General features: G+C 41.4%; 92 protein-coding genes, 2 tRNA genes and 1 riboswitch. Of the genes, 35 read left to right on the forward strand and 59 right to left on the reverse strand.

The genetic code is table 11. The features are described 5' to 3' along the window. A partial coding sequence (locus BMY75_RS09180) for a hypothetical protein (RefSeq protein WP_139199765.1) occupies window positions 1-879 on the reverse strand: 879 nt, incomplete at its 3' end. A gap of 365 nt (window positions 880-1,244) precedes the next feature. On the opposite strand from BMY75_RS09180, the gene BMY75_RS09185 reads away from it, so the two are divergent. Continuing rightward, entirely contained in the window at window positions 1,245-3,194 is a 1,950-nt protein-coding gene (locus BMY75_RS09185; RefSeq protein WP_074832980.1) for an alpha-glucuronidase, read from the forward strand. 11 nt (window positions 3,195-3,205) lie between these two features. Continuing rightward, window positions 3,206-5,044 (forward strand): sialate O-acetylesterase, encoded by a 1,839-nt coding sequence (locus BMY75_RS09190; RefSeq protein ID WP_074832983.1) that lies wholly within the window; start codon window positions 3,206-3,208, stop codon window positions 5,042-5,044. Between the two features lie 203 nt (window positions 5,045-5,247). Here the strand turns inward: BMY75_RS09190 and BMY75_RS09195 are convergent, their stop codons facing one another. Beyond that, the gene (locus tag BMY75_RS09195; RefSeq protein ID WP_074832987.1) at window positions 5,248-6,696 is read right to left on the reverse strand and encodes an ABC transporter substrate-binding protein; all 1,449 of its coding nucleotides are present in this window, start codon (window positions 6,694-6,696) and stop codon (window positions 5,248-5,250) included. 488 nt (window positions 6,697-7,184) lie between these two features. Here BMY75_RS09195 and BMY75_RS09200 point away from each other — a divergent pair, with 488 nt between their 5' ends. Then, window positions 7,185-9,083, forward strand: coding sequence for a diguanylate cyclase domain-containing protein (locus tag BMY75_RS09200; protein ID WP_074832990.1), 1,899 nt, complete (start codon window positions 7,185-7,187; stop codon window positions 9,081-9,083). Window positions 9,084-9,183: 100 nt separating this feature from the next. Here BMY75_RS09200 and BMY75_RS09205 read toward each other — a convergent pair whose 3' ends face one another. From BMY75_RS09205 to BMY75_RS09240, 8 genes are all read right to left on the reverse strand, one after another. Next, window positions 9,184-10,140, reverse strand: a complete 957-nt coding sequence (locus tag BMY75_RS09205) for a hypothetical protein (RefSeq protein WP_074832993.1) — start codon at window positions 10,138-10,140, stop codon at window positions 9,184-9,186. Window positions 10,141-10,481: 341 nt separating this feature from the next. Further along, window positions 10,482-10,796, reverse strand: coding sequence for a hypothetical protein (locus BMY75_RS09210; protein ID WP_074832996.1), 315 nt, complete (start codon window positions 10,794-10,796; stop codon window positions 10,482-10,484). Between the two features lie 183 nt (window positions 10,797-10,979). Further along, entirely contained in the window at window positions 10,980-11,711 is a 732-nt protein-coding gene (locus BMY75_RS09215) for a glycoside hydrolase family 25 protein (RefSeq protein WP_242940213.1), read from the reverse strand. A 66-nt stretch (window positions 11,712-11,777) separates the two neighbouring features. Then, the gene (locus BMY75_RS09220) at window positions 11,778-12,101 is read right to left on the reverse strand and encodes a hypothetical protein (RefSeq protein WP_074832998.1); all 324 of its coding nucleotides are present in this window, start codon (window positions 12,099-12,101) and stop codon (window positions 11,778-11,780) included. A gap of 189 nt (window positions 12,102-12,290) precedes the next feature. Beyond that, window positions 12,291-13,016, reverse strand: coding sequence for an RsmE family RNA methyltransferase (locus BMY75_RS09225; protein ID WP_074833001.1), 726 nt, complete (start codon window positions 13,014-13,016; stop codon window positions 12,291-12,293). Window positions 13,017-13,280: 264 nt separating this feature from the next. Beyond that, complete coding sequence (locus BMY75_RS09230; RefSeq protein ID WP_081350499.1) at window positions 13,281-14,345, reverse strand: FkbM family methyltransferase; 1,065 nt, start codon at window positions 14,343-14,345, stop codon at window positions 13,281-13,283. 94 nt (window positions 14,346-14,439) lie between these two features. After that, window positions 14,440-14,838 (reverse strand): PH domain-containing protein, encoded by a 399-nt coding sequence (locus BMY75_RS09235; protein ID WP_074833003.1) that lies wholly within the window; start codon window positions 14,836-14,838, stop codon window positions 14,440-14,442. Between the two features lie 77 nt (window positions 14,839-14,915). Next, window positions 14,916-15,842, reverse strand: a complete 927-nt coding sequence (locus BMY75_RS09240) for a hypothetical protein (protein ID WP_074833006.1) — start codon at window positions 15,840-15,842, stop codon at window positions 14,916-14,918. Window positions 15,843-16,142: 300 nt separating this feature from the next. On the opposite strand from BMY75_RS09240, the gene BMY75_RS09245 reads away from it, so the two are divergent. Both BMY75_RS09245 and BMY75_RS09250 read left to right on the forward strand, forming a co-directional pair. Next, window positions 16,143-16,231, forward strand: a tRNA-Ser gene (locus BMY75_RS09245). Window positions 16,232-16,265: 34 nt separating this feature from the next. Next, window positions 16,266-16,352, forward strand: a tRNA-Ser gene (locus BMY75_RS09250). A gap of 361 nt (window positions 16,353-16,713) precedes the next feature. Here the strand turns inward: BMY75_RS09250 and BMY75_RS09255 are convergent. Both BMY75_RS09255 and BMY75_RS09260 read right to left on the reverse strand, forming a co-directional pair. Beyond that, window positions 16,714-17,763 (reverse strand): site-specific integrase, encoded by a 1,050-nt coding sequence (locus tag BMY75_RS09255; protein WP_074833008.1) that lies wholly within the window; start codon window positions 17,761-17,763, stop codon window positions 16,714-16,716. A 150-nt stretch (window positions 17,764-17,913) separates the two neighbouring features. Then, entirely contained in the window at window positions 17,914-18,141 is a 228-nt protein-coding gene (locus BMY75_RS09260) for a hypothetical protein (protein ID WP_074833012.1), read from the reverse strand. A gap of 366 nt (window positions 18,142-18,507) precedes the next feature. Here BMY75_RS09260 and BMY75_RS09265 point away from each other — a divergent pair, with 366 nt between their 5' ends. The 4 genes from BMY75_RS09265 to BMY75_RS09280 all read left to right on the forward strand — a co-directional run bounded on the left by BMY75_RS09265 (window position 18,508) and on the right by BMY75_RS09280 (window position 23,260). Then, on the forward strand, window positions 18,508-20,394 hold the full coding sequence (locus BMY75_RS09265) for a leucine-rich repeat protein (protein WP_074833015.1): 1,887 nt from the start codon (window positions 18,508-18,510) through the stop codon (window positions 20,392-20,394). 515 nt (window positions 20,395-20,909) lie between these two features. Continuing rightward, window positions 20,910-22,016 (forward strand): DUF6076 domain-containing protein, encoded by a 1,107-nt coding sequence (locus BMY75_RS09270; RefSeq protein ID WP_074833017.1) that lies wholly within the window; start codon window positions 20,910-20,912, stop codon window positions 22,014-22,016. 26 nt (window positions 22,017-22,042) lie between these two features. Beyond that, window positions 22,043-22,429 carry a hypothetical protein gene (locus BMY75_RS09275; protein ID WP_074833019.1) on the forward strand — a complete coding sequence of 129 codons (387 nt, stop codon included), beginning with the start codon at window positions 22,043-22,045 and terminating at the stop codon, window positions 22,427-22,429. Between the two features lie 120 nt (window positions 22,430-22,549). Then, complete coding sequence (locus BMY75_RS09280; RefSeq protein ID WP_074833021.1) at window positions 22,550-23,260, forward strand: gamma-glutamyl-gamma-aminobutyrate hydrolase family protein; 711 nt, start codon at window positions 22,550-22,552, stop codon at window positions 23,258-23,260. 234 nt (window positions 23,261-23,494) lie between these two features. Here the strand turns inward: BMY75_RS09280 and BMY75_RS09285 are convergent, their stop codons facing one another. Further along, entirely contained in the window at window positions 23,495-24,982 is a 1,488-nt protein-coding gene (locus BMY75_RS09285; protein WP_074833023.1) for a hypothetical protein, read from the reverse strand. A gap of 394 nt (window positions 24,983-25,376) precedes the next feature. Further along, a complete protein-coding gene (locus BMY75_RS09290) occupies window positions 25,377-26,702 on the reverse strand; it encodes an NYN domain-containing protein (RefSeq protein WP_074833026.1) in 1,326 nt (441 codons plus the stop codon). 675 nt (window positions 26,703-27,377) lie between these two features. Between BMY75_RS09290 and BMY75_RS09295 the strand changes: the two genes are divergently transcribed. Together BMY75_RS09295 and BMY75_RS09300 are read left to right on the forward strand one after the other, a co-directional pair. Further along, on the forward strand, window positions 27,378-28,286 hold the full coding sequence (locus tag BMY75_RS09295; protein WP_074833028.1) for a hypothetical protein: 909 nt from the start codon (window positions 27,378-27,380) through the stop codon (window positions 28,284-28,286). A gap of 231 nt (window positions 28,287-28,517) precedes the next feature. Further along, a complete protein-coding gene (locus tag BMY75_RS09300) occupies window positions 28,518-29,111 on the forward strand; it encodes a hypothetical protein (RefSeq protein WP_074833031.1) in 594 nt (197 codons plus the stop codon). Window positions 29,112-29,249: 138 nt separating this feature from the next. Here the strand turns inward: BMY75_RS09300 and BMY75_RS09305 are convergent, their stop codons facing one another. Continuing rightward, the gene (locus BMY75_RS09305; RefSeq protein WP_074833033.1) at window positions 29,250-29,717 is read right to left on the reverse strand and encodes a C-GCAxxG-C-C family protein; all 468 of its coding nucleotides are present in this window, start codon (window positions 29,715-29,717) and stop codon (window positions 29,250-29,252) included. After that, the gene (locus BMY75_RS09310; RefSeq protein ID WP_074833035.1) at window positions 29,717-30,430 is read right to left on the reverse strand and encodes a DUF134 domain-containing protein; all 714 of its coding nucleotides are present in this window, start codon (window positions 30,428-30,430) and stop codon (window positions 29,717-29,719) included. Before BMY75_RS09310 ends, BMY75_RS09305 begins: the two co-directional genes overlap by 1 nt. 130 nt (window positions 30,431-30,560) lie before the next feature. Between BMY75_RS09310 and BMY75_RS09315 the strand changes: the two genes are divergently transcribed. The 3 genes from BMY75_RS09315 (at window position 30,561) to BMY75_RS09325 (ending at window position 32,497) form a co-directional block, all read left to right on the forward strand. Continuing rightward, a complete protein-coding gene (locus tag BMY75_RS09315) occupies window positions 30,561-31,124 on the forward strand; it encodes a chromate transporter (protein WP_074833037.1) in 564 nt (187 codons plus the stop codon). Further along, entirely contained in the window at window positions 31,111-31,677 is a 567-nt protein-coding gene (locus BMY75_RS09320) for a chromate transporter (protein WP_074833262.1), read from the forward strand. The genes BMY75_RS09315 and BMY75_RS09320 overlap by 14 nt, the downstream gene beginning before the upstream one ends. A gap of 256 nt (window positions 31,678-31,933) precedes the next feature. Beyond that, window positions 31,934-32,497: a GNAT family N-acetyltransferase gene (locus BMY75_RS09325; RefSeq protein ID WP_074833040.1), complete on the forward strand. Its 564-nt coding sequence runs from the start codon at window positions 31,934-31,936 to the stop codon at window positions 32,495-32,497. 137 nt (window positions 32,498-32,634) lie between these two features. Here the strand turns inward: BMY75_RS09325 and BMY75_RS09330 are convergent, their stop codons facing one another. From BMY75_RS09330 to BMY75_RS09340, 3 genes are all read right to left on the reverse strand, one after another. Continuing rightward, entirely contained in the window at window positions 32,635-34,227 is a 1,593-nt protein-coding gene (locus BMY75_RS09330) for a hypothetical protein (protein ID WP_074833043.1), read from the reverse strand. Next, window positions 34,227-34,766 (reverse strand): RNA polymerase sigma factor, encoded by a 540-nt coding sequence (locus tag BMY75_RS09335; protein WP_074833045.1) that lies wholly within the window; start codon window positions 34,764-34,766, stop codon window positions 34,227-34,229. The genes BMY75_RS09330 and BMY75_RS09335 overlap by 1 nt, the downstream gene beginning before the upstream one ends. Before the next feature lie 347 nt (window positions 34,767-35,113). Next, window positions 35,114-36,622, reverse strand: a complete 1,509-nt coding sequence (locus tag BMY75_RS09340) for a hypothetical protein (protein ID WP_074833049.1) — start codon at window positions 36,620-36,622, stop codon at window positions 35,114-35,116. 885 nt (window positions 36,623-37,507) lie between these two features. On the opposite strand from BMY75_RS09340, the gene BMY75_RS18645 reads away from it, so the two are divergent. After that, window positions 37,508-38,875, forward strand: coding sequence for a peptidoglycan DD-metalloendopeptidase family protein (locus BMY75_RS18645; protein WP_074833051.1), 1,368 nt, complete (start codon window positions 37,508-37,510; stop codon window positions 38,873-38,875). Window positions 38,876-39,054: 179 nt separating this feature from the next. Here the strand turns inward: BMY75_RS18645 and BMY75_RS09350 are convergent, their stop codons facing one another. Then, the gene (locus tag BMY75_RS09350) at window positions 39,055-39,606 is read right to left on the reverse strand and encodes a TMEM175 family protein (protein ID WP_074833052.1); all 552 of its coding nucleotides are present in this window, start codon (window positions 39,604-39,606) and stop codon (window positions 39,055-39,057) included. Between the two features lie 307 nt (window positions 39,607-39,913). Between BMY75_RS09350 and BMY75_RS09355 the strand changes: the two genes are divergently transcribed. After that, window positions 39,914-42,130, forward strand: a complete 2,217-nt coding sequence (locus BMY75_RS09355) for a BspA family leucine-rich repeat surface protein (protein WP_242940214.1) — start codon at window positions 39,914-39,916, stop codon at window positions 42,128-42,130. Between the two features lie 411 nt (window positions 42,131-42,541). Here the strand turns inward: BMY75_RS09355 and BMY75_RS09360 are convergent, their stop codons facing one another. Further along, window positions 42,542-42,859, reverse strand: a complete 318-nt coding sequence (locus tag BMY75_RS09360; protein WP_074833054.1) for an IS110 family transposase — start codon at window positions 42,857-42,859, stop codon at window positions 42,542-42,544. Between the two features lie 543 nt (window positions 42,860-43,402). Here BMY75_RS09360 and BMY75_RS09365 point away from each other — a divergent pair. From BMY75_RS09365 to BMY75_RS18655, 7 genes are all read left to right on the forward strand, one after another. Then, window positions 43,403-43,618: an AAA family ATPase gene (locus tag BMY75_RS09365; RefSeq protein ID WP_081350500.1), complete on the forward strand. Its 216-nt coding sequence runs from the start codon at window positions 43,403-43,405 to the stop codon at window positions 43,616-43,618. 434 nt (window positions 43,619-44,052) lie between these two features. Next, a complete protein-coding gene (locus BMY75_RS09370) occupies window positions 44,053-44,589 on the forward strand; it encodes a sigma-70 family RNA polymerase sigma factor (RefSeq protein WP_074833056.1) in 537 nt (178 codons plus the stop codon). Beyond that, window positions 44,579-45,541, forward strand: a complete 963-nt coding sequence (locus BMY75_RS09375; protein WP_139199767.1) for a hypothetical protein — start codon at window positions 44,579-44,581, stop codon at window positions 45,539-45,541. Before BMY75_RS09370 ends, BMY75_RS09375 begins: the two co-directional genes overlap by 11 nt. A gap of 308 nt (window positions 45,542-45,849) precedes the next feature. After that, window positions 45,850-46,725, forward strand: coding sequence for a helix-turn-helix domain-containing protein (locus tag BMY75_RS09380; RefSeq protein WP_074833061.1), 876 nt, complete (start codon window positions 45,850-45,852; stop codon window positions 46,723-46,725). Between the two features lie 362 nt (window positions 46,726-47,087). Beyond that, window positions 47,088-49,952 carry a BspA family leucine-rich repeat surface protein gene (locus BMY75_RS09385; protein ID WP_074833063.1) on the forward strand — a complete coding sequence of 955 codons (2,865 nt, stop codon included), beginning with the start codon at window positions 47,088-47,090 and terminating at the stop codon, window positions 49,950-49,952. Window positions 49,953-50,256: 304 nt separating this feature from the next. After that, window positions 50,257-50,541 (forward strand): transposase domain-containing protein, encoded by a 285-nt coding sequence (locus tag BMY75_RS18650; RefSeq protein ID WP_074833066.1) that lies wholly within the window; start codon window positions 50,257-50,259, stop codon window positions 50,539-50,541. Window positions 50,542-50,783: 242 nt separating this feature from the next. Continuing rightward, the gene (locus BMY75_RS18655; protein WP_278289232.1) at window positions 50,784-50,918 is read left to right on the forward strand and encodes a hypothetical protein; all 135 of its coding nucleotides are present in this window, start codon (window positions 50,784-50,786) and stop codon (window positions 50,916-50,918) included. Between the two features lie 176 nt (window positions 50,919-51,094). On the opposite strand, the gene BMY75_RS18235 is transcribed toward BMY75_RS18655, so the two are convergent. The 20 genes from BMY75_RS18235 to BMY75_RS09490 form a co-directional block, all read right to left on the reverse strand. After that, window positions 51,095-51,301: a hypothetical protein gene (locus BMY75_RS18235; RefSeq protein WP_139199771.1), complete on the reverse strand. Its 207-nt coding sequence runs from the start codon at window positions 51,299-51,301 to the stop codon at window positions 51,095-51,097. 83 nt (window positions 51,302-51,384) lie between these two features. Beyond that, window positions 51,385-53,097, reverse strand: a complete 1,713-nt coding sequence (locus BMY75_RS09400) for an IS1096 element passenger TnpR family protein (RefSeq protein WP_074833070.1) — start codon at window positions 53,095-53,097, stop codon at window positions 51,385-51,387. A gap of 173 nt (window positions 53,098-53,270) precedes the next feature. Further along, window positions 53,271-54,515 (reverse strand): nucleotidyltransferase domain-containing protein, encoded by a 1,245-nt coding sequence (locus BMY75_RS09405; RefSeq protein WP_207646269.1) that lies wholly within the window; start codon window positions 54,513-54,515, stop codon window positions 53,271-53,273. After that, window positions 54,512-55,744: a nucleotide sugar dehydrogenase gene (locus BMY75_RS09410; RefSeq protein ID WP_074833075.1), complete on the reverse strand. Its 1,233-nt coding sequence runs from the start codon at window positions 55,742-55,744 to the stop codon at window positions 54,512-54,514. The genes BMY75_RS09405 and BMY75_RS09410 overlap by 4 nt, the downstream gene beginning before the upstream one ends. 621 nt (window positions 55,745-56,365) lie before the next feature. After that, a complete protein-coding gene (locus BMY75_RS09415) occupies window positions 56,366-56,776 on the reverse strand; it encodes an FAD synthase family protein (protein ID WP_074833077.1) in 411 nt (136 codons plus the stop codon). A gap of 288 nt (window positions 56,777-57,064) precedes the next feature. Further along, window positions 57,065-58,636: a lipopolysaccharide biosynthesis protein gene (locus tag BMY75_RS09420; RefSeq protein ID WP_170844279.1), complete on the reverse strand. Its 1,572-nt coding sequence runs from the start codon at window positions 58,634-58,636 to the stop codon at window positions 57,065-57,067. Beyond that, complete coding sequence (locus tag BMY75_RS09425) at window positions 58,626-59,258, reverse strand: GNAT family N-acetyltransferase (RefSeq protein ID WP_074833083.1); 633 nt, start codon at window positions 59,256-59,258, stop codon at window positions 58,626-58,628. Before BMY75_RS09425 ends, BMY75_RS09420 begins: the two co-directional genes overlap by 11 nt. Beyond that, window positions 59,258-60,457, reverse strand: a complete 1,200-nt coding sequence (locus BMY75_RS09430) for an ATP-grasp domain-containing protein (protein WP_074833086.1) — start codon at window positions 60,455-60,457, stop codon at window positions 59,258-59,260. Before BMY75_RS09430 ends, BMY75_RS09425 begins: the two co-directional genes overlap by 1 nt. After that, window positions 60,454-61,404, reverse strand: a complete 951-nt coding sequence (locus BMY75_RS09435; protein ID WP_074833088.1) for a LicD family protein — start codon at window positions 61,402-61,404, stop codon at window positions 60,454-60,456. The genes BMY75_RS09430 and BMY75_RS09435 overlap by 4 nt, the downstream gene beginning before the upstream one ends. A gap of 48 nt (window positions 61,405-61,452) precedes the next feature. Continuing rightward, on the reverse strand, window positions 61,453-61,911 hold the full coding sequence (gene tagD / locus BMY75_RS09440; protein ID WP_074833091.1) for a glycerol-3-phosphate cytidylyltransferase: 459 nt from the start codon (window positions 61,909-61,911) through the stop codon (window positions 61,453-61,455). Between the two features lie 1,039 nt (window positions 61,912-62,950). Next, on the reverse strand, window positions 62,951-63,778 hold the full coding sequence (locus BMY75_RS09445) for a LicD family protein (RefSeq protein ID WP_074833092.1): 828 nt from the start codon (window positions 63,776-63,778) through the stop codon (window positions 62,951-62,953). Then, window positions 63,779-64,912 (reverse strand): CDP-glycerol glycerophosphotransferase family protein, encoded by a 1,134-nt coding sequence (locus tag BMY75_RS09450; RefSeq protein WP_074833094.1) that lies wholly within the window; start codon window positions 64,910-64,912, stop codon window positions 63,779-63,781. It lies immediately after the preceding gene. Further along, complete coding sequence (locus tag BMY75_RS09455) at window positions 64,913-66,058, reverse strand: O-antigen ligase family protein (RefSeq protein WP_074833096.1); 1,146 nt, start codon at window positions 66,056-66,058, stop codon at window positions 64,913-64,915. A gap of 14 nt (window positions 66,059-66,072) precedes the next feature. After that, a complete protein-coding gene (locus BMY75_RS09460; protein ID WP_074833098.1) occupies window positions 66,073-67,176 on the reverse strand; it encodes a glycosyltransferase in 1,104 nt (367 codons plus the stop codon). After that, window positions 67,173-68,282: a glycosyltransferase family 4 protein gene (locus BMY75_RS09465; protein ID WP_074833101.1), complete on the reverse strand. Its 1,110-nt coding sequence runs from the start codon at window positions 68,280-68,282 to the stop codon at window positions 67,173-67,175. Before BMY75_RS09465 ends, BMY75_RS09460 begins: the two co-directional genes overlap by 4 nt. Window positions 68,283-68,292: 10 nt before the next feature. Beyond that, window positions 68,293-69,252, reverse strand: a complete 960-nt coding sequence (locus tag BMY75_RS09470; protein ID WP_074833104.1) for an ATP-grasp domain-containing protein — start codon at window positions 69,250-69,252, stop codon at window positions 68,293-68,295. 3 nt (window positions 69,253-69,255) lie between these two features. After that, complete coding sequence (locus BMY75_RS09475) at window positions 69,256-70,170, reverse strand: 1-aminocyclopropane-1-carboxylate deaminase/D-cysteine desulfhydrase (protein WP_074833106.1); 915 nt, start codon at window positions 70,168-70,170, stop codon at window positions 69,256-69,258. After that, window positions 70,160-70,669, reverse strand: coding sequence for a GNAT family N-acetyltransferase (locus BMY75_RS09480; RefSeq protein WP_074833107.1), 510 nt, complete (start codon window positions 70,667-70,669; stop codon window positions 70,160-70,162). The genes BMY75_RS09475 and BMY75_RS09480 overlap by 11 nt, the downstream gene beginning before the upstream one ends. Continuing rightward, window positions 70,644-71,420: a sugar transferase gene (locus tag BMY75_RS09485; RefSeq protein ID WP_081350502.1), complete on the reverse strand. Its 777-nt coding sequence runs from the start codon at window positions 71,418-71,420 to the stop codon at window positions 70,644-70,646. The genes BMY75_RS09480 and BMY75_RS09485 overlap by 26 nt, the downstream gene beginning before the upstream one ends. Beyond that, window positions 71,417-72,688 carry a DegT/DnrJ/EryC1/StrS family aminotransferase gene (locus tag BMY75_RS09490; RefSeq protein ID WP_074833109.1) on the reverse strand — a complete coding sequence of 424 codons (1,272 nt, stop codon included), beginning with the start codon at window positions 72,686-72,688 and terminating at the stop codon, window positions 71,417-71,419. Before BMY75_RS09490 ends, BMY75_RS09485 begins: the two co-directional genes overlap by 4 nt. A gap of 774 nt (window positions 72,689-73,462) precedes the next feature. Between BMY75_RS09490 and BMY75_RS09495 the strand changes: the two genes are divergently transcribed. Both BMY75_RS09495 and BMY75_RS09500 read left to right on the forward strand, forming a co-directional pair. Continuing rightward, window positions 73,463-75,184, forward strand: a complete 1,722-nt coding sequence (locus BMY75_RS09495) for a S41 family peptidase (RefSeq protein ID WP_074833112.1) — start codon at window positions 73,463-73,465, stop codon at window positions 75,182-75,184. Window positions 75,185-75,241: 57 nt separating this feature from the next. Further along, window positions 75,242-75,535, forward strand: a complete 294-nt coding sequence (locus tag BMY75_RS09500; RefSeq protein ID WP_074833113.1) for a hypothetical protein — start codon at window positions 75,242-75,244, stop codon at window positions 75,533-75,535. An 82-nt stretch (window positions 75,536-75,617) separates the two neighbouring features. Here the strand turns inward: BMY75_RS09500 and BMY75_RS09505 are convergent, their stop codons facing one another. The 4 genes from BMY75_RS09505 to BMY75_RS09520 are packed head-to-tail and all read right to left on the reverse strand — an operon-like array spanning window position 75,618 to window position 78,723. Further along, a complete protein-coding gene (locus tag BMY75_RS09505) occupies window positions 75,618-76,196 on the reverse strand; it encodes a DUF2625 family protein (protein WP_074833115.1) in 579 nt (192 codons plus the stop codon). Between the two features lie 24 nt (window positions 76,197-76,220). After that, window positions 76,221-76,880, reverse strand: a complete 660-nt coding sequence (locus BMY75_RS09510; RefSeq protein ID WP_207646270.1) for a DUF4367 domain-containing protein — start codon at window positions 76,878-76,880, stop codon at window positions 76,221-76,223. Between the two features lie 7 nt (window positions 76,881-76,887). After that, window positions 76,888-77,499 carry an RNA polymerase sigma factor gene (locus BMY75_RS09515; RefSeq protein WP_242940215.1) on the reverse strand — a complete coding sequence of 204 codons (612 nt, stop codon included), beginning with the start codon at window positions 77,497-77,499 and terminating at the stop codon, window positions 76,888-76,890. A 15-nt stretch (window positions 77,500-77,514) separates the two neighbouring features. Continuing rightward, complete coding sequence (locus BMY75_RS09520; RefSeq protein ID WP_074833120.1) at window positions 77,515-78,723, reverse strand: hypothetical protein; 1,209 nt, start codon at window positions 78,721-78,723, stop codon at window positions 77,515-77,517. 362 nt (window positions 78,724-79,085) lie between these two features. Next, a riboswitch (cyclic di-GMP riboswitch) is annotated at window positions 79,086-79,169 on the forward strand. Window positions 79,170-79,446: 277 nt separating this feature from the next. On the opposite strand from BMY75_RS09520, the gene BMY75_RS17975 reads away from it, so the two are divergent. Further along, a complete protein-coding gene (locus BMY75_RS17975) occupies window positions 79,447-81,336 on the forward strand; it encodes a dockerin type I domain-containing protein (RefSeq protein ID WP_242940216.1) in 1,890 nt (629 codons plus the stop codon). Between the two features lie 592 nt (window positions 81,337-81,928). Here BMY75_RS17975 and BMY75_RS09535 read toward each other — a convergent pair. After that, window positions 81,929-85,600, reverse strand: coding sequence for a vWA domain-containing protein (locus BMY75_RS09535; RefSeq protein WP_074833125.1), 3,672 nt, complete (start codon window positions 85,598-85,600; stop codon window positions 81,929-81,931). A gap of 668 nt (window positions 85,601-86,268) precedes the next feature. On the opposite strand from BMY75_RS09535, the gene BMY75_RS09540 reads away from it, so the two are divergent. Then, window positions 86,269-86,736 (forward strand): rhodanese-like domain-containing protein, encoded by a 468-nt coding sequence (locus BMY75_RS09540; RefSeq protein ID WP_074833127.1) that lies wholly within the window; start codon window positions 86,269-86,271, stop codon window positions 86,734-86,736. A gap of 75 nt (window positions 86,737-86,811) precedes the next feature. On the opposite strand, the gene BMY75_RS18805 is transcribed toward BMY75_RS09540, so the two are convergent. After that, on the reverse strand, window positions 86,812-86,931 hold the full coding sequence (locus BMY75_RS18805) for an IS3 family transposase (RefSeq protein WP_081350507.1): 120 nt from the start codon (window positions 86,929-86,931) through the stop codon (window positions 86,812-86,814). Between the two features lie 98 nt (window positions 86,932-87,029). Here BMY75_RS18805 and BMY75_RS09550 point away from each other — a divergent pair, with 98 nt between their 5' ends. Beyond that, window positions 87,030-87,701: a CPBP family intramembrane glutamic endopeptidase gene (locus tag BMY75_RS09550; protein WP_074833130.1), complete on the forward strand. Its 672-nt coding sequence runs from the start codon at window positions 87,030-87,032 to the stop codon at window positions 87,699-87,701. A 205-nt stretch (window positions 87,702-87,906) separates the two neighbouring features. Here the strand turns inward: BMY75_RS09550 and BMY75_RS09555 are convergent, their stop codons facing one another. From BMY75_RS09555 to BMY75_RS09585, 7 genes are all read right to left on the reverse strand, one after another. Then, window positions 87,907-88,215, reverse strand: a complete 309-nt coding sequence (locus tag BMY75_RS09555; protein WP_074833132.1) for a hypothetical protein — start codon at window positions 88,213-88,215, stop codon at window positions 87,907-87,909. A 1-nt stretch (window position 88,216) separates the two neighbouring features. After that, a complete protein-coding gene (locus tag BMY75_RS18810) occupies window positions 88,217-90,307 on the reverse strand; it encodes a hypothetical protein (protein ID WP_431602520.1) in 2,091 nt (696 codons plus the stop codon). Window positions 90,308-90,702: 395 nt separating this feature from the next. Then, window positions 90,703-91,101: a hypothetical protein gene (locus BMY75_RS09565; protein WP_074833135.1), complete on the reverse strand. Its 399-nt coding sequence runs from the start codon at window positions 91,099-91,101 to the stop codon at window positions 90,703-90,705. Beyond that, complete coding sequence (locus tag BMY75_RS09570; protein WP_074833137.1) at window positions 91,094-94,654, reverse strand: vWA domain-containing protein; 3,561 nt, start codon at window positions 94,652-94,654, stop codon at window positions 91,094-91,096. The genes BMY75_RS09565 and BMY75_RS09570 overlap by 8 nt, the downstream gene beginning before the upstream one ends. Before the next feature lie 467 nt (window positions 94,655-95,121). Beyond that, complete coding sequence (locus tag BMY75_RS09575) at window positions 95,122-96,114, reverse strand: hypothetical protein (RefSeq protein WP_074833139.1); 993 nt, start codon at window positions 96,112-96,114, stop codon at window positions 95,122-95,124. A gap of 855 nt (window positions 96,115-96,969) precedes the next feature. Continuing rightward, entirely contained in the window at window positions 96,970-98,322 is a 1,353-nt protein-coding gene (locus BMY75_RS09580) for a phospholipase D-like domain-containing protein (protein ID WP_074833142.1), read from the reverse strand. 13 nt (window positions 98,323-98,335) lie between these two features. Then, the gene (locus BMY75_RS09585; RefSeq protein ID WP_074833145.1) at window positions 98,336-99,139 is read right to left on the reverse strand and encodes a helix-turn-helix domain-containing protein; all 804 of its coding nucleotides are present in this window, start codon (window positions 99,137-99,139) and stop codon (window positions 98,336-98,338) included. Between the two features lie 191 nt (window positions 99,140-99,330). On the opposite strand from BMY75_RS09585, the gene BMY75_RS09590 reads away from it, so the two are divergent. Further along, window positions 99,331-100,572: a glycoside hydrolase family 5 protein gene (locus BMY75_RS09590; protein ID WP_074833147.1), complete on the forward strand. Its 1,242-nt coding sequence runs from the start codon at window positions 99,331-99,333 to the stop codon at window positions 100,570-100,572. Between the two features lie 191 nt (window positions 100,573-100,763). Here the strand turns inward: BMY75_RS09590 and bglS are convergent, their stop codons facing one another. Further along, complete coding sequence (gene bglS, locus BMY75_RS18720) at window positions 100,764-102,026, reverse strand: beta-glucanase (protein WP_074833150.1); 1,263 nt, start codon at window positions 102,024-102,026, stop codon at window positions 100,764-100,766. A 347-nt stretch (window positions 102,027-102,373) separates the two neighbouring features. Here bglS and BMY75_RS09600 point away from each other — a divergent pair, with 347 nt between their 5' ends. Further along, a complete protein-coding gene (locus tag BMY75_RS09600) occupies window positions 102,374-103,534 on the forward strand; it encodes an HpcH/HpaI aldolase/citrate lyase family protein (RefSeq protein WP_074833153.1) in 1,161 nt (386 codons plus the stop codon). A 110-nt stretch (window positions 103,535-103,644) separates the two neighbouring features. Here BMY75_RS09600 and BMY75_RS09605 read toward each other — a convergent pair whose 3' ends face one another. Beyond that, a complete protein-coding gene (locus tag BMY75_RS09605; protein WP_074833156.1) occupies window positions 103,645-105,375 on the reverse strand; it encodes a GGDEF and EAL domain-containing protein in 1,731 nt (576 codons plus the stop codon). A gap of 474 nt (window positions 105,376-105,849) precedes the next feature. Between BMY75_RS09605 and BMY75_RS09610 the strand changes: the two genes are divergently transcribed. The 5 genes from BMY75_RS09610 to BMY75_RS09630 all read left to right on the forward strand — a co-directional run bounded on the left by BMY75_RS09610 (window position 105,850) and on the right by BMY75_RS09630 (window position 111,778). Further along, window positions 105,850-108,210 carry an ABC transporter permease gene (locus tag BMY75_RS09610; RefSeq protein WP_074833158.1) on the forward strand — a complete coding sequence of 787 codons (2,361 nt, stop codon included), beginning with the start codon at window positions 105,850-105,852 and terminating at the stop codon, window positions 108,208-108,210. A 14-nt stretch (window positions 108,211-108,224) separates the two neighbouring features. Further along, window positions 108,225-108,995 (forward strand): ABC transporter ATP-binding protein, encoded by a 771-nt coding sequence (locus BMY75_RS09615; protein WP_074833161.1) that lies wholly within the window; start codon window positions 108,225-108,227, stop codon window positions 108,993-108,995. A gap of 346 nt (window positions 108,996-109,341) precedes the next feature. Beyond that, window positions 109,342-110,004: a response regulator transcription factor gene (locus BMY75_RS09620; protein WP_074833164.1), complete on the forward strand. Its 663-nt coding sequence runs from the start codon at window positions 109,342-109,344 to the stop codon at window positions 110,002-110,004. After that, window positions 110,001-111,218, forward strand: a complete 1,218-nt coding sequence (locus BMY75_RS09625; RefSeq protein WP_074833166.1) for a HAMP domain-containing sensor histidine kinase — start codon at window positions 110,001-110,003, stop codon at window positions 111,216-111,218. The genes BMY75_RS09620 and BMY75_RS09625 overlap by 4 nt, the downstream gene beginning before the upstream one ends. A gap of 26 nt (window positions 111,219-111,244) precedes the next feature. After that, a complete protein-coding gene (locus BMY75_RS09630; protein WP_074833168.1) occupies window positions 111,245-111,778 on the forward strand; it encodes a T6SS immunity protein Tdi1 domain-containing protein in 534 nt (177 codons plus the stop codon). A gap of 83 nt (window positions 111,779-111,861) precedes the next feature. On the opposite strand, the gene BMY75_RS09635 is transcribed toward BMY75_RS09630, so the two are convergent. From BMY75_RS09635 to BMY75_RS09645, 3 genes are read right to left on the reverse strand one after another with little or no spacing between them, the layout of a single operon-like run. Beyond that, window positions 111,862-113,352 (reverse strand): GH39 family glycosyl hydrolase, encoded by a 1,491-nt coding sequence (locus BMY75_RS09635; RefSeq protein ID WP_074833170.1) that lies wholly within the window; start codon window positions 113,350-113,352, stop codon window positions 111,862-111,864. A 60-nt stretch (window positions 113,353-113,412) separates the two neighbouring features. After that, complete coding sequence (locus BMY75_RS09640; RefSeq protein ID WP_170844280.1) at window positions 113,413-114,405, reverse strand: carbohydrate ABC transporter permease; 993 nt, start codon at window positions 114,403-114,405, stop codon at window positions 113,413-113,415. 12 nt (window positions 114,406-114,417) lie between these two features. Next, complete coding sequence (locus BMY75_RS09645; protein WP_074833172.1) at window positions 114,418-115,338, reverse strand: ABC transporter permease; 921 nt, start codon at window positions 115,336-115,338, stop codon at window positions 114,418-114,420. Between the last annotated feature and the right edge of the window lie 5 nt (window positions 115,339-115,343).

A 115,343-nucleotide genomic window follows, 5' to 3' on the forward strand; every position in this document is an offset into this window, starting at 1 on the left:
GACTTTGGCTATCCTGTAATCTCCGTTGACATTCAGCTTTCCTCCGCCCAGCTTTGTCGAGCCGCCCTGAGCAGTGAAATTACCTGTAATATTCAGCGTTCCTCCGCCCAGCTCGATATTCCTTTCAAACTGTGTCACATCACCGGTGATACTTACCGTCTTTCCGCCCATGACCATTCTGACGATTTTCAGACCATTCCGGGTCACGATGTTCAGATTTGATGCCAGCGGAGTAGTGGAATAGAAATACCCCTCCATACCGATGGTTCTGTTATTTGTAACTGTGATCTTAGCCATCTCTCCCTGATATGAACATTTGAGGGTCTGATTTCCTGTGCCGTTGAAATTCAGAACAGAGGTACCCATCATAGCAAAGGCATTGTGATTATCAGCAGAAGAGATACAATCACAAACATTGCCTCCAACATTTATCGTACCTGCGGTGATAAGGTCGTAGGTATACCAGCCGCTCCTGCCCACCGTGTTCGTCATACTTGAATCAACGTTCCAGATAAGGTCACCTGTGACAGTTATGGATCCCGACGAACTCTGCATTCTTATATATGCTTTGGAAGTTGCATTCTCCTTACCTATGTACAGATTTCCGTTTACTACCAGCTTACCCGTACCGATATCCAGCATGCCCGCAGTCATATACAGATCACCTTCTACAGTCAGAGTACAGCCATTGAGTATGATATCGCTGTTTGTTTGCAGTGATCCTGATACGGTCATGTCAGATGAAAGGCTCCTCGACGAACTCCAGTTCTCAGCAGATGCGCTTATTACCCCCGCACCTTTCCACAGCTGTTCACCCGGCAGAACTGCCCCCGAAAAAGTCATCGTGACAGCCAAGATGCCCGCCAGCACTCTTTTCATTTGAATACCTCCATTTCGATATTTCCTGTTTTTTTCCACCCGACCGGATGCTTTCCTGCATCCGTAAATAACTATGTTTTCCAATATTATATTATAACATATCCGGCGCTATTTTTCAATATTATTATTTAAAATATCTCGTGTAATATTATCATTTCCAAGCCTGCCCAAACTGGGCAAAATAGCCTATTCCCACAGCATCTCGTGCTTTTGAACAATGCACATTCCGTGACCCCCTCGGACATTATATATATGTTATCAATTTATGACGGAAAGTTCGCAATAATTGGATTGCTTGGGCGCTGTATTTGAAATATAATAGGGTTAAACATAGTATTTACGGCAAGTTACGGAGGTCAAGGAACATGGATTTTTCAAAATTATGGCTTGATTACAGAAAGCTGGCGGATACGCGCCGCAGAGTGATAATAAGCTGTGACCATTCGCTGAAGGATTCTGCTGCCTTTGAAGAATTACAGATCGCTATGGCTTCCATGGTGCCCGATGCGATAGTAGTTTGGAGATCCGAGGTATTCGATGACGATTCATACCTCATCGTGCTGACTATACACCCCGAACTAGCCGAGGAAGAATACGATATCGCGGCATCCGCCAACATCACAGAGATATGTGCAGGCAGTGAAACAGGTCTGCTGTACGGCGTTTTTGCATTTTTAAGACAGACTGCCCTTGCAGGAAAATTCTACAGCTTTACTGCTCACAGCAAGCCCTCTCAGCCCATACGTATGCTGAACCACTGGGACGAAGCCGACGGTGATATCGAACGCGGATATTCGGGCAAGTCTTTTTTCTTTATCAACGAGGAACTTGAAATTAACGAGCGTACCGTCATGTACGCAAGGCTGATGGCTTCCATCGGCATAAACGGCGTTGTCATAAATAACGTGAATGTACGCCGCAAAGCGAAGCTTCTGCTTTCCATAGAGTTTGCCGAAAGTCTGGCAAACCTGGGCGAACTTTTCGCGAGATATGGCATAAAGCTTTTTATATGCCCCGATTTTGCCGCACCAAAAACTTTATGCGGACTTGACACTGCCGACCCGCTGGATGAAAACGTCATCGAATGGTGGAACACCACCTGTGCGCTGGTCTTCGGCAAGATAAAGAATCTCGGCGGCTTCCTTGTAAAAGCCGATTCCGAGGGTGAACCGGGACCGATGGCTTACGGCAGAACTCATGCTGACGGCGCAAATATGCTGGCAAGGGCGATAAAGCCCTACGGCGGTATAGTTATCTGGCGCTGTTTCGTGTATAACTGCACTCAGGACTGGCGCGACAAGAAGACCGACAGGGCTTGCGCCAGCTACGATAACTTCATCGGTCTGGACGGTCAGTTCGATGATAATGTGTATCTTCAGGCTAAAAATGGTCCTGTGGATTTCCAGATCCGCGAACCTGTACACCCGCTTTTCGGCGCCATGAAAAATACAAATATGATAATAGAGTTCCAGCTTGCACAGGAGTACACTGGTCAGCAGAAACACGTTTGCTGGCTGATTCCCATGATCAAGGAAATAATGGAACATCACACCTGCCACGATCTCCCCGATGACCGCGTAAACAGGATAGTTTGCGGAGTTGCCGCCGTGGCAAATACAGGCGACAGCTATTGCTGGACAGGCAGTGAACTTGCCGCCGCCAACCTCTACGGCTACGGCAGACTTCTCTTCGATGAGAACCTGACCTGTGACGAGTTAGCTGAAGAATGGACAAGACTGACCTTCGGTGATGATGAGAAAGTCACCGCGGCAGTCAAGGAGATACTTCTCGGTTCAAAACAGGCTTATGAAGATTACACCGTCCCCCTGGGCATAGGCTGGATGTGTCACCCGAATGACCATTACGGTCCGTCTCCCTGGGGTTATGAGTTCGACAGATGGGGCACATACAACCGAGCTGACAGAGATGCCGTTGGCGTTGACAGAAGCGCTTCGGGCTCGGGTTACAGCGAACAGTACGCTCCAGCCCTTGCAGAGGTCTACGGCGATATCAGCAAATGCCCCGATGAACTCCTGCTGTTTTTCCACCGTGTGCCCTACACTCAAAGGCTGCACAGCGGAAAGACCGTGATACAGCATATATACGATACCCACTTCGAGGGCTACGCCAAGGCTGAGCATTTCGCTGAACTATGGCAGGGGCTTAAAGGCAGGATAGATGACCGCACATTCAAAAATGGCTGTGAACGCTTTGCCGAGCAGCTGAGATGCGCTAAGGAATGGCGGGATATAATCAACTGCTTCTTCCACAGACTTTCGGGCATTGACGACGAAAACGGACGAGAGATATATTAGGAGTAAAGAATATGAGCGTTTTTAAGGCAGATGACATCTTTTCAGACGGAATGATACTCCAGAGAGGTGTCGAGAATTTCATAACAGGCGACGGCGAGGGCGAAATGACCCTCACCCTTGAACGAGATGACAAGATATGCGGACGTTCGCGCATAGCCGCTGACGGCAGATGGCGCATAGCTGTCCCCGAAGGCAATGCAGACTGTCTGCCCTACACCATAAAGATACGCTGCGGCAACGTTATGCAGGTCATAAGCGATGTCCTTTTCGGTGATGTTTTCCACATCACGGGACAGTCGAATATGGAGCTGCCCCTCAACCGCACCTACGATCCGTTCAAGGGCGATGTTCCCGTGCCTGAGGAAGAGCTTATCCGCGAATACCGCGTACCTATTGCCCTGAGCTTTGAAGCAGGCAAGGAAGCAGGAACTTTCACAGGCGGAAGCTGGATTCGCGCCTGCGATGACACTGAGCTTAATATGAGCGCCGCAGGCTACCACTTCGCAAAGAAGCTATTCGCCGAGATAGGTGTACCCATCGGTCTTGTTAATACATCAGCAGGCGGCTCGGCTATCGAGGGTCGTATACCCGCCGAGGTCTGCCGTGAGTTCCGCGAACTTGACCCTGTCACCGATACCGTCACAGCCGACGGCTACATGGAAAAAACTCTTGCTGAGGGTGAAAAGATCGAGAAAGAATGGTCGGCTTATGTTGAAAGCCGCGATAAGATAGGCAAAGATATCGTCAGCGGAAAATACCCCGCCGACAGCCAAAAATGCACCGTTCCTTTCATGGTCAACGATCTCCCCGATATGAACGGCTTCTGCGGACGCATATGGTTCTGGAAAGAGTTCGATATACCCGCAAACGCAGATCTCAGCGATGCTATGCTGATATTGGGTACTCTGGTAGATGCGGATATATCCTACATCAACGGCGTAAAGGTAGGCGAAACGACTTACCTTTATCCTCCCAGATATTACGATATCCCCGCTAAGATACTCAAACACGGCACCAACCGCGTAGCTGTGCGCCTTGATATCAACAACGGCTTCGGCGGATTCACCGAGGGCAAGCGCTTCTGTGTAAAGCTTGGCAATACCGTTATCGATCTTGAAGGCGAGTGGGATTTCATGCCCGCAGTAAAAGCCCCTCTCCGCGGCACGGTGGAATTCCTGCCCTCAAAGGAACTGGCTGTTTACGCCTACATGACAGCTCCCGCCTACAGACTGCCTTTCAAGGGTATGCTTATATATCAGGGCGAGACCAACTGCAGCAACGCAGATATCTATGATGGACTTTTCAGACGCTTTGTTGAGTACTACAGAGAACGCTGCGGCTATAAGATACCCGTAGTATCGGTTCAGCTGCCAAACTGGACTCCCGGCGGCGAAGGCTGGGTGAAGATACGCCAGAAACAGCTTGAATGCTGCAATATCCCCGATACAACAATGGCAGTAACTCTGGGAATGGGCGAAAACAACGACCTCCACCCCATAGACAAAGAAAGCGTAGGCGCTGCACTGTGCGACTGCGTAATGCGCCTTATCTACGGCAAAGGCGATCCTCTGCCTGTCAGCCCCACAATGATACGCCGCACATCCGACGGCATAATGGTAGGTTTCCGTGAGGACGTTACGCTCACCGATAAGGATACAAAGTACTTCGAGGTGCATACCCCAGAGGGTTGGAAGTCTGTTAACGTCAAGGAAAACCGCGGAGGACTGCTGCTGGACTTCACAGCTGATAACGCAGATAAGATCCGCTATGCATGGCTCCCCGATGCAGACAGGCCCGCAGCTGAGGGTATCAGCGGCAGACTGGTGCCAACATTTGAAGCTGCGATATAAATGGCAATAACATAAAATCAGAGCGTGGATAATCATCCACGCTCTTTCTATTTGCGTAAAAACCACCCACTCGCCCAATCAACATTTCCCATAAAGCAGAAAAACCGAGGCAAAGCCTCGGTCTTCCTGTAGGGTAAAAATGAAGGATATTTTTCGCATCAATTGCTTGCACACGATCAATGCGTTATATCGGGAAAGCTTTATTATTCAGCTGCTTCTTCTGTTGCAGCTGCGCCGGTATCAATGTTATCGTTAGCTTCCTTCAGCAGGTAGTCAACGGTAGCCTTGTTCTCCTCAACGTTCTGAGTCCATGTGGAAGCTCCGCCGCCTGTAAGAACGGTAGCCTGTCTAACGTCCTGCATCTTGTTCTTCAGCTCTTCGGAAACGCCTTCCTGGAAGTCATACAGAGGATGATCATTACAGAGCTTGATAACTTCTTCTCTCATCTTGATCATATCATCGTTCCACTTGTAGTCGTTCTTCAGCTGATTTACACCGATCTCATTAGCCTTGCTCAGTGTAGCCATACGGCAGTTCATGTATGCTGCAAAGCCCTTGGGGTTAGGAGCATTCTTACAGAGCAGATAACCGTCAACTCTGGAAGTTACGTAGTAAGTATCGCCATCGTCCATTCTGGGCATAGGTACGAACATGATCTCGCCTGCCTCAACATCACCGAATGCGGTAACGTCCTGAGGTGCACCCTCGATGCCCCACAGACCGCAGGGATAGAACAGTGTCAGGTAAGTACCAACGCCGAGACCTGTTGTGCCGTCGCCTCTGATAGACCAGTTGTTGGAAGCTCTGTCGAAGAATACTTCGTTCTTGCCCAGATTGTACATCAGTTCCTGTACCTTTGCTACCTGAGGATTCTCCATATTATTAACGAGCTTGCCGTTTTCAAGACTGATAAGAGGTACACCGCAGGTATCGTTCAGAGCAGCTGCATACCACCAGCCATCCAGACCGACCTTTTCGTTCTCCTGATCGGTGAACTCTGTACACATCTCGGTAAACTTGGACCATGTCCACTCATCTTTCCAGTACAGTTCAGCGGGATCGTCCAGACCGTTCTCCTCTATTGTATGGGTATTATAGATGCAGACATACTGAGGATAAGACTGTATACCTGCTACATAGTGATCACCCTTGAATACGAATGCATCGCAGGTAGCCTTTGCAGGTGCCCACAGATCACTGTTGAGGTCTATATACGGATCGATCGGTTCAAACATTCCCTTGATAGCACCCTTTGGGAAGCCGTCCATATCCATTGCGGAGAAGAAGTCAGGGGAATCACCGGACATTACGTATTTAGCCAAATCGGTGTAACGATCGTCCCATGTTGTCTGTACATACTCAAAAGTACCATCATAGGTATCTCTGAACATCTGTATATCGGGAGGTACTACCTGACCATCGCCGGGGTTGATATCCCAGTGTGAGAGGAACTTTACGTTCTTGTTCTCAAGTTCGGTCTTATCGAGGTCTGCTGCAGCATCCTGTATAGCCTGCTTGTCCTCTTCTTTCATCTCAATTGTAGAAGCTGACTTCTTGTCGCCTTTGTCCTTATCACCGCTGCCGCATGATGCGAAGCCAACACATACTGTCAAAGCAAAAAGACCAGTCAGTAATTTCTTTGTAGTTTTCATATAAAATACCCTCCTTGGAAATAAAGCGTCATAATTTTGTGACGCCTGCCACTCTACTATGCAAGTATTATTTTAACAGTTTGTTCATTCAAAGTCAATTCGCTATTGTAACATTTATTGCTCAACATTTTCGTTAAAATTGCCGAATAACTCGCAAGAATAAAGTAGTTATTTAAACCAAAGTTCCAGTTAAACTTGCTACCCAACCAGCACAGGAACTCGTATTTACGTTATTTATTATATAATTTTAACCTCAAAATATCTTATCAATAATTGCTCTACGCCGACCATTTATTGCTATGGTTGTCTGAATTGGTGATATTTTTTATTTATTGTTTGATTTTTTTGGCAAATATCGCATAGATATTTTCTGTTTTAGCAAATTATATTATTGACTTTACGATTTAACAATGTTATAATTTTGATAGTATAATACTACTTGTGTCCAATATATGTACAAAACGAACACACGCAACGGAGATGATATCATGATAAACAGCAGAAAAAGCATAGCTATATTTACCTGTCAGGTCACATTGGGCTACCGCAGATTTTTTTGCGAAGCGGTCAATCAAGCTGCGATCGAAAAAGGTTACAATGTTGTCTTCTATAATTTCTATGGCATTGTAGGAAGTAAACATACGGATTACTCCGATTATGAATATAAGCTCGTAGATGTCATCCCTTTCAGCCAGTTCAGCGGTATAATTTTCGATGAGGAGTCCATAGCCATAGAAGGTCTGGTCGATACACTTGTTGCCAAGATCAAAGAAAAAGCGACTTGTCCCGTAGTAAGCGTTTCAAGTTTCATGGAAGGTTTTTACAACCTTTGCTTCGACGACGATGCAGGTATCGATCTTATCGTGAGACATCTGTACGATCATCACGGCTGCCGCAGGATCGGATTCATGTCAGGTCCCATGTGGCATAAGGACGGTGTAAAAAGATATCACGCTTTCAAAGCGACCATGAAAGCTCTGGGGCTTCCCGAAGAAGGCGAAGGCATATTTGAAGGTGATTTCTGGTATAACAAAGCCAAAGAAGCAGCAGAGTTTTTTGCAGGCGAAGGAAAAGAACTTCCCGAAGCTATCGTATGCGCCAATGACTATATGGCTATGGCACTTTGTAAAGAATTAAAAAATAAAGGTCTGCGCATACCGGAGGACGTTCTCATAACAGGCTTTGACGGAGCCGAAGAAGGTCAGGAGTATATCCCGAGACTGACAACCGTTGACCACAGGCGTGATGATATCGCAAAACAGGCTGTTACGCTAATTGATAATATCCTGAAAGGGAATAAGTCCCCCGAGACCTCTTATATAGAACCCGAACTTATCCTCGGAGATTCATGCGGCTGCACCAGAGCCGATCCTAATGTAGAGATAGAAAGGCTGAACGACTACGCCGATTTTTCCAGAACAATGCATTATTATCTCAGTGATATTATTGGCGCTACCCTTAAAATGAATATAGTCGAAAGCATATCCGAACTTGAAAGGTCATTTGCCGATTATGCCGTTAATTTCGGAGGTTACAGAAGTTTCTGCGTTATGACTTATGTCGATGAGAACGGAAAAACTTCGCTTGAAAAGGGCATGAATGCCCCCACCCAAAAAGCTTATCCCTCAATTCTTGTTGACAGAAAGGGTGACTACAAGGGCATCGAACGCAAGGTCATAACTACCGATGAATTTCTGCCCACAGAATCAGTTAACGAACCCAGGATAGTCTATATAACAAGTATGCACTGCGGTGACAGATGCTTCGGATACAGCTCTGTCTCCATGACAGGCACAGGAGCTTTCAACGAGTTCTACTACGTATGGATAGCAACTCTCGCCGTGGCTATGGAATCACTGCTAAGGAGCAATAATATCCATGAACTGATAAAAAATCTGGAGGATACCAGTGTCAGGGACGGTCTTACAGGGCTTTACAACCGCCGCGGTTTCGAGCTTCGCTCAGCTGAAGCTTCACGGAGTATGCGCAAGGACAGTACCGCCTGTGCCATGGTGATAGATATGGACGGACTGAAACATATAAACGACCGCTTCGGCCATGCCGAGGGCGATATCGCCATAAAGAATCTTGCTGATATCATCGGTGAAGTTTTCAAAGGCAAAGCCATAGCGGGAAGAACAGGCGGTGACGAGTTTTACGTATTCGTTTCCGAATGCACAGAAGATATGGTGCACACTTTCAGAAAACAGATATATTTCCTGATCTCCGAACTGAACGCCGCTTCCGATAAGCCCTATAATATCGATGCCAGCTTCGGCGCCTGCATCCATGAGATAACCCCGAATTACAACGTAGAGGAACTTATCCGCATAGCAGACGAGCGAATGTACGCCGAAAAACAACAAAAGCGCACACGCCGTACATAAGGATCAGTTGAAAATACTGAAAGGCAGTACCGCACGATAGTGCAGCACTGCCTTTTTTCATGACTAAGCTTCTGTTTTTACAGACAAAGCTATCCCCGCTTTATTCGTCAAGCTTCAGCACACCGTTGGCGCGAAGCTGTCTGAGGAAAGTGAATCTTGCGATATCCTTGCATTCGGGCTTTATCATGTAATACATATAATGTTCCAGCAGATTGAGGGTCTCATAAGTCCTGCCCTCTATCTTGAACTGGCTGAATCCCATGGGAACATATTTGTTCCAGATATCATCGGGAGTAACATGGGTGCTGAGATCCTGGATATCAAAAATAGTCCTGTTTACGCTGGGACATTTTGAGAACTGCTTTGCTTCGGGGTATTTCTGATAAAGCGCATCGGTAGAATAGGTGTTGGCAGGATGCTTCTTTACGTGGTTAGCAAAATCTATCTGCTGTAATCCGATGAATCTGTAATGCTCGGAACGTCTTTTACAGCCGGGGTCACAACAGGCATTCACAAGTATCTCGCACTTATCCTTATCGGGTATCTTTTCAAGTATATCGAATTTATTGTTGAGGTCATAGTCGATGACAACTATATGATAATCCTTTTCGACTTCCGCATACATAGCCTCGGGGTCGGTTATACGCTTGCAGGTGGAGCTTGTCAGCTTGTATTTAGGGTACTGCTTTCTGATGTATTCTTCAAGTATCGGCGAAAAAACTATAGCTTCGTTCAGACCGTTGTTCGCAAGATTCATCACCATGTTACAGAAATCATCGCTGAGATGTTTTTTCTCTATCATGGGATTTGTAAAAGTAAACCTGAGAGGGATACCTCTGTCGTTAAAAGCACCGATGACCGTCTTTACGTAATCCTTGTCGCAGTAACCGCCACACATACGTCCGCCATTCCAAAGCGACGGCGGAAAACAGCCGTATACGGAAGCTATCTCCACACCCTCACGGAAATACTCGGGACATCGTTTCAGCATCTCCGCAAAGATAATATTGAATCTGAAATGACCGGCAAAATCCGGCAAATGGAATCGTACTCTCATAATAATTTCCTTTCATCTTTAATATGGGAAATTTTCCCGCACTCCGCTCTAAAGGTGGTACGGCATTCTGTTTGAATAACATTATATCATGTTTTACAGCAAAAGTAAAGACACGGGTAAACAATTTCCGGCATACGTATTTGTACGAAAAGATTCGACCCTATACCAACCTATACCACTCGCTACGACCGATGCCCAGCACAACTTCTCAATGTACGTAACAAATCGAACCACCCGCCGGATGATACAAACCTTTCCAAGCCCGTAACGAACCGAGCCGTCCGCCCGAGGACATAAAAAGGGCTGCGCAAAATTGCACAGCCCGTATTATCGGTATTATATTACTCGTCGTCAGTCAGAGAATCCTTGAATTCCTCAGCCTTGTCTGCCAGGTCTTCAACTGCTTCCTCTGCCTTTTCAGCCAGATCCTCAGCAGCCTCGCCGACCTTATCAGCCAGATCTATGTCCTCAACAGGCTCTTCGACCTTGTCAAGATCCTCTTCGGGTGTGGTGTCATCGATGCAGTCATCGAAATCGTCATCAAGATCCTCGTAATCGTAATCCTCAAGCTCCTTGCGCTTCTTATATGCCATAACAGCAGCAGCGCCGCCTGCAACTACGCCAATTGCGAGTAATGCCTTAAAAATATTTCCCATTTTGAACACTCCATTTCTAAAAAATTATCTCTCTAAATCAAAATTCAGATTACTGATATTATACCACACTTTGTTCAAAAAATCAAGCGACGTAAGCTAACAAAAAATATTTTTCGTCATTTTATTCAAATTTTGCGGAGCGTTTTTTACATGGGATATCAACCAAACCTCAAATAAACCCTATTATTGGCTTTTTAGCGTGATCGACTCCAGGTCTTCCATACTGCCGCTGAACACGTTCATATCAATGAATTCTTCATCACCATCATAGCCGTCAAACTTTTCACTGTCGCTGTACTGCCAGAACGTCCAGTCATTATGCAAGGGTCTGAAAAACACGTTGCGCTCCCAGAGCATACAGCCATCAAATGCTTCTTTGTAACGAAAGCGTGTCTTTAATGTCGTATAGATTATGGGCTTTGTGCCGTACTTTTCCTCTATCGCGGAGATCATAGCCTTTATCTCAGGCACAGCTTCATCCGCAGGCTTCGGAGAATCGGTGTATTCCCCGTAAAGCTCCACATCGATCACAGGCGGCAGCATACCATCGGTCTGCCCCGTGCTTTCAAGAGCGTTTATGAAATTTTCCGCCTGAGTGCTTCCCGAACTGTCAAAGCTGAAAAAATGATATGCCCCCGTCACAAGTCCTGCTTCTTTCGCCCCTGTGAAATTTTCCACGAACATATCATCCGTCGAACCGCTGCCCTCTGTCGCCTTTACGAATACAAAATCCATGTGCTTCGACAGCTCAGCCCAGTCCGTCTGCCCCTGATAGGACGATATATCCGCACCTTTCAGCCCCTTGGGGTGATTTATCTTTATCACCCTGAACCACAAAAGAGCCGCAAACACCGCCAGTGCCGCAAAAAGCAAAAACAGTACGGCAAAAGCGTGCTTCATTTTATTTGATCTCAAATCCACATTCCTCCATGCTACATTTTAACGCAACAGTGCTTAGTATAACATGGAAGACCCCATTTGTCAAGCCGCCCTGCTCCTGCGGGTGCGCTTTGTAATATGCAGACCTCTGCGGGCATTGCGTGCCTTTCTCTCTTCTGCCCGCTCATCGAGGACTTTCAGCCTTTCCGCAGCTGACTTTCTCTTGTCATCGATGCGTGCCAGTTCGACAGCCACAAGAGCGCACAGCACCATCATGCATATCACAAAAGTCCGCGCAGGCGAGACAGTTGCCGCCCAGATCAGCCCCGCTGCTCCCATCAGACCCTTTATCACCCCCTTGTACCAGCCCTCTCCCGAGGAATATTCGTTTATGACCAAAACTATCAGTGTTCCTATAAGTACCATTTTTCTAACTTCCTTTCCACGCCATTTTCCCTTTGGCGTGAATATAGTATAGCACATAGTTTTCGATTTGTGGTAACTTTTTTTGTACAGATGAGATTTCAGCACGATCTTAGCACACAAGGGAGTTTTTTTGTACACATAAAAAAGCACAGCCGAAGCCGTGCTTTCCTGCTCTCTATAAAATATCAGTCAGATGTTCCCCGTAAGGCTCATAACTACCGCGAGAGCCGCAAGGGGAGCAGTCTCACAGCGCATTATCCTGGGTCCCATACCGATTACCTTTGCGCCCTCAGCGCGGCATTTCTCCACTTCCGCTTCATCGAATCCGCCCTCACTGCCGATGAATATGCCGATATCGCGGCAATCCGCAGATACCGTCTCCGACAGCGGAGCACCGCCCTTTTCGTAGCATATCAGCCCCAGCTCGTGCTCACCGAGACGCTTTGCGCATTCATCTGCCGATATAAGCTCCCCTACCGTCGGCACTATGCTGCGCCCGCACTGCTTTGCGGCTTCAAGAGCGATCTTGTTCAGGCGCTCCCTCTTTTTGCGGAAACTTTTCTCATCGGGTCGGGATACACACCTTGAAGTCAGCACAGGCACCACCTCAGCCGCACCAAGCTCCACCGCTTTCTGTACTATAAGCTCCAGTTTATCCGATTTCGGCATGGCCTGATAAAGTGTTACCCTCACCGATGGTTCGCCGTTGCCCTCGCTGACACTCAGCACCGTCAGCCCGCACTGTTCGTCCGATACCGAATCCAGCCTGCAAGTATAATCCTTGCCCTCACAGCATACAGTCAGCTCGTCCCCGAGGCGCATACGCAGACTCCGCCCGATATGCACAGCGTCCGCGCCGTTTATGACCGCGTGCTCTCCGTTTATATCCTCTTTGCTCACAAAAAATCTAGGCATTTTTTACCTCCACCGTGAAATAAGTAAAATTTTTACTATCTTTCATGCTTAACACAAATTGTTTTCACAATACAAACACAATTTAGCAGTATATTATTAACTGTCGGATAGTTCCGACGGCTTATGTTTCGGTATGTTGGCTTTTACCCCAAGCCTGCATATATACATAGTTGGCAGATCAATCTGCCGACTTCTCCCCTATAATTTTTTATTTGTTTTCACCCACAAAATCTGTGGGTGTTTTTTCTTTTTATGGGGTACCCATCACTTCGACACACAGATAAGCTCCGTTTCCCAGGCGGGATAGTAGCTCTCCTGCCGCATATAGAATGAATATCCGCCGTATATCTCATTCACCGCCAGGGGGATGTCGATGTAGTCATAGCAACGGTGATACAGCGCACAGCACAGCTTCGGGTGATATTTCATGATAGTCTTCTCCGAGCCTTTCAGCGCTGGGATATCCGCACCCTCAACGTCATACTTTATATAGGTACACTCCCGACCGCCAAGCACGCTGTCAAGGCTTCTTGCCGCGATAAGTCCCCTGCCGTCACCGTCAAGCCGAGCCTGTCTGCCTGCACCGCCGTCGAATCCCATCACTGTATCATGAGACCACGCCGCCGCATTAATGAATTCTATGTCATCGATATCTGTACAATTTCTTACACACTTCTGAAAATTGCGCTTCTCGGGTTCGAGAGCGTATATTTTTTTACAGCCGCCTGTGGCTTTCACTGTCTGCAAAACGGTATCGCCGTTGTATGCCCCGAGGTCGCAGTATATCTCGCCCTTTTTCAGCCCCAGAAGCGGCGATGGCTTCGTGCCGTCAGTGAATATCTCTTTCAGATACTCCAGCCTTCCCGTTATCTTGCTTGCCGTCAGCCCCATGAATACCTGCCTTGACTGTTCGTCCGCCAGCATACCGTATACCTTTTTTGCCCGAGCGATATCAGCGAAAAACTCCGTCCTGTCAAAAGCCCTGTCCCCTGCCACGGGAACATCGGGAGCATATAGCGGATGCTTTGCGCCGATTTCATCTATCCGCGCCATTATCTCAGGCAGAGAAGTCCCGAAAGCCAGCAGAACCACAAACTCCCCTACTTCCTCTTCCACCTGCGATAGCCGTTTCACTTCATATCCGCAGAAGCTCTGCCCCCTGACAAAATCATCGCTGGCGAACACGCCATCCGCTTTGATGCCCCTGTCAGCGCACCATTTCAGCACCTTTTCGCCGCCGTTGCCCATACCGTAGATGTACACAGGCAGACCGCTCCGCTTTATCTGTGCAGCACATTCGGGCAGTGCCGCCAGCTCCTCAAAGTCCATTTTCACACCTCACATAAAAAATGAATAATGAATAATTGCTGTCGCCTGTTATTCATTATTCACTATCCATTATTCAGTTTTATCCGAAGCCGCCTTATTCGTCGCCGTCCTCGGGAATGCCGTTCTGGTCAAATCCGCCGTAGAGCTCTCTGCCCCTTGTGCGGTATCTGTCACGGTTCATATCTATATACTGGTCGAGAAGCTTCATTACCTCCCGCGGCTTTTTAACAGACTTTATCTCCTTGACAGGGGTATCCACATCACGCACATTCATAACGATAGTGCCACAGCCTACCATTCTGTCGCCCATAGTAAGCACCAGCTTTTTATCCAGTACCCTGTAAAGCTCCAGCTCGTCTTCCTGAACGCTGAAAATTCCAGTTCTGGTGATGAACTTGCTCTCTGTCAGATAATATCTGGTAAACGACCAGGGAAGTCCGAGAAATGTACGCTTCTTATCTGTCCATACATAATCAAAAACGTCTTTTTTCATAAGGACGCACCTCATTCCTTAACATTATATTTACAATATACCATATTTACATACTTTTGTCAATATACGACCGCTCTCTATCCTCGTGCAGGTTCATCATCATATATCACCCACCTGACAGCATCTGGCGATACGTCGGAAAGGTACTGTCCCGGAACAGTGCAGGTCAGCTGCCACTTGGATACTTCTTCTTTACTCTCGCTGTATTTTCTTTTCATGTATATCGTCAGTTCGCCGCCCGATTCAACAGCCCGCAGAAATTCGTACCCTTCGCCCCCGCCTGAACGATCGCCGTACAAAAATACCACATTGGTGTTGAAACCGCCTTTGCCTTCAAATTCCTGCATATCTTTCCTGATACCGTCAAGCCCCATCACATCATGATATTTATCATAATAGTTCTCAAACTCAGTATACGAGGAAAAATACCGCTGATAGGGAAACGTGACCGCCGCCGTCGAGGATACCCTGTAATTCTTGCAGGGAGCTGGGATATCATGAAATCCTTGATCATTTGAAGCGGGAATCGCATTCAGCAGAATATCGCTGAGAAAGTATTCCATCTCGCTGGTGGAATTATTATATACACAGCACACTTCAACAGGGCTGACTAGCCTGCTGGATTCCACAACTTCGCCGTCTTCCTTCTGCTTTATCCTGATGAGCGCCGTGCTCCCCGTACCGCTTTCGGATATCTGCATCACAGAATCCTCACTGCACACCGTAACCTCAGCTTTGTCGGAAGAACTTACATCTATCAGAAAATCTCTCCACTCACCGCTGTTAGAAACGCCCTTCATAACACAGCCGTTTTCCTCAGCGGTCTCGGAAGTTATCTCTTCGCCGTCCCAACGGTAATAGTAGCTCTTATCTTCTTCATTTTTTTGGTATACCGAATGGTCCGCATCATCCTGATCATTATCGGAAAAGTCAAAAAGACCGCAGCCGCCAAACAGAAGTGTCGCCGAAAAGACAGCCGTCAACATTATACTTCTGAATTTCAAGCGCACCCCTCCCCGGATAATCCTTAGTAAACGACATTTATTTTCTTACTCATCTCAATAACATCTTCCGTTGAGATAATTTAAAAAATATAGGTCGGTCACTATACATATTTATTTAATTATATCATAATTCTTTTTCTTTGTTAATATGTGAATTTTATCAAATCTATCGAGCTTGTTTTGGTCATTCTGACTCATGACAATTTTTCTGAAAAAAAGGGAATAATTTTTTCAAAAAACTATTGACAAATCAAAAAAAATGTGCTAAAATAATTAAGTCGCTAAGAGATGCGACACTTTGGACAGGTGTCCGAGTGGTTTAAGGAGCCGGTCTTGAAAACCGGTGATACGGCAACGTACCGTGGGTTCGAATCCCACCCTGTCCGCCACTTATTTTTCAAGGCAAAGCGCCTATATACTTTTGCGGATTTACCCAAGTGGTGAAGGGGCTCCCCTGCTAAGGGAGTAGGTCTCGAAAGGGGCGCGAGAGTTCAAATCTCTCAATCCGCGTACAATCCTTATTTCGTAAAACCTCGAGAAATCGGGGTTTTTTCTTTTTCATTTTTGGTTTTACAGAACTTCGTGTGACAGTTTTTTTGTAATATGGTGCGCCTATTTTGCCTGTTTTGGCATTATTCTGCAATCAGCAGTCACACGAAAATCACACGCGATATTTTTTAAGAGTGAATTGATGTGTGACTGATTATTGGATTGATCTTGGCTTAAAAGTTGGATCTGGCTTAAAAGTCGAATATTGGCTAAAAAATGGATATAGATGCGGTTTTCCGTATTGCCTCTTTCAAGCCGGTCACAAAAATCAGTCACACAGTCACACAAGATCACACGCCTAAATGCTGTTTTTACTATTGTTTTACGGCAGTGGAGATCTGCCCGTGTCAAGCGCTCCTGAGAAGTACTCATCTATCTGCTTCTGATACTTTTCCTCCTCAGATGTCAGCGTCTGAACATAGTGCTTGTACATGGTGGTCGGATTGCTCCAGCCGCCTAAATGCTGAACGTAATCGTCAGGTATCTGCAGACCTTTAAGTGTAGTCGCAAATACCGCACGCAGATCATGGAACTTCATCTCGTAGCCCTGGGCAGCCATCAGCCTGCGGAATCCCTTGTACAAACAATTGTAGCCATGAGGTACTATAGGGTCGGTATCACTGTCATGCGGCTGTACCATTATCATTTCATAAAGTTCCTTCGGCAGACTGACCGTTCGTGTGCTGCCTTCGGTCTTGTTGAAATCGTTGTGGTGATCCACTCCGTTAGAATAAACTATCGACCTTTGGATACTGAGCCACTTGCCGTCCTTTGAAATATCGCCGTACTGCAATCCCCTGATCTCGCTGATACGAAGTGAGAGCCACATCGCCAGCAGACAGGCAAGCTCATACTTTGTTCCCTTGATAGTACGGATTATAATCTCGGGTGGTGGAAGGAGTTTTTTCTTCTGCCTGCTTTTCGGGAAAGTTACCCGCTTTTTGAAATTGGTTTCTATACCCTGAAATGTCAGCGCAGCCTGCAAAAGGCTCACTGCCTCAGATATGGATTTTCCCGAAAGTCTCGCCGCATCTACATTGATCGCAAGCTGCACATCGGGTACACTGAGCTCGGTTATCTTCCTGTCCATAATAGCCTGAAGCCTTGTATCGCGAATCATCTTATAAGTCTGTATCGTTACAGGTGAAACAGTGTTGGTACGCGATTCTATGTACTGATTGATCGCGCCTGCCACTGTCATCCTATAGATCGCCTGACCTGCACCGTACCTTGATACGTAATCCATCGCCATCTTTTCTGAAGCAAATGCGGTGTCCGCCGTAAAACTCTTGGATATTCTTTTGCCATTGGCATCTTTGCCAACAATTACCTGTGTTCTGAATCTTCCCGATGGAAGCTTTTGTGCTTTCATAAATTACCATCCTTTCTGTATCGGGAGAACAGAATGTGGTTTGTCCTGATATTATTATACCACTCATCTCCCATGCTTTCTAGCATATTTCTTTCCGAAACTATGTTCTTTTCGTTACAAAAACGACTTTTTACATTATTTGATCTGTTTTCAGAAATTAATAAGCAGATCCAAACTCAGCCCCGTAGACGCCATGAAATTTTCCAGTCTCTCCAGTGAGAGATTACCTGCGTCACTGTCATACTCCCGCAGTGTCCTAACCGACAGCATCAGGTAGCGTGCCAGTGTTTCATCGTCAACGTCATTGAGCTTCTGCCAGAATCTGATCTTGCACCATATCCTGCGATGAAGCGATATCTTGTTTTCTTTTTTTCTCAATCAGCATTCCTCCAGTTTAATTATTTATATAGTATATCTTGCTTTCATATTGCTCTATCCATATTTTTACATTTCGATCATTCCCCTTCAATTGATAAAAATACTCTGCTATCTGATCCATCTCAATGCGCGAGCCTCGCCACAATTGTTATCTCGTGATAATTAATTAAAAATATTCCTCTATTAACTGAAAGTATACCTGAATTACATTGATTTTTATCGCCAATAGATGTATAATTTATCTAGAGTAAATAATATGTGCAATTTCCATATAATTATAGTTAATTCATTTGGCGATTATTTTAATTGTGCACTTGTTTTTGTGATTTACAAACACATATGGTAATTTGAGATGGAGGGATATTTATGACAAAGAGATTTATCACAGGACTTATAGCTTTTGTTTTATTGTTCGGCAGCACAACTCTTCCTCAGGGTAAAGCGATTATAGCTCCATCCGTGACAGCAAATGCCGCAGTAACCGATGACGGAGATTTCCAGTATGGTTCCACGGGGAGCGGCATCGAAATACAGAAATATTATGGCAACGATACAAACGTTGTCATTCCCTCAGAGATCAATGGCAAACCCGTTGTCAGCATCCAAAGATATGCTTTTTCGGATAATTCCAAAATAACAAGCGTTACCATACCCGACACTGTAACTACCATAGGCTGGCAAGCCTTTGAGAATTGTTCGAACCTCACTTCCATAAACGGAGCAGGCGGTCTTCAGGTTATAGACAGCTATGCTTTCCAAAAAACTGCTCTAAAAAAGCTGAATCTGCCTAACAGCATTATCCAGATAGGCCAGCAGGCTTTTGCCGACTGTGAAAACCTTGAAACCATCAATTTCCCCTCAGGCTTGACCGATATCCGCGGCAAGGCATTTGAGAATACAAAATGGATTCGGAACAAGCGTAAGCAGAACAGCTTAGTTACCGTGAACGGAATAGTCATCGACGGTACGACCTGCAGCGGAAATATCACCATACCCAAGGGTGTTATCGGCATCGGTGACAACGCTTTTACACTAAACAAAAACATCACAGGTGTAAGCTTCCCCACAAGTTTAAAGACCATAGGCTCATTCTCGTTCGGCTGCTGTGAATACATAAAAACCCTGAATATCCCAAGCAGCGTTACAACCATAGAATACGACGCTTTCAAAAGCTGTTTCGGACTTGAAAACGTAACTATACCCAAAAGCGTAAAATATATCGGCGGTGAAGCTTTCTATGGTACCAAGTGGCTCGAAAACCAGAAGGCGAAAGATCCTGTGGTAGTAGTCAACAATATGGTCATTGACGGCAGAAACTGTTCAGGCAGAGTGGTTGTACCAAAGGGCGTAACTATGATATGCCAAAAAGCATTCTATGCAAACGACAGGATAACAGATATTTCATTACCTAACAGTTTAAGAGAGATCGGCAGTGAAGCATTCTATTTCTGCACAGCTTTAAGAGAAGTTATAATTCCCAACGGTGTTACCACCATCGGTCAGGGCGCGTTCAACAGCAACCAGAGTCTTAAATATGTCGGTCTCCCGGACAGTGTTACCGAAATGGGTATGCAGGCTTTCACCGGCTGTAAAGCTCTTCCCGAAGTAACGATACCCGGCAGCCTTGAAGAGATTCCTATTGAAGCATTTAGGAATTGTGAAAGCCTTAAAGTCCTGAACATAGAAAACGGTGTCAAGTCTATAAGCCACTATGCTTTTGAAGGCTGCACCGCTCTCGAAGAACTCAATATCGCAGGCAGTGTAAAGGTCATAGGCGGAGCCACTTTCACTAATTGTACCAGCCTTCAGGAAATAACTTTCTCCGAGGGACTCGAGACCATATCACCCAGTGCTTTCCTATGTACAGGTAATAAAGCAGGTGAGGATTCTATCAGAACAATTACTCTGCCCGAGAGCGTTAAAGCTGTCACAACAACTTCTTTCAACTTCAGTGTAGAAGGTTTCAAGATCAGAGGCTACGAGGGTACCTTTGCACAGAAACTGGCTAAAAAAATGAAAGTCGAATTTGAAGTGATCGAAAGATCCGAAATCCCTGCACCACCCAAAAAGGGCGATATATCCGGTGACGGCAAAATAAACTCAACCGATGTAACTAAGCTGGCCGCACATGTAAAAGGTAAAAAATTGCTGAAAGATACTTCCAATGCAGATGTGAACGAAGACGGCAAGGTAAACATTTCCGACGTTACAAAGCTGGCAGCCCACGTAAAAGGCAAGAAGCTTCTGTTCTGAGATATCGATGCATAACATTACAGACTTTTAAACCATGGGTGTAAAAATGATTTAAATATATCCCCCTGAATCTCCCCCGTATTTATGCGGGGGTTTTTCTTTTATAATGATGACCCACAGTCCTGCCCTGCGAACATTTTTCCTATCTGTCTTGAAAAGGCAAACCAGCTAACTCGCACCTATGTTCTCTTTGCAAGATATATAATACCAGAAAATTTGTTCGATGTCAATAGATGTGAGGTGTGCTCTCTATTTCACTTCATCTCACTTCTATTTTTATATAAAATCGAGAAAAACAAAGAAAATTAAAGATAACTGCAAAATTCTCAGGAATTTGACCGACCGTATTTGTCAAGTGCAGAAATTTCAAACATATGTTTGTGCATTTTGCCATATAGATTTTGTGATCCCACGCTTGAAAAACAACGTAACATTGAGTATAATAGTAGTTGTAAAATAATAAAACGCCGTCACATCTTCTGCAGCGGCGTATACCATTATAAAGGAGTACACAAATGCTTGGTTTCACAGCATATTTTTACAAGACCCACTCCATGATAGATGGCGCAGGGCAGTTCAAAACAAATGAGATACTTCTTGCGTATCTTGAATATGACTTTCCCGACCTGCGCGAACTTCTCGACAAGTGCAAAAGCTTTGAGCGCAAACTTCATTATCCCGAGATGGGAGATGAGAATATTGAGTTTGACACACTGATACAGAAAGCCTTTATTTTCTATGACAAGCTCGATGCCATGATAGAAAAGCTTCCGCCCTACAACAAGCTGCAAGTCAAGCGCAACAGACTGTACAAGATAATGAACGACCACAAGTACCTTTTCCGCAATGACCTTGAAAACCATGGAGAAAACTACTGGCCGCCCGAATTCTACGACCATTTTTATACCTCGAATTATTATGACGACCTTGATGCGGATATGTACGACAGTGCTCTCAGACTTAACCGCAAGCTTTCAGCAATAAGCAAAGAATACCGCATATTTGTAGAGGACTGTATCCGCGTAAAAGAGATCTATTCCGCATTTCTTGAAAAGCTGCACGCAGGCAAAGAGTACCTTGACGCTAAAGAGACTGCTGACATTTACCGCCGTTTTCTGTCAGAACAAGAGAATCGTATCAACACCTACGCAAGACTTGAACCATCTGGAACCATGTCCGAGACTTTTGTACCCCTGAATCCCGAGGGAGATTTCGTAATGTACGAGCGATACAAGTTCAGCACTATCGGCGGATTTCTCTACATCGACCTGTTCAAAGGTCTTCAAAATCACTACCTGCCCCGCAAGTGCGGTCTGTGCGGAAGATACTTCCTGCTTGAAGCCACAGCCTACTCCCCTTTCTGCACCAGACCCATAAAAGGCAAACGCGGAAAGACCTGCCGTGACATGGGACACCGCAAGACCTACGCCGACAAAGTCAACAGCGACCCGATACTGCTGACCTACACCAAAGCCTACAAACAGCACTATGCCCGCTATCTCAAAAAGAGAATGACACAGGCTGAGTTCCGTGAATGGGCTGACTACGCGCTGGAGTTAAGGCAAAAGGCTTATGATAAGGAACTCGTTTTTGAGGAATATGAGGAAAAGATCAGAGCTTGAATTTATGGAACAAAAGAGGTGCCGTTATGTTTGAACTAGCTAGAAAACTGAACGAAGAATGCGGCGTCCCACTGCCTGAAAAAGGAGATCAGGACTGGGAATTCTGTGCGGGAGACTATACCCGAACCGAGGATTATATCAAATTCTATAAAAAATATTCCGATGAAATGGAAGCAGGAAAATTCTCGGACAAGGAATTATTGAGCGATATTATAATCCAAGGAATCGAAGACCTGTTGACATATACCGATGATACAGAATATGCTGATAAACTATGGGCTGAATTTCGGCAGATACTGATAAACGATGAGCTTTACCGCAATATCGTGTACTGGTCTTGTATCGGTCACCCCCTTGAAAACTGCTGGAATATCACTTCCAGAATGCGTGATCTGCTCAGAGAACTGATATAATAGATCAGAAATGTTCTGATAAATCAGTCTTGACAGACTATGCCAAAAGATGTATAATACAGTAAAGCAAAGGTGCTGTTTTATCTAAACAGCACCTTTATTTTTTTCGGAGGTATTGTTATGAAGAAAAATCCGATCATTGGTATTATACCGTTAATTGATTATTCCAAAGACAGTTATTGGATGGTACCGGGATATGTGAACGGTCTGAAAAAGGCGGGTGCATTGCCGATTATTCTCCCTATCATAAACACTGATACCGAGGCAGAAATGCTCGCTGATATGTGTGACGGCTTTCTTTTCACCGGAGGGCAGGACGTTGACCCTGAAGTTTATGGAGAGAGGAAATCCGAACTTTGCGGTGAGTGTTGTCCTGAACGTGATGTTATGGAGATACTTCTGCTGGAAGCGAGTATGAAAAGAGATATACCGATCCTCGGCATATGCAGAGGTATTCAGTTTATAAATGCTGTTTTAGGCGGTACACTGTGGCAGGATATCCCGAAGCAGTTTTCCGATAAGCTCACACATTGCCAAAAGCCGCCGTATGATAAACCTGTTCATGATGTTTCGATTCTTAGTGATACACCTTTATACGAACTGCTGAAAAAGGAATGTATTTCCGTGAACAGTTATCATCACCAGGGAGTTCGTGAATTATCACCTAAGCTGAAATGTATGGCGAGATCACCTGACGGGCTTATTGAAGCAGTATATTCTCCCGAGTATAAATTCTTATGGGCTGTACAATGGCATCCGGAGTTTTCTTATGAGAAAGACGGAAACAACCTGCTCATATTCAAAGAATTTGTAAGCTGCTGTTCAGCGTAAACGCTTTTGACAGAGAGCTATGCCATAAAAAAAGACTCTGCACCTCAATCGGTACAGAGTCTTTTGCATTGATGTTTTCAGTTTTCAGAGTTCATTATTCGGTTTCATCAATGTTTTCAAATTGACCCGGAATTCCGCCTGATGCTACAATAACATCAGCGCTGTTAAAATGAATGATCTCCATTTCGGGTTTTTGCATTTTCTTTTCCATATTTTTCTCTCCTGACATTTTTATTATGCTTTAGCAGTAGTAAACGGAGCTGTATAAACCGTTACTATCTGATCATTCAGCTTATTCCTGTAGGTCACATATGCCTTGGAATAGATCGTATTGTTTGCGTTAGCTGTACCAAGGGTAAGGTTGTAGACAAATGTACCTCTTACAGTTTTGAGGGACGATGCCTTTTGGCTTACATCTGCACCGCCTATCTCGGGATTCTCATTGATGTAGCTTCTTACAACGCCTGCTTCGATAAGTTCATAATTCTTGGGAAGTTCCCAATCAACTGTGAACGAGATCTTCTGCTTGTCGCTATTGGCGATAGCCACTCTGCTTACGTTCATCGAATAAACAGGCTCTGCCTCTACTATCTCGTAAGAATAATGTGGTACAATACTCATATCGCGGGTAGCATAGAAATAGTAATTTCTCGTACCGCTGACCTTAACTTCTGTATCATCCGGTTTTACCTCATACCAGCCGATAAAATGCTTACCGTCCCTCATGGCGGAAGCAACAGCTTTTATCTGCTCGCCGTACTTATAACTACTCTCAACGCCGTCGATGCTGATATTATAGATTATATTTTCGTCCTTGGTGCTTGTGTATTCCTGTCCGCCATAATTAATAGTTGCAGTGTAAGTTTTCACACCGTTGCCATGGTCGGTCTCGTTCAGCACCGGCTTTTCTTCGGGAGTTTCAACGTTACCGCAGACCTTGCACTTAAACTGAACAGAAACTGTATAAACGCCGTCTTCCTTTTTCCATGTCCATACGGGCGAAGCATCATCGTAGCTGTGACCTGTTTCCGCCACAACAGTATCATCAATATCTACATAGCCGTCACCGTTCAGGTCGGTCAGTGCAGTATATGCTATTCCATCTTTGGTATAGAATTCGCCGTTCTCGCCGGTATAATACTTAATATTTCCAGTTGTTGTGCAGGTAGGCGCTACAGCTGCGTGAGGCATATAAAGCTCGAATGTAAAGGGGTCTGCCGCTGTTCCCGAACCGCCTGTAACATAGAAGCCTGTGGGTGCGGTGGAAAGTTCTGCTGATTCGACCATAAAGCCATATAACCAAACTTCTCCGATATGTGTCGGTCCATCGGGATTGGAAGGTTCAGTGGATTCCGAACTGCTGACAGCGTCGGCATGGAACCAATATCCAGTCCAATTAACATTATTATAAAATTCAACGTTGTTATTTAATTTGCACGCTCCATTAAAAAAATTAGGATCACCCCAAACGTCAATATACGTTCCGTCACCGAAATCAACGGTATCTCCGACCTTGATGTATGTGCCGACTGAGAGAGTCTTGGCTTTTGAAATTTCAGCGCCACCTATTTCCACGCCTGTATTAGTGGACTCTGGTGGTGCCGCACTCGCCACAATAGCCGTGCCTCCTGTCAAAAAGCCCCCTACGTTCGCAGGCACAGCGCCCGCTACAAGAGCCAGAGAAAGCATACCTGCAGTTACTTTTTTAAATGTGTTGTTCATAAGCTCGGTCCTCCTTATTGGAATAATTTTTTTGGCAATTGATGATTGCCTGTTTACTGTAAAAAAGCGCACCTCAACAGGAACCTATCCAATTGAGACACGCTTGTTTTGACATAATAAATTTAAAGATGACATGGCACGCCCCTGCTGTGCTTTCTGTGAAGTTGTAACACGCTTTGGCATACCTGTCAGTCCTTTCTTTATGAATTAGATACAGATTTTCTGTCACTAATTTAATACATTATATCACATTTGTTCATAGTTGTCAATGTCTTTTTGAATTTTCATATAATTGATTTTTGTCTATAAATCATTATCAAAAAACCAAGACCCGCCCCGTTCTCACCTGTTCCAAATTTCCCCGCAAAAAAGGACGGCACAAACCGTCCTTTCGTTATTTCTGTATCTCAATAACAAACTTCCCCTCTGAGTTCAGCTTTAGCCGCAAGGTCTTTACGTACCTGGTACAGAAATTCTCCATTTCCTTTTTTGTAGCGGTCACTCTTGTGGCTTCATAGATCTTATGAGTGAGCTCCAGAGGGCTTTCACCGCAGATGGTGGGGAAATGCTTTTCAAGCTCTGCAAAAAGTACAGCTCGCTTCATGTCCTCAGTGGCAGCGGAGCAGAAATCGTCAATTGCACAATAGTAGATACCGTGCTGTGTGAGTGCGTCCTGTATCGCAGAGCCTATCTTTTCGTATTCGTACATAACAAGGAATTGTGCATCGGGCAGACTTTTGATAAGTCCCCAGAAGTCCGAATCACTTGATACTATTATAAAAGATGTTATACCGTCGCGGTAAAAATCCGTGACAACGCTCGCCGTCATTCGCACATCGACGAGAGATTTTCTGTCGGATACCCTTTCAATCTCGATATGTTCAACGGGTATCATGGTGAATTTTGATAGCCAGTCCCAACCTGCGGTAGTGTTCGGGTCGTCATAGAGCGTTATCTTTTCTATCTTTGAAAGTTCGTCCTGATTCAAACCTTTGAGAACACTGTACAGCTTGAATGGATTACTGTTCTCGCAATCGACAGCAATGGCAGTTTTCTCCGAGCTGTCGATAAATCCGTAAATATTATTTCTTGTTTCATCATCAGCGTCCCGATATTTCGTATAGTCCGTGAAAACATCGCCGTGCATTTCATATATCAGTTTCAAAAATTTTCTGTCGGTATATATGATGTTTCCAACGTCGGCAGGCTTCCAGTGGATATACATCTGGAAAGGATAGTGCTGGATATTCTTCATGTATTTTTCAAATTCTTCTTTCAGCACTCCCGCTTTCTGGTATTTCGGGATATAAAACAGATCTCGTATATACTCCCATATTATCCAGTCGTAAAAAAGATGAGAGCATTTATCTATATTTTCGTTTATCAGTCTGGTGAAGTCATGCATATACTTCTCTGAACGGTAATTCGCCTGAATGATCGGTATCCCCCATTTTTCAAGCTGTCTGATATTATCTTTATCGTACCATTCAATAGAAGTAAGATTCTTCAGATCATAGCGCATAGCAGTATCCGTTTTTTTGAAATGCTGCAAAAGTGCAGTACGGAGCTTGCACAAATATCGTATAACAGTAGCATCACGGTCTGCATAAAGCTTATCTAGAGTTGCCTTGCACTCAGCGAAATTCAGCTCTAATATGTCCTTGCGGACACCTATCAGGTAAGAGATCGTGGTTACTACCTCTTTGGTATCAACAGCCAAGAGCGTACCTCCTATTCATAGTAGATCTTAGGATAATTATTTCTTATAAGTAATATGCTTCCCAATGTTTTCACCTCACATTCATTGTAAAAATTAAACACGCTGTCACAAGAAAGTTTGATTTTCCGTATATAAATAAACAGCAGTATTCGCTTCTGAAAATACTGCTGTTTTTCTCTTTTTGATGTATACTTTTAATGTATCAGCAGCCTCATGCGCTCCGCACAGGATTGTCAATATGTGTATTTAGTATAGATGGCACTAAGTCTTTTACAGCAGTGAAATTTTCAATAGTATCAGATTTTTTTTATTAGATTGTTGTTTTAGTTCGTATTATAGATCAGCGCCTGTACAGCACTTTTTACCAAATAATAACAATAGCACCCTGCTGATCTTTATGTAATTGTAACATGCCGCATCAAAAATGTCAATAGTTTTTATAAATTTCATTTATTTAACATAATATTCCCCGTACTATATTATAATAGTATAGGCGAAAACATAAACCGATATTTTACAGCCTGAACCGAAGCCATTATGCACCACACAGATACTATATCCCGTCTTCCGATTGACTATACCAATGCAATATGATATAATTTAAATATGCCTTTATAATAATGATCATCGACAGACTGTTGATCATATAAAACAAAACCTAAAGAGGAGAAGATCATGAAAGCAAAACAATTTATTGCAGTGGCGCTTGCGGCAGTAACAGCTCTGGGACTTTTAGGCTGCAACGTGAAAGATGAGAAAAGCAGTAACAGCAATAGCAGCAATAGCAAAACGGCAGACTCTGCAAAGGAAGAAAGCAGTTCTTCAGCCGAAACATCACAAGTGTCTGAAGATAGCAGCGAAGCACCTGAGGAAAGCAGTGAAATGCCCGAGGAAAGCAGCGCAGTATCCGAAGAAAGCAGTGCTGTATCTAAAGAAAGCAGCGCAGTATCCGAAGAAAGCCGTGCATTACCTGAAGTAAGCAGGGCGACTGAGAAAACCAGTTCAGCGGCAGAAGAAAGCTCAAAGCAAAACAGTCTGCCAGATGACAGAGTTACTGTTTCAGCTGATGAGATATCATTCTTTGAGCAGTTCCCCGAAAATGTATATGCCTGTAAATATGATACTACGGTGAATTTTTTAAAGAGCGCATTCGGTGATACTGACAATGTGACCGAGCTTGGAGATTTCATGAACGCTCTTGGTTTTTACACAGAAAAACAGTTTGATTACCCCGGTGGTATTTCAGTGCTGGGAGAAATGTTTAATAACATGAGCGTTGATTTTGACATTGATGACAAGACCGTGTACACTGTAGGCTTTCACAAAAATCCTGACATCAACACCGAAGGGGACAATGATCCCTCGTCTTCTGACTGCGAGGACAGCTATGACAGGCTTTACGCACAGTTCATAGAGATGTACGGCGAGCCTCCCACCATATTCTCACCCGAGAAAAATGGCTTTTACGGAGCGCTCTGGACTGACACTCCCTGCGGTGAGATATGGCTTGCATGGGGAGAAAAGATATTCGACAGCCAGGAAGCTGACTGTATGATCACCTTTTCGAGGCCAGGTATAAACTGACGCCGGATCAATAATGAAAAACAGAGGTGCGCCCGACGGACGCACCTCAACTGTTTGATTATTCAAGTGGAGAACTATAATGAGGCTGTTAAGAAAGATGCTCATATAGAAGTTTTAAGCCATAGTATTTCTGATTTACAGTCAGAAGTACTATGGCGTTTTTATTGACAATGCAGCAATGTTATGCTATAATTGTTACGAACATAAATCGGAATTTAGAGGTGACACTGGTTGAAAGAAGCATTGGTGAATTATAGCAAAAGAGTTATAGCGAATTCGGCATATAACAGTCCCCGTAAATTTGAGGGCGTTGTTCCCGAACTTGTCACGGAGATACAGAAAAATATTCTTGTTCCACGAACAACTCAGACAAATTTAGAACCCTTTCGTGAAAGATTTGGATTCGAGCTACCTGATGATATAAAAGATTATATCAATCTGTTTTGGCATCCACACATTGCAGGAGCATATGATTGCTTCAAGCAGGATGAAGAAGGCGGATATTACAAATTCGATGAAGGACCGATAATCTTTTCGGTGATGAAGCATATCGGTGAAACTGATGATGATGTTCTTTTTCAGAAATATGGTGTTTATGATCTAACATCGGAATTATACGAGGAATATGAGGAGTGCAGTGAAGTAAAGGAATATATCAGCATCGGCTGGACAGGTTATGCCGCCCATGCGGTCTTGTATAAGATAGCGACAGGTGAGATCTACCTTGAAAGTTGGAGAGAAGATAGAGTTGCCGACGATAGACCAATTGCAAGTTCTTTGTCCGAGTTAATAAACAAAATATACTTTCCAAGAATCAATCGCTGAGATAAATTCTGATTTATCTTAGCAACCGTGTAAAATACAATGCCCCGAAGCGCTTTGAAACGCTTCGGGGCAAAACTTCTATATTGGCATCCGACATAAGTGGCAGCCTCATTTTTTTGATGTGATACTCATTCCATACTATTTCTTCACCGGGGGATTATTTTCAAGATAGCGGTCAAGTATCTCTGCCGCGGTTCTGACGAACTTCGCGCATGGTCTTACTTTGTAGTATTGCTCGGTGCGTTTTTCGGGAGTGGGTTCACTTGTTACCGCCAGACCTTTCAAAAGATCACGGCATATGATAGTATCATGCTCTTTGCGGAATTCATCTGCAAGATACTGTATCCGCTTGTAATGCTCGGATTTCAGCTTATCGTCCAGTTCGGTGCCCTCACCGTAAAGGATACCTGCCACCATAAACATACCCGAACAGGTTCCACAGACCTCTCTCATTCTTCCCATACCGCCGCCAAAGGAAGATGAAAGCCTTTTCGCAAGTTCCTCGTCCATGCCCGTAACATCTGAGAACGCCGCAAAAACAGCCTGTGCGCAGTTACATCCCTGAGTAAAAAGGCTGACCGCCTTTTCAGTATGATCGTACTTCATCAGTGACCACCACAGCTGTGAGTTCCGCAGGAATGACCCTCGCCATGTTCGTGGTGATGATCGCAGGTGGGGTTCTCGTTCTGAACAAGTGTCTGTGCAAGGAATGAAGCAACAGCATCGTCAGCACTGCCCATATTACCGCCATAAAGAGCGATGCCTGCTTCCTGCATAGCCATCTGTGCTCCCCCGCCGATACCTCCGCAGATCAGAACGTCAGCCTGAGCGTTTTTCAGGAATCCTGCAAGCGCACCATGTCCTGCGCCCATTGTTCCGACTACCTGTTCACTGATGATCTTTCCGTCTGCAACATCATAAAGCTTGAACTGCTCTGTTCTGCCGAAATGCTGGAAAATCTGTCCGTTTTCGTATGTTACTGCTATCCTCATAATAGCGCTTCCTTTCCGTGTGATCTCCTCAGAGATACTGTTTTCAAGAGTATAGTTTCCGCCTGAAATTACGATGCGCCTGCCCTCCACCAAAGCCTGAGCCAGCTTTTTTCTTGCGGTGTCATAGATCGCCGTGACGGTCGTTCTCGCCACATTCATTTCCTGAGCGCACTGTTCCTGCGTCTTTGACTGATAGTCGATCAGACGTATGGTCTCAAACTCGTCAAGCGACATTATGACCGTATCATTTGCCTTATCCTGATCGGGGGCAAAGCTCCAGTAATCGGGATAACAGCAGATACGGCGTGATTTCTGCGGTCTTGGCATATTCGCATCTCCTTTCTGACATATGTCGATTATAACACATTTATCGACTTATGTCAAGAACATTCTTGGCATTTTCTTATATTGACGGATATGGTTATATTTGGTATAATTTCTTTGTAGGAGTGATACTGTGAATAAGAATCTTGACCTGTTCCTGACCTTTATGAAGATCGGGGCATTTACATTTGGCGGCGGTTATGCCATGATACCGCTGATACAGAAAGAAGTATGCGAAAACCAAAAATGGCTGAACGAAAAGGATATTACGGATATCGTAGCTATCTCCGAATCTACCCCGGGACCTATCGCTATAAATGCCGCAACATTTGTGGGATATAAAACATCGGGATTTGTCGGAGCTTGTTTGGCTACCCTCGGAGTTGTCCTGCCATCGTTCCTTATCATATCCCTTATCTCCCTGATATTGACGCAGTTTCAAAGCATCAAAGCAGTCAAATACGCTTTTATGGGTATCAGGGCAGCAGTACTTGCACTGATACTTAAAGCTCTGTGGATGATGTTCAGATCGGTGCAGAAGAAAAAGAAAAAAATTTCATATGTTATCATGGGAGTATCACTTATACTGACTGCATTCCTGAAAATAGATGCCGTATTTGTCATAATCGGCTGTGGTTTGTTCGGACTGATATGGTCATTCCTGAACAGAAAGGAGCACAGCAATGGCACTGATTGAGCTGTTTCTCGCCTTTCTGAAAATAGGGGCTTTCACCTTTGGCGGCGGATACGCAATGATAGCTATGATACAGGCAGAAGCGGAACGTCACGGCTGGCTGACGCAGGAAGAACTTGTGGATTTTGTCGCACTTAGCGAAAGCACCCCGGGACCCCTTGCCGTAAATATGGCGACCTTTGTAGGCATCAGAACGGGCGGTATTCTTGGAGCAATAATAGCTACACTCGGTATTGTTTTGCCGTCCTTTATTATTATACTTATCATCGCAAAGTGTTTTGAAAAGTACAAGAAAAGCAAGGCAGTAAGCGGTATCATGTCGGGCTTGAAGCCTGCTGTGGTAGGTATGATCGGAGCCGCATTCATCTCCGTTGCAAGGACAGTTTTCTTCCCATCGGGTATCAGCCTATCAGCTTTTTCTTCAGCAAGCTTTTGGGTATTTCTGGGATTATTCGCTGTTACTGCCGTGCTTGCGTTCAAAAAAGTCCACCCGATAAAGATCATTCTGCTGTCTGCAATAATAGGGATAGGCGCAGGGTACGGATTGGGATTATAAAAAAATGTGACAAAGTCCTGCACAAGTGTGGGACTTTGTTTTTGCATGAGAATGATAGTATTTGACTATCTCAATGCTGTATGCTATAATTGAAACACAACTTTGAAATGAGAACCCAAAATGACAAAAGACGAATTATTGAATATGATCAGAGATACAGACTTATCATTAATGAATAACAGCGACGATCCAATCATCGTTTTTTAAAGATGAAAAATAATCACTCATAAAATCTGAAAAAACGAGGTACACGAAAATGCTTGAAACCAACCGCCTTATACTCCGTGGGTTCACCGAAGCAGATGCGAAGGATGTCTTTGAATATCTGCACGAACCTGCAGTCAACTGCTTTGCCTGCATGAAACTTGATACCCTCGAAGATGCAAAAAAGGCTATCAAAAAACGCGTCGATGACGAGCTCTACTTCGCAATAGTACTCAAAGACAGCGGCAAAGTTATCGGCGAGATATTCTCTCACCCCGAGGGCACTTCTCCCGAGGACGAGGTAATGGATACTTACAGCCCATGCTGGATGCTGAACCTGAAATACTCGGGCAAGGGCTATGCCTATGAAGCGGCTTGCGCATATTTCGATCATCTTTTCAGCGAAAAAGGTGCAAGGCGGCTCTACGCTTACACCGAAGATTACAATCTCCCCAGTCAGCGCCTGTGCGAAAAGCTGGGCATGAGGCGCGAGGGTCTGTTTATGGAGTTTGTGTCCTTTATAAATGACCCCAACGGCAATCCTGTATACGAAAATACCATGCAGTACGCGATCCTTAAAAAGGAATGGGAAAACCTGAAAAACAGGAGGCAATAAGATACGCTATGGAACAGGCTGTCGGACTTTTCAAACTCAGCTTGATCTGTTTTCCATCCAAACCCAAAAAAGTCCTCTGTCTGTTTTTCAGAAAGAGGACTTTTTATATATGGGAGAAATTTTGCTTTGGTAAGCTGTTATTCAAAGAAATTAATAGAATCGGTTTTCAATTCACAGTCTCTATCTTCCTGGTACAGAGGATTATCGCGCAGTTCTTCATATGTCAGTAACTGATCTTTCCGGTAAAGATCCCTTTCCGAAGATCTTACGCGCACCATCTTCAGTGCACCTGTGTATTCATTGAACCCTGCATATTCAATAGGAGCGTCATAAATAAAACTGTCAAATTCAGTATCGTCAAGTTCGTTTTCGATAGTTTTTAGTTTATTAAGGCCATCATCATTGATCTCATACAAAGCAGATATAAGCCTGTTATCTTCGGATATGCATGCAGTCGCCACATATTTACCGTCCGCTGTTACACAGGCAAAAGCCTTGTTGTCTTTTACTGCATCGAAAAGATCATACTCAATGATTGAGCAATACTTATCGCCGATCTTTGTATCGCCATTTTCATCAGGCTTTATCATAATAAGTTTTTTGTCTTCTTCGCCAATAACGAAAATAGAACCGCCGTTTGCTGCAAGTATGAACGGCTGTTCCGGATATTCTTTATTTTGTGTTTCTAAGCACTTTAACTCGTACGGTGACGACAAATCGGATAAACTGTACAGATCGGTCCTGTTAATGCCATCTTCGTCTGAATGTGCAACAAGCAACAGATCATTTGAATTCTCCCAGCGAATCGTGCTGGAAACATTTTCGCTGAACTTTATTATATTTTTCTGATCTTCATATCTTACAAAATATAAACATGTATTGAAAATATTCTTATCGTCTACGTTACGCCCCCAGCTATACTCAAAAAATAACGTTTTACCATCCGGAGAAGGAGAAGGAAATATTATATCCATGGAATGACCACAGATATTCACATCGAGATCATACTTATAAAGAACATTTCCGCTGTCATCATATATCGTTGCCAGATATTTGCTGATCGTATTTTCGTCGTCCCTGACCTTTGCATACGTCGCGATTTTATTCTCAAGCCGCTTATCAAAAAGCACGTACTGGTCAGTGCTGATAGTGTTGATAACAGAATCCGACGGAACATCATAGAACATCAACTGGCCATCATCCGACTTAGTGGCTGATTGGTAGATCAGATATCTGTCATCATTGATCCTCTTCACTTTATGATCCGGATAAGCATCTTCTAATTTTTTGGTTATCTCTGAATTCTGTTCTGCACTTTTCTTTAGATTTTGCAGGCCGACATCATCACTTTTTTTATCTGCATTTTCCGTGTAACTGAATTGTTCTCTGTCAGCACGCCTGATATTATTTTTAAGAGAGAACACAACTCCCCCAGCCGCAAGCAGCGCTATACAAGCTGCGATAACTCCGCCACGTCTGATCAGTATCCTTGCTCCCGATCTTTCCTTGCTCACACCCGTTCCTGTTGCTTTGATAACTCTGTTTTCTGAAATAATGCCGTTAGTCTCATTCATATCAAATCCCGCCTTTCCCATGACAGAAGAGAGGATACGGGACTTTTCTGTTTCTGACAGAGTACAGTTTTCTGCCATATCTTCCAGCAGTTCAGCCGCAGGCATCATTTCATCTGCGGTCAGTCCATCAAGAATATCATAAAGCTGTTTATCCATTATTCTCCCTCCTGTTCTGTGAGTATCTTTCTGAGTTTGACAAGCCCCCGCGAGACTATCTTGTCAACTGTGTTGGTTTTCATTTTCAGTATAGCGGCTATCTCTCGACTTTTCTGCCCGAAGAAATACTTTCGCAGAAATATCTCCGAATCAGGTCTGCCCAGTGAAACTATCGCTTCAATAAGATGCCTGCGTGTGTCACGGTTTTCAGTATTATCAGCGACAGTATCAGCTATCTCCTCAAATGATATATTTTCCATCTTTGAGATATGCTTTTTGTAGATATTGATACTGTGCCGTTTAGCGATGACCGCAAGATACGGTGCAACAGCCATTACAGGCTTTTCCGATTTCCTGAAGTATTCATAGAAACTCAGAAAAATATCGCTCACGGCTTCTTCTATATCCTCTTTTGAGCATACACCGGAAAGCTTGCTGTACGCAATAGTATAAACATAACCGCTGTATTTCTCCACCACTTCCGCAAGTCCCCGTTCGGGTTCAGCTTGCAGCAGTTCTGTTAGCTCCTTATCCGTCATAAGAAAACCTCACTTTTGAAACGTTTCACCTACTACATTCAATTTTCAAGCATAAAAACTGACAGTCACAGATAATATTATATCATTATATATGTAAACATTTCATGAACTGATGTTATGTTACTGAAAGCAGACAAATCAAGAAGATAATAGCGTGGCTATCAATATCCAAATAAAAGGCAAAGTAAACTCCCCTACTATAATTATACATTGTAGGGGAGAAAACTTCGCTATCTTTCAAATACGGACTTTACTTTCATTACAGGATATGGCTTGTCTTGAATTTCAGTTTGCCGTCAACATCCGTGCAATGAAATTCTCACACTGTTTGTTTCAGAGATATAAAATTAACTATCAAATTTAAAAAACTTTACAATTGTTGCTAAACCGGCAAGTGAAGCGATGATCTTGCTGCCATGGTCTTCCATAAAAGTCAAAACCATTTTGAAACGGCTCTTACTATCATTTGCCTTACTTTCAGATTTTTCCGTAACACTTTCACGTGCAGTATTAAATATTTCAAGCAGTACGTTTTTCTGTTCGTCAGTCAGATCGCTATTACCTGATATGATCTTACAAGCTTCATTTAGTTCATTCAAGAAACTGCTTTCTTCTTCACTATTGAAATTGACACTGACTTTTGCATTATCGCCTATAACCGCACTTCCCATATTACCATAATTATTTATAGTGTTATTGATCTCTTTTGGTTTATTGCTATCTTGCATTCGATTAACCTCCTCAACTGCTTTTTGGGCAATATCATTTAGCGTATTTCCCTCTTGGATCTCATTGACGATTCTCTGAATAACAGAATGTATCATTTCAACATTAAGTCCATCGATCCCGATATACTGCGCCTCGGACATTTCATCTTTCCAAAGTACTATACATGGGATATATAAACGACATTTCTCTTTTATTGAATCCAACCCTGCTGCGAATTCATAACCGGATTTTGCATAATCATTGCTATAATATATATCCAGTTCTTCTCCTGATAAAAAGTCAAAATCAGACCAATGATCCCTGATCATTTTTTTATAGTTTTCATCGTTTTGTAGAGTAAGTATCAGGCACTTGAAACGATTTTCTTCATTACAGTATCGCTCAATAATGTATTTAAGATTATGGCTTTTATGTCCATGCCCATTAAATAACCATCTTAATCTGTTTATTATTGTGTTGTTATCCGATCGTTTGAAAAATTTGATAAGCTTCTCGGCCTCTATCATACTTTTATGATTATCAATACAATAAGCGTTTGCTAGATCTTCAAATTGATCAACTGTCATCTTATCTATTTTCAAATCATTTTGTCCGAGCCAGTCAACAAAATCGATTTCAACAGGATTTTTAAATAATGTCATAAAATTCAAATATGGTCTTTTACTCTCTTTATATGTCTGTCCTGATTCGAGATAATCCCGGGCATTGCAGATCAGGGTATCAGCATTCATATCTAAGTGAAATATTGATTCATGAGTACGTTTTTGATAATATGGGTCAAAACAGAAATTTCTGAAATAGTAAAAAAATGAATTGATGATATGTTTGTAATCATTACCTTTTAGCTGTAAGTCCTTGTTTCGACTAATACAATCTTGGTAATACGGACTTTCCTGAAACATACGAAAAAGCATTTCAAATCCTTTATCGGGATCATATATTCTTTCATCAGACCGCTGATTATTGTTTGAACAATAATCTTCCGCTTTATGGTATAACTGCATTTCGTATTCTTCATCAAATAACAGATCATATATATCTATGTTGTCTGAATACTCGTATGATTTTATAGAACTACTTAACCATTCCAGAAAATCTAATATTGCAAAATCGGGTAAATGAATCATCTATAGTACCTCTTTTGAAAAACTCGATAAATTCATTATATCATTATTAATTTACTAAGTCAATATGATTAAGATTTAATTATTCAAAATAACGAAATTAGGTTTTGAGTTTTGAAAAAACAGTATATAGTCAGCTCACCATACGCCCTAACCAATCGGTAATAGACCAAATTGAACTCATGCTTTCTCTGTTCCACTATCATAACAAAGCCGATCTACTTCTATTAATTCTTCCCTTGGTTAAGAAGACTTCACATTCCAAACAAAAGTCAATTATTTTATTAACATTAATCAATATTCAATAGTATTTTTTTACAATAATTTATTACAATTCTATTGCTAATTGCACTTATTTCATTAATTTACTTTTGATTATTGCAAATGTTATTGACTATTAAGTAATTTAATGATATAATTTCTTTTGTTGTGAAAATCAACAATTAAAATCACTTAAAATTGGGATTAAAGTCGATTAGTGCTTATGATGTGAAGCATTCTTCATATTTTCGATGAAAGATATATTTACATAGCAGTATTGATAAGCCTGTATTTACTAAATAATCTCAGACAAAAGTCAAATTTTAATTATAATAAAAGAAAAGATTTTTTAGTGAAACAGCTTTCGGCAAAATGACAGACGGATCAGTTTAATAGATGTTTACGTTGTTGCTCCTGCAGCATTTAATTCTTAATATATATTAATATCATACAGTATTTAACTTATCAAAAGTTTTAGTACTTAGAAAATAATTGATTGTTCGTAAGATCAAAACATTAAATTCGGCACAGAATGGAGGAGAGTTGGTTTTCAATGTTTAATGTTTTCTTCTTTATGATCGGTCAGTTATTAATAAATATTTTTAAAACGAAGGAGTAAAATTAAACATGAAGAGATTCTCAAAATCATTTGTAAGTATCTTCCTGACTATTGTTATAGTCATTTCGATACTGCCTATGTCTGCTTTTGCAGCTTCTTACAGTGTAAACTACTGGGAACATTCTGTACCTGGCCGTACACTTTCTAACGGCTGTAAAGGAGACGATGTAAAGTGGCTCCAGTGTGCTATTAATAACCTTGTAACTAATGGTGACAGAAGCAACAGCCGTCTCAGCACTTCCAAATTAGATGTTGACGGTGATTTCGGTAATGCAACAAAGACAGCAGTTTTAGCATTCCAGAAAAAGTATGGTTTAGCAGTAGATGGATATTTTGGCCCTGCTTCTCTTGCTAAGATGAAGTCAGTAGTTCGTTACGGAGTAATTCCTTTTGATCCTGTAGATAAGAATATCACAGAAGGCGTTTATTACATCCGTAATAAGCTGACCGGCAAGTATCTGGATGTTAAGGGCGGTTCAAGTTACAACGGTGCAGAAATAATTCAGTATAAATTCCATGGCGATCCCAACCAGCAGTTCCAGATCAAGTATGAAAATGGTTTCTACAAGATCTATTCAAAGCTCGGAAGATGTCTTGATCTTTCAACCGCTTCCGGTGCAAATACAAACGGTACAGATCTGAAGTTATATGATTCTTCAAATACTCGTCAGCAGCAGTATTTCAGATTCAGAAAAATGAGCGACGGCAGCGTTGAAATAGGAACTGTTAGCAGCTATGGTAACAAGATTTTTGAAGTTACAAACTCTTCTTACGCTGACAGTGCTGTTGTTCAGATCTGGGACAGAAGTGATTCCAGAACTAATGATAACTGGATTTTAGAGCCTGTAAAGACTACTACTCCTATTGTCACCGGCAGACCCTTTAACTGGCCTGTTCCTGATAGCAAGGGAATTTCCGCAGGATTCGGTGACAACAGAAATCATCGTGCGATTGATATTGCAGCACCTACCGGTACATCTGTTAAAGCAGCAGCAGCAGGTACTGTACAGACCTATCCCGGAAGCTGGAACGGCGGTGCAGGCAATTACGTTGTGATCACCCATAAGATCAACGGAGAAACCTACGTAACTGTTTATATGCACTTGAGCAAGATCACAGTTTCCAACGGTGCGACCGTATCCGCCGGCACAGAAATTGGTAAGGTTGGCAGCACCGGCAACAGCACCGGTCCTCACCTTGATTTCTCGATCCGTGCAGGCAGTTTCGGTGGTACAAGAATTGATCCCGGCTTTTACACCAACCTTCCCGCTGGTCTTTACGCCGACTTAAGCGGTGCGAAGAAATACGTAGACGAGATCAACGCAAACAGAAATAATGTATATGCTCTGTCTGAGCGCAAGCAGTCTAATTATTGATCTCGGTTACACGCTGTTTTCTTCTGAGATGAATAGCGTACACTGACAACAAGCCCCCCTATGGTATTACAGAAACCATAGGGGGGCTTTTTTATCATTGTACGTTTTTTATGGTTCGGTTCACATATCGTGATTCTCCGTGCTTTTGATTTTATCTTAAAACCTTAATTGCTTCTATACTATTTACCTTTTTTCCTTTCAGGGAATATCCACCACGCCGAAACTGCGGCAACTATGATATATGCCGCTATCGGACAGAAACCGCCGAGGCACGCCGCTAAGGTATAGGTGATAATGCTGATGATGTTGCGCGGACCCAGATTGAAATCCTTTGCCGTTCCGTTTTCACGGGCAATAAGATATATCAGAAGATGGATCGTCAGGCAGGCTAGCAGCATATCAAAAAAGTACAAAGATACGGGAGCGAATGCGGTGGGATGCGAGCCTATCCAGGCTGTTGTGAAGGGTATGAATGACATCACGAACATCCATGCAATATTGCACCAGAGTATCGGATAATTTACTCTCTTGACATCGTGAAAAATGATGTGATGATTTACCCAGTAGATCGCCACAAACACAAAGCTCAGCAGATACGCAAGCAGTGTCGGTGCAAGATCAAAAAAATCGCTGAGCTTGTCACCCGCGGGCTGTTTTAATTCCAATACCATGATAGTAATAATGATCGCCAGCACTCCGTCGCTGAATGCTTCAAGTCTGTTCTTCTCCATATAGTTTTCCCTCCTCATAATATCAGTTAGTGTTTCGATCGCAGTGATCTGCCCTAGTTTGATTATAACACAAACAGCGATATATTGCAATGTCAAAGGCTGTAAATTGGCAATGTCTGTCACGATATTCGGTGAAGCCACGAGATATCACCTGAATACATCGTGAGTGGTACATAATTAGCCTTTATAGCAATATTCGCCTTGACACCGCAAGAAACACATGTTAAAATTATTAATTATATAGTATGTATCGCAGACGTACATCTATATTTTATATTTTAAATTTTAATCAGATAGGAGAGATCATATGAAAAAACAACTGATGAGAAAAGCATTAACTGCTGCAGTGGCATTTGCCCTTATTGGCGGAACGGTAACTGCTCCCGTTGGAGATAAGACTGTATTCAGCAGTATGATAAATGCTGAAGCTGCAACATTGACCACGTCTTTAAATTGGAATACCGGCGTACTTACTTTAAAAGGAAATGTTACAAAGGAAGATGTGCAGCTATGGAAAAATAATAAAGACGTTAAAACAGTAGTGTGTGAAGAAGGTACAGTATTCCCTGCTGATTGTTCAAGAATGTTTGATTCGTTCAAGGCAAATCGAATTGACCTTAGTAATGCAGATACTTCCAATGTTACAAACATGAAATATATGTTCTCTGATTGTCGTGTTACATATCTTGATCTCAGCGGATTTGATACATCAAATGTTACCGATATGTTTGGTATGTTTTCTAAATGTCACGCCGGCCATCTTGACCTTACAAGCTTTGATACATCTAAAGTAACTGATATGAGCAGCATGTTCAGAAATTGTTATGCTTCATCGATTGATCTAAACAGCTTTGATACCTCAAGTGTAAATGATATGAATTGTATGTTCAGCGAATGTAGTGCTGAATCACTTGATCTGAGCAGCTTTGATACCTCAAATGTTTCTATGATGTGTTATATGTTCAATAAGTGTAACTTGAAAAAACTAAATATCAGCAGTTTTAATACATCCAAAGTTACTGAGATGACAGGAATGTTTTGCAATTGTAAAATCGACTCACTTGACCTTCGCAGCTTTGATACATCAAGAGTTACTGATATGAGCAGTATGTTCTACCAATGTACTGCTAAAACCATTGATCTGAGCAGCTTTGATACATCAAATGTAATCAGTATGAACGGGATGTTCGCCCAATGTAAAGTTAATTCTCTTGATCTGAGAAATTTTGATACATCAAAAGTTACTGATATGTACGCTATGTTCCGTGGCTGTTTCGCTGAATCAATCGATATCAGCAGTTTCAATACATCCGGTGTTATCACTATGGGTGAAATGTTTGCGAAATGCAGTGCTGGATCTATTGATGTCAGTGGATTTAACACATCTAAAGTTACTGATATGGATTTGTTATTCAGCAATTGTCAATTCAGATCACTTGATGTCAGCAATTTTGATACATCAAATGTTACTAATATGAATGGTATGTTTTGTGGCTGTAAAAATCTGACAGAGCTTGATCTTAGAAACTTTGATACTTCAAAAGTCACTGATATCAGTATCATGTTCAATGGCTGTAATAACCTTGAATACCTTGATATTACCAGCTTTGATACATCAAACGTTACCCGTATGAATGCTGTGTTCACTGATTGTTATAACCTCAGATCTCTTGACGTTACCGGCTTTGATACATCAAACGTAACATCTATGAGCGGCGTTTTCTATGATTGTAAAAGCCTGACCACACTCGATGTAAGCAGCTTTGATACTAGCAACGTATCATATATGAACGGTATGTTCTATGGCTGTACCGGTCTTACTACACTTGACCTCAGCAGTTTTGATACAAGCACGGTCGATGATATTAGCCGTATGTTTAAGAACTGTACCGGTCTGACATCGCTTGATCTGAGCAGTTTTGATACCGGCATGGTAACAAATATGGATAATATGTTCTCAGGCTGTACCGAGCTTACATCACTTGATCTGAGCAGCTTTGATACACGCAAGGTAAATTTTACAGGAGTTTACGAAATGTTCAGTGATTGTAATAAGCTGAAAACTCTTAAAATGGGCGAGAATTTCAAAGATCTGACCAAGAGCGCAACACTTATAAACGGAGAAGGCTGGATAAATGTAAATGCTCCCTCGACCGTTGTAAGCGGCAGCGGAGAATATGCAGTTATTAACAACTACGGAAACAACACTTACAAAAGACTGATCTCAGGTAAAGTAGAAGATCCCCTCACATATCCCACGAACATCAAGGTGGAATACAGTGAAAAATATCATCAGGTAAGATTCACATGGGATAAAGTAGAAGGTGCTGACAGATACGGAATCGCTGTATACCTAGCAGGCAAATGGAGAGTACAGACACAAACCCTCACAGACACTACCTATACTTCTCCAAAAAATCTTACTCCCGGCAAGACCTACAAGGTAGCCATTGCGGCAAGAGTAAACGGCAAATGGGATACAGCAAATGCTATCAAACATGCAGGTACTGTTACCATAAAATGATCAGCAGATATCGATAAGATCTCCTGCTTTGTCTTTCCATGCTTCCCTGCCCGCCATAACATCTTTCGCCGAGGAAGAGCAAAACCAAAAGGCAGTGAAAAAGTGATAGCAGGTGAAGCTTATACTAACAAAGAAAATTTATATTGGGATCGGATATCCGTTTTATAAATAAGAGAGTTCGGTCATCTTATTGGATGTACTACGGTTATCTCAAATGAACATAGGACGATGATAATGGGGTTGCAGCTCTTTTAGCTGCAACTCCATTTATTGCTTTCATTCAACATACTGCATTTCCTTTCTTGAAACCGAAGACAGCAGTTCTGCACGCTCTTTTTCATCTGCTTTCAGCTTGCCAAGTCTGTAAAGATGTGCAAGGCGGTATGCATCTACCTTATCGTTCTTGATGTTTCAGATATCCACGTTTTTGATACTTTCACTTTGTATCGGGTTGATGACCATTACCGTGTATCCGTTGTCTACAAGCTGTTTGTAAAGGATACGATGATAGTGCGCAGTCGCTTCCATGATGCAGACAAGTATGGCATCAAGTTCGTCAGAGATGGTCGACAGCTTTTCCAAAAAGTCGGTTATTGAATCCGGGGTATGGTGAACGATACCTCGTTTCACTATCTTGTTACTGACATCAAGCACACAGAAATCGCTTTTTTCTTTGCTGAAATCGATACCCATCACGGGGATATCCTGCGGATAAATTCTTACTTTCAAAGTATTACCTCCATTCACATTTCGAGGCTGAACGTTTTTCACAAAGATCGCTATGCTGGCTATGAATAGGAGTAGACAGACAAAAGCTGTACCCGACCGGCAAGTATAAAAAGCATGGCAGCCTCATATTATGGTAGTTTCATTTTACATAAACCTTCGGTCGGGTGCAACGTTTTGTTTTGCCAAACTAACATTGTTGCTTATAGTTTGGTTGGTAATTACATTCTAATAGCAAGTATAGAAAGTGCCGTATACCGAGGTCACGGCTCTTTCCCAAAACGCAGTACCCCTGCGATCTGGCTGTTAAGGGAACCCGTAGCCCTTAACGATAGCCCTCTATCGAGAGTGTCCAACAGAATTGAATAAAAAGAAGCACCCATCAAAGGAAAGCTTGACAGCTGCCATAAGAGCAAAGAGCAGGAAGCGAATAATAACGATCGGGAATTATAGAAATTATATGTAAGCCCTTGATTAGCGGAGATATATTTGATATAATAGAAAAAAGCAAAGGGGCGATCCTATGGGTATTATACTGAATTCAAAATGTCTTTTAACTCTAACATCTACGTTGATAAAAGCGAGCTTATTATACAGACCAATTCTGTTTTGAAAACTGGAAACCGATTTGTCTGTATAACCCGTCCTAGACGTTTCGGTAAATCTATGGCTGCGAATATGCTCACTGCATATTACAGCTGTGGGTGCGATTCCAAAGAGTTCTTTGACAAGCACCACGAGTGCGTGATCGAGAAGATATGAAAAGAGGGCGGTCCCGTTTTTTTGACGGAACCGCCCTGTTCTGTATCGCAGGCGATGTTGTTCATAACTTCTTGGATAAACCGTGTTATCCTAACTATCCTAATTGAAGTATCACTACGATCTGTGCATTGACATTTTATCAGCATTGTGATATTATAGTATAAGAGAATTTGAAAACATTATAGAGCCGATAAAAGGTTTTGTAAAAGGCGGGCGGTCACATATTTCAGTGCTTGTGAAATAGAGTGAACTGCCCGTTCTTTGTGTCCGTATATGATAGGTTTAAGAGGAAAAGTATGTTTCAAACGGACACGGTGACGAGAGAAAGAAAATCCTGTTCACAAAACGTTTACAAATGTTTTTTGTGGCGTGTCAGTTTTTACGTTTTACTTCCGACTTGGTATATGAAACGTTTCAAAGCGAGGTTTTTTGATATGACCGAAAAAGAATTGCTTGCCCTGCTGTCTGCGGACCCGCGACGGGGACTTGAACAGACCGTGCGGCAATATACCCCATATGTTATGAAAATAGTGCGGACAAAGCTGAGCGGGATATGCACCGCAGAGGATCTTGAAGAAACTGTCAGTGATATATTTATGATGTTTTACAGGTATATCACCCAGAACAAAAAAGAGATCAGATCGGTAAAGGCTTTGCTTGCTGTGATGTCAAGGCGGAGATGTGCAGATGTGTATGAAAAGTCACTGAAGCACAAGGACGATATCCCGATGGATGAACTGGCAGAACTTCCCGCAGATGAACATTGGAACGATGACCGCAGTCGGCTGAACGAGGCACTGCACAAGCTTGGTCAGCCTGATGAGGAGATATTCATACGCAAATACTTTTTCGGACAAAACAGCCGCTCGATAGGAGAAGAAATGGGAATAAGACACAATACGATCGATAAGCGCATTTCACGAGGGCTCAAAAAACTGAAAAAAATACTGGAGGAGAGTAATGATGGATAAAAAGCTGAAAAAACTTATGGACGAATGGCAGATATCCGATGCGGAAGAATTTAAGGCTGACCTTGAAAACTTCGGCGAGGACAAGGTATCTTCCGACTCCATTGAGCGCATTCTTTCCTCTACCTTACAGAAAGCAGGATTTGAAGAGCAGGGTTCAGTACCTGCATCGAAAGGAGTCATTACGATGAATAGAATGAATGAAGATAACAAGATAGACAGTATAAAAAGATTCGGAAAGGTATCGACCTTCCACAGAGGCGGGGCAATAGCAGCCTGCCTGGCAATAGTGGCAGCAAGCACATTGGCAGTCAATATTCTGGTTGGCGGAAATAACAGTACAGATGAGGATAGCAATTCCAAGATACAGGTAGCGCAGACTTCAGTTTCAAAGGCAGCTGCGCCTGCAGAGAGCGGTCTGACCGATGACGGAAGCAGCTCACATGAAGAAGAGATCAGCTCGGGAACAGAGAGTATATCCGAAAAGGAAGAAAATAATTCTTCGGAAAAGTCTGATAATTCCGCTGACAGCAAGCCCGTAAACGGAACAAGCGAGGAAGATGACAGAGGCGGTCATGCGCATGCAAGCAATCCCGATGATGTGTATGAAGACAGCAGCGATGTGATCGACCGGGGCGGTCATATGCACGCAAGCAATCCCGATGATGTTTATGAAGACAGCAGCGATGTAATCGACCGGGGCGGTCATATGCATGCAAGCAATCCTGACGATGTGATCGAAGACAGCAGCGATGTAATTGACCTGGGCGGTCATATGCATGCAAGCAATCCTGATGATGTGTATGAAGACAGCAACGATGTAATTGATCTGGGCGGTCATATGCATGCAAGCAATCCTGATGATGTGTATGAAGACAGCAGCGATGTAATTGATCTGGGCGGTCACGCACACGCAGTTAATTATCCCGATCAATCAAACTTTGATTACGAGTAAGTGTAGATACGACCATAGCCACCCCCGCTTTTTATATATGACCAGCGCAGCTCCGTGTCCGAAAAAGGACGCGGGGCTGTGTGCGTTATAGTATCTTTTCTTTTGGGGCGGGATAGTTTTTGGGTAGAGATTGACTTAGTTACGCTTATGGGGTATAATATCCTTTGTAGTATATTTCGACAGCAGGACGATATACGCCCTGCAAAAAAGTAGTAAACCTCAAAGAACAGAAAAGTATAAACTGAGCAAAAAAAGTCGGGAGAAATCATTGCCTGATATGCTATCATATACACACGAGGTGAGAAGAAATGGACGATAAACTCAGAGCGGTACAGAGAATGCAAAGGTACATCGACAGTCATATCAGTGAACAGATAACTCCTGCACAGCTTGCGGAGGAAGCATTGTTCAGCCCGTGGTACGCAAGGAAGATATTCGAGCAGTACACAGGTCTGACACCTGCACGGTATATCCGCAGACTGAAACTAAGCAGATCTGCACTGAGACTGCGTGACGAAAAATGCGGTGTACTGGATATCGCACTGGATATGGGCTTCGGAAGTGCCGAAGGTTATCAGCGCGCGTTCCGAAATGAGTTCGGGATAAACCCGAGAGCATATGCCGAAGCACCCGTTCCCATACCGCTGTTTATCCCATACCTCGTGAAACCGAAAGACAGCGAAAGGAATGATACTATGGAAAACGTTAAGACCGTATTTGTCACCGAGGTAAACAGACCTGCACGAAAGGTAATAATCAAGCGCGGCATAAAGGCTGATGAGTATATGAGCTACTGCGAAGAGGTGGGCTGTGATGTGTGGGGTATACTTGCAAGCATACGCACCCTTGACGGCGAGCCTGTGTGTATGTGGCTGCCCGAGCATCTGAGAGATCCAAAAGCTAATATCTACGTTCAGGGCGCGGAAGTCCCTGCGGACTTTGACGGCACCGTTCCCGAGGGTTTTGAGGTCATAGACCTGCCTGCAGGAAGTTTCCTGATGTTCCGCGGCGAGCCGTTTGAGGAAGAGCAGTACGTTCAGGCGATACAGCAGGTGTGGCAGGCGGAGGAGAAGTTCGATCTTACGTCTGCGGGATATATGCGCGATGACTCAAACCCGAGGATACAGCTGGAACCCATAGGTACAAGAGGCTATATCGAGCTTGTCCCCGTGAAGAAGATATGATTTCCCGCATACTACTTTACAAAGAATTCTATATACAACTTAAAATACTAATTTATTTCCAAGATAAAAGTGCAGCAGACCAACATCTGCTGCACTTTTTGCGTAGCTGTTTTTATTACTAAAACACCGAAATCGATTAATTTTAACTAAAGATGAAGTGCGTATATTTTTGTACAAGAAGTATATTGTATAATATATAGTGTAGTGATTGGGTAATTAAATAAGATTAAGTATATAATCCTAAATCGTGTGTTAATTAATTGACATTCAAAATTGAACGTGATATACTTATCTCTGCGAGTTATTATTGTGAGTAATTCGCCTTGCCATGGCGGCATGATAATTTATTTAGGAGGGTTAAAATGAATCACAAAAAATCAAAAAATATGAAACGTATCGTTTCAGGTATGCTGGCGTTGACATTATTATCCAGCGGTGCAGCTTTACCAAGTGATGTAATGAGCAATGTAGCATCGGTTATTACAGCGCAGGCTGCTGATACTGAGGTAGACTGTTATTCATTTGACTTGGATACAGGTGTGCTTACGCTTAGAGGTGAGGTAAACCGTTTTACACTTGAAAAATTTAATAATCAATATCGAGAAAAAGTAAAATCTGTTGTAGCTGAAGCGGGCACAGTTTTCACTCTAACCTGCTATTCGCTGTTTTCTGGTTACAAAAATTGTACTGATTTCGATCTTTCAAATGTTGATACAAGCCAGGTCCATAGTATGTATGAAATGTTCAAAGACTGTAAAAGTCTGACCACACTTGATCTGAGCAGTTTTGATACAAGCAGTGTTGCGAGCATGTGTTCCATGTTCTATAACTGTAGTAGTTTGAATTCTCTTGATGTAAGCGGATTTGATACAAGCAATGTTACAAGTATGAGTTATATGTTCTACAACTGTAGTAGTTTGAATTCTCTTGATGTAAGTGGATTTGATACAAGCAAAGTTCAATCTATGAGTTCAATGTTTTATGGTTGCTCTGCTCTGACTTCGCTTGATGTAAGCGGATTTGATACAAGCAATGTTACGCATATTGATGGTATGTTTGCAGGATGTTCCAGCTTGACCACGCTTGATGTGAGTAAATTCGATACAAGCAATGTTACAAATATGCTTGCTATGTTCAGAGGCTGTTCTAAAATAACCACACTTGATGTAAGCGGATTTGATACAAGCAAGGTCAACGGCATGGTACTCATGTTCGCGCGTTGTAACAGTCTGACTAATTTAGATCTAAGTGGATTTGATACAAGCAATGTTTTAACAATAACTGGTATGTTTTCAGGATGTTCTAGCCTGACCTCGCTTGATTTAAGTAACTTTAATACAAGCAATGTTAAATATATGAATATTTTGTTTGAAGGTTGCTCCAGTCTGTCCACTCTTGATGTAAGAAACTTTGATACAAGCAAGGTCACAGATATGACCGATATGTTCAAAGATTGCAAAAAGCTTAAATCTCTTACTCTTGGAATAAATTTCAGAAAAGTACCAAAAGAAGCTGGTCTAGTAAATGGTGATGGCTGGGTTAATTTAAAAACCCCAACAAAAATAGTAAGCGGTGATGGACAATATGCTGTTATCGATAATTATGGCAAGAACAACTATAAACGCATCATTATTCCCACATACCCCACCAACATCAAATACACATACAATCAGGGATATCACCAGTTACAATTTACATGGGATAAGGTCAAAGGTGCTGACAGATATAGCATCGCTGTTTATCAGGCAGGCAAATGGGTGATCCAGAAAAACAACATCACTACAAACAGCTTCGTAACTCCTAAGAACCTGACTCTCGGTAAGACTTACAAGGTAGCGATTGCTGCCAGAGTAGGCGGCAAATGGGATAATGAAAACGCTATCAAACACGCTGTGACTGTCACCATTCCTGCCGGTGTGTCCGATTTTGATGGAGATGGTTATTATGATACTTCTGATCCCCGTCCAAGTATTCGTGATGACTATTCTTTCTTAAATAATGAAATATATTCTATTAATATGTATCATGATGATGAAAACGCCTCATATCCGATAGAAGCTGTTTCAAGCTCAAGTGTAAAGACTACTAATAAATCTAAAGATGAATGTGATGATGAGAATTATTTCAGATTTAAATGGTGTGGAAACGGATATAAATTATACTCTGTTAAATATGAAAGCAATAATAAAGTATTATCAATAAATCAATCCGGGGATGTTGTACTTGAAGAAGATAAGAATCTTCCATCTCAAATTTGGGAAGTTTTACCTTATGGATACTCTAAAGACAACTTACCTATCGATGGTTTACGTTTTAGAAGTAAATTGTGTTATACACCGGATTGCAAACCAACATCATACTTTTTATCATATGATGGTTCAAAATTAACAGTTACTACTAAAGATGCAAGAAATAAAGTTAAAGTATACTCCCCTAAAGGATGGACAAGATTTGGCGAGATGCTTCTTAATAAATACGGCTGGGAAAATACTGGTGCGTCATCGACAACAGCTTTAGAGAATTATGATCATAATGTTAGTATTGGTGTTGATCCAGAACAAAACATTTATAAATACGGTGTATATGATCTCCTTATCAATCAGGAGGGCGGTAATTTCCCAAAACTGAATTTCGTGGATGTAAAAATGGACGAAGTATGTTGTGAAATCATGGGAACCTACAATGCACTTCTTTTGGATAATGTTCAGGTTGATTTCTTCAAGCTTGCTGCTGAATTTGAGGAGAACGCATGTGGTAATTACTATGTATTCGGTGGTAACGGTTGGGCTGGTAGCGATCCAAAAGCAATCTCTTCTTGTTTGGATGCATATAATGTTAATTATACCACTATAGATATAGCAGACTATAGAGATATAGCAGACTTAGTAGAAGTTCCTTTCAATCCCGATGTAATCGAATTCAGTGAAGAATTTGAAAAAACATATAATAATAAAATAAACAAACCTGCTTGTGATGCATTTGATACTGAACTGAAGAATGGTGTATGCGGAATTATTTCCTATAAATTTGATGTACGCATTCATACATACGCAGCCGTATATAATAGTTATTCAGCAGTTCCAATTTCAACATTTAATCTCCTCTGCAAGGCTAAACCGAAAGATTATCCGAAAACATTCTCATCTACATATGATGCGTTAAAGAATTATAATAAAGGAAAGCTTAAAAACATAGATCATTATCTGGTTGGATATGTGTTAAAATAATCTTTAGATAGGTGAAATTGTGCTAAAAAATCATTATTCATTTATAGGTTTCAATCTTTATTTTAGCACGAAATAGTATCTGTCTATCGATCGGTATGATTCCTAATGGAACTGAATACTAAAATAATCGCCATCTCTGAGTTTTCAGAGATGGCGATTGCGCGTAAGTATCAAACTCTCCGCACCTACATCTTCAATGTCTAATGAAGTATAATAAACTCCAAGCAACACCATGAAGTAAATTGGACATTCCAAATTGATCCATGGAGTTCATTGGAGTAGATTAGACAAGGAGGTAACAGGTATGCAGTTAAAAACAACGACACTCATAACATTCAAAAAAGAAATGCAGCTTCAGGAATGGTGCGCAGAAAACTGGACCATCAAGCCTTATGTTATTGCGAGGAAGAATTTTCTTTTCAGCTTTACCGAGAAGGGCGCACACGCAAGTACGGCGATCATGACGATGATCGAAACGGCTAAACGAAACGGTCTTGATGTGTACGGGTGTCTTCTGCATCTGCTGACAGAGCTGCCGAAGTACGGTCATACTCCGACAAAAGAACAGCTTGAAGCTCTGATGCCGTGAAGCGACAACCTGCCGGTCTTTTACACGAAAAAAGTTTAGTCAGGTAGAGTCAGTTACAATACCGGAAATGAGTCTATGTAAAGCAAATGTGTAGTGAGGTATAGTCGTTTCCTGCATATGATATACAGAAGAGCCGTGTTGTTTAGCACGGCTCTTTTTGGTGGGTATTATAAAGGTGGGATTGGTTTGCGGTCACTTTTTATTGATTCGAAGATATCATCCTGCTGTTGTAATCACTGCTTGTGAAAAATAGTCTCGCAATAATACTCTTTCTCAGGGCAAATGATATCACCACGCTTAACAACAGTGCTGCTATCCCGCAGAAGTACACTACAAACGCGATACTTATATGCCCGACGATGATACCGAGAATGTAGTATATCGGATCGATCAATATAATAAACTATACCAAACAGAGCAGTGTCATAATATGTTAAGCGAGAACGGCTCGCATCCGGTCTAGACAGTGCCATACCGCAGGCAGCCAGTGCCATTATCCCATAGCCTATCATATGTCCCTGATATACCAGAAAGCCCGTCCTGCCCAATAAGATTATCTCCCCCAGTGAAAGTGCGGCACCTGCAATGAACAAAATGATATATATCCATTTTTTATCTTAAACAGCATCTCGCTCTTTTCACGCAGAATTTTTCCGAGCAGCAGATACGGCAGCGCACGAATCAGCCAGTTTCCGGGAATGTACTGATAGCCAAGAATTCCAAAATGGATAATGCCTGCAAATTCTCCTGTGAGCAGCATAATGATAAAGCATATTATCATAACTGCCTTGTGAGCCATAATTACAATGATAATCACCTTATGAAATTATTAATGTATGTTCTTTAGAGCATATTCTCAGGCTTGCTCTTTCTTCCTATCCAGCCAAGAAATTTCGCCCAGTTCAGCGTTTCTTCGCGTTCCGGATTTGAGTGATCATTGATCTCTTTCAGAAATTCGATAAAGCCATAAATACCACCCACATCGTCAAAAACATTAAGGCCGTCAGTTCCAATACAAAGTTGGTTGCTTTCGATGTCTATCTCAACAAGCTTCTGTCGCAATTCTTCACATACCTCCGAGCCTATGCTGTCTTTATATTTGTAGTTTTTGCGTGCATCATCGTATGTAAACACATCAACTTTTGACCAGCCGTCCTTTGTTTGATAATTCAAGAAGTTTATTCTGTCATAGACTTCTTCGCAGGTGATCTTCACGCACCAATCGTCACCGTAGTCATAATGATAATACAATTCGCTAACGTTAGGGATTAGTTTGGGTCTAAGTTTGAAAAGATCGCGTGATGCCATACTCCAATATTTCAAAGAAGTCTTATGTTCTGCAATAGCTTCATCGGCAGTCATTCCGTAAGCGTTTTTTATCTTGGACGGATTTTCAAAACCTATCTCCATCAAATTGCAATAGCTCGTCCTCCATGTAAGAAGCTGCCTTACAGCTTCATTGAGTGCTTCTGCTTTTTTTGGGTTCGCTGTAGTCAACTCTTCGATTTCTTCTGTATCAGCTATTGAACTGAGTATTCTTGCTTTCCATTCAGGAACTGAGAACGCATCATCCGAGCTGCTTATCATCAATTCATTGATACGCAGATTTTCAAGCAGATAGTTTGGATCTTGCTCATATATGGTTTCTCTGAGGGAACTATCTGCCTTAAGATCTATATGTTCGCCCAGCTCGCTGATCTTTCTCCTATTATCCGAATAAGTGTTACAAACCGACAGATAATCATTATCGATGTATTTGTGTTTCAGCCAGGTCTTGAAGCTCTTATTCTGCATATAGTCATCATCGGCATAACTGTCATCAACATCTTCATCATGTAGATAAAACAGAGTTCCCACAAGCTTTGCCCACTGATTTGTTTTATTCTCTATCAGCTTTTCAAAAACAGAATCGGGCAGGCTGAAATTGTGAAGATGTGAGTTCTGCCAGCCAAACAGCTTCTGGATCATATAGTGCATTGAATGAAGGGTCATATTGCCCGGGACAAGAACTGTTCTGCTTATTGAGCTTTCAGCCTTAGCAAGTTTCAAAGCATCACTGTCCGGTTCCGGCTGCTTTGAATCCGAATCCACCAATTCCAGTCTTAGCCGGAGAACACAGTTTTTGTTCTCCTCGCACTCGACGGGAATATCAAAGTATGTAAAATCAGCTTTTATCTCAGGTATTTTCTCGATGCTTATTTTCGTACTATTTCCTCTTTTCATTCTTTGAGCAGCCAGCTTCATACGCTTTCTGTACTCGCTGCTCCATTCGGCATCATTTGAAGAAGAATTACCGTATACTCCCCTGCTATAAGGAATATACGCCTGAACGTTTTTTATTGTCATATGAAGCTTTTCGGCAATTTCCTCTGTCGAAAGCCCTTGTACATAAAGTTCACCTATCTCAAGACTGCTCCTGCTGCACCAAAGACCTTCGGTGATAAGTATCCTCTGAACCTTAACTTTTGAAAGACCAGTTTCAGCAACAGTATCCTTTACCGACTCAGTTTCATTGTATATAGATATGACCTTTTGGTAGATGTCCTGCTCACTCATGGGTAGGACTCCTAAGATTTATTTCAGCTGATGGGTATATTATAGCAAATAAGCGATTAGTTGTCAACCTAAACTTTCATGTCTTATAAAAGTGCATTTTGGAGTTTTGGCTCCTAATGCACTTTTATCGCAAAATATTCTCATTGACGAAATGACTATTCAAACACAATTCATTACGTATTTTTAGATTTTACGCCAATGTTTTTATTTAACGAGAGCCTGTCATTTCCATTCTTTACTTCTTTCTTTATGCTTTTGATATTGATATTTGAAGATATACCTTTTATTACAGTTCTGACTATACCGTAGATCCAAGCAAAATGGATCAGAAACGGGTACTTTTTACACAAGCTCCATTTTCTTAGTCCATCATTTTGAAAGTACCGAAAGAATCCAAAGCTTTTTATATTATAAGCAGTATACATAATTCTTTTATCATTTTTCTTTTTTGATGAATTATATGCCTTTATTCCAAAGTTTCCGGTCTCAAATATAATATCCAAATACTCAGCTAAAGATTTTTTCGATTGTATTACCATGTTCAGATCATTAGGCAGACCACAATATTCAATACACATTGCTGTTGTATTCAATGCCAATTCGTCTAATCCAGTACTCCTAGCAATTGGAATAAATGTATTTTCCCACAAATCACGATCCATCACTTTATGAATAAATATTTCCCAATCTATAATCTGACGTAACCCGAGGTCACATCCTCTCATATGCTGATTGATGTGTCCCAAAAGTACCAGTCCATTTTCAATATCCGGAAGCACCGGAATTTTATATCCGTCCAGTTCTCGATACTCTCGTTTATCTATTGACTGCTCAAGAATATCGTCCATGTCAAAGCCTTCAGAACTGAAATGATGATGTAATTCAATTATTATACCGTTTTTCTTATATACGATATTTCGTTCATACGCTAACATATGACCATTCTCATCCTTGTTATGGTCGTAAATATATCCGTTGCTTTCCAATACTTCAACAGCCTTTTCAAATTTAGCACGAGTGACAAGTACATCTATATCACCCATTGCTCGCAAATATGGCTTCGGATAATACTGCGCAGCAGCAGAACCTTTGAGTATAACACAAGGAATATCGTTAGCATCAAGCAACTTTACAAGTTTATCCTGCTCAAACAGAATCCTCATGTATGTCGCTTTACCCATTTCGACACTTACGTCCTTTACAGGAATGACAGGGCTTATTATTCCCAAGACAGTCTGAGCTTTTGCTTCTTTTATAACCTCATCCCAATCTGTGTCAGCAGAATAATTAGGTTCAGTTCCAAATAGTGAAGCTTTTATTGCTTCTAATAATGCAACTTGAGTCGTGGTCAATTTCATTTCAGCTTCACTCCTTGATGATTTTGAAAAAGCACCCCGAAAGGTGCTTTTAATGTTCAATCTCTCCTAAAAATATCTCTGGTATAAACCTTATCCGCTACATCATCAAGACAAGCATCATAACGGTTAGCAATAATAGCCGCAGACTGTGTCTTGAACTTCTCAAGATCATTTACAACAACACTTCCAAAGAATGTCTCGCCATCTTTAAGTGTAGGCTCGTAAATGATAACAGTAGCTCCTTTAGCTTTGATACGCTTCATTACACCTTGGATAGAACTCTGACGGAAGTTATCGCTGTTCGATTTCATCGTCAGACGATACACACCTACAACTACGTTTTTCTCACTAGCAGAATCCCATGTGCTATTTGCGCTGTAATAACCAGCAATCTCAAGAACACGATCTGCAATGAAGTCCTTACGAGTGCGATTGGATTCAACAATTGCAGACATCATATTCTGCGGAACATTAGCGTAATTAGCAAGCAGCTGCTTGGTATCCTTCGGCAGACAATAACCGCCATAACCAAAGCTGGGATTGTTGTAGTGACTGCCAATTCTCGGGTCAAGACACACGCCGTTAATGATCTGCTGAGTGTCAAGACCTTTCATCTCTGCATAAGTGTCAAGCTCGTTAAAATAGCTTACACGCAGCGCAAGATATGTATTCGCAAACAGCTTGACCGCCTCTGCCTCGGTAAAGCCCATAAACAACGTGTCGATGTTTTCTTTGATTGCTCCCTGCTGCAAAAGATCAGCGAAAGTATGCGCGGCATTTGTCAGTTTCGCATCTTCAAGATCGGTGCCGACAATTATTCTGCTCGGATAGAGATTATCATAAAGTGCCTTGCTCTCACGAAGAAATTCAGGGCTGAAAATAATATTCTTTGTATTATACTTTTCTCTAACCGATTTTGTATAACCAACGGGAATGGTTGATTTGATGACCATTATCGCGTTCGGATTCACTTTGAGAACAAGTTCTATAACAGACTCAACAGCACTGCAATCAAAGAAATTCTTCTTTGGATCATAGTTTGTAGGAGCAGCGATAACTACGAAATCGGCGTCTTTGTATGCGCTCTCACCATCGAGAGTTGCAATAAGATCAAGCTCTTCTTCAGCAAGATATTTCTCTATGTAATCGTCCTGAATGGGCGATTTCTTATTGTTTATCAGTTCGACTTTCTCTGGGATAATATCAACCGCTGTAACGGTATTGTGCTGCGCCAAAAGCGTTGCAATCGAAAGTCCGACATATCCTGTTCCAGCTACTGCTATTTTCATTATTTCTCTCCAATCATTTATTGAATTTCTTGTGCCAGTTTGCAATACGAACTATTTCCGTACATGATTGAAATTTTAATATCAAATCTCCGTTTAAAAATCAGAATTATCAATTATCGTATGTCTTTCTTACAAAATTCACAAAGATAATCTCAACTTATTCTTTCATTTTCTCTTTAATCTGCGTTGCGCTTATTCCTTGAGTATATGGGAAGTACTCAATTGAAGCCCCAAGTTTAGCAAACTGTTCTTCTGTTCTCATATAACGATCTGGGCCTTTCCAGTCATCACCAGAAAACAGTAATCAAAGTGGAATTTTTCCAAAGCCAGCATCTTATCATCTGTTGTATCAATGTCCAACCACAATATCCCCTACAACATTTATCAGTTTCAAAATACGTATCCAGATTATACAGGATTCATATGCTTTCAATGATCCAAAAAACGATTGAGATACTCATAATTAAATACATCAAACATACCCAAAACCAATTTATCTAAAAAAAAATCTTAATCAGTACTAGAATAATCACTTATAAATGTGTGTGCAATGTATTTAATGATAATTATCAATGTTATTTCAAGTATATAGCATTTATAATGAATCTAGCATATCCCAATTTATGACTCTGTTTTGTCAAGCTGTTTCTTTATAGCAGATGAACAAATACCCGGTGTTCTTTGTAATCTTACTACTTCTTTACCATTCTCTCTGCACCATTCTACAGCTCTTTTAAACCCATCATGATTCTGATCTCCCCCAATAGCGAAAATATCGAAATCAACCTCAGGCAAAGTTTTATCTACATCCTGATATGTAATTACCTCGTCTACTACGCGAAGAGCTTTTACCAAATCTATTCTTTGTTTAGTTGTATAAAGAATGGTTGCATCGGGTTTAGTTTTAAGTATGCAATCCCCATCTTGAACTGCAACTATCAAATAATCTCCCAATTTCTTAGCATTTTCAAAGAGGCGAAGATGTCCTAAATGAAAGTAATCAAAAACACCTACAGTAATAACTTTTTTCATTATTTTTTCTCCTTTATATATTGATTTAATAAATAATAGCCTATTCAAAGTTCCATAAATCCCACAAGTCTATTACAGTTACTTGTATCATTATGCAGATAAACATAATCCTTGATTTCTCACTTTTTTTTATATTTGTCAATATCAAACGGCAAAATCATACAAAAAGATACATGTCAGAAAGAGTTTATACCTCATGACTCGAAATAAGCTTATGGATACCATTAATAACGTATCCGGGAGGTATAATCCACATACTATTTATTTTATAAAATAAATTATTTCTTATCAACTATTACAAGATTTACGCTTATTAAATATTTTGCGGACAATGCCAATCAGATAATCATATTCATTAGAATTACGGTATAGTAATAAAAATGTAACCGGGACAGTACTAGCAACAATCAATACATGAACAATAAGTGAGAGCCATGCAATGTTAACAACGAGAAATTTACATAACAAATAATCTATAATTCCTACAGTAACTAAGATAATAAAATACTTTATATTCTTTATATAGTAGTTAGAAACAGGTTTATAATTATTCAGACTATATTTGTGTATTACTCCTGGATCTACCATAAAATTTGTTAGCAAATCAGCCGAAATTGTACCTATGATAACTCCATATATACCACAAATATTCACTAAGATAATTGAAACTCCTAAATTAACTATAATTCCCAAAACCGGACGAAACCACATTTGTCTAAACGCACCACTAATGTTGCGAATTTGACCAAGATTGTTCTTTAATCCATTAAAAATCAATTCAATTCCAATTAAAATCGGAAATGGTTGCTTAATAGTGTACTCGGTTCCTATCCAAAGAGAAATAAACTCATTTGCACAAACTGCAATACCAATTCCTGCTGTACCGTACAGGATTACTGTCAAATAGTTCATGATTTCAAAAAATAAGTATTTTTTTTGATCATCACTTACAGCAAACAGATTTCCCATACTAGCTTTAACTGATGTATAGAGCATACTTAACATATTTTTACATATCGAATAAAACAACAAATAATTAGAATAAAGACCAACAATCTTTAAACCTATAAACGTGCTTAGGATTGTATTATCTGTTGCTTTCAACACTACAGCATTGATTTTATAAACAAACAGTGCACCACAATCCTTAAATAGCGACTGAACCTCAGCTTTACTCAAAGATTCTTCTTCTTTTATAAAGAATTGTGGATAGTACTTTTGAACAATAACCGCATTTATAACATTTTGAATAATATTAAACAGTATTACAGTTGCAGTATAAATTACAAAATTTCTCAGATATACTAAAACTAATATCTGAGAAATATTAGTAGCTAACATTATTGCATAACCGGCGATATCAAGAATATATTTCTTTTGGTTCGCTTTCATTATCGTGCTTCGATATGCAAAAAACAAATACGATGACACACTTTGTAATAGATATAGTATAAATATCAATACAGCATTAATCCCCAGACCTTCTAGCGAATCATAATCTTTAATCAAAAATCGCAGAACAGGAATAAGGCATAATCCCAATAAGAAAATAACTAAACCTATAATTCTATAAGCCTGTTTATAAAATTTCATTAGAACACGAACACGTTTATCATCATGCTCTGCCAATGGCTTATACATTTGAAAATTGATAGCCGTGTCAATTCCCAATTCCGTAAGGGATAACATAGATAATATTTCTGAAAACAAACCATTTATGCCCAGATATTCTGTTCCTAAAGTATGAATAAAAACAGTTCGTGTTACAAAACGTAAAACAATGACAAGTAGTTGTCCTCCCAAACTGGCAAATATATTTTTTACAGAATTCTTTGTTCTTGAAGACTCCTTAATTGCCACCCTTATCACCACCAATTAACCTCTTGAATTTTAGTTTTATTTTAGAGATATACTGTACTAAGGGAAAGGTTATTAGTACAGACCGAAAATATTCATGTTTTACTTTTGCCTCCGAATACGGGCATCCATTTTTCCAATATCCCATTTCAATAACGCCGTGTCCACTAACAATCTTATAGCGTAATTTTGAAAAGCCTAATTTTTTATACATTTTCTGAGCTATTTTATTTTTTGATGGAGTAGATAGAAACAGAAGATTATACCCTTGATCTTGTGCATATAATTTAACTGCTTCAGCCAAATTAGTTGCAATATGTCTCCCCGAGTATTCTGGAAGCACAGCCATATACCGAAGTTTCGGAGCTTTTCCATTTTGATACCATCGTTTCCAATCCACTAACGTATATGTCATGGTGCCTACAACTTTGTTTCCATCCATTGCAACAAAACAGGTCAATTTTGCTTCTTCGGTCAGTTTCTGAAATTCCTTTTTATCAAATTTCACCGTTGCAAATTCCATTTTTTCCTGCTTCATTGCGACAGTAAAACTTTTTTCAATAACAGCATTTACTTCGTCTAAAGTTATATTGTCATCTTTAGTTTTTATTTCAATCTCTGCCATTATACTCGTCTCCTATGAGCCAGTTTGCTAAATAATCTTTTGGTTTGATACAAATAAAAATACATTAACGGAACTAAATCTTTACTGTCTTTAATTAAAGAATCATCAGTTTTTCTGTAATACGAGCATAACTGCCTGAATGATATTGTATTCTTAAAATAATCATCAAACACATTTTTTTCAGATAAGAAGGTTATTCCATACTTACCATTTTGTATTTTACTATAATTGGGTACTTCGTTAGTTAATGACTGAACAAGTATAGGTGGAAGATTCATTTTTGATTTCACTAAGGAATACCCCAATCCACTTGGTCTAATATTCAATTCATTAAAGAACAATTTGCCGTTTGCCTTTGCAAATTCCAAATCAAACATCCCAACATATCCAGTTGATAAAAGAAAGCATTCAATTTTATCTTTAATTTTCGTCAATTCATCATTATCCATAATATCATTAATTGTAAAAACTACTCCTAGTCCCTTGACATGTTTCGTGTAAATGATTTTATTTACTACGCCTGAAATAAATGCTTTATCAAAAGTACAAATACCTAGAAGAACAAATTCATCTTCGATTTCCAAAAATTTCTGTATTAGTACTGAACGTTTACTATTTGTATTCTTTAATTTATTTAAGTGTTCCTTAAGTTCCTCTTCACTATTGCAACGACACTGTTCCTTTTTATATCCACTTACACTCAATAATGGTTTACAAAAGCACGGATATTCAATATTATCCGGTATATCTATTGGCTTTGATAAATCTATAACAGTTTCTGCTGGAACATTTAATCCAGCTTTTTTTGCCAATTCCCATTGAACATGCTTATCCATCAACTCTGTTAAGCTATGGTTCGCATCTTCATTTATTGGCAAAATATATTCTTTTTCTAGAATCTCTCGGAATTTATCTATTATTGCGTTAGCATAATCATCAACAGGAAATAAAAACTTTCTTCCAATAATGCTATGACTAAATGTTAAGAATTCATTTATGACAGTTTCATCTTCTTTTAATGGAATCTGTTTTTTTTCTGAAACGAACTTACTTTTTGCAGCAATATTAAAAATACTCTTTGCATTTGTCACCAACGCTAAACTAACACGATAACCAGCAATTCCCAATGAGCGAATAATATCTAATGAAGATAAGTAGTGTTTTCCAAAAACCACAACCGTTAGGTCTGCATTAATCATTTTTTATCTTCACTCCGTTCTTGCAAACAATTTATAATCTCGTTTATGTCGTGTTCCTTCATATAAGTAAGATAATCCACCTCGGGTTCAAGAATCATATCTCCATGTGCAGTAGGTGCTTGTCTGATTTCCATATAATCTCCATATTCAGTTCTTAACCGAGAATCATAGCCAATTGGAATACAAATATTTGTAAATTCAAATGGAACGAATTTGCAGGTTTCAAAGCATTTCGATTCCCAAATATGCTTATCCTTTCCTCTAGAATAAGCAACATAGCTTATATATTTTGTAGGTTTACTGTTATACTTTTTGCAAATTGATTCATAATATTTGAAATACCGATGATACCCAAATACTTTAAAAAACAAGTGAAATACTCGGCTCTTAATTTTTTTAGTAATTGAGTCAAAATCATTTGGATTACTTTGAATTCCGTAATGAATAACAGCATACGTCTTTCTAATTTTATTTATCCATTTTTTTCGCTCTGACTCGTCATCTGGAACATGATCTAACGGAAAAATATCTATAAATATACCTTTATTGAAATCCATTCTTGCGTCACGAATGGTTATAGCTGTAGTTTTAGAATTACGAAGCCGAGTGTATCCTCGAACAAAATGATCTGAATACACATTTTGCAAAAAATATGGTTCCTTAAATTCGTCTTTAGCGATTTCTATAAGTCTATCATAGTCTTCTCGTTTCATTACTATATCAATGTCATCATCCCAAGGAATATATCCCTTATGTCTGATGGCACCAATAAGTGTACCTGAATCAGCATAATATACAAGATTATGCTTTTGACATATGCGATTTAACTCAGAAAGTAAATCTAATTGTATGCTCCATGCTTTTTTCATTCTTTTACTAATTAAATAATTGCATCTTTTTTCTTCCTGATAAAAATCTTCTGGAATATCAATTCTAATTGGAAGCAATCCTCAGCATCTCCTTCACATACATTATTACTTATTGAAAATTCTTTTTCAATTATCAGAAGGATCGGTATTTATATCTTCATGACTTGTTTTACTCTCTCCATCTACTGCGTTTGCATCATAAAGATCCTTCTTCATCTTGCTAGTACTGATTTCAGGAGTACGAGGAAGATAAACGACCTCCACACCTTCTTCTTTTAAAAAGTCAAATTTACCTTTCCAGTCATCTCCCATAACAAAAGTATCAATATGATACTCATGCATATCTGAACGTTTCTGATTCCAACTGTCTTCAGGGATTACAAGATCAACATAACGAACGGCTTCTACAAGAGCCTTTCTCTGATCATATGTAAAATAACACTTCTTATGCTTTTCATTCCAGTTAAATTCGTCAGATGAAATAACCACAATAAGGTAGTCACCAAGAGCTTTAGCTCTTCTAAGCAAATTAATATGACCATAATGCAATAGGTCAAAAGTTCCATAAGTTATAACTCTTTTCATACTTTGATCTCCTTTTACTCATATTGCAGCATTTTTATTACTGCATTTCCAAATTTTGTGTCAAAGACGAATTTTGATAAGTCCAGATTTATTGTTTCTGCCAATTAATTGTTTATCGACCTTTCATGGTCAAACATCATTATTAATAATTAAATCAACATTAGAAATAATTGAAAAATCAACGTCATACTTATTTGATAACTAAATAGCATTGACGTCTTCAATAACCATTCACACTTGTTTGAAGCATCAAATTGGATTATATCATTTTCCAATTTAGTATCCACATCTATTGTAGCGACTATTATTTACCGTATCAATAAGATCGACCATACCTATAAGCCCCCAAAACGTATCGTGTAAACATCCTATTTTCAGACATAAATACTCTATCTCAACATGTCTTAGTGTAATCAAAGTAGTTTAGTATTATCTCCAAATCCAGATTCTATCCTTAATACTAAAGCTATAATGTTCTTTAAGGTACCACATATCTCAAAGCTTTTGATATCCAAATATTTATGTATTTACTCTCAATGAATTATAAATAAAGGACTGAACATATCCAGCTATTGCAATCTCTTTGAAAGCAAATCTTTCATTGTCGAAAAATCATAAGCATCTTCTTCTCATGAAAAAGGACAAATCGTGCCACAATCTTAGATTCTAGGATTGTCTTTTTTATTGCTTCACTCATTTTCTTAATCAAATCATCCTCAATACCTTTGATGGCATCTACAATAACTTGTCTTTTATAAAAGGGTGACAAGACAAGATGATTCAGCTACCAATAGCATTGCATTTCTGTATTCTCAACAGCAAAAACAATTTCATTTTAATATTTCAACTATATTTGTAATACAACATTACATATCTTATCATGCTTTTGGTGGTTAATAGTATAAATTTTGTCTGAGATTGCATACCATCCTTTTATAGAATAGCTAATTACTTGCATTATCCTTGCTAATGCTGTATCCAATGTAATAGTACCATACAAGCTAATGTTCATATTTATCTCTTACTATTTGTATTTAAATCACAAACACTCTACCTCTATATTATGTCGATTTTTATCTGCATCTTTAGGAGGTGTCATATAATCACCATACATCTGCGACAAAACAAAATCATAATTCTCAGGTCCAATTAACTCCATGTCTTCAAATTTATATAGTTTTCCTTTACCGTATATGCTTTTTGAAAACATTTCTCTAACGCCCCAAGCACCACAAAAGTTTATAAGTGAATCGCATTCATCGTAATCATAAGCTTTTAGCAGATTATCTAATCTTCTCCATGCCCACTTAGTACTAATAAGATTTTCTATTCTAAGATAATAAAATAAATATCTGAAAGTTTTTGTAAAGAAATTATCATTATCATGCTTTCTGCTGAGATTGACAAAATAGCTGTACTGCGAATAATTGAAAATCCTAAATCTAAATCGACATTTTTTCAACCATTTGTCTACAACTTTATTATCATTTGGAACCCCATCCAATGGAAAAACATCTATCCAAACAGGAATTTTTACTTCTTTTTGAGACATTTTTCTTAAAAGTCGTGTTTTTTTATTTACTACTCTTGCATAGTAATAGCTATATTCACCTTTTCCATTATTGGTAGTATAAATATCATAAGGCGATTTTAATTCTTCAGCAGCTATTCTAATAAATTTATCATAATCTGGACGAGGCATTCCAATATCAATATCATCATCCCATGGAATAAATCCTTTATGTCTGACTGCACCTAAAAGTGTACCACCCAACATATAATATCTCAGTTTATGTCTATTACATATTTCAATTACATCCCGTAAAATCCCAAGTTCAACTTGTTGAAGTTGCTTTAATTTATCCATTTAATTTCCTTTCATAAAATTTTCTATTATTTTGAGAGTTCTTTTACAATTAAGTCCATCCTTATAGAAATTGCAAGCATCATTCACCACCATCCTATTTTTTACGTAACCATCATTACTTTCAGATAAATCCATGAAAAATTCACGCAGACCATCAAAATCATAAATTTTAATTCCAGGCATAAGAGACAATGGATCAGTAAATGCAAAGCCCCGATTATCTCCGTATATATCAAAATCTGTAATGACAAAACCAATCGGTCTATCTAACAGTAGATAATCAAAATACACACTTGAATAATCTGTAAGTAATGCATCCATATGACTTAATAGTTGATATAACACAATGCCCTTTCTAATCAAATATTCATCAGAAATGACAATTATATTGCTATCTTCGCAAGACTCAAGAACCGTATTAATGCTTTTTGACTGTAATCTATGTGGCTTAATGTATAGTTTGATACCCAGTTTTTTTAGCAAACAATTAAGTTCGTTGACATTACTTGAGTCCAGTACTGGAAAATCTATATCACTTTCTGAACGTCCGTTTCCATGCCTGTAAGTTGGCAACCAAATTACATTTTTGACATTTGTGGATAAAAAATCCGGTCTTCGATTATTAAAAAGCAAATAATCATTACGTGGGTGTCCGCATAGTACCATTTGTTCATCTGAAACATCAAATGTATACTTAAGATGTTCCTTAAACATATCAGATGCGTAATAGAACATTGAATAATATTTCCCATTTGAAATATAACTGCTCGGCGGCAATTTTTTTAATGGACTTCCATGCCATAATTGTATAAAAAGCTGATTTTGAGTCGGTTTCATCTTAATAGTATGGTATGACGAATCGAGCATTACTGTACAAGTCAGCATTTCTATAATAGCATTAATGTAGGTATTTTTTTTAAACTTAATGTGCGACTTAGGATTATATTTTCGTACTTTATTAACTACACATACGGTTTTCATATGAGTCTCTTTGGAGATGTAATGTAACATTGCCTCACTATTATCTTCTAAGAAGTCTCCCCCATATATAAAAATTTTCTTTTTCTTTGGTACAATACAATTAATCAATGAAAGGAACATATATATTGGTTTTCTGATATAATCATGATTCATCTAAACTATCTCTTCCTTTTCTATATTTAATAATGGAATACTCCACACACATGCTAACATAACAGTTTTTAGCATCATACCTTCTGTTAATGACATGCAAGCAAACGCTATATATACGAACAAAGGAAAAAACTTTGTATTTCCTGTATCATTTTTAGACCAAGCGAATTTAAATGATGATATTAATCCAGTTATCACAAATAACACCAACAATAATGCAGCAATTACACCATATTGATCTAAAATACTCAAATAACTATTATGAGCAGCAATTCCACCTCGACTTCCATTTCCGAACCATTTAGCTCTACCTAAAATAACATCCCATCTTTCTGTTCTTCCATCAAAAGTATCTTCGGATTTCTGATTAAATTTGTAAATAACATTGTCAATCGCAGTTCTAAAAAAATCAGTTTGATAAAGTAGAAGCCCTATAAGAAACACAAACAATAGAATACCAATTATTTTCATAGCACTTTTAGGACTAATTATACTTTCATGAATCAGCACACAAAAAAACACAATAAGCATGATTATTACAGTTATAATAGCTCCCCTACAAGTTGATATCAAAGATATAAACACGGTAAAGACAGTTATAATAATATCAACTGTTATTCTATGCGTTGGTCGATTCTTTTTTAAATCATATCCTAATAACGACAAGCAAGCAGCGCAAGCAGTTGCAGCTGTATCTCCAGTACCATTTGATGTAACAAATGCACCCGAATACCTATATAATCTTATAGGATACAAAGCAATAGAATAAATCATCACTATAGCAAAAGGCAGCAAATAGTATATATGTATTTTATTTTTACAAAATACATATATACTTTTGTGCTTTGTCATCCAGGGGACACATAGTAGCCATATTAAATACATACCAGTTGCCGCTATAAATGATGATTTCTTCATTGTAATAACACCTGAAATACAAATTGTTACTACAAATAATATGTATATATTACTTAATTTATCTTTTGGTAAAGCAATTACTGCAAAAGTTGATATATTAAAAAAATAAATGAGAGCAATCGATCCTAACAAACAGATTTGTTGATAATGATTAAAATACCTCATCACATATATTGTTCCAGATAGAAAGAACAATATTAATCCAATTGCGGTTATATTTTTTTTCATATAATACACCTATTTTATCGATTGCAATATTTAAAAAACAATGCTATATATTCGTTTTTCATACGAAGAATACTGAATCTTTGTGCTCGAGCAATTCTATTATTTGTGTTTTCATTATCAAACGCCATACTATCTCTACATTTTCTTAGAGCATTTGCAATATCTTTCGGATTACATGGATCAAATTGAATCCCTGCATCACCAACCACTTCAGACAATCCTGGAACATTAGCTACCGCAACAGGAACACCACATGCCATTGCTTCCACAGCAACCAACCCAAATCCTTCCCAAATTGATGGAACACAAACCAAATCAACCGATTTCATTATTTCTGCAGTATCTTTCCTAAAGCCAAGAAACATAACTCTTTTATTTAGAGCTTTTTCATTAACAAGTTGTACAATATCATTATATAGTTTTCCTTCACCAACAAGTAGCAATTTATACTCATCAGGAAGAATCGAAATCGCCTCTATCATGTTTTTATGATTCTTTTGATTCGTAAATGAACCTACCATTGAAATAAGAAAGTCTTCCTTAAGTATGCCAGGAAATATCTGTTCCCTCTTATATTTACCTGCATTAGCAAATCTTCTAACATCAATACCGTTTTCTATAACTGAATACCTTTTTCCATTATTTCTATTGTTTTTCAACCAAGATAATAGGTAAATTTGAGTTTGGTTACTAATGCTAATAATATGGTCATATTGACTATATATTAGAACTTCTATAAAGAAAAATAGAGGTTTATGTCTTCTTCCATTATCGGTAGAATGTTCTGTCATCAATATAGGTGGACATTTCTTTCTGTGAAGAAATTTTATCGCCGAAACATAGTAAAAAGCAGGAAACAAGTTTGCATGGATAATTGAATATTGTCCCTTTTTTATTATTTGCCACATATAATGCATTTTACTAATTGGAGACTTATAACTCTTGGGGATAATATGAATCTTAATACCATTTTGTACTAATAGCGAATAATACTTATCCGTTTTATTCGATAATAAAAGAAGCTCACAATGCGCATTGGTAATTGCTAGTATTAGATCGGACACTAGTTTTTGTGCGCCTCCTCCACCAAGATTATCAATTACAAATAATATTTTCAAATACCATCATCTACTTCCCTTTTTGATATTTCTTGCAAATATTTATTTATTACAATCTTTCGATCAAATTCCTGTTCAACTTTTCTTCTTCCCGCCAATCCCATTTGCATTTTGGCTTCATTGCTTAGATTTAAAAACATTTCTATTTTACAAATCAAATCCTTGCTATCTTTCTGTTTTACAATAAAGCCATTAATGCCATCTTCAACCACCTCTTGACATCCTGGTCGATTAGTGGTAATAATTGGACGTCCACATGCGCATGCTTCTAGTAAAACATTGCTCATTCCTTCAGGGTAATACGATGGATGAATAGTACAAGAACATTGTCTATGCATCTCTGAAATATCTTCTATACGCCCGTGATATATTATCACTCCATCATGTTCAAGTTGTTTAAGTAATTCCTCATATTCTTCCTCGCAATCTCCACAAATGTGAAACCTCGTTTGTGGGTATTTCTTTCTTATATATTTAGCTGCATCTAAATATTGATCAATTCCTTTTTCTTTAATAACTCGAGATATAAAAACAAAATCTATAGTGTCTTTATTAGGATATGAATGAACATTATATTTTTCAAGATTAACACCTGATCCTGGTAACAATTCACATTGTTTCTTTTCAACAATATGACGTTGTAACATAAATTTCTGATTATAAGAGTTCTGAAAAAATACTTTTTGTGCTTTTCTAAGTCCAAACCTATATAATGGTATTGTTATTTTCTGCATTAGTCCACTATTCTCAACGGTCGAGCCTAAACCTGTAATATTTGCAACATATGGAATATTTAAACAAGCTGCAGCCATACCAGCATAAATATTTGGCTTAATAGTATATGTTAGTACGATTATCGGTTTTATTCTCTTCATGTAGCTTTTATACAAAGAAATGATTTTAATTTCTTTTAATGGGTTCGTGCCATGTCGTTCTAAATCGATGTTTATTACTTTGACACCAAGAGCTTCTAATCGCTCTTTTCTTCCATTATCGGATGCAAGAACAATCACATTATATTTTTTTTTCAACGTTTCTATAAGTTCACTTCTAAAACTAACAAGTCCAGCAGTAACATTACTCACAATAAGTATTCTTTCTCGCATCGTACGTGCCTCACTTCATTATCTTCACTTCATTATATTTCATCATATAAATGCCTTCAACATAAGCACCTATATTCTTCATATTTGCATTACCTTTAAGATTTTCTAAAATCAATTTCATGTGATCACAGCCGCTTTCATATGCATGCGGATAACCGCCACCAAAGCGTGGATTAACTTCCGAAATGTAATACTCCCCATTGATTTCAAAGATATCAATGTCTATCTGACCTTTGTAACCAGCCTCAAGAACAAACTTTTCAATCAAAGTAAATAGTTTGTCATCCTTAAAACTTACTGCTTTATCAGTTTCACCGGCACGCATTTTTATCTTTTTCTTTGTGAAGATAGATACTACCTCACCAGATAATATATCAATATATACGTCAGCACCAATTTCCTGACCGTTAAGGAATTCCTGTATCATAAGATCATCTTCATGAGCAAATAGCAAATCAACTGTTTCTTTGTCATATACCTTTGATATACTTATGCTCGCTGAACCTCTATACGGCTTTACAAATACAGGGTATGTAACTTCTCTCGCATCAACTGCTTTATAGAATTCTTCTTTATCCATCCATGACCGTGCGCACAAATAGTTATGATCTTTCAGCCACTTATACATCTGCATTTTATCAAGAGCCATTTCGCATAATTCATAGGAACTTCCGATAACAGTTGTTCCAACAGCTTTGAATTTCTCCTCATTCTCAGCTAAAAGACTAAGTTCTGGATCAATCAAGCTGAGCACACCGGAGATTTTTTCTTTTTTGCATATATCAAGGATAATATCAATATATCCTGGCTCATTAATTGAAGGTACGATATAGTATTTATCTGCATCATAGATTGCAGGACCAAGTTCACTTGCATCTGTTGCGATTACTTTTCCTTCACCTTCAAATGTTCTTTTGAAATACTGAACTATTTTATTACGTGTTCCTGCTGCTAATATAAGAAAATTCATATCCTATGCTTTACTCCTTAGTGCATCAAAGAACAATGGTGTACCACCTGTATGAATAAACAATACGTTCTTGTTGCAGATTTCTTTTAAATATTCAGTCATTCCCATGAATGCTTTTCCCGTATATGTTGCATCCAGTGGTATCCCATACTTTTTAAGTACCATTTCTATCGTTTTATCAACTCTGAAATCATCTTTTCCATAACCTAAAGTATAGGTGTCTACAAAGACTGTCTTCTCCTGTACTTCACTTTCATCTGCCTTATCTTTAAGATAAGACCTGATGCTTTCAAGTACAACATTACGACCTCTGGGATTCTTTCGTGCTATACTGATACCAACTATATTTCGATCATCAGCTGAAAGAATCTGCCCACACACAAGTCCGGCATGAGTAGTCCCTGTGCCTGATGCAAAAAAAATATAATCAAAATGTATATTCAGTTCTTTTTCCTGAGCTTTGATTTCGTTATAACACTGAACATATGCTTCTGTTCCAATATTTCCATGCCCGCCGCCCTCAATAAAGAACGGTTTTAGTCCTGAATTTCTGAGTTTCGACAATTTATTCTCAATCGTATCATGAACCTGTTCTACAGGAACGATAGTGATTTCTGCGCCAAACATATCCATCATAATACTATTATAGGTTTTTTCGCATGCTTCTTGCGGACTAATAATATAGCACTTGATTCCCCTGCGACAGCATTCGTTTGCAACAACTCGACAATGATTAGAACTTCCCGAACCATAAGTTACAACACAATCATATCTGCCAGCATCTATTTCTTTAAAAAACAATTCTGCTTTTCTTGCTTTATTTCCACCAAAAGAAAAAGGGATTAGATCCTCGCGCTTTATCCAAAGATGATTATTACAATAATCACCCAAATCCTGAATAATTGTCTTATTCAACATTCCATTCCTCTTTTAAACAACCGTAAACATAACGATCTACATATTTGCCATGTGACAACAGATCTTGCCTGATAAGTCCTTCTTTAGTGAATCCAACTCTTTCAAACAGCTTTTGCGCTGCAATATTATCATATTCAGTATGAAGATACACTCTGTTAAGGTCGAGAGTATCAAAGGCATATTCCAAAATCAATCTACTTGCTTCTTTGGCTATGCCTTTGCCTTTATACGATGTTTCCCCCATCGCTATGTAGTACTCGGCTTTGTTATTGGTTTTGTCAATAGAAAGAAGCCCAATTGTACCAACTGGGATTCCGTCAGCTTCAATAATGGCATCAAAACGTGAGTTATCTCCAATATGACTGTCAAACCATTTTTCTGTCTTTTCAACGCAAATTGGTATGTCATAATGAAGGTATTTGTTATTCTCAGGATTATTGATCCATTCAACCTTTTTAGGAATATCGGTACGTTCAAATCGTCGTATCGTTACCTTCATTTCTTGCCACGTCCAATCTGCCAACTTTGATTTCGCTTCCAACCTGAATATCAGACTTTTTGATTACTTTAAGTACTGTTGTAAATAAGACCTTTAGATCCATTTTTATAGACACATTATTTACATACTCCAAATCGTACTTAAACCTTTCTTCCCAGCTATGGATTGCATTTCTGCCATTAACCTGAGCCCATCCTGTTAGACCGGGTCTAATATCATGCCTGTGATGTTCACTATCCCTATAATAAGGAAGATATTCTGTCAACAATGGACGAGGCCCAATTACAGCCATGTCGCCCTTTATTATATTGATCAATTCAGGAAGTTCATCCAAGCTCGTTGCTCTAAGAGCTTTTCCGAATTTTGTCAGACGTATATCATCCGATAACAACTCACCATTCTCATCACGCTCATCCGTCATAGTCCTGAACTTGTAAAGCTTAAATATCTTCTCATCCTTGCCGGGACGTTCCTGAGTGAACAGAACCGGTGAGCCAAGCTTTGTTTTGACAAACACTGCCGTTACAGCAAGTATAGGACTGAAAACGATCAGCGCCCCAGTACTCAAAAAACAATCCAATGGTCGTTTTACAAATCTCTCGTAAAATCCATAGGGTTTATGTTTGATTTCTTTACCATAATTCTTTAATTCTTCAATTCGTTCTGCGATAAAAGCAACGCTAGCAGTCACAGCAGCTATAGCTGAAATGCAACCGGCAACTTTAAAGAAACCTTTCAGAAACTTATTCATTCAAAACAACTCCTGATGATCTGAATAATAACATCCTGCTCATCCGCAGTCATCTTATTATCGCTAGGCAGGCACAAACCTCTGCGGAAAATATCCGCACCAACATCCACCATACCGGTCTCCTTGATGTAGGCGTTACTTCTCGCACGACCGTTGCCGTTTGCCGTGATGAACGGATTACTGCGATATGTCGGTTGCATATGCATTGGCTTCCAAATCGGTCTGCCCTCTGCATTGTACTGCGCAAGTTTTTCGAGAATCTCGGTAGGGCAAGTCTTGCCGTCCTCGTGGATATAAAGTGCATCATTCTCGCCGCGCACCTGCTTGCACATAGCGTCCTCGTTGATCAGCAGACAGCTCAGCCAATAATTCGGCTCGCTGTTCTTTTCATCAAAAGGATTCATGATAACGGGTAGCCCATTGAAACCTTCCTTGTAGCGCTCATATATCGCTTTCTTCTGAGCAATATGCTCATCCAGATAAGGAATCTGACCTCTGACGATGCCTGCAACGATGTTCGAGATACGGTAATTGTAACCGATCTCCTCGTGCTGATACCAAGCTGCGTCCTCACGGCTTTGAGTGCTCCACTTGCGTACCTTGTCAGCATCTTCCTTGCTGTCGGTCAGGAACATACCGCCTGCCGAACCGGTAATGATCTTGTTTCCATTGAACGAAATACAGCCGTAATCACCGAAAGTGCCTGTCTGCCTGCCTTTATATGTAGCGCCAAGGCTCTCAGCAGCATCCTCGACGATCAGCGCACCATGCTTTTCACAGATAGCCTTGATCTCGTCTATCTTTCCGGGAGTGCCATATAAATGGGCAACAACTACCAGCTTGACATCGGGATAGATCTGAAACGCTTTTTCCAGAGCAACAGGACACATATTCCATGTATCATATTCGGTGTCAATGAAAACAGCCTCGCCGTCTTCATAAGCAACGGGATTGACTGTAGCATCGAAAGTCATGTCGGAACAGAATACCTTATGACCCTGAAGAGTACCGCAGTTTGGCTTCGGCATACCGTAGAGCTTCTCGCCTGCCAGCTTGATAGCCATATGCAGTGCAGCCGTACCGCATGAGAGACCGACAGCATACTTGCAGCCAACATACTCAGCTATCTGCTTTTCGATCTCGTTGATGTTCGCACCAACGGTACTTACCCAGTTGGTTTCGATTGCTTCATCGACCCACTTCTGCTCGTCACCGTGCATTGTAGGTGACGAGAGCCAGATCTTCTTTTCAAAAGGTTTTAGTTCCATATTCATACTTCCCCTTGATGTATCTTTTATTTTCGCACAATCAGCGAAAATTATAATTATCATTGTTCATAAAAAAACATCTATTCACCTTACTGACCCGGTCAAAAGGCGCTGATGTCAAATATATATCCCAAAATAATAAAATTTGTAAAAAGCACCGCAAAGCACTAAAAATGCCCATCACAGGACACCCCTGACGAACAGCTGACGAATGCCTTGCCGAGTCAGTCATCAGGTGCTTCTGTCAAACATAAAAATTTCTCGCAAAATAAGATATTTTGCGAACAGAACAAAAATAACACACATTTACATATTTTAACACTCTATGATTATATCATTTATAAAATGCTATGTCAAGGGAAAAGTGATAGATTCGTGAATGTGATGAAAACGTCACGTTAAAACCGCCATTAATTGATAACATTTTGGTTTGAATCAGTACATAATGAGCACCAAAACAACTAATTTACAAATAGATTTGCCCGAAAAACAGGGTCTTCACTGGGATAATTGACAGCTAACGTCAGTCAAAATCGTCTGTGAATTCACAACGATTAAGCCGTGAGAAATGTGACTTCTAAGTTCATGAACGCCATGTCATATAATTCTCATAATTTCTTGACTTTTCACCTTAGCATAGGTATAATATAGAAGAAAGCCTTCATGGGAGAAAACTATGTATGATTTCGATCATTCAAAACAGAAAAAGCTTATGGGCTAACGAAATATCAGGGTATACACAATTTAAATAAAAAAACCAAAGGAGATATCAAAATGGATAATTTTATCGGAGCGCTTCGGCACTTATTTTCCACGGCGAATGTGACACATATAATATGGTGTGGGGCTGTACTGCTGACTATGCTGATGCTTGCGGTACTTCATCACCGCTGGAAAGATGACACAAATGGGCTCAGCAAATGGCGGCTGCTTTGTCTGGTGCCGATGCTTATCTGCGCAGTTCATGCAGGAATATACGTTGTGGGCGCACCGTCGTTTCTCGGCGGATTCTATGCAATGTATATCATCGCTTTGCTCATGCTGATACCCATGCTGTTTGCAAAACGCAGGACAGGCTACCGCATAGCCGCCGTTCTGACAGGCATTTTGTCCTGCCTTTGCGGATTTTATTTCTGTGCATCTTCTCCCCTCGTATTCAATCACACAAGGGAAAGCTACACCGAATCATTCCACTCGCTGGTCATGGATATGGACAAGCACTATGTTCTGAAAGAATGGAAAGATGTGGATTTTGCGGCACTTGAAGAAAAGTATATGCCTATGGTGGAGGAAGCCGAAAAGGAGCAGAGCCAGGGCAAGTTTGCCGATGCTGTCATGATGTTCTGCTGTGAACTGCACGACGGTCACATCGGTGTTGCGGCGGATTTTGACGATGATGACTACACATCGGTCATCACACCTCACGATTACGGTTTCGCAACAGTCAAGCTGGACAGCGGTGAGGTCATAGCCGTTTGCACCGATGAAACTGCGAACAGTCTCGGCATAGAGGACGGAACTGTTATCACAAGATGGAACGGCAAACCTGTTTTGCAGGCGGCTGAGGAAGATGTACCCAACCTCGGTACACCTGTAAAGACCAACGAGGAAATAGTCGATGTGATGAATCTCGACCTTGCAGGCGGTGATACACTTGATGTTTCTTTCCTTGATAAAAACGGAAATGAGCAGACAGTAACAGTGCGTGCTAAGGAGGGCGTTGATACCAAGCGTGAGGCAATGGCTGCTTTCAGAGGGATAGAAATGCCCATCGATGAGGAGAAATTTCTGGCGGAGAATTTCAGCACAAAAATGCTCGATGACAAATGCGGCTATCTGAAAGTTGTCGCTGAGACTATGGGCTCTACATTCCGGAACTTATCAGGCTATCTGACAGGCGATCAGAAATATGCCAGAGAAATGTTCCGTGAAAAGCTGAATGATCTGAGATCCCAGGGTATGGAATACCTTGTCATCGACCTGCGCAACAACGAGGGCGGCTTTGACGAGATAGCCATAGCGCTGTGCGATCTGCTGACGGACAAGGACTGGTACGGTCAGGGTCTGGGCATACGCAGGGACGGAAAATACACCTGTGTGTCCGATCACTGCATACACGGCACAGGCGAATTTGCCGATCTTAAAGTCGTTGCGCTGACAAATTATGAATGTGCCAGCGCAGGTGACGGTTTCTCGCTGTATCTTTCAAAGCTCCCGAATGTTACCGTTGCAGGCATCACCGACCCCTGCGGATGCAATCAGGAAACAGGCGGTATAAGCACTTTGTCCGAGGGCATAGTTACGGTATATTACCCCACTGGTCTGATACTTAACGAGGACGGCGAGCCTAACATCGATGTCAATTCCGACCGTATAAGCCGCAATCCTGTTGAAGTACATATCCCCTTCGACCGCGATGCAGCTATGAAGATTTTCCGCGACAAGCAGGATTATGAGCTGGAGTGGGCTGTGAAGTATGTTAAAGGTGATGCATAAATTTAGTCCGTTTTCACTTTTGTGTTGTAACATAATCGAGATCAATAGGAGAAAAATATGAAGAACAACAAAACGATCACGATAATGGATATTATCGTTTACCTGATGAACGATCTGCTCGGATGGTTTATCATTATATGGTTTGACTCAACCGGGAATGACGGAAAATTTCAAGATTTGAGCCTGCATCGGGTTATCCTTGCAATAGGTCTTATCCATATTGTTTTAAGCCTGCTATGCAATGTGTTCTTATTCAAAAAGAAGAAAATCGGGAACAAGCTGTTTATTTATAATGTAGTAATGACGATACTTCCATATCTGTATCTGGCATTTACATGGTTTATACCATAATAATAAATTTCTCCCCATGTATTATTTTTCAATAGTACATGGGGAGATTTTTCATTATTGTCATTCATAAAAACATTCCGTATCAAAGCTGTTTCAGAAATTCCATTTCAAGCCCGATGATCTCTTTCATGGATATCACCGAGCGTTTTCTGCTTTCAAAGCTATCTGATTTTGCCCACAGGAACGGGTAAAAGGATATTCCCGAATCAAGGCTCAGACCCGCTGTTTCGTCCTGCCAGCCATTCCAGCGATAGTCGGTGTAATATCTGTCAGTATCACCGTGCAGACACCATGACAGGAAATTGCCGTACCCGATCTCCATATCCTCTACCGCAAGAGAATCAGGAGCAAAGTATCCGATATTTCCGTTACTAAGATAAATGAACAGACCGCCAAGTATATCTTCACCGACCACAAGATCATCATAAGGGAACAGCTCATTCCTTGCCATAAGATCAAGTTCGCCCGAACCGTATACCCTTATCCAGTCATCAATCACGATACCGCCTGTATGCTCCAGCAGGATACCAAGCACGCTATCGGGGTTTATCTGATACTTCCCTTTTATACTTTCGCCAATGCTGTCATCATGAGGAAGTATAACCACTTTCTTCTCAGAGCTGTTTATCAGGTCAAGTACTTTCCGCGCTTTCTCATTCATTGCCTTTCCTCCGCCAAAATATATTTATCCCATCACATCACGTACCAGATCAGACATCTTCTGCTCATCAATTCCGTCGCTCAGGGATACCGAGTAAAAATGTCCGTCATTTATCCACACAGCGAGATAATACCGCTTGTCATTTCCCTTTAAAGTGACCGTCGTACCGTTGATATCTATGTCCTTGACCGTTCCGTATTCGTTGTAATCCCCGGAGATATCTTCCGTGTCCTTGCCTGCGCGGATACAGCAGTATTCGCCGTTTGCACCGTTGTAGTTTATCTCCGCAAAATCCCCGAACATCACCGAATAGCACTGCTCTGTCACCTCAAAGGGCAGATTTTTGATGTCGTGAAGCTTAACCCCGAAAGCATCGGAAAGCTCATTCGCGCCGCCATATTCCTGTACATCATATCCATGCTGTGTCTGTCCGTCATCCGAATCTGCCGAACCGGCTAATATCTCGCTTTCGGCACTCTTAGCCACATTAGGTGAACTGTCATCGGGGGTCTGCGGAAGTTTATCCCTGCTGAGCAGAGCCGCCGCACCCACAGCTATCACAAGGCAAGCCGCCAAAGCCGATATCATTTTTACTGCCGTATTGATGCGCTTCCGCTTCTGCCTTGCGCCAATATTCCCGATTATGCGCTCCCGCATCTCATCGTTAAGTTCTATATGTTCCATAATTTCGTTATACTTGCTCACCGAAATCATACTCCTCTTTAAGTATCTCTTTGAGCTTCGCCCTTGCACGTTTAAGTCTTGTGCGGATATTTGCACCCGTTTCCCCGAGGATATCTGCTATCTCGTCTGTCTGATAGCCTTCCTCGTAAAACAGGTGTATCACCTCGCGGTAATTGTCGGGAAGTTCCTTTACTGCCTCCCATACAAAGGTCAGGTCCTCGCGCTGTTCAGCGACCAGTTCGTCGTTAAGTTCATCTGTGTCACGCAGTTTGTTGTACTCTATCCTGTTCTTTGAAAGATTAGCCGCCACCCGTATCAGCCACGCCTTTTCATGCTCATCGCTCTCAAAGTCGGGGGCTGAATCCAGCAGTTTTATGAGGGTGTCCTGAAGTATCTCCTCTGCGTCCTGCATATTGTGTACATAGGAATATGCAAGCCTTAGTATTCTGTTTCCGTGCCTGTCCATCACCCCGCGCAGGTGCTGTTCCTGTGCTGTCTGTGATCTTGCAGACGAACCCATTCTGATAAACGGCTTTGCCGCCAGCAGATACACCGCAAAGCATATCTGCCGCAGCTTTTCAAAGACCGTCTGCGCATAATTCCGGTATGCGATCTCCATATTGATCTCCTGTTATTATTTGTTTTCGTTTATAAGAGCAGTAATATCTGCCTGAGCTGTTTCCATTGAAACTCCATTTGCGGCATAATAGGAATAGCTGTACTCATCATCGTTCCATACCGCGCCAAATACCTTGCCGTCATTTCCGCGGAGATATATGGTCATATCATCTATCTCCATTGCCGAATTCTCGTTATAGTCATTGTGATCCCCCGAGATATCATCGACTTCCCTGCCCTTGCGATAGCTTATCTCGTTGTCCTCTGTTCCGTATCTTACCTCAGCAAGTCCGTCAAAAGCCTGTATCAGATAAATGCTTTTTTCGCCCAGCTTCTCGGGAACATTAAACGCAAGTCCCGCTTCCCTGCCTGCTTCCTCGGCAGTAGAATACTCTACCCAGGGATTTGGCATCTCCATTTTTTCCTCACCTGTTTCCGAATATTCTTCATCGGCATCACCGAGAGTAAAATCTGTAGTGTAAGTTATCTCTGCATTGCCCTCGAGGTCTTCATAAACATACACCAGCACATAGGTCGGCTGTTCGACCCAAACTGCAGTCACCTTGCAGAGTAAGCAGTAATTCGTTCCTGCGACCGCCTGTGTACCAAGAAGTGCAACAGGCTCATATTCTGCACCGACCAAAGTTTCACGAGCCTTTTCAAGTGCCGCACTTGCTTCGGGATGCTTGTCTAATGCTATCTCATCGGAAATGCTCCAGCCGCCCTCAATATTCTCCGCGCCTGTTTCCGCATATCCGTTCTCGGTATTGCCGAGAGTTATATCCATGGTATCAGTTATCTCAGCCTTGCCCTCAAGGTCTTCGTAAACATAGACCACCGCATAGTTCTGCCGTGTATGGTTATATAGCGATGTCACCTTGCAGAGTATGCAGTAGTTCGTTCCTGCAACTACCTGTTTACCGAGAAGTGCAACAGGCTCATATTCCGCATCCATCATTTTTACAAAAGTCTTTTCAATTGCCGCCCTTGCTTCGGGATTCTTATCCATATCGATCTCATCGGGAATGATCCACCCGCCGTCAATACCGCTCATTTCAGCACCCTCGCTATTCTGAGTTTCTTCTGTCTGCTCATCGGTAGTCTGTACCTCAGCGGTGTTTTCGATCTTTGCACCGACATTTGAAGATGTCTCATTCACGTTTCCGCAAGCTGTCATACCTGCTGCCATAACCAGTGCCATTACCATTGCTGTCATCTTTTTCATAATAATTACCTCTTTCTGTAATATAGTTTTCCAAAGGCTTTATAGTAAGCTTCATTTGCCTTTCTGACCTATATACAGCTGAGAAGATGAAATTGTGACACTGATTTCAAAAAATTTTTTTGACAGTGAAATACTCTGTTTTACTTCATTATACCGCACCAACGGCTGTCTGTCAAGAAAACCGCTCTGCCATCTGATAAATGTTAGTATACTATTTATATATAGATATATATAGAGCTTTCACCGACGCAGGTTTTGTCCGCTAGGTCAATTGTGCACAAGGTAGAAAATGCCGGCATTTTTTTGTAGTATCAGACATTGGTTATTATATTGACAATCGGGTAATAAGAAGATATAATTAAATAGTATAAGGGCAAAACTGCTTAAAAGCAGCGACGCAAAGCCAAGGGTCTAAGCCTGTGAGGGTATGACAGCCGGTTGCCGAGGGTTATCCCCTGACGATATATCGGTATTCAAGGCAATGCGTTTTTTGTATTGCCTTTTTGTTTTAATGATAAAAATATCAGCTGCGCAGTCACGGTATTTATAGTAAACGACATTGAAATTGCTACTTTGCGAACTTCGCAAAAGCATAAATCGAACTTTTACTCGTTCTCAAAGTTCAATTTCTAATGTCGTTTACTATAATAAAAGGTGTAATAGTACCCGATGCGAGCGCAGATACATTTAGAAAAATCGGAAATATCGAACGGAGGAATTCAAATGAAAAGAATGCTGGCGGGCATCATGGCTGTAACAATGACTTTTTCGGGAGCGATCCTCCCCGCAGAACAGGTGTGGAAAGGTGCGGGGGTAATATGCGCATCTGCTGAGAACCTAACTTCGCCCAAGACCCTTACATCGGACGTAACTGTATCGGGTTCGGTGCAGACAAACAGCGATATCATACTCAACGGACATACCCTTACTATCAACGGTGACCTGTACATGACTGCGGGTATGCTGGATGTCGGCACAGGCAAGCTGATAGTCAAAGGCAGTCTGTACATAGGCAAGGACAATGCAAGTTCCAAAGCATATATAAGAATGCAGAGTTCCTCGGGATCCATAACTGTTTCAAAGGATCTTATCTGGAACGTTGATGCAAGTATGACGAACACGGTGGGCAGGAGCGGCTGGTATACCTACGACCTTATCACCGCAGGTACGATAAATGTTGGAGGCAATGTTTGTGATTGTATCTCTTCTGCTGATAATCACAATGCATTTGCTATGATGGGTACCTCTGTTCTGAATTTCAACGGCACAGGAAATCAGACCCTCAAATGTTCATATCAGGGAGAGATGGCTAAGATCACAGTTACAAATAACAGAACCATCGGTATGGAGGGCTATTTCTATTCTACTACACCACTCGCTTCAAATCTGAACATCGAGACCAAGAACGGTCTGAAGATCATCACAATGATGATAGGTGGAAAGACGGTGAATATCACCGGTGATGTGACCCAGTTTGAAAGGAATATCGAGCTGGGCGGAGGAACGCTGAATATTACAGGTAATTTCACTGCTCAGGGCGGCTCGACAAAGCTGGGCGGAGGAAAGCTGAATGTCAACGGAGATTACAGGATAGCCAAAGTCAACAGCAATGGCACGCTTGGAACCGCTAGTGCAGGTCTTGATATGACCAACATAAAAGATGTCGTTACTGTCAGCGGAAATTTCATTGTAAAGACTTACTATAATACAACTACAAATAATGTCACAATGAGCGCGGGCAAAATGTATGTCGGCGGTGATTTTGACTGTTCTTCGCCCAATATAACAATAAGTTCTGGCAATACGGTATACATGAACGGAAAATCCCCCCAGACTGTCAAGCTTACGGACAAAAAGAAGATATATAACCTCGTACTGACTCAGGATATTTCGCAGTATAACTCTGATATCGCCAATTATGCTGTAAATCTTGTGACCAATCAGTCCAAGATAACTGCTGACTCAGTCACCCTCAGCACGACCTCATATGTGTATGACGGCACTGCAAAACAGCCTGCAGTAACAGTAAAGATCGGTTCAAAAACTCTCACCAAGGGCACTGATTACACAGTTACATACTCTGCCAATACCGATGCAGGCACAGCTTCGGTCACTGTAAGGGGCATGGGTTCATACTCAGGTTCTGTTACCAAGAATTTCACCATAAACAAAAAGAACATCAGCAGCCTGAGCAAGAAACTTTCGCAGACAAGCTACACCTACGATGGCACAGCAAAGAAACCAACAGTTACCATAAAAGACGGCACACGGACACTTTCTAGCGGCACTGACTACTCCATTTCGTACTCCAACAACACAAATGTCGGTACAGCTACTGTAAATATCACTGGTAAGGGGAACTATACAGGGACCGCTTCATTATCATTTAAGATCGTAAAACAAGGCGAAAGCACCATAGCCAAAGGCGATGTTAACGGTGACGGCACGATAAACACCACAGACCTCACAAAGGCAGCCGCACACGTAAAGGGCAAAAAAATTCTGTCAGCAGAAGAACAGAAACGTGCAGACGTTAATGGTGATGGCGTTGTAAATACCACTGATGTCACAAAGATCGCAGCGCATGTAAAGGGTAAAAAGATGCTGAAATAGCGCTGAAGGCAGATCACAGCAGATCTGCACAGAGGCTGCAACACCCCCTAGCTAAAGCTTTTAGAACCCCCGGGCTAAGCCGGGGGTTCTTGATTACAATAAAAAGCCCTCAGAAACGCTTACAAAGCGTTCCCGAGGGCTTGTGATTAGTATTAAGTTCCAGTAGAGTATGTACCGATAATAGCGTATGCCATAATTCTGATACAGACTAGTGTGGAACGGAAACTTAATGCGCAAATAGGTTATAGTATAAATGATGCATTTATGAGAAATGTTATTTTAAAATAATTTTTCTATCAAACCTATTAGTATTGGAGCTAAACACACAAATACATTAAATATAATGTAAATGGTAAATTCCTTAAAATTGGAGCTGAATACTTTTTTGAAAATCAGTTTTAAAATAAAAATTTCACCAATAAAACAAACTATCATGAGTATAGGGAAAACAATCACTCTAACTTTCTGATTAATATCAAATTTAGGGTCGTTAGGAGATGTTATATCAAAAATAATATAAATTACCCAACCTAATGCAACATAAATTACATTGAAAATTATCAATGAAAATTTAAAAAGTTTCGATTTCATTTTACCAATCAACTACTTCTTTATTGATATAGTTTTTCCACTCGTCGTCATGGAATGATATTTTAAAATCTCCATCACGTTTTTTAATTGCTTTTTTCAAAGCAGCCGGTGTTGGTGTAGATGTCCATATTCTGTAATCCAGGTCATCGTCAAATGCTGTATTCCAAGATTTTCCGGCTATTTCCGCACAGTTATTACCTACGAAATTATAATGATCAACGGTGTTCTCATATTCAAGCATTGTTTCTAGCTGATCTGATGTAATATCATGAGTTAGCGCAGCATTGTTACCATAACTTCTAACATAGGCTCCGTCCTCTGTTCCATCTTCTGAACTATAGAGCAGCCTTAATTCCATATTGAAGTGAATGCCATTTCCTTCTCCAGTTGATGAACCACTTCCGCTTGAACTGCTACCGCTTGAACTGCTACCGCTTGAACTGCTACCGCTTGAACTGCTGCCGCTTGAACCACTTGAACCGCTACCACTTGAACCACTTATGTCCGCCCAGCCGTCATCACCAGATGAGTAATTACCTATTGAGACAATTCTGTTTGGAGAAATTTTATAATCGCCTACTGGTGTTTCGTTCCAGTTATTTTTTATTGTTCCATCCCCGTCTTCGGTGAATTTAAATCCTCTTGCAAAGCCTGAAAAATCTAAAGTATCATTGATAAAGCTTTCGTAAAGAAGAAATGCATGACCATCCCAGAACTTTGCTTGAGATGAATTATCTGAAACAATTGTTAAGGTTCCAACTACACCATCTGCTAATCCTTTATGACGAGGATCACCATCATATACTTTGCTTGTACCATTGGGACTTGTATATGAATAACCATTAGTTTCGTCGTAATCATCTATACCATCATTATCGGTATCGACCTTTGTAGGATCGCTGTAATAATCATATACAGGTATCTTAACATCGACGATATCAATATTATAAAGTTTTTTGATATAATCGTTTATTGTGTAATAACTTGTCGGAGTTACGCTCTTCAGCTCTTTTCTGTCAAGCAGAGAGTCTCCGTCCGAATCAGCAGTTCCGGTAGCGGAAGGCTTCTCATCCAGCTTAACAATCTTGGGGATAAAGCCCTTAAGAGCTATCCAATATCCGCTGTTTGTTTCTTCATTGATTTTGTCAGAGATCTTAAGTAATTCATTCTTAAAGTTACCGTTTATGTTTGCGATGATACCATCAGTAGTCTCATAAAGCTCCCTATATGTTTCCTTATATCTGGTATCAGTAACTACTGAGGTGCTTATATTGTCTTTTTTGAGGGATGAAGCTAATTCACTCATGGATTTAATGCCGTAGTTATTATCCACTTTATAATTAGCATCGGTTACAAGAATGATAAACTTCTGTGCAGAATTTCTCATATCCAACTGATGAGCTACCTCTAGACCATCGATTGCTGTTTCGGGCCAATCTCCGCCATCACCTAATTTCAGAGCCGAGATTGCGTTCTTGAATTTATCAGCGTCCATAAACCAGTTGGAAGTGCCATTTTTCTTTACCTGTGTTGAATCCACACCGTCATGGGTAATATCCTCATATTTAACGAGTGCGAAATTGGGCTTGATACCTGCTTTTTCAATGTCATCAACAAAAGACTGAAGGTTACTTTTTACATTATTGATATAACTGCCCATCGATCCTGTAGTATCGATTACAAATACGATATCTACCTGACCCTTGATCTTTATATCAGCAATGGCGGTAGTTGAAGCAGCTACAAGGACTGCTGATGCTATTGTTGCAGGTGCTTTTGCCATCAGCATTCTGGTAGAATCTTCCGGCTCAACTACATAGTCATTCATATCGATTCCCAATGAATTGATCCAATCAACAACATCAAGAACAAAATAGTAGCCCTTTGCTGTTATGTCCGCACTAAGAGTACGGCTTTCAGCATCAAATGTTGTATCCAGCGGAATTGTATCTTCACCATCATTGTAGCAAATTACAAGACCATTGGATTTTTCGCCGAAAAGCTCGTATTCCTTTATGCTATAAGCATCACTTAATGTAAAGGTTAGTTTACCAGCTGAAATATCTGACTTTGATATTTCGATCACCTTGCCTACATATGAACGTTCTTCACCCTGAAGATCTCCTTTATATTCAGAAATCTTAATGTTGCTGTTAACGTTTCCTTTTGCAGTTACTTCATTAAGTGTAGGAACAGCTAAATTATCCTTAAAGAGCTTAGGATCATATCGATCTTCATTAACAGTCTGCTTTACATACTCATCGCCATCAGATACTCCGTTTTTATCTGTATCATATTCTAACGGATCAAAACCAAGAGCTTCTTCATCACCGTCAAAAATAGAATCTCCGTCAGTATCAGGATTCAGCGGATCGGTACCATAAGCGACCTCATCGCCATCGCTGAAATGATCCTTGTCGCTGTCAGCCTTAAGGGGATCAGTACCGAGAACGATCTCATCGATATTGCTCAGGCCATCAGAGTCAACATCTGTTTCAGCATCAGATATTCCTGCCTGTACAGAGTCCCATACTAAAGGATCAGTATTGGTGATATATAACTCCTGATAGTCAGTTAATCCATCTTCATCAGTATCCGGCTCATTGACATCTGTTGAATACATGATTTCATAAACGTCAGAAAGTCCATCTTCATCGCTATCAAGGAAAGATACTTCATAACCGTCTTCGGTTTTAGTTACTACGAATGGGATCGACTCAACTTTTTGACCGAGCTCAGTAACAAGTGAGATCTTGAAATATCTCTTCTCAAAATCCTCAGTAATCAGATACTGATATGATGTATCATCTGATACAGTAGCAATTGAAGAGTAATTCTTGTTATCATCAGAGCAAAGGACTTTATAGCTGCAGCTGTCGGTATAGTCGGTGAACCATTCAATGTCGATAGCATTTGCGTCATCGTTATAATCGCCCATTGCATAGAGTTCAATATCAAGATCATCATCAACATCGGATTCGATACCAACCAGAGCTGCGGTTTCTCTGCTGTAATTTGCATTGACATTGATGCTGTCGATAGTAATGGTCTGTCCTATAATAACGACATTGTTGAGATTAAGATTATCAGAATCAATAACAATATCACCATACGGAGCATAAATCAGACCGGTAAAGCTTACATTACTTGTATTAATGTAGATATCACCCATCTCGGAGCAGATAATAGCATTATTGGCGTTTTTAACTTCTCCGTTGATCGTAATATCATCAACAGCCTTAATACCGGAATTCAGATTGATATTTCCTGTAAGTTCAATTGTTCCGTCAACATCGATCGGATCATTGATGTTGATGTTAATGTCCTCCAGAACAAAATCCTCGGTATAAGTATCAACATCGTCGCTGCTGAAATAAGTGTTATTCAGTTTTTTGAGAATATATATCATACTCTCATCAGCGTGTTCTGTTTTTGTACCGTTTATGTTCATGTTTCCGCTTGTAACGATAGTACCGTTAGTTGCAATATTACCATTAACACAGAAATTTCCTGCGTTTACAGTAATTGCACCATCGGCATTTGAAGCGGCGAACATTGCATAAGGATACAGTTCTGCGGTTTCTTCGGCATGAGCTGAAACGACTGGCATTGCGCTTACCGTCATCGCTACACTCAGCACACCCGAAAGCAAACGATTAAAAATTGGCTTCATATTTGCCCTCCTTAAAAATGTTAACGTCAATTTATATTGTTAAAATGATATAAATCAAACGCTAATATAGTATAGCCGAAAGATAAAAATTTGTCAATTGGAGAATTGGCTAATTTTATCAATTGTCAACAAATTAAAGGTCAGTTAATTTTAACAAATATATAATTCGATTTGATTTTATGTTCTTACATTATAATTTTCCCGGATTTCTTTTTATTATTGCTGTCTTAAATCACAAGGTGAATCAATCATGTGAGAATAAAACTTCCTAAAAGAACAAACTAAACGCAAATAAAACCTAAATATGTTGCAATAATCTTGACCCAAAGGCATAAAAAAATCGGTTCTCTTTTTATTTTTGCTATAAAAAACAGCCTTCTGTACGCTAATCCCGTTTCTTGAAAAGTTAAACAGCCGGGAGTTGTTTGTACTGAAAAACATCATCTGCGATGCAGGATATGAAAATGTGGTGATTTTTATACAAAAGTTAAGAGGCTGCTGCGGGTGCAACAGCCTCATTTATTCGTAAGTGCCAATCGTTTCCGCCCCATAAATATCCAATCAAAAGTCGGTCATCAAGTGATGATACACATATCTATCCGTCAGTTGACGGTGGTGGTGAAGTATTGTATAATTATCCGTATAATGAAGAAAGGAGATCCTGTAGAATGAAACGACTGATATTCATTTTCTGTGTAATTATTCTGCTTACAGGCTGCGGAAATAACGTGCAAACGTCCGAAAATGAAACCGCTTCTGATGAAAAAACAACTGTCGTCGAGAGTTCATCTAACACGGTATCTTCCGAAAATGACAGCAAAGCTCAAGGATATACTCAGATATCTCAGGAGGAAGCAAAAAAGATGATGGAAGCGAATGATTCGCACATTATTGTTGATGTGAGAAGACAGGACGAATACGATGAGGGGCATATCCCAAATGCGATATGTATTCCGAATGAGAACATAACGGATACTCAGCCTGCCGAACTTTCCGATCTTGATCAGGTGATACTTGTGTACTGCCGTAGCGGAAGAAGAAGCAAGGAAGCATCGCAGAAGCTTTTTGATATGGGTTATACTCATGTGTATGAGTTTGGCGGCATAATAGACTGGACAGGCGATGTAGCAAAATAATTACCCGCTGTTTCAGAGCTTTCGGCGGTTGAATTTGCAAGAGTATGGATAATTGAATCAAACACCGAACTGGCTTCACAATTCAAGCGGAGTCAGTTTTGTTTTAGTTTGAATGCGCTGATGATTGTAAAAGAAGATGTTATCATCAATGAGCTGCTTTGCTTCAGAAAATGTCTTTATCTTCGTTCTGTAAATGCATTCAGTTTGACATTTTCTTCCTGGAGTGCTATAATTCTGATATAGTGGAGGCTCAGAGCCTTATTTTTACAAATAGAAATTCGGAGGAACAACAAATGAAACAAAGCAAGAATATAAGGATCATAGCCCTTATCTATTTTCTGTTATTATATGCCATGTGGGCGTGTCTTGAATGTATTATCGTGCCAAAACTGAATTTACAGACACTTCCGGTTTCCTTTGATGTGATCAAGGAGATCGGCAGTAAAATGCTTTTATGGTTTATCCCGTCACTTTTTCTGATCCTGCGGCACAGCGATTCAATGTTTATCCCCAAAAACGAAATCTTAGGAGATACGAAAGAAACGGACACTTACATTCCGATGTGCTTCTTTATACTACTCTTTACGGCGTGGTTTCTGATACCAAACTATTTAAAGTACGGAACGATCAGGTTCAGTCCATCATTTCATGCCATAGATATCCTGATTTACATTTCCGTTGGCATCACAGAAGAAATGTTCTTCCGCGGATTTCTTTTGAATACAGCTTTGAAAGACCGCAATCAATGGATCGTGTTTTTGGGAAATGCAGTGATGTTTCTCATGATACATTTCCCGATCTGGTTCCGTAAGGGCTTATTCACAACATATATGACAAATTTTGCATTTTTACAGCTGATCGGACTGAGCCTGATCTTCAGCTGGACTTTTGTAAAGAGCCGCAGTATCATCGTACCGATCATTCTGCACGCATACTGGGATCTGTTATGCACTGCGATAGAATAAAAACGAGATCAAAGCCCGGAATCCTTCAGAATATCCACTCAGGCAAATCAAATGACGAAAACATGAAAGCACATTCTATCGCTTTTATTCGATAGAATGTGCTTTTCATTATGGTATGATGGTTTCCTAGAATTTTCTTTAACGCTATACGTCTAGCGCAAGTAGTCAGGTAATAATTTTATGTTTGCCGACAGATCAAATGCTATTATCCACCCGGCTTGCTTTCAACATATACCTTTACAATAACTCCTGATTCATCAGATTCCATCCAATAGTATTTCGGATCATATGGTAAATTTCCATTTGAATTTTTAGCACTAATACAGTACGCTTTTTCTCTGCCATAATCCAAATCGAATTTTCCATATTTTTGCTCAACTTCATTAAAAGTATGACCCAAAACAGACCAATCATTATACTTTATATTCGTTTTATGAGAAATACAAAATAGAACAGAACATATGATCAACAGCACTGCTGCACTTATGATGCATATATTTTTTTTATTGATCATCTTAATAAGCTCCGTGTGCATTCGCCTGTGCTACTACTCTACTGTCATTGGGGTCGTAATAGCTATCGAACATGCCGCTTTCGTATTCTTCGCCAATTGCCATATCGGCACGAAGAGCAGAACTATACCACCTATCGAAAACTGATAATCCACTATCGAGGTAATCAGCATGAGCCTGAACTTCGGCAGCAAACATATTAAATGAAGTATCGGCAGTATATGCACTCAAGATAGCCCTTTTTTCATTGTAATCCAAGTTGTTAGAACTTGTGATGCTGATCACTCTATTATTTTCGTCAGCTATTGTACTTCCAAAATTATTATTACAATCAGTTAAAGCATCAGGAACTCTGCTTAAGTCTGCTCTTTGGGCATAGAGTGTAGCTATTGTTTGAGCATCCGGTATAAGAGAATTCATCATACTATTTATCAGTCCATCGATGTTATCTATCTCATCATAAATATCATTTAGGTGAGTGGGGAAAGGTATTGATGAAATTGAATAAGTATTTGCAATCTTATCCACATAGGCTTCTGCGATCAGATATGGTGCATCTGAATCAACATCCAGAAAATATGATTGTAATTGTGATGAGTATGATGCATCAGAAACTCTTACAACGTTGTCTATCTCATTATACAGGTCTGATGTATCCGAGGTATTATGATAGATAACATCATTTAATTTGCTTATATCAAACTCCACAAAAGAGATTGTAACGCCGGGATCATTATTATCATCGGAATCGTATTCCTGTTCACGCATTTTGTATAATCCGTAAGTTGCTTTACCATTGCGATTTAAAGCCATTATATACCAGTCATCATAGTATCCGTTAACGGGGTATGTAGTTCCTGCGTCATCAACTAAATTATTGACACCGTTAGATGACAGAATTTCAGACAAAGGTGTTTTACATATAACGAAATCATCATCTGTTTCTTCTGTGAAATCCATATCAACTATATCGTTATTAATGTAATCAACAAGGACTGATGGATAGTTGTTTTTATGATTTGGCTGACTATCCTTGGAGTTAAGGATTCCATCCCCATCCGTATCCTGCGAATTAACAGGAATGTTGACTATCACAGCATTTCTGATAGCGTTGGTTATATCCCATTTGCCGTTTACTCTTGCAGCGATCGCTACCTTGTATGTTGCGCCGGGTTTAAGATTCTTAGGAGTAATGTAAGAATTGGTAGTGATGTTCTGTGTCTGGATTCTCCACTTACCTGCATAGAAAATAGCAATGCAATATCTGTCAGCGTTTTTTACTCTATCCCATGTAAATCTTCCCTGGTGATACTTCTCATTGTATTCAAACTTGATATTGGTCGGATATGTACGAGTCCAAGCGTAATTCTTTGATTTGACGGTGTAAATGCCGTTAGCTTCATCTTTAATAAGTTGTACATCATCGCCGAGAGTTAAATTTTTAGTAACAATTGGCTCGCCATCCTTTATATTTGAAACTTTTACATATGTGTTATTGCCAGCAATTGTAAGATTATTGCTATTTACAGCGATACCTGAGTAACAGTTATCAACTGTTACTCGGCTGTTTTCTATAACGATATTACCAGCGGTTCCAATCGAATATGCATATGGTTCGGCAAATATGTCAGTAATTTTTATATCACAGCCATTTTGTATTTTAATATTATTCCCATATGAAATAATGCCACCACCATAACCTGTTATTGATAAATTGAAATTGTCAAGAATAAGATCTGTACCATGACACCATATAGCGAGTTCTTTTGATAGGTTACTATTCTTGGTCATATTTAGTGTTCCTGTCATTGTTACACTTTCCATTGCAAGTATATCCGACCACCAAGATGAAGATTTAGTAGAACCTTCGATTTTCTTAGGATTGTCAAAAGTGAGAAGATGAATTGTAGGATCATACTTAACGGAGCCTCCGTCAGAAAGTATGTCGTCCTTGTTCTCACTTGTTACCTGAGTGCTGCCTATCCATATCTGGTATGTAGTTGGAGTATCAGCTGCAAAGGCAGTGAATGGGAACTGCGCAAAGCTGATAATAGCCACCGAAGCACCAGTCAGGATCTTTGATTTTCTCTTCATAATTTTTCTTCCTTTCTGTCTTTTCTGTCATATGTAAACTTAGTTAAATTGTTTACACAAATATTATTTTAACAGATAATAATTTATTTGTCAATAGAATCAACGCAGAAATTATATAGTTGTTGTGGATATACTATAGCGGAAAGAAGAACAGGAACATAATGTGAGATGTAGTTATGATAGTTTCACCATTCTCGTGAATATTTAGAAGTTCACTTGTATGGTTTTCAAATACCTTGGCAATCTTCTATTAAGAGATTTCACCTTAGGCGATTTTATATTTTGAGTTTTGATTTGACGAATTTTATTGTAATTGCAACCGTCGTATTTACAAGCTTTCCTAGCATAAAAGAAAACCCAACCTGAACTTATTGGTTCAGATTGGGTTACTCCTGTCACACTTTGATGTTACTCAGATCCTTGTAATAGAAACTGTAGGTTCCGCAGATCTCTTTGTCTTTGTCATAAAGAACCAATGAAAAAGATTCATCATTAGCTACAATATTATAATTATCTTTTGAGAGACTAGAACCGGAATTATCTATCTTCGTGTTGAATGATAAAATGAATTTCTTGCGATCGTTGTCATATACTTCGATCTGCACTTCGGTTTTTCCATTCAAAAAAGGCGCTCCATGTTCTTTACCTATAAGAGTATAGCCAGAACCGCACTGTTCCTGAAACCATTCTACTTTAGTATCGTTGTGAAAGTAGTTTACAACAGTATATGGAACAGTTACAAGCGATAAGATCAAAAGCACGACAATTATCGTAATAGATAATTTTTTATTCATTGCTGATTTTCTCCATCAAAAACTTAACAAAAGCATCTCTCGCCGCTTTTGATTGAGAAGTTGAAAAGTCGTGATCAAATAAAGGCCATTGGTATAAATTTGCAAACTTATTTTTTGTGTAAGTATATGTCAAATCACTTATTTCATCTTCTGACCAATTATTTGTGAAACTGCTGTAACGTTTTAAATATCCGTCAGTATAATAATCATCAAACGCGTCAGCAAGTGAGAAATTGGAGCCGTCAAGAAGTTGGATATAAACATTATAAGCATCGGTATCTGCATACATATCATCCATACTAAATGAGTTGGTTCCGATAGAATTGTAGAAAGCATCATAGAAAGTATCATAATCTTCGCTACCCATAACCTGATCATATGTATCGTTCATTAAGGTCTGAAGATCACCAGCCCAGCCGCCAAGATTATCAAAATTGTATTCAAACATTTCTGTACTTGCTACTTTAAATGCATTTTTTCCGAGTGTTACTATGTTTTTTCCTAATGTACGAGCATTATTAATTACATGATACCATGCCTGATAATCATGATACCCCAGATAATCAAAATATTGGGCATCAAGTAAGTCAGTCTTATAAATGTATACAGTTGCAGTAGCAGCCAAATGTCTCAGATCAACGATCTCTCCATCCGGATTAGCATATATTTCGGTTGTATTATTGAAATACATATAAAGATCATAGTCGTTGTTGTAAACATAATTCACAAAGCCCCAGTCTATTTCATTTGCTACAACAGGCCAATTTCCTCCAACATAGTTACTTGTTCCATTAGTACCGTCAGCAAAGCTTCTGATAAACATTAGAGTGAGCCAGTATTCTTTATCAATTGAATATTTCATAAGCCAATCAACAGCATTACCGTTATATTCATCGGCATAATCCTCTAAGTCTTCAATTTTATCTATAAAGCAATCATTTAACTGGTACCTTAAAGGATGTGGGTCAATATTATCTTTATCCAGATCCCCATCAGTATCATTCTTACTAGGATCTGACTTCATAACAAAATAATAGCCTTTAACTGCACTAACATTTCCAAAGATATCATACACTTTTTTGTTGCTGTGTTTTGGAGTAGGATCAATCTCTTCTCCGTCTTCAAGACCATCTGTATCAGTATGCTTGGTTGTGGGATTAGAATATATGATATTTCCGTTCTGTATTCTTATACCTGCAGATTCAACAGCATCATACAGTCCGTCCCCATCGGTATCGGTAGTATCAAAATCGCCACCTATACCAATATCGGAATAGATATCAACAAGCTCTGAAGCTGTGTATGCCTTATAAGCAACACCTCCGGTAATATTAGCTATTTCCTCAAGGAATGCTTCGTCAGCTCCGTAACCAAGTGCGATCGTATAGATCTTAACACATTTACGTACATCCGACTTATTCTGATCGTATAAGTTTAAAAGGTATTTCTTTGTTTCGGTCGGATAGAAGTCAATACCATCTGAAAGAAGAATTATACGATTGTTAGCCTTTTTATCAGTTAACTGAGAGTCAGAAAACATACCCAGTGAAGACTGGATGGCAGGAAGAAATTCTGTACCTCCACGGTTGCAAACATTCTGAAGACCGAGTTTGAGCTGATGCTGATCATCGGTCATTGCCATCTTATTAAATGCGTAGTTATCAAAAAGAACAATACTTGTCAGATCATCGCCCATCATAAGTGAAATGAACTTTTCACTAGCTGAGATTCTTCCGCACGTTCTTGTGAACTGTGCATCATATGCAGAATTGATATTGCTCCTGATACTGATAGGATCGTTGCTTGACATAGAGCCTGAGCAGTCTATAGTCAGAACAGTATAATTCTTTTCATATCCTGCATAGTCTCCATCAACGTGCTCTCTGCCGGGATTATAATTAAACTGCATCGACCAAGCTTCAAACCACGTATACTTATCAACGACCATGTATTTGCTGAAGTGTGTGGTTTCAACGCTTACCATGCTGTTTGCTTCGTCATAGATAGTATCAAGTTCTTCAAACTTGTAATTACCTTCATCATACCACAGGAACAGCAGATCATCAAAATCTGTATCACCCAGCTTGCTCTGATCGATCTTAAAGCTCAGTGTAGCTTTATCAAACTTAGAGGTTGTTTCAATAGAGAAGGGCTCACCTACAAGGCCTACTACATCGGTGCAGATCATGTCTCTGTTCATTACACTCTCGACTTCTGTAGTCTTCTGCAGATTACCAGTGCCCTCCATAGATACGATTACTTCAGTAACAGCACAATCTTCGTTCTTAACTTTGTGTGTAAATGTCTGGAAACGCTTCTCATCGCCGTCAAGAATTCCGTTGTCATCTGTATCTGGATCATTAGGGTCTGTGCCAAAGTATATCTCATCATCATCGTTCAGACCGTCTTTATCGGTATCCACTTCAAGAGGATCAGTATTGTATGTATTTACTTCATCACCGTCTTTGAGGTTATCTCCATCGGTATCACTGCTATATGGTCTTGTACCGATCTCGTATTCCTGACCGTTTGAAAGGCCGTCTGTGTCAAAATCCTCATCGTAGTCTGATACGCCATTATCATTTGTATCAATTTTCAGAGGATCGGTACCGAGAGAAAGTACTTCATATCCGTCAGGCAGAAGATCACCGTCGGTATCCGCTTCATAAGGCTTTGTGCCTATTTCCTTTTCTATAATGTTAGGCAGACCGTCTTTGTCTGTATCTGCAAGATACTTCCAGTCATCTAAAGTCCAGCTGAGCTTCTCGGTCTCAGTACCTACGAATTCAGCCCATGTATTGCTGTAATTGATATTTGCGTTGCCGCTGTTAATAACAACATTCTGTGCTATAACAAGGCCGTTCAGATTGAAGTTGTCACAGTCAATGGTAACTGTACCAAAAGGAGCATAGATCAGGCCGTTCATGGAAGCCTGACTCTCAGTTATCTTGATATCACCGAACTTCGAGTAGATAACAGCGTTGTTGCCGTTGAGATTTCCGTCGCTGAGTGTGACATCTGATACTGCACCGATTGCAGTATTCAACGCCATATTACCCTTGTAAGCAAGCTTGCCGGTAACATACACAGGTGAATTAAGATTGATGTTCATCTCAGACAGCGTATAGTCGTTATCAAAATTACGGCTATTATTGAACCAGCTGGTCATCAGCTTATTGTGGATATAGATCATATCCCTGCTGACATCGAAAGAATTGCTGCTGTCCTGTGCATCGGTGGTACTCTCATCATCGGTGACTACCTCATCAACGACAAGAGCTTCATTCTCTGAGATAGTGCCGTTAATGTTGGCATATTTCGCAGTTGTCGAATACACACCGTTTGTACACGCATTTCCGTTTACTGTCAGGCCATCCACATTAAGTGTTATACCGCCCAGTTCATCGGCTGCAAACACCGCATACGGATATGCCTCGTGCTTACTTGCAGCGTCAGCATTTGCAGGTAAAACTGCTGACAAACTTGTTATCATGGTGAGTGATAACAATCCTGAAACTATTCGTTTCAGCTTTGGTGATTGTTTTTTCTTCATTTTAACCTCCTGAATTAAAATATTCATGCCATATGGCATAGCTAATTATACTTAACATATAATTAACAGCAAAGATTATATCATATTAAAATATTGAGTGTCAATAGGCTATCATTCGATTCAGAAAGAAGTACTTAAAAGTATTAATTATAGAACTATTTTCCCGATATTATATACAATTCGATATATGCACAACTAACAATTTCAACCGATTTTGTATGTACAAAACATATAAAGATTTTAAATTGTCTGCAAAGCACGGACATCAACACATTTTCGCTTGCGATTTTACAGATGATCTGTTTTGATGTGTCTTCATTGTGCGATTTCTGAAACAGCAATAATTTTACACAAATAGAAAGAGCGTATGCAATTGATTTTTGCATACGCTCGATTTTTTCTGTTAGCGGTGACTGCGTCGACCGCGTGCCGAACCTTTTGAGCCGGCTATTTTTCGAAATATGATATTATGCTCTGAAATCCTTTATTTTCAGTACAGCGTCATAGTCGCTATCGTTAGCAGTTTTTCTTCTGTTGGTGTTATAGTAGAGTACTCCGTTATAGATAGCGCAGCTCTCCATTTCATAAAGGTTGGGGAATTTAGAGCTGGTTATACGGAACTGATCTCTGGTGGAATCAGTAACATTTTTTTCAATAGCAGCGGAATCCAGCTTGCTGCTTATGTTGTCGTATGCCACGATAAAGCTCTGGTTTGGCTTCTTGTTTGAAGATACTACAGTGTACAGTCTGTTGTTGTAGTATGTAATACCCTGATTGGAATAACAAGCAGAGCCGTCTGCGAACTTCTCAGCGAAATTATATCCGGTACCCTTGATTATAACAACTGTGTCGAGAGTAAGGGTCTTTTTTGCCGCTACAGTTTCATTAACATTAGAGGTGCTTATATCAGCGGTATATACATTATTGCTGCCCTTGAGGATGACTCTGTACTTGCCGTTCACCCACTTGTAGCCTGATACAGCGGAAAAGTTCAGGCGCTTATTATTATAGGTAAAATAAATCGTCTTGACCTTGGTCAGAGTGTTGCCACTGATCCTTAACTTGACGAGATGGCAATCAGATCTGTTGCTGTTGAAGTCAGCATTGTTGACATAGAGATAGTTTACACCGTTCTCTTTGTTGAGGAACATATCGTTTGCGTGTTTGAGTTCGTTGGAAACAGCAGCACTCATAGAGAGCCTTGTCTGGGTCTTGCCGTCGAAGCTTACACGGTAGATCTGTGCACCGTAACCGTATTTTTCTACTCTGGTCTTTGCCACATATATACCTGTGCTGTCAGCTGCCATACCCTGCATGGAAACATATTGACCGTTGTCCTTTACCTGACGTACACCCTCACAGGAAGTATAGCACTGCGCATTTGCAGGGATTGCTGTTACCATACTGCAGCAAAGTGCTGCCGATACTACAGCTGAGATTAATTTCTTTGCATTGAACATAATAAATATCCTCCTAAAAACTAAAGTAATTTGTTCGAACGTTAGATATTATACCATTCCGGAATGTAGCTGTCAAGATTTAAATTGACTGTTATCAACAATTCAATGAATTTTTATGCCCTTTAAATAATATTTTATGCACAATTAACCCAAACGTTGTTGACATTTAGCCCTGAGATACACCTGCGTATGTACATAATAATATATTTGCATATTTTACCGATTTTCGCAGACGATGATCTGCCTAAAAATACAAAGTGTGTAAATTTCAGGACAATTCCATTCTGTTCTCCATTTTCTCTGTCACACACGTCACACGTTTTTGGTGAAACGTCGTATTTTCGGGCTTATAGCGATATGCTTTAGTCTTCAAATATCTCCGGCCAAACCCGTAAAAAAGCCCGAAAACTATATTATGCACCGAAGCGTTTTTTGGTGTACTGCGGGACTATTTTTCGTCTTAAATCAATCACGTGCAGTCGGTATAGTCGGATATTTGCTGTGTTCGGAAGTTTGCGAGCTTTCGCCCCTCGTTCCTCGGGTCGAGAAATCAGATAACAGCGACTGCGTCGGCTGTGGCTTCGCTGTTTGACAGCGGGCGCGGCAATGTATATACGGACATAGTTTGAGCGTATGCATTGGTTTTGCATACGCTCGATTTTTTTATTGCCGCGCCTTTTTGAAAGGGGCGGGTAGTTCGCTGTGCTCTTATTGCTTGCTATGCATTTTAGTTTTGCACCTTGGTGATTGAGGGCTCTGCCCTTAACAGTCAGCTTTGCTGACTGTGGCTCCTCGCAAGCTTTTCGCGAAAGGCTTGATCCAAAGCTCTTTTCCTTGACAGTTTTCCGCAAAACTTCACATCATACCATTCAGATTCGCCATCATCGCGGCGCGAACTTCTTCCCCGGGTGTCAGAGGAATAATTTTATCCTCAGTGATAAGTTCACACTCCGCCAGCGTATCAAGGATATCCGCCTTGATATCCGCTATGCAAGGAACATTCGTCAGCACAGCCCCGCATTCAAAATCGCAGTAAAAACTTCGGCTGTTGAGATTCACACTGCCTACCGTGGCAACGCAGTCATCGCTGACAAACAGCTTAGAATGTATAAACCCCGGTGTGAACCTGTAAAGTCTCACCCCAGACTCAACCAGACGCTCATAATGCGTTCTCGCGATAAGCTCCATATACAGCTTATCGGGCACTCCCGGGACTATCACTATCACATCTGCGCCACGCTCTGCCGCCGAGCATATAGCATTCTCCACTTCGTCATCTATGTTCAGATATGGTGCTGTGATATATAGATAATCCTCGGCCGAATCAATTATCTCCAGATAAATTTTCCGCGCCGCGTCTTCGCCGTCATAGGGGGATTCGCCGTAGGGCATCACAAAGCCCTCAGCCTCAACAGGTTCTGCCCTGCCGATATACACACCGCTTTTTTCAAGCTCTGCGCCCCTCTCCCACTGCTCAAAGAAAAGCTCGGTACAGCTTCGTACTGCATCGCCCCGCATAAGTATAGCCGCATCTTTCCACCTGCCGTAGGGGGAATCTACATTTATATATTCGTCTGCAAGATTAGCGCCGCCCATGAAAGCCGCTTTGCCGTCGATGACTGCCAGCTTGCGATGGTCGCGCTCGTTGATGCTCACATGGTCTGGCTCGCGGTAAAGCCGGCAGTCTATGCCGTAACCTTTCATCTCTTCGCAGAAAGCGTCGTTCTGCTGAAAGCCGTCGCATAACAGCCTGACATCTACATCATCGGCTATCTTCTCCGTAAGGATATCCAGTATGCCGTCAAGCATCTCGCCGTCCTTGACTATAAAATACTCCAAGAATATGGTTTCTTCCGCCTTAGCCAGTTCTTCAAGCAGAGCTTCGTAAAAGCGCTCTCCTGTGGGAAAATATCTGACATCAGTATTTGAGTAAACGGGATAACGGCAGTTGGTCAGCAGATAAAACCTGTCTCCTGCCCTGTCAAGGATATCCTGCTGCTGAAAAAGATTTACAGGCATTACGGGGCGAACATATACTTCCCGCGGCTGAGAACTTTCATCTGCTTTCACAGCAGAACTTACCTCCGCCGCGGAAGATATATCCTCTCCCGAAGACGAACTGCTTACCTTACTGCCTGTGTCCCTGACATGACCGCAGCCGCAAAGCATCAGCGCCGCGATAATGCCCGATGCAAGTCTCATTTTCATATATGTCCCCCCCTCACTTGTCGTTCTGCCGCTTGTTCTTCACCCTCGTCCGATATTCTGTCGGGCTCTCGCCCTTTACTTTCCTGAATTGCCTTACAAAATGTATATCCGATGAATACCCGCACATCTGTGCTATCCTGCTGACGCTGTGGCTGGTTGATGAAAGCAGGTACTCTGCCCTTTCGGTGCGCGCCGCGATAACATCGGTCATGGGTGTCACCCCGAAAAGCTTCTTGTAGCCGTGCTGAAACGAAGAACGGCTCATGGTCATCTCGTGGGCAAGCTCTTCAATGTTCCACTTGCGTGCAGGGTCGTTGTATATCTTCGCCCTCAGCACCGACATATCCTCGTAGCCGCTGCCCATGCCCCGCTCAACCGTTCTGTGTAACTTGTCGCTGAGTTTCAGGAAAAACAGCTTCACCAGCAGGTCGCAGGTATCGGTGGAGTATATCCCACCCGAATAATGCTCGTGACACATCATGCTGATAAATACCGTCAGCTCTGAAAGGCTGTCTATCCTCACAGGGGTATCAAAGGGTATATCCAGCTCTTTCAGAAACTGCTCGTCTTCGATACTCTCGGGCAGAAAATGGAACCAGTCGTTGCCGTATCGTCCGCCGTCAGCACGGTAGCACTGGGGAGTACCCAATTTGTACAGCATAAATGAGCCCGCTTCCGCAGTATGCTCTCCCTTTTCGGTAACAAATACCGCAGAGGTCTTCAACAACAGCAAAAGAAGATCCCCCGAACCCTCAGGACGGTCTATGAAAAAATCGGCATCATGCCAGTGATTGCAGCCTACATTTGTTATGCGCACAGGTATCCCCCCTTTTTTGTATATATTAACATATAATGCAGATTAATTCAAGACGTATTTTCTGTAAATTTTTTTGATTTGCATTATATGTTAACTTAATTGCATTATATGATATTGCGGCGATTAAACAAATCGGGTAAAATATCTATAACAGATAAATAACGACCTACTTGTTTACGGAGGTGACAGCTATGGACAAAATAAAACTCGTAACACTTATAACCGTGCTTGCTATGGCTTCTTCGGGGCTGGTTTCCTGCGGACCCGGTAACGGCAAAGGTTCCTCACAGGCTGAAAAAAAGGATAATGCCTCAGCCGCCGAAAGCACCGCTGACAGCGATGCTCAGCCCACAGCTGACGGAAATACGCCCTTAAACGAAGAACTTGCAAGAAGCGGCGAAGTCAGGGATATTTCTGCTATGGAGCTGGTAGCAGAAATGAAGACAGGCTGGAATCTGGGCAACTCCCTTGATGCCACAGGTGCGGCTGGCAATGCTTCGGAAGTCAACTGGGGCAACCCAAAGACCACCAAGGAAATGATAGACGCGGTCTATAACAAGGGCTTCGATGTTATCCGCATACCCGTTACCTGGGGCGGTCATGTGGGTGACGGTCCCGATTACAAGATAGACGAAGACTGGCTCGCCCGCGTGCAGGAGGTAGTAAACTATGCCTACGATGACGGCGCTTACGTTATCATAAACTCCCACCATGAGGAAGACTGGCGCATACCCGACAACGAGCATATCGACGCTGTTGATGAAAAGACAGCAGCTATCTGGAAACAGGTAGCCGAGCGCTTTAAGGATTACGGCGACCATCTGATATTCGAGGGTCTCAACGAACCCAGAGTAAAAGGCTCACCCCAGGAATGGAACGGCGGCACCGAAGAGGGCAGACGCTGCGTCGAAAGACTCAATCAGACTTTCTTGGATACCGTCCGCGCAACAGGCGGAAACAACGAAAAGCGACTTCTGCTGATGACTACCTATGCGTCTTCAAGCGGTCTGAATGTCATAAAGGATACAGCTATCCCCGAGGACGACCACATCGGTTTTTCGATACATGCCTATACCCCCTATGCATTCACCTATAATGCCAATGCCGACTGGGAGCTCTTTGACTGGGACGGCACACATGACGGCGATATAATCAGCCTTATGTCCAATCTGAAAGAGTATTACCTTGATAAGGATATCCCCGTGATAATCACCGAGTACGGCGCTGTCAATAAGGATGGCAACGATGAAGACCGTGCAAAATGGGTGACCTGCTATATCGAATATGCCGAAAAGTTAGGCGGCATACCCTGCGTATGGTGGGATAACGGATACTATTCATCTGGTAACGAACTTTTCGGTATCTTCGACAGAAATACCTGCACATGGTTCACCGATACCGTAACCGACGCGATAATCGCAAATGCCAAATAGGATCAGTATTATCCCATTTGATACACTGCTCAATACCATTAGATGAATACTTCCCCCGCCTGCTGCGGGGAAAGTATACCACCAATATCAGCGGGATAAATAATATGATAAGCAAAAGCAAAGACCGACAGTCGGGATATCCCGCTGTCGGTCCTGCTTTGTCCAACAAATATTAATTCAGTTGAGGTTAATCAATAAACTGCTTCTATGCTCCAGAGCTGGTTAGCACCGCCTGTGTATCTCCACTGGAGAACATTTGCATTGTCGTTCTTGGACTTGCCTTCAACGTCCAGAGCCTTGCCGCTTGCCTTGTTGATGAGCGCATAGTTGTTGCCGACTTTTCTCAGCTCCCACTTCTGTGCGTCACCGCCGTTTGAGCTGCACTGCTGAACGTTTGCACCGTCGTCCTTGCTGCCCCATGCCACATCAAGTACCTTGCCGCTGTTAGCGCACTTGATAACATAGTAGCCGTCCCACTGCTTCTCAAGATACCACTTCTGGTTCTCGTAGCCGCTGTATCTGTACTGAAGAACGTTAGCGCCGTCGTCCTTGCTGCCCCAGCTTACGTCCAGAGCCTTGCCGCTGTTAACAGACTTGATAGCGTACTTCTGCTTGCTGTTGAAATTGCCGCTGTTATTATTGTTATTATTGTTGTTATTGTTCTGCTGCTGATTGTTGTTATTATTGTTGTTCTGGTTATTATTGCTGCTCTGCTTCTGGGTATTGCCGTTGGGAGCAGTATAGGATATCCAGTCATACTGCGCAGTCAGGGGAGCTCTGCCGTTATAGTGGTTGAGCCACTCATCAACGCCCTTGCCGTTCCATACGTTCATCATTATCTTGCCGGGTGTCTGGGGTATATCCCTGTAAGCTGTGTATACAGGCTTCTTGTCAACATACCATGTAATGCTGGTGCTGTCCCAGTAGAAACCGTACTGGTGGAAGCTCTGAGAAGCGTCAAAGCCCAGATTGTAAAGATACTCGTGGTTGCCCTGACCTTTGGTGTAGTAGTTGAACTGTACCTGATTGGTATTCTTGCCCAGGAACTCGATATCGATCTCGTCCCAAACAGTGCCGTCGCTAGGACCTGTGTAGGTGAAGAATGAGCTTACAACGCCGTCATTCTTGATAGGCTTCATGCTTACATCATACATACCGAAACCGAAAGTCTGGGTAGTACGGTACTCAGCGCCCTGATAGCCCTGCCAGCTGTTGCCAGTGATGGAAAGATTCATCTTGCCGCCTGAGAACTGAACATTGTTCTTGCTCCAGGTGCAGTCGAACATTCCGCCGTTGGACCAGCCGTCGGAAGCCTCCATAGTGCCCCACTCGTAGCTGTCAAAACCTGTGCCGAAATAGCTGCCGCTGAAACGCTGTGCTGCATTTACATTCATCATCATGCCCGCAGACATAGCTGCTGCTGTCAGAAAACTAATAATCCTTTTTACTTTCATTTGAAATACCTCCACTTCTGAATTGTACATTCATCACATAAGTTTGTTGGTTTTTCCGATTAATATGTCCTTAATGGACAACTTCATTATAACATCGCACTTTTAGAATTTATATCAAAAACACATAACTTTATATCAAAAATCGAATCTGCTAAAAAATATCATCTTAGATTATTGATACTTTTTCGTGTATTTTTGATATTTTTTAACTATTTCAATAACCCCCGAAATATAAGGGTTTCACCGAAGTTCACCGTCAATATTGACATTATCGTAATCAAATGTTATAATATATCCTATAAAGTATATAGTTAATTATTCAATTAAAACAGAAAGGTCGTTAAGCGATGCGTCATCATCTGTATAACCCTGATTTCAAGTTCGTCCGCCCCCCGGAGGACTTCGATAAATATACCGACAGAGAGCTTTTGCAGTACTGTCTGGGCGCTACAATGTATATGCCCGGCACCAAGGATTTCACCCCGAAGATACTAAGCGGCGCTATGCCGGGTCTTACAACTGTAGTACTTTGCTTTGAGGACGCCTGCCCAGAGGAAAGCGTTGAAGCCGCCGAACAGAACGTCTACCGCCTGCTGGATACAGTGGCTTTCGCCGAAGAAGAGGGTACACTCTCCCCCGATAATATACCGCTGATATTCGTCCGAACAAGAAACCCCGAACAGTTCAGGCACTTCGCCGCAGGGCTGAACAAGCGCAGGTCAAGGGCGCTGTGCGGTATAAATTTCCCGAAATTCAATGCCGAAAACGGCGAGGAATATTTCGCCTACCTCAAAGAACTAAATGAAAAACTGGACGATGTCCTCTACGGTATGCCCATCATCGAAAGTCCCGAGGTAGCCTATAAAGAAAGCCGTATGACCGAACTTCTGGGCATAAAACAGATACTCGACAAATACCGCGACCTCGTGCTGCAGGTGCGCGTGGGCGGCACGGATTTTTCATCGGTATTCGGCGTAAGGCGCGGCGTTGACCATTCAATATATGATATCCTAACCGTCCGTGAATGCCTGTGCGATATAATCAACGTCTGTGGCAGAAATAATGACTACGTTATCTCGGGTCCTGTCTGGGAATACTTCCGCGCCCCGAAAGAGCTGATGTTCGGCGAACTGCCGACCCATAGTCTCGATGACTGCCTGCTGAAAAGACATACTATAGTAAATAACGAGGTGGACGGACTTCTGCGTGAAGTCATACTTGATAAAGCAAACGGATTCATCGGCAGAACCGTTATACACCCCTCCCACGTCAGATTCGTCAATGCCCTTATGGCTGTCACTAAAGAGGAGTACGACGATGCCTGCATGATACTTGGCAATAAAGCAGGCGGCGTGGTAAAAGGCTCGGGCAGCAATAAGATGAACGAGATACGCCCACATACCAACTGGGCAGTAAAGATATATATGAGAGCCCGTGCCTTCGGGGTCATCGAGAATCAGAGAGCATATGTGAAGCTGTTCTCGGAAGATGGGAAAGGGGATAAATAAAAAAAGCTAACTTCCGAAAAAGGCGCGGCAATAACTTACGGACGTAAAAAGAGCGTGGACTGTTATTTTGTCCACGCTCTTGATTTTGATATTGCCGCGCCATTAGGCGCTTACTTTTCCGTCTCCCATTCAAGACCCTTGGCGCGGGTAAATGCTCTCGTTTCTTTCATTGGCATGGGTTTGCCGAAGAAGAATCCCTGGGCACGTTCACAGCCTGCTTTTTTCAGGAATTCATAGTGATCGAGAGTCTCAACGCCCTCGCACAGGGGCTGCAGGGACATTCCCCTTGCGCCTTCCATTATATAGCTCATGAGAGTTCCCGTCTTGGGATTGCGGTCAAAGCTTCTCAGGAAGATGAGGTCGAGTTTGAGGACATCGAAATCGTACTCGGCTATGGTATTCAGCGAGGAATACCCGCTGCCGAAATCATCCAGCCATATCTGGTAGCCCATATTTCTCATTTTTTCGCACTCGCTCTTTATATAGCCCACATTATCGTTGAGTGCGCTCTCGGTTATCTCAATATCGAGCATATCCCTGGGGACACCGTACTCTGTCCTTGTATTTTCGATTATCCCAAAGATATCGCAGAGCTCAAAATCAAGACGCGAGATATTAAGTGATACGGGAACTACGGGCTCCCCTGCGTCCACAAGATCTTTGTAGTCCATGCACACTTTTTTAACCACGAACCTGTCAACTATATGTATAAGGTGGAACTGTTCCAGCGTTTCGACGAAATCACTGGGCAGAAGCAGACCTATCTTGGGGTCTTCCCAGCGAACGAGGGCTTCATATCCGCATATCTTTCCTGTCTTCACCCTGATGACGGGCTGATAGTACACTTTTATGTACTCTTTCTCGACTGCTTCTTCTATGTGATCTACAACGTACTGCTGTCTGCGCAGACGATCTCTGAGCATTTCATCGTATATGCAGTAGTTGACATCGTGCCTGTTTTTCACGCTGTTGCAGGCAAGTCTTGCGTGGTCGCAGGCAAGACCGACTTCGGGATAGCGGTCATCAAGGAAATATATTCCCGCCTTGACCCTGACCTTTTTATTAAGGTCTTCGGTCAGCAGCATACGCTTATATACTTCTTCCACGCGGGCGATGACTTCTTCCCTGCCAACGGTATCACATACGAAGAAATGGTCATCGGAGAACCTTGCGACAGTTGCGCCCTCAAAGGTATCGCTGATAGTTTTTGCCAGGTCGCACAGCAGTTCATCACCCAGCTTGAAGCCGTGGCGCTCGTTATACAGCTTGAAATTCGGGATATCAAACTGCACAAAGGAAAGAGCCTGCCGCCTGCCGTAGGGTGACTGGAGCATATTTTGTATCTTCTGGTAGAAGAATGACATATTGAACAGCCCTGTCAGCGGGTCGGTATTCTGGTCTGCGGAGAGTATCTCCGCTTCGGCAAAGGAATTTCTGCTGCGGTTGTAATACTCGTTTCTGTCCACATCGACTATGAAAACAAAGTAAAAGCTCCTGCCGTTCTTCCAGTGCAGGATATGCCCGAAATCTTCGATATAACGCACTTCGCCGTCACGGGTAAGTATTCGGTAGCGGACGTAGTCATGGCGTTTTTCGACGAATACGGTCTGCGCCTTGATCTGGTTCTCTATCTTTTGCAGATCATCTGGATGCACCATACCCTTGAATGATCCGCCCACATGGTCAATGAACTCCTCATAGTCATCACAGCCATACAGATGTACTATGTTCTTATCTGCAAATAGTATCTTCTCATCTCCGTCAGCTTCATATATAAAGAACCCGCCGGGCAGTCCCGTAGGTATCATGCCGCCTTCGATCTGATAATATTTCTCTTCCAAACTGATTACCCCTTTCTGCCATACTTTATAAAAAACACAACATCAGCACCAATGCTGATATACATAAATGACATAAGCTTATATGTCCCATACCATAAACATATAATAACAGAAAATTCAAATAAAATCAAGATATTATCAAAAGTTTGTATAATATTTCCACATAAGTTTGTGCAATTTTTTGGCAGCGGGTTCAGGAGATCATAAGGTTCAGTTCGTGATCGGGGTGAGTAGATCCTGTGTAAAAGCGCAGTTATTCAGCTGATACACTTTACAATCATTTAAAAATATGGTATTATTATTTATATCAGATATCCTGCCTCTTTGTTCTTTTTCGAGCTTTTTCATGAGTTAAAGATTATTTTAGAATTGATATGCTATCATATAGACACAGAAAAGGACAGTGCATTCGGTCAGCACTCACACCATACTGTGCAGACCAAGCACAAGACAATAGAAAAGGGGCAATGAATCATGTTTTTCAGAATTTTGAAAAAAGACCTGAAACGTAAAAAGACGATGAATATCATACTTCTGCTGTTCATCATACTCTGTTCGATGTTTGCGGCGGCGAGTGTCAACAACATCATCGCGGTAACAGGCGGTATCGACCATTATTTTGATATGGCAAACGTGCCTGATATCAGTGTTACGCTTAGCAAGAAAAACGATGAGTTTGAAAAGGAACTGAATGAGCTCCCCTCGATAAAGGAGATAAAGACCGAGAAATATTTTGAGATCACAAGCTCAAAGTCATTTATACACAACGGAGTAAGGCTCACAAATTTCATCAATCCAGCAAACCTGTTAGCCGATACCGATATGGCGCTGAACTATTTCGATAAAGACAACAACATCATCGAAAGTGTTGAAAAGGGCACATTCTATGCAACTATCCCCTTCACTGACGATACTGATATCAAGGGCGGCGATGATATTACCGTAAGGCTTGACGGTAAAGAGCTTACTCTAAAGTATATGGGCTATTTCAAGGGAGCATTATTCTCCACAGAACCCTCAGCAAGCCCGATGCTTCTTGTCAATCCTGCGGATTATTCCACACTGAAAGAGTACGGCGCTTCGCAAAGTATGCTCGGTGATGGAAAGAGGCTTTATATAAATACAAGCGACACAGATGCCATAGAGGAACTTGCAGAACAGTATGACAGCGTATATGCTTCAACAAGAGAGCAACACAGGAGCCTTTATCTTTATGATATGCTGACGGCTTATATCATGATGGCTATAAGCATAGTGCTGATGATAACCGCATTCGTTGTGCTGAGGTTTACAATAGGCTTCACCATAGCTGAGGAATTCCGCGAGATAGGTGTTATGAAAGCTGTGGGTATACAGAGCGGCAGCATACGCGGTATGTATATCATAAAATATCTTGCCATATCCGTTGCAGGTGCGCTGATAGGATTTATCTGTTCGATGCCACTGCAGGATATGATGATGAAGACAGTATCCAAAAACATGGTGCTTGGCAGTGAAAACGGCTCGGTAATGGGAGCTGTGAGCTGTGTGGGCGTTGTGACTGTGATACTTATATTCTGCTATATTTGTACACGCAGGGTTAAGAAGCTTTCACCCATCGATGCAGTGCGCAACGGTCAGACAGGTGAACGATTCGGCAGAAGAAGCATGATACATCTTGGCAGTTCAAAGCTGCCCTCAACAGGGTTTATGGCACTCAACGATGTTATGAGTGCGCCTAAGAGGTTCGGGCTGATAACACTGATATTTGCACTTTGTATGCTGATAGTTACGCTGATGTCAAACTTTGCGCTGACACTCAAAAGCGAAAAGATACTGTGGGCATTTACTATCCCCGAAAGTGAAGCGCACATAATGGACGCTGAGATGATCGGAAAACTGTTCGGCGATGATAAAGATGCCTGCAATAAACTGATATCAGATGTGAGCGATACCCTTGAAAAGGAGGGTATACAGGGACAGGTATCTGTATCCGTCGGAAAGAACTGCAAGTCATATTACAAGGACAAAACAGCCGATTTAACCTACTGGGTGAACAAGGGTGAAAATGTCAGCGAACCCCGCATAGATGAGGGCTGTGCGCCAGGCAAATCAGATGAGATAGTGCTGACGGGCTATGCCATGGATGATCTTGGTGCGGGTATCGGCGACCGCATAAAAGCCGATTTCGACGGCGAAGAAAAAGAATTTCTCGTAACGGGAAAGTTCTCCACATTTATGGGCAGCGGTCACACGGCTCTGTTATATAATGATGTAGAGTTTGCTTCTCCCAACAGTGCCAGCGGAATACAGATACATTTTGACGGTTCACCCGACAAGGAGACCATTAATAAAAATATCGACAAGCTGAGAGAGGTATTTGATACCGACAAGATATACAACACATCGGACATGATAAAACAAATGACAGGTATATCGGATACGCTAAACACCATCAAGAAAATGATGATGATACTTACTGCCATAGTTACAGCCATGATAGTTGTGCTTATGGAGAGAAGCTTTATCTCAAAGGAAAAGAGCGAGATAGCGCTGATGAAAGCGGTGGGCGTATCAAGCAGGAGCATAATCGCACAGCACACGCTGAGATTCGTTATGGTCTCGGTGATCGCCTGTATAGTATCTCTGGCGGCGCTTATGCCCATAAGCAATATCATAATGGATTTTGTATGCTCAATGATCGGTGATATCTCGGGTATGAAATGCGACATCGACCCCATAGAGATATTCGTCATCTGCCCCGTAATGCTTATACTTGTAACGACTATCGGCGCTATGCTGACTGCACTTTACACAAGAACTATCAGGGCGAGTGACACAGCTTCCATCGAATAAGGGAGGAAACATAAATGAAAACTGTTTTGCAGGCGAAAGGTCTTTGCAAGACTTACATAGTGAACAAGCGACAGAACAATGTACTGAAAAATATCGACCTCACCATTGAAGAGGGGGAGATGGTGGCAGTGATGGGTCCGTCGGGCTCGGGAAAAAGCACACTGCTCTACTGCCTTTCGGGCATGGACAGGGTAACTGCGGGCAAGGTGGATTTCTGCGGAAAAGAGATGACCGAGCTGAACGAAAAGGAACTGGCTTCCCTGAGACTTGACGAGATGGGATTCATATTCCAGCAGATGTACATGATGAAAAATCTTTCGGTGCTGGATAATATAATCCTGCCTGCGGTAAAATCCAAAAAGAACACCGAGAGCCGCAAACAGACCGAAGAACGCGGACGAGCACTTATGCGCAAGCTGGGCATCGACGATATCGGGAACAACGATATCAACGAAGTATCGGGCGGACAATTGCAGAGAGCCTGCATTTGCAGGAGCATGATAAATTCTCCGAAAATGATATTCGCCGACGAGCCCACAGGCGCTCTCAACCGCGCGACCTCGGATGAAGTTATGGACGAACTGACCAAGCTAAACAGCGAGGGCACCACAGTTATGTGCGTCACCCATGACCCGAAAGTCGCCGCAAAGTGCAGCAGAGTCCTCTACATAGTAGACGGCGGTATCGTAGGCGAAAAAATGCTCGGCAAGCTGGGCGACAGCAAGGAAACTCTGCGGGACAGAGAAAGAGACCTGAACAACTGGCTGATGGAACAAGGCTGGTAAAAAAATCCCCCGCCGCCTATTGCTGTTAATGGTATATTATCCTACGAACTGTGTGGTTTATTGAGGAAGACCCTTTTGAAAAAGGGTCCTCCTCAAACTCCTCCCCGAAAACTTTTAACTCTTTTGGGCAGGGGGCAGGCATCTTTATAAAGTGCACCTAGTACGGTCACTAACTGTACTTTATAGAAATAGCTGCCCCCTGCCAAAAAGAAATGAAAGTCTTTGGAAAGGGGTCTGGGGAATAACCTTTCTTCAGAAAGGTTTTCCCCAGTAAGTCGCGCAGTACGTAAGATGACCTGCCATTAACAGCAATGGGCGGGGGATATTATGCTTTAGGGGTGATATTATGACTGATATACTTATAGTTGAAGATGACAGGGAGTTAGCTTCGCTTTTGACAGATTTTCTGCGGGCTGAGGGATATACTGTATCGGCGGTGGACAGCGGTGACAGGGCAATACAGCTGTTTGAGAGGTATGGTGCGAAGCTCGTGGTGCTGGACATAAATCTGCCTGATGTGAACGGGTTTGCGGTGTGTTCAAAGCTTCGGGAGCAGGCGGACACGCCGATACTGATAGTCAGCTGCCGCACGGACAAAGATGACAAGCTTATCGGCTTTGACCTTGGGGCGGACGATTACATCGAGAAGCCCTACGATATAGATATACTGCTTGCAAAGATCAAAGGCATATTCAAGCGTAGATATCAGGTGGATATACTCTGCGCGGACGGAGTGACCCTGAACCTTGCTGACCGCACTGCGGAGATAGACGGCGAAAAGACCGAGCTCACGGTAAAAGAATTCGACCTGCTGACACTGCTGGTGCAGAACAAGGACAAGGTCATGAAAAAGGAGTATCTCTTCAACAGCGTGTGGGGCAGTGACAGCGATTCAGAGATGCAGACGCTCCATGTGCATATCAACCGCCTGCGGCAGAAACTTGGGGACGACCCGAAAAATGCAAAACGCCTGCTGACGGTGTGGGGCGTGGGGTATAAGTTCGTATGAGCACCTTCAAGAAACTCTTCATCGCTGTAACTGCGCTGTTCATATTACTCACGGTGATATTGAATATGGCGCTGATAAGGCAGGCTGATTCTCCCACAGGTATTTACCGCGTGGAAGCTAAGCGCCTGGCGGATGATATCGAGGAAAGGGGCAGTTATGACCTCGGCGATTACCCTCACCTTACGGGAGTTTTCACCGAAGATGACGGCGACCTTTATATTTCGGACGAGCAGTATGTCATCATCGAGGCGGCTGGCAAGCTTTACCGCGTGGAGTATAATACCTCAGATCACAGATCGTGGCTGCTGCTGATAAACGGCGCGCTGGCTGTGGTACTGTTGATGCTGTTCGTACTGTTTAGGTATATCCGCAGGAATATTATCCTGCCTTTCGGTAGGCTGAACGATGTTCCGCAGGAGTTGGCGAGGGGAAATCTCGCGGTGCCGATACCCGAGGAGAAAAGCAGATTTTTCGGAAAATTCACCTGGGGCGTGAATATGCTTAGGGAAAGCATCGAGGAGAACCGAACCAAGGAGATATCCATGCAGAGGGATAAAAAGCTTCTGCTGCTGTCACTTTCCCACGATATCAAAACTCCCCTTTCTGCCATAAAACTGAACGCCAAGGCACTGGCGAAAGGTCTTTACAAGGATGAACAGAAACAGCGTGAAGCGGCTGAAAGCATCAACGCCCGCGCCGATGAGATAGAGGGATTCGTCAGCAGGATAACCAAAGCTTCCAGCGAAGATTTCATGGATTTCGAGGTACATATGGGTGAGGAATTCCTCAGCGTGATACTTTCTCGTATAAACGAAAGGTATGCACCTCAGCTGAATATCAGCAGTACCGAATTCGTGATAGACGATTACGATGATTGTATCCTCAGCTGTGACGGCGACAGGCTGGCGGAATGTTTGCAGAACCTCATTGAGAACGCCATAAAATACGGTGACGGCAGGCTTATCGAGATATGCTTTGATACCATGGACGGCTGTAAACTCATCACGGTGAAGAACACAGGCTGTACCCTTGAAGCAAAGGAACTTCCCCAGATATTTGAAAGCTTCCACCGCGGCAGCAACGCCGAAAAAGCCAAGGGCAGCGGACTGGGACTTTTCATCTGCCGCAAGCTGATAACGCTTATGGGCGGCGAGGTATATGCGGATATCAAGGACGAATGCTTCCTTGTGACGCTGGTGGTCAGGCTTGCATAAAAATAATCGAGACAGGAGAAAATATCATGATTGAAGATTTTGTAAAAGTAAAAGACGTAGACAAAGAGACCATAGAGAAGTACCGCGGCAAACTGCCCGATGAATATCTGGAGATATGGCAGGAACATGGCTACTGCACATTCTATAACGGCTATCTGAAGATAATTGACCCCGAAGAATACCAGGCGCTGATTGAAAGATCCTATTTTATGGGGAACGTTTCGATACCTATAATGGCTACAGCTTTCGGTGATATTTTAACATGGGAGAAAGACAATTATGTAGGCATCGTCAAATACAGATACGGTGACAATGATATTATAGAATCGGGCTTCAAGTACTTTATGATGGATCTTGAGTTCGGTGAACTTGATGAAGAATTTTTCACTATCGAACAATACGATGAAGCAGTAGAAAAATACGGCGAACTTGAATATGACGAATGTTTCGGGTATGTTCCTCTGCTTGCACTGGGCGGAAATGAATCTGTAAACAACCTGAAAAAAGTGAAGATGAAAGAACATATAGCACTCATCTATAACATGGTCGGTGAGATATAAGATATCTGCCGATGTCAGCAAGAAAAAAATCTGAGGGAGATCCTTGTCAAAAGGGTCTCCCTCGATTTTACATATAGTTTGTATCAGTGGAAAGATAAAACTTTGTCGTAGTCGTAGCCGCGGTCTGGGGTGAAAGTGCGTGGGGTGATTTCAAAATATACCACGCCGTTTCTTTTGGCAGTCAGGGAGATATCTGCACTTCCCTGTTCTGCGCTTATCACATCACTGCCGAAAAGGGGCTTTGCGGAAGCGCGGAGAAGTTCGGTCTGGGCTTTGGTGAGATATGGGGGTTCGCCCATATCGTGCCAGAGTTTAAGGGGATTGCAGGTATCCTCGTCAACCGTCTTGGTGATGAGAGTATATTCGCCATCTGCGGAGAATGTGAATGTGCGGGTGAAGTCTTCGCTGTCGATATTCCACAAAATGCCTGCGAAACCTTTGTCGGACTTAACGATGACTGCGGTATCATCGCGGAATATGCATTCGGTGCCGAATTCTTTCAGCTTTTTGAAGAACGCAAAGGTGTAGAAAGTGGGCTTGGGGATACAGCCGTTTGCCACCAGACCAAATCCGCCGTGGAAAGGTGTGAAAGGCACGCCCTGCTCTTCAAAAACATCACCGAATGTCCAGTAGGAATAGGAAGTATTCATATCACCCAGATGGGAGAGCTGACCTGCGAGATACGCCGCATTCAGGTTGGTATCGTGGATAACGCCCTTGGGAGTGTATGAAGTACTGAACTCGGTTATGTGTATGGGCAGACCCTTGAACTCGTCAAAGCTTTCAACAATATCGCGGGTAGTCTGCAAGTTGGAAAGCCTTTCCTCGGGATCCTGAAGAGTTGAATAATCGTAGTGACCTATGCGCTCGGGGAATTCAACGGTGTAGTGGTGGCGGGTGACAGCATCGGGCTTGATGCCGTTATCGCGGCAGAATTCAAGAAATTTCCTTATCCATTCTTCGTCATTTACGCCGCATATTGCGGGTCCGCCCACCTGAAAACGCTCGTCGTAAGCCTTGATGGCGGTGAAAGTTTCCTTGAAGAGCCTGAAATACTCTTCCATGTCAGCCTTGTACCAGAATCCCGGAAGATTGGGCTCGTTCCAGACTTCGATATTCCAGCCCAGAACTTCCTCGCCATAGCGGGTGCGGAGATGTTTCAGCAGTGCGATGACCATATCTGTCCACTGCTTGTAATCCTTGGGCGGAGTGGTGTTGCCTTTCCAGTAAAAGACGGTCTGGGTGCCGCTCGCCATTTTATCGGGCATGAAGCCAAGCTCCAAAAACGGACGTATGCCCAGTTCGATATAGCTGTCAAAAATGCGGTCGATGTAGGTGTAGTTGTATTCTACCTTTGTAACGCCGTCTTCCTCGTACTCCTGATATATAGCCACATCATCACAGAACAGACCATGTCCGCGGATATTTTTGAAGCCTATCTCCTGCTGAACGAGTTTCAGCTGTTCAAGATATTCAGCAGTAAGCGCCAGACCAAGTCTGCCTGTTCCGACACAATAATCGACATTGTTGTTGAAAGGTACATTGTTATTTATATCAATAACTGTTTTTGCCATTGGGTATTCCTCCTAAAAAGACACCGCCTGCGCCCGCAGACGGTGTCTTTAAACATAATATTATTCCTTTACGCCGCCGATGGTAAGACCAGCAACGAAGTATCTCTGTAAGAAAGGATACAGGATAACGATAGGAAGTGCTGTGACAACAGTAGCAGCCGCTCTTACAGTGGTAGGTGTTATTGATGCGCTGGCGTTCTTCATGGTATCGGCATTTGTATGCTGGTTTGTAACAGAGCTCAGTGTCTTCATAAGCTCATACTGAAGAGTTGACAGATCACTATCCATTCTGTTATACAGCATAGCATCGAACCAGGAGTTCCACTGACCAACTGCGGTGAACAGTGCAACTGTTGCAACAACGGGCATACACAGGGGGAAGATTATCTTAATGAAGATAGTCATGTGACCTGCGCCGTCCATCATAGCAGACTCAGCAAGGCTGTCAGGCAGTCCGTTCATGTAAGTACGCAGTACCAGCATACTAAAAGCGGGAACCATGCCGGGCAGGATGTATACCATAAAGCTGTTGGTCATGCCCAGTGCCTTATAAACCAGGAATATGGGGATAAGACCGCCTGAAACGTACATTGTTACAACGTACAGCAGGGAGAGCTGCTTTTTGAACAGGAACTCCTTACGGCTGAGTACATAAGCCAGTAGTGCGGTCACAATTGTAGAGGTAACAGTACCGATAACAGTTCTGAGTACGCTTATCTTTGCTGCAGTGAGCATATTCTGCTGTGAAAGAACTGTATGATAGTTCTTAGTTGTGAACACTCTGGGGAACAGTGTGATGCCGCCCTTCAGTGCATCAAGACCATCATTGAAGGATACTGCTACCATATTCAGCAGAGGATACATGATAACTATTGTAAATATTATCATGAAAACCGTATTGAATGCATCGAATATATTATCGCCCTTTGTACGGCGGCTGACGATGCTGTGCTTGGTTTTTGAACCGACGTCCTTTGCATCGCGCTTGGGCTTTTCTGCCTGCGGGATAGGTGCGGGCGGAGTAGAAACGATCTTTTTAGTTAATTCTGCCATTTTGCGCCCTCCTTAATACAGACTTTCTTCGCCCATTGCCTTGGCTGATGTGTTAGCTATGAATACGAGTATGATACTTACAACGCTCTTGAATATACCTGCTGCGACACCGAGAGAGTAGTTACTCTTACTGATACCGTAGTTCAGTACATAGATATCGATAGTTTCAGCTACAGACTTTACAAGGTCGTTGCCCAGCAGATACTGGAGCTCGAAACCAACGTTCAGTACGTTGCCGACATTCATTATCAGAAGGATAAGGATAGTAGGCTTCAGACCCGGGAGTGTGATGTGCCAGATACGGCTCAGTCTGCCTGCGCCGTCTATGGAAGCCGCTTCGTAAAGATCAGGGTTGATGGATGTTATTGCCGCCAGATAGATGATGGAATCCCATCCTGTTTCTTTCCATCTGTTTGCAAAGCCGACTATCCACCAGAAGTATTTCGATTCAGCCAGCCACTGTATAGGTTTATCGATCACACCTATACCAATAAGAAAATTGTTCAGCATACCGTTCTCCATGGAGAGGACATCGAATACGATACCTGTCAGTATTATCATGGAGAGGAAGTGAGGCAGATAGGAAATCGTCTGGACAAATTTTTTGCCTATATTGAATCTGAACTCACTGAGCAGTATAGCGAACACTATCGGACATATAGTACCGAGTACCAGGTTTATGACACCCATTGCCAGGGTATTTCTTACGCAGTAAAGGAATTCATTGCCTCTGAACAGTAACTTGAAGTTTTCAATTCCTATAAACTGAGAATGGATGAAACCATCTCTTGGCTTATACTTCTGAAATGCCATTATCCAGCCGAAAAGCGGGGCATAGTTAAATACAAGTACATACAGTACAAAGGGTAAGGACAACAAAAGCAGAGATTTCTGATTTCTCAGCTTTTTAGCGAAGTCCGGGTCTTTAAACATTTTTT

It is taken from the genome of Hominimerdicola alba (assembly GCF_900109655.1).
GTDB classification, from domain to species: Bacteria; Bacillota; Clostridia; order Oscillospirales; family Ruminococcaceae; genus Hominimerdicola; species Hominimerdicola alba_B.

Bases quoted from the DNA above. Each gene is read 5' to 3' on its own strand.
- BMY75_RS09185 (WP_074832980.1), top strand. From the start codon at position 1,245: ATGGATTTTTCAAAATTATGGCTTGATTACAGAAAGCTGGCGGATACG.
- BMY75_RS09190 (WP_074832983.1), top strand. From the start codon at position 3,206: ATGAGCGTTTTTAAGGCAGATGACATCTTTTCAGACGGAATGATACTC.
- BMY75_RS09195 (WP_074832987.1), bottom strand. From the start codon at position 6,696: ATGAAAACTACAAAGAAATTACTGACTGGTCTTTTTGCTTTGACAGTA.
- BMY75_RS09200 (WP_074832990.1), top strand. From the start codon at position 7,185: ATGATAAACAGCAGAAAAAGCATAGCTATATTTACCTGTCAGGTCACA.
- BMY75_RS09205 (WP_074832993.1), bottom strand. From the start codon at position 10,140: ATGAGAGTACGATTCCATTTGCCGGATTTTGCCGGTCATTTCAGATTC.
- BMY75_RS09210 (WP_074832996.1), bottom strand. From the start codon at position 10,796: ATGGGAAATATTTTTAAGGCATTACTCGCAATTGGCGTAGTTGCAGGC.
- BMY75_RS09220 (WP_074832998.1), bottom strand. From the start codon at position 12,101: ATGGTACTTATAGGAACACTGATAGTTTTGGTCATAAACGAATATTCC.
- BMY75_RS09225 (WP_074833001.1), bottom strand. From the start codon at position 13,016: ATGCCTAGATTTTTTGTGAGCAAAGAGGATATAAACGGAGAGCACGCG.
- BMY75_RS09230 (WP_081350499.1), bottom strand. From the start codon at position 14,345: ATGGACTTTGAGGAGCTGGCGGCACTGCCCGAATGTGCTGCACAGATA.
- BMY75_RS09235 (WP_074833003.1), bottom strand. From the start codon at position 14,838: ATGAAAAAAGACGTTTTTGATTATGTATGGACAGATAAGAAGCGTACA.
- BMY75_RS09255 (WP_074833008.1), bottom strand. From the start codon at position 17,763: ATGAAAGCACAAAAGCTTCCATCGGGAAGATTCAGAACACAGGTAATT.
- BMY75_RS09265 (WP_074833015.1), top strand. From the start codon at position 18,508: ATGACAAAGAGATTTATCACAGGACTTATAGCTTTTGTTTTATTGTTC.
- BMY75_RS09270 (WP_074833017.1), top strand. From the start codon at position 20,910: ATGCTTGGTTTCACAGCATATTTTTACAAGACCCACTCCATGATAGAT.
- BMY75_RS09275 (WP_074833019.1), top strand. From the start codon at position 22,043: ATGTTTGAACTAGCTAGAAAACTGAACGAAGAATGCGGCGTCCCACTG.
- BMY75_RS09280 (WP_074833021.1), top strand. From the start codon at position 22,550: ATGAAGAAAAATCCGATCATTGGTATTATACCGTTAATTGATTATTCC.
- BMY75_RS09285 (WP_074833023.1), bottom strand. From the start codon at position 24,982: ATGAACAACACATTTAAAAAAGTAACTGCAGGTATGCTTTCTCTGGCT.
- BMY75_RS09295 (WP_074833028.1), top strand. From the start codon at position 27,378: ATGAAAGCAAAACAATTTATTGCAGTGGCGCTTGCGGCAGTAACAGCT.
- BMY75_RS09305 (WP_074833033.1), bottom strand. From the start codon at position 29,717: ATGAAGTACGATCATACTGAAAAGGCGGTCAGCCTTTTTACTCAGGGA.
- BMY75_RS09310 (WP_074833035.1), bottom strand. From the start codon at position 30,430: ATGCCAAGACCGCAGAAATCACGCCGTATCTGCTGTTATCCCGATTAC.
- BMY75_RS09320 (WP_074833262.1), top strand. From the start codon at position 31,111: ATGGCACTGATTGAGCTGTTTCTCGCCTTTCTGAAAATAGGGGCTTTC.
- BMY75_RS09325 (WP_074833040.1), top strand. From the start codon at position 31,934: ATGCTTGAAACCAACCGCCTTATACTCCGTGGGTTCACCGAAGCAGAT.
- BMY75_RS09330 (WP_074833043.1), bottom strand. From the start codon at position 34,227: ATGGATAAACAGCTTTATGATATTCTTGATGGACTGACCGCAGATGAA.
- BMY75_RS09335 (WP_074833045.1), bottom strand. From the start codon at position 34,766: ATGACGGATAAGGAGCTAACAGAACTGCTGCAAGCTGAACCCGAACGG.
- BMY75_RS09340 (WP_074833049.1), bottom strand. From the start codon at position 36,622: ATGATTCATTTACCCGATTTTGCAATATTAGATTTTCTGGAATGGTTA.
- BMY75_RS18645 (WP_074833051.1), top strand. From the start codon at position 37,508: ATGAAGAGATTCTCAAAATCATTTGTAAGTATCTTCCTGACTATTGTT.
- BMY75_RS09350 (WP_074833052.1), bottom strand. From the start codon at position 39,606: ATGGAGAAGAACAGACTTGAAGCATTCAGCGACGGAGTGCTGGCGATC.
- BMY75_RS09355 (WP_242940214.1), top strand. From the start codon at position 39,914: ATGAAAAAACAACTGATGAGAAAAGCATTAACTGCTGCAGTGGCATTT.
- BMY75_RS09365 (WP_081350500.1), top strand. From the start codon at position 43,403: ATGTCTTTTAACTCTAACATCTACGTTGATAAAAGCGAGCTTATTATA.
- BMY75_RS09370 (WP_074833056.1), top strand. From the start codon at position 44,053: ATGACCGAAAAAGAATTGCTTGCCCTGCTGTCTGCGGACCCGCGACGG.
- BMY75_RS09375 (WP_139199767.1), top strand. From the start codon at position 44,579: ATGATGGATAAAAAGCTGAAAAAACTTATGGACGAATGGCAGATATCC.
- BMY75_RS09380 (WP_074833061.1), top strand. From the start codon at position 45,850: ATGGACGATAAACTCAGAGCGGTACAGAGAATGCAAAGGTACATCGAC.
- BMY75_RS09385 (WP_074833063.1), top strand. From the start codon at position 47,088: ATGAATCACAAAAAATCAAAAAATATGAAACGTATCGTTTCAGGTATG.
- BMY75_RS18650 (WP_074833066.1), top strand. From the start codon at position 50,257: ATGCAGTTAAAAACAACGACACTCATAACATTCAAAAAAGAAATGCAG.
- BMY75_RS18235 (WP_139199771.1), bottom strand. From the start codon at position 51,301: ATGCTGCTCACAGGAGAATTTGCAGGCATTATCCATTTTGGAATTCTT.
- BMY75_RS09400 (WP_074833070.1), bottom strand. From the start codon at position 53,097: ATGAGTGAGCAGGACATCTACCAAAAGGTCATATCTATATACAATGAA.
- BMY75_RS09410 (WP_074833075.1), bottom strand. From the start codon at position 55,744: ATGAAAATAGCAGTAGCTGGAACAGGATATGTCGGACTTTCGATTGCA.
- BMY75_RS09415 (WP_074833077.1), bottom strand. From the start codon at position 56,776: ATGAAAAAAGTTATTACTGTAGGTGTTTTTGATTACTTTCATTTAGGA.
- BMY75_RS09425 (WP_074833083.1), bottom strand. From the start codon at position 59,258: ATGGCAGAGATTGAAATAAAAACTAAAGATGACAATATAACTTTAGAC.
- BMY75_RS09430 (WP_074833086.1), bottom strand. From the start codon at position 60,457: ATGATTAATGCAGACCTAACGGTTGTGGTTTTTGGAAAACACTACTTA.
- tagD (WP_074833091.1), bottom strand. From the start codon at position 61,911: ATGAAAAGAGTTATAACTTATGGAACTTTTGACCTATTGCATTATGGT.
- BMY75_RS09445 (WP_074833092.1), bottom strand. From the start codon at position 63,778: ATGGATAAATTAAAGCAACTTCAACAAGTTGAACTTGGGATTTTACGG.
- BMY75_RS09450 (WP_074833094.1), bottom strand. From the start codon at position 64,912: ATGAATCATGATTATATCAGAAAACCAATATATATGTTCCTTTCATTG.
- BMY75_RS09455 (WP_074833096.1), bottom strand. From the start codon at position 66,058: ATGAAAAAAAATATAACCGCAATTGGATTAATATTGTTCTTTCTATCT.
- BMY75_RS09465 (WP_074833101.1), bottom strand. From the start codon at position 68,282: ATGCGAGAAAGAATACTTATTGTGAGTAATGTTACTGCTGGACTTGTT.
- BMY75_RS09470 (WP_074833104.1), bottom strand. From the start codon at position 69,252: ATGAATTTTCTTATATTAGCAGCAGGAACACGTAATAAAATAGTTCAG.
- BMY75_RS09475 (WP_074833106.1), bottom strand. From the start codon at position 70,170: ATGTTGAATAAGACAATTATTCAGGATTTGGGTGATTATTGTAATAAT.
- BMY75_RS09480 (WP_074833107.1), bottom strand. From the start codon at position 70,669: ATGAAGGTAACGATACGACGATTTGAACGTACCGATATTCCTAAAAAG.
- BMY75_RS09485 (WP_081350502.1), bottom strand. From the start codon at position 71,420: ATGAATAAGTTTCTGAAAGGTTTCTTTAAAGTTGCCGGTTGCATTTCA.
- BMY75_RS09490 (WP_074833109.1), bottom strand. From the start codon at position 72,688: ATGGAACTAAAACCTTTTGAAAAGAAGATCTGGCTCTCGTCACCTACA.
- BMY75_RS09495 (WP_074833112.1), top strand. From the start codon at position 73,463: ATGGATAATTTTATCGGAGCGCTTCGGCACTTATTTTCCACGGCGAAT.
- BMY75_RS09500 (WP_074833113.1), top strand. From the start codon at position 75,242: ATGAAGAACAACAAAACGATCACGATAATGGATATTATCGTTTACCTG.
- BMY75_RS09505 (WP_074833115.1), bottom strand. From the start codon at position 76,196: ATGAATGAGAAAGCGCGGAAAGTACTTGACCTGATAAACAGCTCTGAG.
- BMY75_RS09510 (WP_207646270.1), bottom strand. From the start codon at position 76,880: ATGGAACATATAGAACTTAACGATGAGATGCGGGAGCGCATAATCGGG.
- BMY75_RS09515 (WP_242940215.1), bottom strand. From the start codon at position 77,499: ATGGAGATCGCATACCGGAATTATGCGCAGACGGTCTTTGAAAAGCTG.
- BMY75_RS09520 (WP_074833120.1), bottom strand. From the start codon at position 78,723: ATGAAAAAGATGACAGCAATGGTAATGGCACTGGTTATGGCAGCAGGT.
- BMY75_RS17975 (WP_242940216.1), top strand. From the start codon at position 79,447: ATGAAAAGAATGCTGGCGGGCATCATGGCTGTAACAATGACTTTTTCG.
- BMY75_RS09535 (WP_074833125.1), bottom strand. From the start codon at position 85,600: ATGAAGCCAATTTTTAATCGTTTGCTTTCGGGTGTGCTGAGTGTAGCG.
- BMY75_RS09540 (WP_074833127.1), top strand. From the start codon at position 86,269: ATGAAACGACTGATATTCATTTTCTGTGTAATTATTCTGCTTACAGGC.
- BMY75_RS09550 (WP_074833130.1), top strand. From the start codon at position 87,030: ATGAAACAAAGCAAGAATATAAGGATCATAGCCCTTATCTATTTTCTG.
- BMY75_RS09555 (WP_074833132.1), bottom strand. From the start codon at position 88,215: ATGATCAATAAAAAAAATATATGCATCATAAGTGCAGCAGTGCTGTTG.
- BMY75_RS18810 (WP_431602520.1), bottom strand. From the start codon at position 90,307: ATGAAGAGAAAATCAAAGATCCTGACTGGTGCTTCGGTGGCTATTATC.
- BMY75_RS09565 (WP_074833135.1), bottom strand. From the start codon at position 91,101: ATGAATAAAAAATTATCTATTACGATAATTGTCGTGCTTTTGATCTTA.
- BMY75_RS09570 (WP_074833137.1), bottom strand. From the start codon at position 94,654: ATGAAGAAAAAACAATCACCAAAGCTGAAACGAATAGTTTCAGGATTG.
- BMY75_RS09575 (WP_074833139.1), bottom strand. From the start codon at position 96,114: ATGTTCAATGCAAAGAAATTAATCTCAGCTGTAGTATCGGCAGCACTT.
- BMY75_RS09580 (WP_074833142.1), bottom strand. From the start codon at position 98,322: ATGAAAATGAGACTTGCATCGGGCATTATCGCGGCGCTGATGCTTTGC.
- BMY75_RS09590 (WP_074833147.1), top strand. From the start codon at position 99,331: ATGGACAAAATAAAACTCGTAACACTTATAACCGTGCTTGCTATGGCT.
- bglS (WP_074833150.1), bottom strand. From the start codon at position 102,026: ATGAAAGTAAAAAGGATTATTAGTTTTCTGACAGCAGCAGCTATGTCT.
- BMY75_RS09600 (WP_074833153.1), top strand. From the start codon at position 102,374: ATGCGTCATCATCTGTATAACCCTGATTTCAAGTTCGTCCGCCCCCCG.
- BMY75_RS09610 (WP_074833158.1), top strand. From the start codon at position 105,850: ATGTTTTTCAGAATTTTGAAAAAAGACCTGAAACGTAAAAAGACGATG.
- BMY75_RS09615 (WP_074833161.1), top strand. From the start codon at position 108,225: ATGAAAACTGTTTTGCAGGCGAAAGGTCTTTGCAAGACTTACATAGTG.
- BMY75_RS09620 (WP_074833164.1), top strand. From the start codon at position 109,342: ATGACTGATATACTTATAGTTGAAGATGACAGGGAGTTAGCTTCGCTT.
- BMY75_RS09625 (WP_074833166.1), top strand. From the start codon at position 110,001: ATGAGCACCTTCAAGAAACTCTTCATCGCTGTAACTGCGCTGTTCATA.
- BMY75_RS09630 (WP_074833168.1), top strand. From the start codon at position 111,245: ATGATTGAAGATTTTGTAAAAGTAAAAGACGTAGACAAAGAGACCATA.
- BMY75_RS09635 (WP_074833170.1), bottom strand. From the start codon at position 113,352: ATGGCAAAAACAGTTATTGATATAAATAACAATGTACCTTTCAACAAC.
- BMY75_RS09640 (WP_170844280.1), bottom strand. From the start codon at position 114,405: ATGGCAGAATTAACTAAAAAGATCGTTTCTACTCCGCCCGCACCTATC.
- BMY75_RS09645 (WP_074833172.1), bottom strand. From the start codon at position 115,338: ATGTTTAAAGACCCGGACTTCGCTAAAAAGCTGAGAAATCAGAAATCT.